Annotated in this window: 109 protein-coding genes, 1 other RNA gene and 3 pseudogenes; 61 read left to right on the plus strand and 52 right to left on the minus strand. The window is 60.9% G+C overall.

All coding sequences use genetic code 11. The annotated features are described in order from the left end of the window. Positions 1 to 241 precede the first annotated feature (241 nt). The 3 genes from ACQY1L_RS01955 (at position 242) to mazF (ending at position 1,467) form a co-directional block, all read left to right on the plus strand. Positions 242 to 724: an Hsp20 family protein gene (locus ACQY1L_RS01955; RefSeq protein WP_062460976.1), complete on the plus strand. Its 483-nt coding sequence runs from the start codon at positions 242 to 244 to the stop codon at positions 722 to 724. Positions 725 to 892: 168 nt separating this feature from the next. Further along, entirely contained in the window at positions 893 to 1,135 is a 243-nt protein-coding gene (locus ACQY1L_RS01960; protein ID WP_062582324.1) for an AbrB/MazE/SpoVT family DNA-binding domain-containing protein, read from the plus strand. After that, positions 1,132 to 1,467 carry an endoribonuclease MazF gene (mazF, locus tag ACQY1L_RS01965; protein WP_062582325.1) on the plus strand — a complete coding sequence of 112 codons (336 nt, stop codon included), beginning with the start codon at positions 1,132 to 1,134 and terminating at the stop codon, positions 1,465 to 1,467. Before ACQY1L_RS01960 ends, mazF begins: the two co-directional genes overlap by 4 nt. 16 nt (positions 1,468 to 1,483) lie before the next feature. Here the strand turns inward: mazF and ACQY1L_RS01970 are convergent, their stop codons facing one another. Continuing rightward, the gene (locus tag ACQY1L_RS01970; RefSeq protein WP_062582327.1) at positions 1,484 to 2,485 is read right to left on the minus strand and encodes a bile acid:sodium symporter family protein; all 1,002 of its coding nucleotides are present in this window, start codon (positions 2,483 to 2,485) and stop codon (positions 1,484 to 1,486) included. 97 nt (positions 2,486 to 2,582) lie between these two features. On the opposite strand from ACQY1L_RS01970, the gene ACQY1L_RS01975 reads away from it, so the two are divergent. Next, complete coding sequence (locus ACQY1L_RS01975; RefSeq protein WP_062460971.1) at positions 2,583 to 3,440, plus strand: LysR family transcriptional regulator; 858 nt, start codon at positions 2,583 to 2,585, stop codon at positions 3,438 to 3,440. 3 nt (positions 3,441 to 3,443) lie between these two features. Here the strand turns inward: ACQY1L_RS01975 and ACQY1L_RS01980 are convergent, their stop codons facing one another. Further along, on the minus strand, positions 3,444 to 4,496 hold the full coding sequence (locus ACQY1L_RS01980; RefSeq protein WP_430242402.1) for a threonine aldolase family protein: 1,053 nt from the start codon (positions 4,494 to 4,496) through the stop codon (positions 3,444 to 3,446). A 477-nt stretch (positions 4,497 to 4,973) separates the two neighbouring features. Between ACQY1L_RS01980 and gltB the strand changes: the two genes are divergently transcribed. Beyond that, complete coding sequence (gltB, locus tag ACQY1L_RS01985) at positions 4,974 to 9,710, plus strand: glutamate synthase large subunit (RefSeq protein WP_430261940.1); 4,737 nt, start codon at positions 4,974 to 4,976, stop codon at positions 9,708 to 9,710. Between the two features lie 183 nt (positions 9,711 to 9,893). Further along, positions 9,894 to 11,348, plus strand: a complete 1,455-nt coding sequence (locus ACQY1L_RS01990; RefSeq protein ID WP_062582335.1) for a glutamate synthase subunit beta — start codon at positions 9,894 to 9,896, stop codon at positions 11,346 to 11,348. A 66-nt stretch (positions 11,349 to 11,414) separates the two neighbouring features. On the opposite strand, the gene ACQY1L_RS01995 is transcribed toward ACQY1L_RS01990, so the two are convergent. The 4 genes from ACQY1L_RS01995 to ACQY1L_RS02010 form a co-directional block, all read right to left on the minus strand. Next, a complete protein-coding gene (locus ACQY1L_RS01995) occupies positions 11,415 to 11,651 on the minus strand; it encodes a hypothetical protein (protein WP_430242406.1) in 237 nt (78 codons plus the stop codon). A gap of 260 nt (positions 11,652 to 11,911) precedes the next feature. Next, a complete protein-coding gene (locus tag ACQY1L_RS02000; RefSeq protein ID WP_430242408.1) occupies positions 11,912 to 12,832 on the minus strand; it encodes an alpha/beta fold hydrolase in 921 nt (306 codons plus the stop codon). A gap of 117 nt (positions 12,833 to 12,949) precedes the next feature. Continuing rightward, complete coding sequence (locus tag ACQY1L_RS02005; RefSeq protein WP_430242410.1) at positions 12,950 to 14,116, minus strand: SGNH/GDSL hydrolase family protein; 1,167 nt, start codon at positions 14,114 to 14,116, stop codon at positions 12,950 to 12,952. A 109-nt stretch (positions 14,117 to 14,225) separates the two neighbouring features. Beyond that, positions 14,226 to 15,446, minus strand: coding sequence for a lytic murein transglycosylase (locus tag ACQY1L_RS02010; RefSeq protein ID WP_430242412.1), 1,221 nt, complete (start codon positions 15,444 to 15,446; stop codon positions 14,226 to 14,228). Positions 15,447 to 15,644: 198 nt separating this feature from the next. Between ACQY1L_RS02010 and galU the strand changes: the two genes are divergently transcribed. After that, entirely contained in the window at positions 15,645 to 16,532 is an 888-nt protein-coding gene (gene galU, locus ACQY1L_RS02015; RefSeq protein WP_062460958.1) for a UTP--glucose-1-phosphate uridylyltransferase GalU, read from the plus strand. An 81-nt stretch (positions 16,533 to 16,613) separates the two neighbouring features. Here galU and fucP read toward each other — a convergent pair whose 3' ends face one another. Then, complete coding sequence (gene fucP / locus ACQY1L_RS02020) at positions 16,614 to 17,891, minus strand: L-fucose:H+ symporter permease (RefSeq protein WP_244474112.1); 1,278 nt, start codon at positions 17,889 to 17,891, stop codon at positions 16,614 to 16,616. A 393-nt stretch (positions 17,892 to 18,284) separates the two neighbouring features. Further along, complete coding sequence (locus ACQY1L_RS02025; protein WP_062582342.1) at positions 18,285 to 19,808, minus strand: outer membrane beta-barrel protein; 1,524 nt, start codon at positions 19,806 to 19,808, stop codon at positions 18,285 to 18,287. Between the two features lie 459 nt (positions 19,809 to 20,267). On the opposite strand from ACQY1L_RS02025, the gene ACQY1L_RS02030 reads away from it, so the two are divergent. Beyond that, positions 20,268 to 20,453: a Flp family type IVb pilin gene (locus ACQY1L_RS02030; protein ID WP_430242414.1), complete on the plus strand. Its 186-nt coding sequence runs from the start codon at positions 20,268 to 20,270 to the stop codon at positions 20,451 to 20,453. A gap of 307 nt (positions 20,454 to 20,760) precedes the next feature. Next, complete coding sequence (locus ACQY1L_RS02035) at positions 20,761 to 21,756, plus strand: KpsF/GutQ family sugar-phosphate isomerase (protein ID WP_113109756.1); 996 nt, start codon at positions 20,761 to 20,763, stop codon at positions 21,754 to 21,756. A 14-nt stretch (positions 21,757 to 21,770) separates the two neighbouring features. Here ACQY1L_RS02035 and ACQY1L_RS02040 read toward each other — a convergent pair whose 3' ends face one another. Then, positions 21,771 to 22,250, minus strand: a complete 480-nt coding sequence (locus ACQY1L_RS02040; protein ID WP_430242416.1) for an NfeD family protein — start codon at positions 22,248 to 22,250, stop codon at positions 21,771 to 21,773. Positions 22,251 to 22,257: 7 nt separating this feature from the next. After that, positions 22,258 to 23,295 carry an SPFH domain-containing protein gene (locus ACQY1L_RS02045; protein ID WP_430242420.1) on the minus strand — a complete coding sequence of 346 codons (1,038 nt, stop codon included), beginning with the start codon at positions 23,293 to 23,295 and terminating at the stop codon, positions 22,258 to 22,260. A gap of 148 nt (positions 23,296 to 23,443) precedes the next feature. Between ACQY1L_RS02045 and queC the strand changes: the two genes are divergently transcribed. Next, entirely contained in the window at positions 23,444 to 24,154 is a 711-nt protein-coding gene (gene queC / locus ACQY1L_RS02050) for a 7-cyano-7-deazaguanine synthase QueC (protein ID WP_430242422.1), read from the plus strand. Between the two features lie 3 nt (positions 24,155 to 24,157). Here queC and ACQY1L_RS02055 read toward each other — a convergent pair whose 3' ends face one another. The 6 genes from ACQY1L_RS02055 to ACQY1L_RS02080 form a co-directional block, all read right to left on the minus strand. Then, the gene (locus ACQY1L_RS02055) at positions 24,158 to 24,844 is read right to left on the minus strand and encodes an SDR family NAD(P)-dependent oxidoreductase (RefSeq protein ID WP_430242423.1); all 687 of its coding nucleotides are present in this window, start codon (positions 24,842 to 24,844) and stop codon (positions 24,158 to 24,160) included. 17 nt (positions 24,845 to 24,861) lie between these two features. After that, positions 24,862 to 25,896, minus strand: a complete 1,035-nt coding sequence (gene hemH, locus ACQY1L_RS02060; RefSeq protein WP_062460932.1) for a ferrochelatase — start codon at positions 25,894 to 25,896, stop codon at positions 24,862 to 24,864. Between the two features lie 132 nt (positions 25,897 to 26,028). Then, entirely contained in the window at positions 26,029 to 28,182 is a 2,154-nt protein-coding gene (locus tag ACQY1L_RS02065; RefSeq protein ID WP_430262022.1) for a 5'-nucleotidase C-terminal domain-containing protein, read from the minus strand. Between the two features lie 222 nt (positions 28,183 to 28,404). After that, complete coding sequence (omp10, locus tag ACQY1L_RS02070) at positions 28,405 to 28,767, minus strand: outer membrane lipoprotein Omp10 (RefSeq protein WP_062460929.1); 363 nt, start codon at positions 28,765 to 28,767, stop codon at positions 28,405 to 28,407. 285 nt (positions 28,768 to 29,052) lie between these two features. Further along, positions 29,053 to 30,501 (minus strand): homospermidine synthase, encoded by a 1,449-nt coding sequence (locus tag ACQY1L_RS02075; protein ID WP_062460925.1) that lies wholly within the window; start codon positions 30,499 to 30,501, stop codon positions 29,053 to 29,055. A gap of 529 nt (positions 30,502 to 31,030) precedes the next feature. Further along, the gene (locus ACQY1L_RS02080; protein WP_430242427.1) at positions 31,031 to 31,921 is read right to left on the minus strand and encodes a LysR family transcriptional regulator; all 891 of its coding nucleotides are present in this window, start codon (positions 31,919 to 31,921) and stop codon (positions 31,031 to 31,033) included. A gap of 112 nt (positions 31,922 to 32,033) precedes the next feature. Here ACQY1L_RS02080 and ACQY1L_RS02085 point away from each other — a divergent pair, with 112 nt between their 5' ends. Then, positions 32,034 to 32,753, plus strand: coding sequence for an SDR family oxidoreductase (locus ACQY1L_RS02085; RefSeq protein WP_430242429.1), 720 nt, complete (start codon positions 32,034 to 32,036; stop codon positions 32,751 to 32,753). 86 nt (positions 32,754 to 32,839) lie between these two features. Beyond that, positions 32,840 to 33,097, plus strand: a complete 258-nt coding sequence (locus tag ACQY1L_RS02090) for an Atu4866 domain-containing protein (protein WP_430242431.1) — start codon at positions 32,840 to 32,842, stop codon at positions 33,095 to 33,097. A gap of 10 nt (positions 33,098 to 33,107) precedes the next feature. Here the strand turns inward: ACQY1L_RS02090 and ACQY1L_RS02095 are convergent, their stop codons facing one another. Together ACQY1L_RS02095 and ACQY1L_RS02100 are read right to left on the minus strand one after the other, a co-directional pair. Continuing rightward, positions 33,108 to 33,761: an aminotransferase class IV family protein gene (locus tag ACQY1L_RS02095; RefSeq protein WP_430242433.1), complete on the minus strand. Its 654-nt coding sequence runs from the start codon at positions 33,759 to 33,761 to the stop codon at positions 33,108 to 33,110. A 36-nt stretch (positions 33,762 to 33,797) separates the two neighbouring features. Continuing rightward, a complete protein-coding gene (locus tag ACQY1L_RS02100; protein ID WP_430244044.1) occupies positions 33,798 to 35,642 on the minus strand; it encodes a M3 family oligoendopeptidase in 1,845 nt (614 codons plus the stop codon). A 190-nt stretch (positions 35,643 to 35,832) separates the two neighbouring features. On the opposite strand from ACQY1L_RS02100, the pseudogene ACQY1L_RS02105 reads away from it, so the two are divergent. From ACQY1L_RS02105 to ACQY1L_RS02115, 3 genes and pseudogenes are all read left to right on the plus strand, one after another. Then, a pseudogene (locus ACQY1L_RS02105) lies at positions 35,833 to 37,021 on the plus strand (sigma-54-dependent transcriptional regulator); the annotation flags it as partial. Positions 37,022 to 37,203: 182 nt separating this feature from the next. Beyond that, a pseudogene (locus tag ACQY1L_RS02110) lies at positions 37,204 to 37,416 on the plus strand (helix-turn-helix domain-containing protein); the annotation flags it as partial. 196 nt (positions 37,417 to 37,612) lie between these two features. Beyond that, positions 37,613 to 39,592, plus strand: a complete 1,980-nt coding sequence (locus ACQY1L_RS02115) for a DUF882 domain-containing protein (RefSeq protein WP_430242435.1) — start codon at positions 37,613 to 37,615, stop codon at positions 39,590 to 39,592. Here the strand turns inward: ACQY1L_RS02115 and ACQY1L_RS02120 are convergent. The 4 genes from ACQY1L_RS02120 to ACQY1L_RS02135 all read right to left on the minus strand — a co-directional run bounded on the left by ACQY1L_RS02120 (position 39,576) and on the right by ACQY1L_RS02135 (position 42,438). Continuing rightward, positions 39,576 to 40,844 carry a flavin monoamine oxidase family protein gene (locus tag ACQY1L_RS02120; RefSeq protein ID WP_430242437.1) on the minus strand — a complete coding sequence of 423 codons (1,269 nt, stop codon included), beginning with the start codon at positions 40,842 to 40,844 and terminating at the stop codon, positions 39,576 to 39,578. The two genes, ACQY1L_RS02115 and ACQY1L_RS02120, sit on opposite strands and share 17 nt — an antisense overlap. A 94-nt stretch (positions 40,845 to 40,938) precedes the next feature. Then, a complete protein-coding gene (locus ACQY1L_RS02125; RefSeq protein ID WP_062460899.1) occupies positions 40,939 to 41,211 on the minus strand; it encodes a DUF2312 domain-containing protein in 273 nt (90 codons plus the stop codon). 97 nt (positions 41,212 to 41,308) lie between these two features. Next, the gene (locus tag ACQY1L_RS02130) at positions 41,309 to 41,617 is read right to left on the minus strand and encodes a DUF1244 domain-containing protein (protein ID WP_113109767.1); all 309 of its coding nucleotides are present in this window, start codon (positions 41,615 to 41,617) and stop codon (positions 41,309 to 41,311) included. A 23-nt stretch (positions 41,618 to 41,640) separates the two neighbouring features. Then, positions 41,641 to 42,438, minus strand: coding sequence for an N-formylglutamate amidohydrolase (locus ACQY1L_RS02135; RefSeq protein WP_430242439.1), 798 nt, complete (start codon positions 42,436 to 42,438; stop codon positions 41,641 to 41,643). A 290-nt stretch (positions 42,439 to 42,728) separates the two neighbouring features. Between ACQY1L_RS02135 and ACQY1L_RS02140 the strand changes: the two are divergent. Next, positions 42,729 to 43,103, plus strand: a pseudogene (locus ACQY1L_RS02140) (DUF1036 domain-containing protein); the annotation flags it as partial. Further along, positions 43,103 to 44,542, plus strand: coding sequence for a pyruvate kinase (gene pyk / locus ACQY1L_RS02145; RefSeq protein ID WP_062460890.1), 1,440 nt, complete (start codon positions 43,103 to 43,105; stop codon positions 44,540 to 44,542). The pseudogene ACQY1L_RS02140 and the gene pyk, both read left to right, overlap by 1 nt. A gap of 62 nt (positions 44,543 to 44,604) precedes the next feature. On the opposite strand, the gene ACQY1L_RS02150 is transcribed toward pyk, so the two are convergent. The 6 genes from ACQY1L_RS02150 to ACQY1L_RS02175 form a co-directional block, all read right to left on the minus strand. After that, complete coding sequence (locus ACQY1L_RS02150; protein WP_430242441.1) at positions 44,605 to 45,642, minus strand: alpha/beta fold hydrolase; 1,038 nt, start codon at positions 45,640 to 45,642, stop codon at positions 44,605 to 44,607. Positions 45,643 to 45,651: 9 nt separating this feature from the next. Beyond that, entirely contained in the window at positions 45,652 to 46,305 is a 654-nt protein-coding gene (locus ACQY1L_RS02155; RefSeq protein WP_174196139.1) for a tetratricopeptide repeat protein, read from the minus strand. 107 nt (positions 46,306 to 46,412) lie between these two features. Beyond that, positions 46,413 to 46,538 (minus strand): type B 50S ribosomal protein L36, encoded by a 126-nt coding sequence (ykgO, locus tag ACQY1L_RS02160; protein ID WP_003497670.1) that lies wholly within the window; start codon positions 46,536 to 46,538, stop codon positions 46,413 to 46,415. Between the two features lie 144 nt (positions 46,539 to 46,682). After that, complete coding sequence (locus ACQY1L_RS02165; RefSeq protein ID WP_430242443.1) at positions 46,683 to 47,756, minus strand: 5-(carboxyamino)imidazole ribonucleotide synthase; 1,074 nt, start codon at positions 47,754 to 47,756, stop codon at positions 46,683 to 46,685. Positions 47,757 to 47,764: 8 nt separating this feature from the next. Then, the gene (gene purE, locus ACQY1L_RS02170) at positions 47,765 to 48,262 is read right to left on the minus strand and encodes a 5-(carboxyamino)imidazole ribonucleotide mutase (protein ID WP_062582383.1); all 498 of its coding nucleotides are present in this window, start codon (positions 48,260 to 48,262) and stop codon (positions 47,765 to 47,767) included. Positions 48,263 to 48,283: 21 nt separating this feature from the next. After that, positions 48,284 to 48,487, minus strand: a complete 204-nt coding sequence (locus ACQY1L_RS02175) for a YdcH family protein (RefSeq protein ID WP_062461867.1) — start codon at positions 48,485 to 48,487, stop codon at positions 48,284 to 48,286. 229 nt (positions 48,488 to 48,716) lie between these two features. On the opposite strand from ACQY1L_RS02175, the gene ACQY1L_RS02180 reads away from it, so the two are divergent. Then, the gene (locus tag ACQY1L_RS02180) at positions 48,717 to 48,893 is read left to right on the plus strand and encodes a YdcH family protein (protein WP_082471995.1); all 177 of its coding nucleotides are present in this window, start codon (positions 48,717 to 48,719) and stop codon (positions 48,891 to 48,893) included. A 118-nt stretch (positions 48,894 to 49,011) separates the two neighbouring features. Here ACQY1L_RS02180 and ACQY1L_RS02185 read toward each other — a convergent pair whose 3' ends face one another. Beyond that, the gene (locus ACQY1L_RS02185; RefSeq protein WP_062460875.1) at positions 49,012 to 49,269 is read right to left on the minus strand and encodes an ArsR/SmtB family transcription factor; all 258 of its coding nucleotides are present in this window, start codon (positions 49,267 to 49,269) and stop codon (positions 49,012 to 49,014) included. Between the two features lie 107 nt (positions 49,270 to 49,376). After that, positions 49,377 to 50,162: a sulfite exporter TauE/SafE family protein gene (locus tag ACQY1L_RS02190; protein ID WP_062460872.1), complete on the minus strand. Its 786-nt coding sequence runs from the start codon at positions 50,160 to 50,162 to the stop codon at positions 49,377 to 49,379. Between the two features lie 136 nt (positions 50,163 to 50,298). Between ACQY1L_RS02190 and ACQY1L_RS02195 the strand changes: the two genes are divergently transcribed. Then, positions 50,299 to 50,952, plus strand: coding sequence for a thiamine phosphate synthase (locus tag ACQY1L_RS02195; protein ID WP_062460869.1), 654 nt, complete (start codon positions 50,299 to 50,301; stop codon positions 50,950 to 50,952). Between the two features lie 8 nt (positions 50,953 to 50,960). Continuing rightward, a complete protein-coding gene (locus ACQY1L_RS02200; protein WP_425503203.1) occupies positions 50,961 to 52,088 on the plus strand; it encodes a tetratricopeptide repeat protein in 1,128 nt (375 codons plus the stop codon). A 9-nt stretch (positions 52,089 to 52,097) separates the two neighbouring features. On the opposite strand, the gene ACQY1L_RS02205 is transcribed toward ACQY1L_RS02200, so the two are convergent. Then, on the minus strand, positions 52,098 to 52,454 hold the full coding sequence (locus ACQY1L_RS02205) for a hypothetical protein (RefSeq protein WP_062460866.1): 357 nt from the start codon (positions 52,452 to 52,454) through the stop codon (positions 52,098 to 52,100). A 208-nt stretch (positions 52,455 to 52,662) separates the two neighbouring features. Between ACQY1L_RS02205 and ACQY1L_RS02210 the strand changes: the two genes are divergently transcribed. From ACQY1L_RS02210 to ACQY1L_RS02225, 4 genes are all read left to right on the plus strand, one after another. Next, positions 52,663 to 53,463: an inositol monophosphatase family protein gene (locus ACQY1L_RS02210; RefSeq protein ID WP_062461861.1), complete on the plus strand. Its 801-nt coding sequence runs from the start codon at positions 52,663 to 52,665 to the stop codon at positions 53,461 to 53,463. Positions 53,464 to 53,617: 154 nt separating this feature from the next. Further along, complete coding sequence (locus tag ACQY1L_RS02215) at positions 53,618 to 54,688, plus strand: hypothetical protein (RefSeq protein ID WP_062460863.1); 1,071 nt, start codon at positions 53,618 to 53,620, stop codon at positions 54,686 to 54,688. Positions 54,689 to 54,691: 3 nt separating this feature from the next. Further along, complete coding sequence (locus ACQY1L_RS02220) at positions 54,692 to 55,723, plus strand: peptidoglycan -binding protein (RefSeq protein WP_062582385.1); 1,032 nt, start codon at positions 54,692 to 54,694, stop codon at positions 55,721 to 55,723. A gap of 1 nt (position 55,724) precedes the next feature. After that, positions 55,725 to 55,946, plus strand: a complete 222-nt coding sequence (locus tag ACQY1L_RS02225; RefSeq protein ID WP_062460856.1) for a hypothetical protein — start codon at positions 55,725 to 55,727, stop codon at positions 55,944 to 55,946. Positions 55,947 to 55,967: 21 nt separating this feature from the next. Here the strand turns inward: ACQY1L_RS02225 and ACQY1L_RS02230 are convergent, their stop codons facing one another. Continuing rightward, entirely contained in the window at positions 55,968 to 57,221 is a 1,254-nt protein-coding gene (locus ACQY1L_RS02230) for a glucoamylase family protein (RefSeq protein ID WP_430242447.1), read from the minus strand. Further along, positions 57,221 to 59,017 (minus strand): ABC transporter transmembrane domain-containing protein, encoded by a 1,797-nt coding sequence (locus tag ACQY1L_RS02235; protein WP_430261942.1) that lies wholly within the window; start codon positions 59,015 to 59,017, stop codon positions 57,221 to 57,223. The genes ACQY1L_RS02230 and ACQY1L_RS02235 overlap by 1 nt, the downstream gene beginning before the upstream one ends. A 188-nt stretch (positions 59,018 to 59,205) precedes the next feature. Between ACQY1L_RS02235 and rpmE the strand changes: the two genes are divergently transcribed. Beyond that, positions 59,206 to 59,427: a 50S ribosomal protein L31 gene (rpmE, locus tag ACQY1L_RS02240; RefSeq protein ID WP_062460846.1), complete on the plus strand. Its 222-nt coding sequence runs from the start codon at positions 59,206 to 59,208 to the stop codon at positions 59,425 to 59,427. Between the two features lie 65 nt (positions 59,428 to 59,492). Further along, entirely contained in the window at positions 59,493 to 60,029 is a 537-nt protein-coding gene (locus tag ACQY1L_RS02245) for an AAA family ATPase (RefSeq protein ID WP_430242449.1), read from the plus strand. A 57-nt stretch (positions 60,030 to 60,086) separates the two neighbouring features. Here ACQY1L_RS02245 and ACQY1L_RS02250 read toward each other — a convergent pair whose 3' ends face one another. The 3 genes from ACQY1L_RS02250 to ACQY1L_RS02260 form a co-directional block, all read right to left on the minus strand. Further along, positions 60,087 to 60,599 carry a DUF1465 family protein gene (locus ACQY1L_RS02250; RefSeq protein ID WP_062461855.1) on the minus strand — a complete coding sequence of 171 codons (513 nt, stop codon included), beginning with the start codon at positions 60,597 to 60,599 and terminating at the stop codon, positions 60,087 to 60,089. 440 nt (positions 60,600 to 61,039) lie between these two features. Next, entirely contained in the window at positions 61,040 to 61,231 is a 192-nt protein-coding gene (locus tag ACQY1L_RS02255; RefSeq protein ID WP_430242451.1) for a DUF1192 domain-containing protein, read from the minus strand. 18 nt (positions 61,232 to 61,249) lie between these two features. Beyond that, entirely contained in the window at positions 61,250 to 62,527 is a 1,278-nt protein-coding gene (locus ACQY1L_RS02260; protein WP_062460840.1) for an MFS transporter, read from the minus strand. A gap of 207 nt (positions 62,528 to 62,734) precedes the next feature. Between ACQY1L_RS02260 and ACQY1L_RS02265 the strand changes: the two genes are divergently transcribed. Continuing rightward, positions 62,735 to 62,899 (plus strand): hypothetical protein, encoded by a 165-nt coding sequence (locus tag ACQY1L_RS02265; protein ID WP_092659869.1) that lies wholly within the window; start codon positions 62,735 to 62,737, stop codon positions 62,897 to 62,899. Here ACQY1L_RS02265 and ACQY1L_RS02270 read toward each other — a convergent pair whose 3' ends face one another. The 5 genes from ACQY1L_RS02270 to ACQY1L_RS02290 form a co-directional block, all read right to left on the minus strand. After that, positions 62,900 to 63,817, minus strand: a complete 918-nt coding sequence (locus tag ACQY1L_RS02270; RefSeq protein WP_113109777.1) for a PhzF family phenazine biosynthesis protein — start codon at positions 63,815 to 63,817, stop codon at positions 62,900 to 62,902. 231 nt (positions 63,818 to 64,048) lie between these two features. Next, entirely contained in the window at positions 64,049 to 64,945 is an 897-nt protein-coding gene (locus ACQY1L_RS02275) for a fructose bisphosphate aldolase (protein ID WP_430242454.1), read from the minus strand. A gap of 271 nt (positions 64,946 to 65,216) precedes the next feature. Next, complete coding sequence (locus tag ACQY1L_RS02280) at positions 65,217 to 66,416, minus strand: phosphoglycerate kinase (protein WP_430242456.1); 1,200 nt, start codon at positions 66,414 to 66,416, stop codon at positions 65,217 to 65,219. Positions 66,417 to 66,534: 118 nt separating this feature from the next. After that, complete coding sequence (locus tag ACQY1L_RS02285; protein WP_430242458.1) at positions 66,535 to 68,361, minus strand: potassium/proton antiporter; 1,827 nt, start codon at positions 68,359 to 68,361, stop codon at positions 66,535 to 66,537. A gap of 367 nt (positions 68,362 to 68,728) precedes the next feature. Beyond that, on the minus strand, positions 68,729 to 69,289 hold the full coding sequence (locus ACQY1L_RS02290) for a histidine phosphatase family protein (protein ID WP_430242461.1): 561 nt from the start codon (positions 69,287 to 69,289) through the stop codon (positions 68,729 to 68,731). A 191-nt stretch (positions 69,290 to 69,480) separates the two neighbouring features. On the opposite strand from ACQY1L_RS02290, the gene ACQY1L_RS02295 reads away from it, so the two are divergent. Beyond that, entirely contained in the window at positions 69,481 to 69,714 is a 234-nt protein-coding gene (locus ACQY1L_RS02295) for a hypothetical protein (protein WP_092659879.1), read from the plus strand. A gap of 125 nt (positions 69,715 to 69,839) precedes the next feature. Here the strand turns inward: ACQY1L_RS02295 and gap are convergent, their stop codons facing one another. After that, positions 69,840 to 70,850: a type I glyceraldehyde-3-phosphate dehydrogenase gene (gene gap, locus ACQY1L_RS02300; RefSeq protein WP_062460824.1), complete on the minus strand. Its 1,011-nt coding sequence runs from the start codon at positions 70,848 to 70,850 to the stop codon at positions 69,840 to 69,842. A gap of 73 nt (positions 70,851 to 70,923) precedes the next feature. After that, positions 70,924 to 72,900 carry a transketolase gene (tkt, locus tag ACQY1L_RS02305; protein WP_430242463.1) on the minus strand — a complete coding sequence of 659 codons (1,977 nt, stop codon included), beginning with the start codon at positions 72,898 to 72,900 and terminating at the stop codon, positions 70,924 to 70,926. Positions 72,901 to 73,219: 319 nt separating this feature from the next. Between tkt and ACQY1L_RS02310 the strand changes: the two genes are divergently transcribed. The 3 genes from ACQY1L_RS02310 (at position 73,220) to ssrS (ending at position 74,132) form a co-directional block, all read left to right on the plus strand. Then, a complete protein-coding gene (locus ACQY1L_RS02310; RefSeq protein ID WP_062460818.1) occupies positions 73,220 to 73,492 on the plus strand; it encodes a DUF4164 domain-containing protein in 273 nt (90 codons plus the stop codon). Positions 73,493 to 73,502: 10 nt separating this feature from the next. After that, positions 73,503 to 73,874: a cell division protein ZapA gene (locus tag ACQY1L_RS02315; protein WP_062460814.1), complete on the plus strand. Its 372-nt coding sequence runs from the start codon at positions 73,503 to 73,505 to the stop codon at positions 73,872 to 73,874. A 99-nt stretch (positions 73,875 to 73,973) separates the two neighbouring features. Next, positions 73,974 to 74,132: non-coding RNA, 6S RNA (gene ssrS, locus ACQY1L_RS02320), on the plus strand. 96 nt (positions 74,133 to 74,228) lie between these two features. On the opposite strand, the gene ACQY1L_RS02325 is transcribed toward ssrS, so the two are convergent. After that, the gene (locus ACQY1L_RS02325; protein ID WP_062460811.1) at positions 74,229 to 74,507 is read right to left on the minus strand and encodes a BON domain-containing protein; all 279 of its coding nucleotides are present in this window, start codon (positions 74,505 to 74,507) and stop codon (positions 74,229 to 74,231) included. Positions 74,508 to 74,730: 223 nt separating this feature from the next. On the opposite strand from ACQY1L_RS02325, the gene ACQY1L_RS02330 reads away from it, so the two are divergent. The 8 genes from ACQY1L_RS02330 to ACQY1L_RS02365 all read left to right on the plus strand — a co-directional run bounded on the left by ACQY1L_RS02330 (position 74,731) and on the right by ACQY1L_RS02365 (position 82,045). Continuing rightward, positions 74,731 to 76,230 carry a sensor histidine kinase gene (locus ACQY1L_RS02330; protein ID WP_174196153.1) on the plus strand — a complete coding sequence of 500 codons (1,500 nt, stop codon included), beginning with the start codon at positions 74,731 to 74,733 and terminating at the stop codon, positions 76,228 to 76,230. Continuing rightward, the gene (locus tag ACQY1L_RS02335; protein WP_062460808.1) at positions 76,227 to 76,670 is read left to right on the plus strand and encodes a response regulator; all 444 of its coding nucleotides are present in this window, start codon (positions 76,227 to 76,229) and stop codon (positions 76,668 to 76,670) included. The genes ACQY1L_RS02330 and ACQY1L_RS02335 overlap by 4 nt, the downstream gene beginning before the upstream one ends. Positions 76,671 to 76,679: 9 nt before the next feature. After that, positions 76,680 to 77,711 (plus strand): sensor histidine kinase, encoded by a 1,032-nt coding sequence (locus ACQY1L_RS02340; RefSeq protein ID WP_062460805.1) that lies wholly within the window; start codon positions 76,680 to 76,682, stop codon positions 77,709 to 77,711. Positions 77,712 to 77,966: 255 nt separating this feature from the next. After that, positions 77,967 to 79,247 carry a hemolysin family protein gene (locus ACQY1L_RS02345; RefSeq protein ID WP_430242467.1) on the plus strand — a complete coding sequence of 427 codons (1,281 nt, stop codon included), beginning with the start codon at positions 77,967 to 77,969 and terminating at the stop codon, positions 79,245 to 79,247. Between the two features lie 13 nt (positions 79,248 to 79,260). Next, positions 79,261 to 79,863, plus strand: a complete 603-nt coding sequence (locus tag ACQY1L_RS02350; RefSeq protein WP_113109785.1) for a 5-formyltetrahydrofolate cyclo-ligase — start codon at positions 79,261 to 79,263, stop codon at positions 79,861 to 79,863. A gap of 11 nt (positions 79,864 to 79,874) precedes the next feature. Further along, positions 79,875 to 80,699: a TIGR00282 family metallophosphoesterase gene (locus ACQY1L_RS02355; RefSeq protein ID WP_062460799.1), complete on the plus strand. Its 825-nt coding sequence runs from the start codon at positions 79,875 to 79,877 to the stop codon at positions 80,697 to 80,699. 1 nt (position 80,700) lies between these two features. Then, complete coding sequence (locus ACQY1L_RS02360; RefSeq protein WP_430242470.1) at positions 80,701 to 81,039, plus strand: hypothetical protein; 339 nt, start codon at positions 80,701 to 80,703, stop codon at positions 81,037 to 81,039. Between the two features lie 142 nt (positions 81,040 to 81,181). Then, on the plus strand, positions 81,182 to 82,045 hold the full coding sequence (locus ACQY1L_RS02365) for an MBL fold metallo-hydrolase (RefSeq protein ID WP_062460794.1): 864 nt from the start codon (positions 81,182 to 81,184) through the stop codon (positions 82,043 to 82,045). A 33-nt stretch (positions 82,046 to 82,078) separates the two neighbouring features. On the opposite strand, the gene ACQY1L_RS02370 is transcribed toward ACQY1L_RS02365, so the two are convergent. Continuing rightward, entirely contained in the window at positions 82,079 to 82,591 is a 513-nt protein-coding gene (locus tag ACQY1L_RS02370) for a pyridoxamine 5'-phosphate oxidase family protein (protein ID WP_062460791.1), read from the minus strand. A gap of 141 nt (positions 82,592 to 82,732) precedes the next feature. Here ACQY1L_RS02370 and ACQY1L_RS02375 point away from each other — a divergent pair, with 141 nt between their 5' ends. Continuing rightward, positions 82,733 to 83,479: a YebC/PmpR family DNA-binding transcriptional regulator gene (locus tag ACQY1L_RS02375; RefSeq protein ID WP_062460788.1), complete on the plus strand. Its 747-nt coding sequence runs from the start codon at positions 82,733 to 82,735 to the stop codon at positions 83,477 to 83,479. A 57-nt stretch (positions 83,480 to 83,536) separates the two neighbouring features. Here the strand turns inward: ACQY1L_RS02375 and ACQY1L_RS02380 are convergent, their stop codons facing one another. Beyond that, on the minus strand, positions 83,537 to 84,547 hold the full coding sequence (locus ACQY1L_RS02380; protein WP_062461844.1) for an LLM class flavin-dependent oxidoreductase: 1,011 nt from the start codon (positions 84,545 to 84,547) through the stop codon (positions 83,537 to 83,539). A gap of 129 nt (positions 84,548 to 84,676) precedes the next feature. Continuing rightward, positions 84,677 to 85,528: a hypothetical protein gene (locus ACQY1L_RS02385; RefSeq protein WP_430242474.1), complete on the minus strand. Its 852-nt coding sequence runs from the start codon at positions 85,526 to 85,528 to the stop codon at positions 84,677 to 84,679. Positions 85,529 to 85,746: 218 nt separating this feature from the next. Here ACQY1L_RS02385 and ruvC point away from each other — a divergent pair, with 218 nt between their 5' ends. From ruvC to ACQY1L_RS02420, 7 genes are all read left to right on the plus strand, one after another. Next, entirely contained in the window at positions 85,747 to 86,256 is a 510-nt protein-coding gene (gene ruvC, locus ACQY1L_RS02390; RefSeq protein ID WP_430242477.1) for a crossover junction endodeoxyribonuclease RuvC, read from the plus strand. Positions 86,257 to 86,437: 181 nt separating this feature from the next. Further along, positions 86,438 to 87,055, plus strand: a complete 618-nt coding sequence (gene ruvA, locus ACQY1L_RS02395) for a Holliday junction branch migration protein RuvA (protein ID WP_062460779.1) — start codon at positions 86,438 to 86,440, stop codon at positions 87,053 to 87,055. Between the two features lie 57 nt (positions 87,056 to 87,112). Further along, positions 87,113 to 87,274, plus strand: coding sequence for a hypothetical protein (locus ACQY1L_RS02400; RefSeq protein WP_162759471.1), 162 nt, complete (start codon positions 87,113 to 87,115; stop codon positions 87,272 to 87,274). Next, positions 87,271 to 88,311, plus strand: a complete 1,041-nt coding sequence (gene ruvB / locus ACQY1L_RS02405; protein ID WP_062460777.1) for a Holliday junction branch migration DNA helicase RuvB — start codon at positions 87,271 to 87,273, stop codon at positions 88,309 to 88,311. The genes ACQY1L_RS02400 and ruvB overlap by 4 nt, the downstream gene beginning before the upstream one ends. A 31-nt stretch (positions 88,312 to 88,342) precedes the next feature. Further along, positions 88,343 to 88,831, plus strand: a complete 489-nt coding sequence (locus tag ACQY1L_RS02410; RefSeq protein WP_244474113.1) for an NUDIX hydrolase — start codon at positions 88,343 to 88,345, stop codon at positions 88,829 to 88,831. Between the two features lie 55 nt (positions 88,832 to 88,886). Continuing rightward, the gene (locus ACQY1L_RS02415) at positions 88,887 to 89,108 is read left to right on the plus strand and encodes a DUF2945 domain-containing protein (RefSeq protein WP_062460771.1); all 222 of its coding nucleotides are present in this window, start codon (positions 88,887 to 88,889) and stop codon (positions 89,106 to 89,108) included. Continuing rightward, positions 89,101 to 89,526, plus strand: coding sequence for a hypothetical protein (locus ACQY1L_RS02420; protein WP_430242479.1), 426 nt, complete (start codon positions 89,101 to 89,103; stop codon positions 89,524 to 89,526). The genes ACQY1L_RS02415 and ACQY1L_RS02420 overlap by 8 nt, the downstream gene beginning before the upstream one ends. An 18-nt stretch (positions 89,527 to 89,544) precedes the next feature. Here ACQY1L_RS02420 and ACQY1L_RS02425 read toward each other — a convergent pair whose 3' ends face one another. Genes ACQY1L_RS02425 through ACQY1L_RS02435 form a run of 3 tightly spaced genes read right to left on the minus strand, consistent with a single transcriptional unit; the run spans position 89,545 to position 92,448 of the window. Further along, on the minus strand, positions 89,545 to 90,414 hold the full coding sequence (locus ACQY1L_RS02425) for an NAD-dependent epimerase/dehydratase family protein (RefSeq protein ID WP_430242481.1): 870 nt from the start codon (positions 90,412 to 90,414) through the stop codon (positions 89,545 to 89,547). Then, positions 90,411 to 91,220: a glycosyltransferase gene (locus ACQY1L_RS02430; RefSeq protein ID WP_430242483.1), complete on the minus strand. Its 810-nt coding sequence runs from the start codon at positions 91,218 to 91,220 to the stop codon at positions 90,411 to 90,413. The genes ACQY1L_RS02425 and ACQY1L_RS02430 overlap by 4 nt, the downstream gene beginning before the upstream one ends. 7 nt (positions 91,221 to 91,227) lie before the next feature. Further along, on the minus strand, positions 91,228 to 92,448 hold the full coding sequence (locus tag ACQY1L_RS02435) for an NAD-dependent epimerase/dehydratase family protein (protein WP_113165977.1): 1,221 nt from the start codon (positions 92,446 to 92,448) through the stop codon (positions 91,228 to 91,230). A gap of 122 nt (positions 92,449 to 92,570) precedes the next feature. On the opposite strand from ACQY1L_RS02435, the gene ybgC reads away from it, so the two are divergent. The 10 genes from ybgC (at position 92,571) to glmM (ending at position 104,035) form a co-directional block, all read left to right on the plus strand. After that, positions 92,571 to 93,020 (plus strand): tol-pal system-associated acyl-CoA thioesterase, encoded by a 450-nt coding sequence (ybgC, locus tag ACQY1L_RS02440; RefSeq protein WP_062461839.1) that lies wholly within the window; start codon positions 92,571 to 92,573, stop codon positions 93,018 to 93,020. Positions 93,021 to 93,287: 267 nt separating this feature from the next. Beyond that, entirely contained in the window at positions 93,288 to 94,007 is a 720-nt protein-coding gene (gene tolQ / locus ACQY1L_RS02445; protein WP_062460759.1) for a protein TolQ, read from the plus strand. A gap of 27 nt (positions 94,008 to 94,034) precedes the next feature. Beyond that, positions 94,035 to 94,493 carry a protein TolR gene (tolR, locus tag ACQY1L_RS02450; protein ID WP_062460755.1) on the plus strand — a complete coding sequence of 153 codons (459 nt, stop codon included), beginning with the start codon at positions 94,035 to 94,037 and terminating at the stop codon, positions 94,491 to 94,493. Positions 94,494 to 94,502: 9 nt separating this feature from the next. Continuing rightward, positions 94,503 to 95,684, plus strand: a complete 1,182-nt coding sequence (locus ACQY1L_RS02455; RefSeq protein WP_430242486.1) for a hypothetical protein — start codon at positions 94,503 to 94,505, stop codon at positions 95,682 to 95,684. Between the two features lie 11 nt (positions 95,685 to 95,695). Continuing rightward, a complete protein-coding gene (gene tolB, locus ACQY1L_RS02460) occupies positions 95,696 to 97,000 on the plus strand; it encodes a Tol-Pal system beta propeller repeat protein TolB (RefSeq protein WP_062460748.1) in 1,305 nt (434 codons plus the stop codon). A gap of 173 nt (positions 97,001 to 97,173) precedes the next feature. Further along, positions 97,174 to 97,716 (plus strand): peptidoglycan-associated lipoprotein Pal, encoded by a 543-nt coding sequence (gene pal / locus ACQY1L_RS02465; protein WP_062460745.1) that lies wholly within the window; start codon positions 97,174 to 97,176, stop codon positions 97,714 to 97,716. A gap of 305 nt (positions 97,717 to 98,021) precedes the next feature. Beyond that, positions 98,022 to 99,044, plus strand: coding sequence for a tol-pal system protein YbgF (ybgF, locus tag ACQY1L_RS02470; protein WP_062582428.1), 1,023 nt, complete (start codon positions 98,022 to 98,024; stop codon positions 99,042 to 99,044). Between the two features lie 10 nt (positions 99,045 to 99,054). Beyond that, positions 99,055 to 100,389: a tRNA lysidine(34) synthetase TilS gene (gene tilS / locus ACQY1L_RS02475; RefSeq protein WP_430261944.1), complete on the plus strand. Its 1,335-nt coding sequence runs from the start codon at positions 99,055 to 99,057 to the stop codon at positions 100,387 to 100,389. 103 nt (positions 100,390 to 100,492) lie between these two features. After that, positions 100,493 to 102,427: an ATP-dependent zinc metalloprotease FtsH gene (gene ftsH, locus ACQY1L_RS02480; protein ID WP_062461836.1), complete on the plus strand. Its 1,935-nt coding sequence runs from the start codon at positions 100,493 to 100,495 to the stop codon at positions 102,425 to 102,427. 252 nt (positions 102,428 to 102,679) lie between these two features. Then, positions 102,680 to 104,035 carry a phosphoglucosamine mutase gene (glmM, locus tag ACQY1L_RS02485; RefSeq protein ID WP_062460737.1) on the plus strand — a complete coding sequence of 452 codons (1,356 nt, stop codon included), beginning with the start codon at positions 102,680 to 102,682 and terminating at the stop codon, positions 104,033 to 104,035. A gap of 74 nt (positions 104,036 to 104,109) precedes the next feature. On the opposite strand, the gene ACQY1L_RS02490 is transcribed toward glmM, so the two are convergent. Then, complete coding sequence (locus tag ACQY1L_RS02490; RefSeq protein WP_430242495.1) at positions 104,110 to 105,945, minus strand: glycoside hydrolase family 15 protein; 1,836 nt, start codon at positions 105,943 to 105,945, stop codon at positions 104,110 to 104,112. A gap of 153 nt (positions 105,946 to 106,098) precedes the next feature. On the opposite strand from ACQY1L_RS02490, the gene ACQY1L_RS02495 reads away from it, so the two are divergent. Both ACQY1L_RS02495 and ACQY1L_RS02500 read left to right on the plus strand, forming a co-directional pair. Further along, positions 106,099 to 106,248, plus strand: a complete 150-nt coding sequence (locus tag ACQY1L_RS02495) for a hypothetical protein (protein ID WP_162728259.1) — start codon at positions 106,099 to 106,101, stop codon at positions 106,246 to 106,248. A gap of 246 nt (positions 106,249 to 106,494) precedes the next feature. After that, complete coding sequence (locus ACQY1L_RS02500; RefSeq protein ID WP_174196167.1) at positions 106,495 to 107,328, plus strand: outer membrane protein; 834 nt, start codon at positions 106,495 to 106,497, stop codon at positions 107,326 to 107,328. A 202-nt stretch (positions 107,329 to 107,530) separates the two neighbouring features. On the opposite strand, the gene ACQY1L_RS02505 is transcribed toward ACQY1L_RS02500, so the two are convergent. Next, entirely contained in the window at positions 107,531 to 107,794 is a 264-nt protein-coding gene (locus ACQY1L_RS02505) for a hypothetical protein (protein WP_062461833.1), read from the minus strand. Between the two features lie 368 nt (positions 107,795 to 108,162). Between ACQY1L_RS02505 and ACQY1L_RS02510 the strand changes: the two genes are divergently transcribed. Further along, on the plus strand, positions 108,163 to 109,341 hold the full coding sequence (locus tag ACQY1L_RS02510; RefSeq protein ID WP_430242497.1) for a phosphoserine transaminase: 1,179 nt from the start codon (positions 108,163 to 108,165) through the stop codon (positions 109,339 to 109,341). Positions 109,342 to 109,432: 91 nt separating this feature from the next. Continuing rightward, complete coding sequence (gene serA / locus ACQY1L_RS02515; RefSeq protein ID WP_062460720.1) at positions 109,433 to 111,028, plus strand: phosphoglycerate dehydrogenase; 1,596 nt, start codon at positions 109,433 to 109,435, stop codon at positions 111,026 to 111,028. The last annotated feature ends 47 nt before the right edge of the window (positions 111,029 to 111,075 follow it).

Here is a 111,075-nt window from a genome sequence, read left to right on the forward strand (position 1 = left end):
AATGGTGGATGCGGATAGAGGCGAGGCCGGAGCGGAGAACTCTGACCTGCCGGCCTATAACCAGAAAGCCGAGCCCGTCACCGGATGAATTTCCCCCGACAAAAGACCTCTTGAATGACGGAAAATCAATTCCCATCTTTCCTCTGCAGGCGCCGAAAGGGCCTGCAGAACGGGGTCTTCATCGCCAGAACGGGGTGAGACACCAAAGCTAAACCGCAACGTCGCTTCAATGGAGGACTTTATGCGTCACGTCGATTTTTCCCCCCTTTACCGCTCCACCGTCGGTTTCGACCGTCTCTTCAATCTGCTCGACAATCGCAACCTTGGCGATCAGGCCCAGAGCTATCCGCCCTACAATATCGAGCGGACCGGCGACAACACCTATCGCATCACGATGGCTGTCGCGGGATTTGACGAGAAGGAGCTCTCGATCGAATTCCAGGCTCATTCGCTGACCGTGAAGGGCGAGAAGAGCGATGACGAAGCCGGTGCCGAGACCGAATATCTCTACCGCGGCATCGCCAAGCGCGCCTTCGAGCGCCGCTTCCAGCTCGCCGATCACGTGGAAGTCGAAACCGCTTCGCTGAAGAACGGTCTCTTGCACATCGATCTGGTGCGCAACATTCCGGAAGCGCTGAAGCCACGCCGTATCTCGATTGCGGCCGATGCTTCCGACAGCGTCAAGACGATCGAAGCGCAGATCGCTCCGCAGCAGGTCAACTGACCCGCCACGGAGAGTAATGACAGCCCAATGACCTCCAGTCACGGGTAGCATACAGACGCCTCTTCCCACGCCGGGAGGGGGCGTTTTTGGTTGGCATTGACCGGGTTTGCCGGGCGGCCTACCGTATCGACATTATCTCAGCCTGATCTTCAACGTGAGGGAGTGCCGATGCGTGTTACTGTCAAGAAATCGGGCGACAGCGCTTCTGTTCGCATTCCGGCAGCCGTCATGGAAGCGGCAAACCTCAAGCCGGATTCCGTCGTCGAAGTATCCGAAGAAAACGGCCGTATCGTTATCCAGGCTGTTACCGAACTGGACACAACGCTAGACCACCTTGTTGCCGGTATGAACGCCGACAATCTGCATGACGAGGCCGACTTTGGTGCGCCGGTCGGCAGAGAAGCGTTGTGAACGCTCAGTCCAACGTTCCCGATGCCGGCGACATCCTCTGGCTTGATTTCTCGCCGCAGTCCGGACACGAGCAAGCGGGGCGGCGGCCTGCAGTCGTCCTTAGTCCCGCAAGCTACAATCGTTTCGGACTGATGCTCTGCTGCCCGATGACGACGAAGGTGAAAGGGTATCCATTCGAGGTCGTTCTGAAGGACGACAAAGGATGCGTCCTTGCAGATCAGGTAAAAAGCCTCGACTGGCGCTCACGCCGCGCCGAACGCAAGAGCCGTGTTTCAGCCTCTGAGCTTCAGGAAATTAGGGCCAAAGCTTCGGCCCTGATTGGCACACCTTAAGGTCTGCACGCCGGTTTCAGGCTGCGGCGACCTTGGCGAGGGCTTCTTCCTTGGCCCTGGCGCGATCGGCGTATTTCTGGGCGATCGCGGCGCAGGCCATCAGCTGGATCTGATGGAACAGCATGATCGGCAGGACGATGGCGCCGATCGAGGCCGACTGGCCGGAGAAGATGGCGTTGGCCATCGGTACGCCGCTTGCCAGCGATTTCTTGGAGCCGCAGAAGGTGATGGTGATCTCGTCTTCCTTCTTGAAGCCGAGCAGTCTGCTGCCGAACATGGTGATGCAGATGACGACGGTCAGAAGCAGCATGTCGATGACGACGACTGCCGCGATGTCGCTCACCGAAAATCGGCTCCAGATTCCTTCGATGACCGCTTCCGAGAAGGCGAGGTAGACGACCATCAGGATCGAGCCGCGGTCGACGGGCGAGAGGATCTTCTTCTTGGAGCGGATCCAGTTGCCGATCCACGGCTGCAGGATCTGGCCGGCGATGAACGGTGCCAGAAGCTGAAGACCAATCTTCTGGATGGCATCGGTCGAAACGCCGGCGTCGCCGGTCGTCGACAGAAGCAGGCCGACCAGAAGCGGGGTCAGGAACATGCCGAGAATGTTGGAACCGGATGCCGCAACGATTGCCGCCGGCACGTTGCCGCCCGCCATCGAGGTAAAGGCGATCGACGACTGCACGGTGGACGGCAGCACACAGAGGAAGAGGATGCCCATGTAAAGCGGTGCCGGCAGGATGTCTTCCGGAACGAAACCGATCATGAGCCCAAGGATCGGGAAGATCGCAAACGTCGTCAAAAGGATCGTCAGATGCAGGCGCCAGTGCAGGACGCCTGCGACCACCACATCCCGCGACAGGCGAGCGCCATGCAGAAAGAAGAGGAGGCCGATGGCGATGTCTGTCGCCACCCCGAACCATTCCGCCCATACGCCCTGGATCGGCAGGAAGGAGGCGAGGATGACGGTGCAGACGAGCATGACGGTAAAGCGATCCGGCAGGTAGCGGCGCATGGAAAATCCTTCGACGATTTCATTGTTTGTCGAGGCTGTCTTCGCTTATCATGAATTGAAATGCAAACACTAACAGCTATCGCGAAGTCGGATAACCATGCTCAACCTGCATCACCTGAACAGTTTTCTCGTGCTGGAGCAGACGGGAAGTTTTACCGATACGGCGGCACGGCTGGGGCTCGGGCAGTCGACCGTTACCCAGCATATCCAGCGGTTGGAAAAGTCGCTCGGGCGTCAGCTCGTTTCGCGGGATACGCACCACGTGCGGCTGACGACGGAAGGGGAGGCGCTGCTGGGCTATGCGCGCGGAATGCTGGATCTCAACAGCAAGGTGTCCTCGTTGTTCGGCGAAAGCCGGCTGCGTGGCAGATTGCGGCTCGGCGTTTCCGAGGATGTGGTTGCGAGCCGGCTGACGGGCATTCTCGAAGATTTTATTCGTTTGCATCCACTCGTCGATCTGGAGCTGACCGTGGCGCTGTCGGCCGTGCTCAATCAGATGCAGGACGCGGGCGATCTCGATCTGGTTCTCGCCAAACGGCATGTGGGGGAAACCCATGGGCGTCTGCTCTACCGCGAGCCGCTTGTGTGGCTGGCGCGGGATCCGGAGCGCATGATCGACCGGACCGATGCTCTGCCGCTGATCGCCTTCCCGTCGCCCTCGATCACGCGGCGGGTGGCGCAAGAGGCGCTGGATGGAGCCGGTATGTCCTGGCGGATCGTCTGCACCTGCGGCAGTCTCAGCGGTTTGACGGCTGCGGCGCGGGCGGGAATGGGCGTGCTCGTGCAGCCGCGCAGCATGGCGCCCGAAGGCCTCAAGGAGATCACCGGGGACCGTTTGCCAACGCTGCAGGATGTCGAGTTCGTGCTGATTTCCAGGCGCGGCGCAGATGCCGCGCTGGTCGAGGCCCTGTCCAGCCTGATTACGGCGCAGATTGCGCCGCAAAAGCAGGGCTGACGATCAGGCGGAAGCGCAGATCGACAGGAACTGGTCGACGTCTTCTTCCGTGGTCGCAAACGATGTGACCATGCGGATGAGCACTTCGTCTGCCTTGATCTTTTCCGGAATGTCGCGGGGTGCCGGCCAGTTGTAGAAGCGTGCGCCCTGTTCTTCGGCGGCCTTGGCGGAGGCTTTCGGCAGGACCGCGAACACTTCGTTCGATGTCGTCGGCCAGGCAAGCCGTGCGCTGTTGAGCGCGCTGAAGCCGGTGCGCAGGCGATCGGCCATGGTGTTGGCATGGCCGGCGAGACCCATCCACAGGTCGTCCTTCAGATAGGCGTCGAACTGGGCTGCGATAAAGCGCGATTTCGAAAACAGCTGTGCGCTGCGCTTGCGCAGGAATGCAAAATCCTTGGCGAGATCAGGATTGAAGAACACGATCGCCTCGGCGCACCAGCAGCCGTTCTTGGTGCCGCCGAAGGACAGCACGTCGACGCCACGCTTCCAGGTCATCTCGGCGGGCGAGCAATCAAGCGCGACCAGAGCATTGGCGAAGCGGGCGCCGTCCATGTGCAGCGGCAGACCGTTGTCCTTGGCGATCTTTGCGATCGCGTCGATTTCATCGAGCGTATAGATCGTGCCGACTTCTGTTGCCTGCGTCATGGTGATGGCGGCGGCGCGGCCGTGGTGAATGGCGTCCTGCGGGTAGCGTGAGATGCGCTCCACGAGGTTCTCCGGCAGCATTTTGCCGGCCGGGCCCTCGACCGCGACCATGCGCATGCCCGAGAAGAAGTCGGGTGCTCCGCATTCGTCCTCGATCACATGCGCTTCGGAATGACAAAAGGTGAGGCCGCCGGGGCGGGCGACGCTGGCAAGCGCTAGCGAATTGGCTGCCGTGCCGGTCGCGACAAAGAAGACGGCGACGTCGCGTTCAAACATCTCGTTGAAGCGAGCCTCGATCGAGCGGTCGAGCTCGCTGTTGCCGTAGGCCGCGGCAAAGCGGGTGGATTCCTTCGACAAGCGTTCATTGATTGCGGGATGGGCGCCAGCCCAGTTGTCCGAGGCGAAGAACATGACGGTACCTTGCAAGCTATGTGGGATAAGATGCGGGGCTTTGAGCGAGGCGGACCATAAGCCTTTCGGACCGTTGATCAATCCGGAAATGTGCCGAATGAGCGGTGTCTGCTCGTGCCGCGTAATCAAAGCCGAGTTTTGTCACTCGCGGCGCAAGATTATTTCAAGCTGGCATCGCAACCAGTAATCAAGTGTCGTTTAGCTTTAAGTTTTTCGTGGGCCGGGGATTGAAGACAGGCGGCACATATGTCATAAAATTCGAGAATTAGGACAGAATTGTTGTCCTAATTTTTGAACTGAAGGCGGTTTTTCGTTTCCGAGCGGTGACCGTCGACGTGTTCAAGGGTATGCTTCGTGCTCTCAAGGGCTTCCTGCTTCCGCAGTCTGCCGCCTGAAAGGACGAGGTATTCCTTCGGGTGAAATGAAGAATACGCCGTTTGCAAGCTCGATCGTGAGTGGCCAACAGGAGGAATAGCAATGACGAAGAATGTTCCTGAAGTGCACTGTCTGCCCGCCACCGCGACCGCGGCGGAAGCTGGCTCGGGCGTCGAACAGCGTCTGCCATTCATTGCCTCCGGCATTCCGGCCGCGCAGGGGCTTTACAACCCGCGCAACGAGCACGATGCCTGCGGCGTCGGCTTCATCGCCCATATGAAGGGCCAGAAGTCGCACCAGATCATCAAGGATGGCCTGTTCATTCTGGAAAACCTCACCCATCGCGGCGCCGTCGGTGCTGACCCGCTGATGGGCGATGGTGCCGGCATTCTGCTGCAGATCCCCGACAAGTTCTTCCGCGAGGAAATGGCGAAGCAGGGCATCACCCTGCCCAAGGCTGGCGAGTATGCCGTCGGTCACTTCTTCCTGCCGCGCGACCCGGATCAGATCGAGCACTTCAAGAAGGTGATCGTCGATGTGACGGCTGAAGAGGGCCAGCAGTTCATCGGCTTCCGCGAAGTGCCTGTCGACAATTCCTCGCTGTCCAAGGCGCCGGATATTGCCGGTACCGAGCCCTATCACCTCCAGGTGTTCATTGGCGCCGGCCGCGATGCCGCGACCAATCAGGATTTCGAGCGCAAGCTCTTCCTCATTCGCAAGGTCATCTCCAACCGTATCTACGATCAGTTCGGCGGTCAGGAAACCGGCTTCTATCCGGTATCGCTGTCATCGACGACGATCGTCTACAAGGGCATGTTCCTCGCCTATCAGGTCGGCGCCTATTACAAGGATCTGGCCGACCCGCGGTTTGAAAGTGCTGTCGCCCTCGTGCACCAGCGGTTCTCCACCAACACGTTCCCGTCCTGGAAGCTCGCGCATCCATACCGCATGGTTGCCCATAACGGCGAAATCAACACGCTGCGCTCCAACGTCAACTGGATGGCGGCGCGTCAGGCATCGGTGTCCTCGCCGCTGTTCGGCGACGACATTTCCAAGCTCTGGCCGATCTCCTACGAGGGCCAGTCGGATACGGCCTGCTTCGACAACGCGCTCGAATTCCTGCTGCGTGGCGGCTATTCGCTGGCGCATGCGATGATGATGCTGATCCCCGAAGCCTGGGCCGGCAACCAGTCGATGTCGAAGGAGCGCAAGGCTTTCTACGAATACCATGCGGCTCTGATGGAGCCATGGGATGGTCCGGCTGCCGTGTGCTTTACCGATGGCCGCCAGATCGGCGCGACGCTCGACCGCAACGGTCTGCGCCCGGCCCGTTATCTCGTCACCGACGACGACCGCATCATTCTGGCATCCGAAGCCGGCACGCTGCCGGTGCCGGAAGAAAGCATCATCAAGAAGTGGCGTCTGCAGCCTGGCAAGATGCTGCTGATCGACATGGAAAAGGGTCAGATCATCTCCGACGAGGAGTTGAAGACCACGCTTGCAACCCGCCATCCTTACGAGAAGTGGCTGGATCGCACGCAGCTGATCCTTGAGGACCTGAAGCCGGTTGAACCGCGCGCGCTGCGCCGCGACGTGTCGCTGCTCGATCGCCAGCAGGCATTCGGCTACACATCCGAGGACACCAAGATCCTGATGTCGCCGATGGCGACGACCGGTCAGGAAGCCGTGGGCTCGATGGGCACCGACACGCCGATCTCGGCGATGTCGCAAAAGTCGAAGCTGCTCTACACCTATTTCAAGCAGAACTTTGCGCAGGTGACGAACCCGCCGATCGATCCGATCCGCGAAGAGCTCGTCATGAGCCTCGTGTCGTTCATCGGGCCGCGGCCGAACATTCTCGACCATGAAGGTGCTGCAAACGCCAAGCGGCTCGAAGTGCGCCAGCCGATCCTCACCAATGGAGATCTGGAAAAGATCCGCTCGATCGGTCACACGGAAGACCGTTTCGACACCAAGACGCTCGATTTCACCTACGATATCGAGCGCGGCGCCGAAGGCATGCCGGAAATGCTCGATCGCCTCTGCGAGCGTGCGGAAGCGGCGGTCAAGGGCGGCTATAACATCATCGTTCTCTCCGACCGCCAGATCGGACCGGACAGGATTGCCATCCCGGCGCTTCTCGCGACCGCTGCCGTGCATCACCATCTGATCCGCAAGGGTCTTCGCACTTCGGTCGGTCTCGTCGTCGAATTGGGCGAGCCGCGCGAGATCCACCATTTCTGCCTTCTCGCCGGTTACGGTGCCGAAGCCATCAACCCTTATCTCGCCTTCGACACGCTGACTGACATGCATATGCGCGGCGAGTTTCCGAAGGAAGTGGACAGTTCCGAGATCGTCTCGCGCTACATCAAGGCGGTCGGCAAGGGCATCCTCAAGGTCATGTCCAAGATGGGCATCTCGACCTACCAGTCCTATTGCGGCGGCCAGATCTTCGATGCCGTCGGTCTGAACACCGAGCTGGTCAACCAGTATTTCTTCGGCACCGCGACGTCGATCGAAGGTATCGGCCTCGATCATATCGCCGAGGAAACCGTTACCCGCCACCGTGCAGCCTTCGGCAAGGATCCGGTTCTCGCCTCCTCGCTCGATATCGGCGGCGAATATGCCTACCGCATGCGTGGCGAAAGCCATGCCTGGACGCCGGATGTGGTCGCCACCCTGCAGCATGCCGTGCGCGGCAACAGCCAGGATCGCTACCGCGAGTTCGCCGAAATGGTGAACGAGAGCGCGGTGCGGATGAACACCATTCGCGGCCTGTTCAAGATCAAGTCGGCGGAAGCGTTTGGCCGCAAGCCGGTGTCGCTCGATGAAGTCGAACCGGCAGTCGATATCGTCAAGCGGTTCTCGACCGGCGCCATGTCGTTCGGCTCGATTTCGCGCGAGGCGCATACGACGCTTGCGATTGCCATGAACCGCATCGGCGGCAAGTCGAACACCGGCGAAGGCGGCGAGGAAAGCGATCGCTATCTGCCGCTGGCCGACGGTTCGATGAACCCGGAGCGTTCGGCGATCAAGCAGATCGCATCCGGCCGCTTCGGCGTGACGACCGAGTATCTGGTCAATGCGGATATGCTGCAGATCAAGGTGGCGCAGGGTGCAAAGCCCGGCGAGGGTGGTCAGTTGCCCGGCCACAAGGTGGACGCGACTGTCGCCAAGACCCGTCACTCGACGCCGGGTGTCGGCCTCATCTCGCCGCCGCCGCATCACGACATCTATTCGATCGAAGATCTGGCGCAGCTGATCTACGATTTGAAGAACGTCAACCCGACCTCCGACATCTCCGTCAAGCTGGTCTCGGAAGTGGGTGTCGGCACGGTTGCGGCAGGCGTCGCCAAGGCGCGCGCCGATCATATCACGGTTGCAGGTTTCGACGGTGGCACGGGCGCTTCGCCGCTGACATCGCTGAAGCATGCCGGCTCTCCTTGGGAAATCGGCCTTGCCGAGACCCAGCAGACGCTGGTGCTGAACGGTCTGCGCTCGCGTATCGCGCTGCAGGTCGATGGTGGTCTGAAGACCGGCCGCGACGTCATCATCGGAGCGCTTCTCGGAGCGGACGAGTTCGGCTTTGCGACGGCGCCAGTCATTGCCGCCGGCTGTATCATGATGCGCAAGTGCCATCTCAACACCTGCCCCGTTGGTGTCGCGACGCAGGATCCGGTTCTGCGCAAGCGCTTCAAGGGCACGCCGGAACACGTGATCAACTACTTCTTCTTCGTGGCTGAGGAAGTGCGCGAGATCCTCGCATCGCTTGGCTTCACCAAGTTCGACGAGATCATCGGCCTTTCCGAGCTGCTCGAGAAGGACGACATGCTGGCGCACTGGAAGTCGCAGGGTCTCGACTTCACCAAGCTGTTTCACAAGGTTGAGGCTCCGAAGTCTGCGACCTACTGGACCGAGCGGCAAAAGCATCCGATCGACGATATTCTCGACCGCAAGCTGATCGAGAAGTCGCAGGCAGCCCTTGAAAGCAAGGAGCCTGTCGTCTTCGAAGTGCCGATCAAGAACGTCGACCGTTCCGTCGGCGCCATGCTGTCGGGTGCGCTGGTCAAGCGCTGGGGCCAGAAGGGACTGAAGGACGACACGATCCATGTGACGCTGCGCGGCACGGCCGGACAGTCGTTCGCGGCGTTCCTTGCGCGCGGCATCACGTTTGACCTGATCGGTGACGGCAACGACTATGTCGGCAAGGGTCTGTCGGGTGGACGCATCATCGTGCGGCCGCCGGAAAACTCCAACATCGTTGCCGAGAACTCGATCATCGTCGGAAACACCGTGCTTTACGGCGCAACGACCGGCGAGTGCTACTTCCGCGGCGTTGCCGGCGAGCGTTTCTCGGTGCGCAACTCGGGCGCCATCGCGGTGGTCGAGGGCGTGGGCGACCACGGCTGCGAATACATGACCGGCGGCATCGTCGTCGTGCTCGGCGAAACCGGCCGCAACTTTGCAGCCGGCATGTCGGGTGGCGTGGCTTACGTGCTCGACGAGACGGGCGATTTCGCCAAGCGCTGCAACATGGCGATGGTGGAACTGGAGCCGGTTCCGGAAGAAGACGACATGCTGGAAAAGCTGCACCACCACGGCGGCGACATCATGCACAAGGGACGCGTGGACGTTTCCGAAGACATGACGCGTCACGACGAGGAACGGCTCTACCAGCTGATCTCCAACCACATGCACTATACGGGCTCGACACGCGCCAAGGACATTCTCGACCGCTGGAGCGAGTTCCGTCCGAAATTCCGCAAGGTCATGCCGGTCGAATATCGTCGTGCACTGGTGGAAATGGAACGAATGCGGATGGGCGTGGCTGCGGAGTGAACCGCATTGGACGCATCGTTCATGCCGGAACGGCCGTGGCAATCGCCGCGGCCGTTCCAACGGTCGCCGCACTGGTCAATCGGTGCGCTAGTTTTGGAATTTGTGGTGCTGGGGGCGGTGATCGGTTTCGCCTACTGGTACTGGGGGCCGCAATGGCCGCCTCTGTGAACTGAGGGAAAGACTATGGGCAAAGTTACGGGATTCATGGAAATCGACCGGCAGGTTGGCAAGTACCAGCCGGCGTCCGATCGTATCCGCCATTTCCGCGAATTCACCATTCCGATGTCGGATGCGGAAGTGACGAAACAGGCGGCGCGCTGCATGGACTGTGGCATTCCCTATTGCCACGGTCCGACCGGCTGCCCGGTTCATAACCAGATTCCCGATTGGAACGACCTCGTCTACAACAACAAGTGGGAGGAGGCGATCCGCAACCTTCATTCCACCAACAACTTCCCGGAATTCACCGGTCGCGTTTGTCCCGCGCCGTGCGAGGAAGCCTGCACGCTCAATCTCGAAGATGCGCCGGTCGCGATCAAGACCGTCGAGCAGGCGATTGCCGACAAGGCCTATGAGCTCGGGTATATCGTGCCGCAGCCGGCGACCGTGAAGAGTGGCCGCAAGGTTGCCGTGATCGGTTCGGGTCCTGCCGGCATGGCGGCGGCCCAGCAGCTTTCGCGTGCCGGTCACGATGTGCATCTGTTCGAGCGTGAGTCCAAGGCCGGCGGCCTGCTGCGTTACGGCATTCCTGACTTCAAGATGGAGAAGAATTTCATCGACCGCCGCGTCGAGCAGATGACCGGCGAAGGCGTGACCTTCCACTACGGCGTCAATATCGGCGTCGACAAGAAGGTCGAGGAACTGACCGCGGAATTCGATGCCGTGCTCTATTGCGGCGGTTCCGAAACCCCGCGTCCGGCCGGCATTCCCGGCACGGAACTGCACGGCGTCTATGATGCGATGCCGTATCTCGTGCAGCAGAACCGCCGTATCGGCCGCGAGAATATCGATAGCGTCGCCTGGGCCGCCGAGCCGATCCTTGCCGGTGGCAAGCATATCGTCGTCGTCGGCGGTGGCGATACTGCGTCCGACTGCGTCGGTACCGCGTTCCGCCAGGGCGCCGTCAAGGTGACCCAGCTCGACATCCGCCCGCAGCCGCCGGAAAAGGAAGACAAGCTTGCCGTCTGGCCATTCTGGGCCACCAAGATGCGCACCTCGTCCAGCCAGGCCGAAGGCGCGATCCGCGAGTTTCAGGTAGCAACGCTCGAATTCGTCGGAGAAGACGGCCAGCTGACCGGCGTTCGCTGCTGCGAAGTGGATGATCGCCGCCAACCGATCGCGGGCACCGACTTCATCATCAAGGCCGATCTCGCCTTCATCGCCATCGGCTTCTCCGGTCCGGCAACCGACAGCGTTCTGTCCGAACTCGACGGCAAGCTGGCGCTCAATGTCGACCGCCGCGGCTCCACCAACGTCATTGCCAACGAGCGCGACTACAAGACCTCGGTCGACAAGCTGTGGACCGCCGGCGACGTTCGCCGCGGCCAGTCGTTGGTGGTGTGGGCGATCCGCGAAGGCCGTCAGGCAGCAAGAGCGATCGACGAAGCGCTGATGGGCTCGAGCGTCCTGCCGCGCTAACTTATTTGTCAAAATGAACGGCCTCTCTCCGTTTTGCGGGGAGGGGCCGTTTTTGTTTCGGCGGAATCAGGTCATGATTGCCGCATGTACATCTTGAAAAGCGGCATCAAGAGAGACCCCGTCCGTCGTTGGATGCTGCCCGACCGAATTTTCTTCGGGCATGGAGCATGCCATATTCTGGCCGGTACCTATCTGCTTCACCCGCCCGTCGTGGGTCTTTACGCGGAACGGGTTGTTCCGGCGGATGGCTTTCCTGGCGCGCATGTCTATGTGACCGATGGGACTGTCGCTTTCGACTACCATGGCACAGCTTGCGAGCGCGCCTGCTCGCCCATCATAAAAAGGGATGGTCCCGTCATTGCTCTGGCTGGACTTGCGAAATGGTACCGGTCAATTTCGATCTGCTCGATACGCTGGAACTGAACCTCCGCAAAATGCTGGGGCCGGATCAGTATCTTCACGATCCAATCCCACGGGCGCAGACGTTCATTAGAAGGATCGACCATAAGGACTGCTACGCGGACGCTTGCGTTCGTCGATAAGCGCCTGCTCTAATGATGGTGTTACTTACTGGTAGATAGAAACGCGGCGATCATCTTGACGGTGGCATCCGGCTGTTCTTCCATCAGCCAGTGGCCGGCATCGGCGATTACGCCTTCGCTGACCTGCGTGGCTGCGGTGCGCATCACCGCCGCCATGCCCGGCCCGAAGGACTTTTCACCGCCGACGGCCAGAATGGGCATTTGCAGTTTTGCGCCTGTGGCTGCCCAGGCGCGGTTGTCGATCGCATCCTGGTCGAAGGCCGCGAACTGGGCGAAGCCTGAGTGCATGGCGCCGGGCAAGGCATAGAGGGCGGCATAGTGTTTGCGGGATGCTTCGTCGAACCGCTTTGGGTCGGCGGAAAATTCGTTCCAGAACCGGTCCAGATAGATGCGCTCGCGCGCGGCGACGAGACGCTCCATGTCCGGCCCCCCGAAGCGGAAATGCCAGAGAAGCGGGTTTTTCAGGATCTCGTCCCATGGGCCGATGCCGGGAACGGGCGCATCGAGCAGCGCGAAGCGGGTCACGCGGGCGGGTTGCTGCGTCGCGAGGGCGAAGCCCACCATGTTGCCGATATCGTGCGTGACCAGCGCGAAACGATCGATGTGCAGTCCGTTAAGAATGGTCGCCAGGTCGCGGGCCTGGCTTGCCTTGTCGAAGCCGCCTTCGGGGTGTGATGACAGACCCATGCCGCGAAGATCGGGAACGATGACCAGATGATCCATCTCGAGCTTTGCAGCCAGCGGCGCCCACATGTCGCCGGTTTCGCCGTAGCCATGTAGCAGAACGACGGCAGGTCCCTTGCCACCAATCCGGAGATGGATGTCTACGTTGCCGACATGGACAGTTTGGGTCCTGAAGGTGGATGGAAACGGCGGAACGTCTGCAAGGACCGGCGTCGCAAGCAGAATCGTGGATACGATAACGCGAAAAAGCAGGTTCATGTGGGCACTCCGATAAAAGAGATCAGCTAGGCCATGCACGTCTGAACTGGGAATTTATGACTATGTAACACGTTTTTCACGAAGTTACAGGCGAGAGCTCGCGCTCGTGTCAAAGACCTACTGGGTCGTGAGCCGGTAGTCGTCGATCCGACCCGCCGGGGCGGGGTCAAGTTCGCCGCGTTTGACCAGTTTGTCGCGGGGCGTTTCCGTCAGACGGGCCGGTGGCGCATTGCCGCCCAGAAGCTCTTGGCCGCCGTCCAGCTCCGGGTCAACCAGGCTGATCGGCCGTACGGGCACTTCGGGGTTGGCTGGAGATTCGAGCGTCTGGAGCGGCGGGAGGGTGCTGCTGTCGAATTTGGCGAGATCGGGGCTTGCCATGTCGCCCAGATGCCGGCGCAGGACCTTGTCGACATAGAAGGCGAGCTTTTCCTTGCCGGGCTTGGTGAGCGTGATGCCGTCGGAATTGCGCAGGCGTACCTGCTGTCCGTTGACGTCCGAGCCAGTCAGGACGAACCTGCCGTCCTCGTCGACGAAGCCGTCCCAGATGTCGACGAATTCGCCGCCGACCTTCTCCACCTGTCCCCGATAAAGCGTGTTGAGCGTGACCGCGTCCGCCATCATCGATGGCGACTGGAACGCCGGCAGGCCGACCCAAAGCAGCGTCAGCTTGCGCTGCGCGATCATGCCTGCAAGCTCCGCGACACGGGTTTCATATTGTTTGAACCAGGCATCCGTGCGGAATTTCTCGCGGCCGCTGGCGGTGTCCATTTGCTGGCGGTCGTTGGCACCCAGCATGACGACCACGATCGCGGGTTTGGCCTCGTCGAGAATAGCCGGCAGTTGGCCAAGCCAGTCGTAATGGTCGTCGCGCACCAGGCCGGAGGATCCGTCGCTGCGGCTGATGATCGAAACCCCCGGGGAGGTCGCAAACGTCGTTTCCAGCTCACCCCCGATATTGCCGGCGAGAAAATCGCCGATAACGAGTATTTTCTTGGCGGTTTCCAGTTTGGCGACGGGTTCGGCGTGGGGCTGAGAGGGTATCGGTGCCGTCCTCGTGCGGGGAACCGCAGCCTGCGGAGTGGCACGGCTTCTCTGCCGGCGTGGCGCCATCTCGATGATCGATCCATCCTGCCGGTCATATCGCCGGGTCGGACGTTCGTAGCGTTCATATCGCTCTGTGCGGGGCGCACCGAACAGCATGTTGAACAGGTTGCGCCGATCGCCGCCGTCCTGGGCAAACGAAACGGTTGATGGCAGCGACAGCACGAGGCTGGTCGCTACCATGAATACCGTCCGGACCAGGCGTCGGTTTGGCCTGTTGTGGCGCAAGAGCTTCATCGTTTTCATGCCTTTTGGCCGCACCGTTCACGATGCGGCGCATCGCATGCTAGCCTCAACGGATCGCCTTGAGAAGAGAATGCGACGGCTCGCCATCCGGCTGCATGCCAAGGCGCTTCTGAATGGCGGAGATCGCGGCCTTCGAGCCGGAGCCGAAATTGCCGTCCACTTCGCCTTCGTAATAGCCGAGTTCCTTCATGCGGCTCTGCAGCTCGAACTTCTCCTTGATGTCGAGCGTGCCGTTGGGGCGCGGCCAGGACTGCTGTACACCGCCGAAACCTGCGATCTCGTCGGCGAGAAGACCGACCGCGAGCGCGTAGCTGTCGGCTGCGTTGTAGCGCTTGATGGTGAAGAAGTTGGAGAGCATCAGGTAGGCTGGACCGTTCGCGCCGGCCATCAGCTTCAATGTCGCGCGGTCTGCTCCGCGCGGAAAACCCTTGCCGTTCGGACGCTGGAAGCCCAGCGCTGCCCACTGTGCCAGGGTCTTGCTCTGGCCTTCGTATTTTGCGGCGCCGGCGGGAAGCACGGATTCGTAGCCCCAGGTCTTGCCGGCAGTCCAGCCGTTCTTGGCCAGGAGGTTGGCGGAGGTCGCCAGCGCATCGGGAACCGAATGCCAGATGTCGCGCTTGCCGTTGCCATCAGCGTCGACCGCATAGAGCAGGTAGCTCGTCGGGATGAACTGGGTATGGCCCATCGCGCCTGCCCAGGAACCGGTCAGCTGCTTGGGGGATACGTCGCCTGCCTGAAGAATCTTCAAGGCGGCGATCAGCTGGTTGCGCGCGAACTTGCCGCGCTTCGGATCGCCCCAGCCGAGCGTCGCCAGTGCCTGCGGCACGTGGTGCAAACGTTCGGGATTTTCCAGAGCTGCGCCATAGTTGGATTCCATCGACCAGATGGCGAGGAGAATGTTTCTGTCGACACCGAAATGCCGCTCCAAGGCGTTCAGCGTCGCGCCATGGCGGGCAGCCATTTCGCGGCCGATCTTGACCGTGTAGGGATTGACGCGGCTGTCGAGATAATCCCAGATTTTCGACTTGAATTCCGGCTGGTACTCGGCCTTGCGCAGGACTTCCTGATCGGGACCGCTGATGCCTGCAAAGGCGCGATCATAGGTCGAGCGACTGATTCCGCTTTTGGCAGCAGTCGAATAGAAATTTGCAACCCACGTCTTGAAACCGGCATCGGCGCGGGCATCTATCGCGCAGGTCGATATGGCAAGGCCGGCGACAAGCGAGAAGATCGTTGCGCGGAAGCGATTGGGGCTGATTTTTTTCATCGGCAGTCGGTCCATTTTTATTCTGGCCATCATGGCGAGATCGGGATGCGGCTCAACGATGTGATAACAGGATAGGGTCAACAAATTCTTTACCATGAAACGCGCGGCCGGGGCAGATCTTTGCTAAAAGGTAGCAAATGTTTATTACAGCCGACAAAAGACCCGAAACCGCACAGCGAAATGCATCAGGAGGCATGAGTGTCACAAGAACGGAAAATTCGTAAAGCAGTCTTCCCTGTTGCGGGCCTCGGCACCCGCTTCCTGCCGGCCACAAAGGCTGTGCCAAAAGAAATGCTGACGGTCGTCGACAAGCCGGTCATCCAGTATGTGGTCGATGAAGCGGCGGAAGCCGGCATCGAACATTTCGTATTCGTGACCGGCCGTGGCAAAGGTGTGATCGAAGACTATTTCGATATTCAGTTCGAACTCGAGCAGATGCTGCGCGAGCGCAACAAGAATGCCGAACTGACGCTGCTCTCGCATATCCTGCCGAAGGCCGGTACGGCGAGCTTCACCCGCCAGCAGGTTCCGCTCGGTCTCGGTCACGCCGTATGGTGTGCGCGCGACATCGTCGGCAACGAACCCTTCGCGGTTCTGCTGCCGGATATGATCATGTCGTCGGAGAAGAGCTGCCTCAAGGGCATGGTCGAACTCTACGACCAGACCGGCGGCAACGTTCTCGCGGTCGAGGAATGCGATCCGGACCAGGCCCACAAATACGGTATCGTCGGCAAGGGTGAGACCGTCGGCGACGGTTTCAAGATCACCGAGATGGTCGAGAAGCCTGCCAAGGGTACGGCTCCTTCGAATTTCTTCATCAACGGCCGCTACATCCTGCAGCCGGAGATCTTCAAGATCCTGGAAACCCAGGAACGTGGCGCCGGCAACGAGATCCAGTTGACCGACGGCATGCTGGCGCTTGCCAAGAGCCAGGAATTTGCCGGCTACCACTTCAAGGGCGAGACCTACGACTGCGGCGCCAAGGACGGCTTCATCATGGCCAATATCGCCTTTGCCCTGCAGCGCCCGGACATTCGCCCGGCGATCGAAGAGCCGCTGAAGGCGCTCGTCTCGAAGCTGATGTAAGCCTATCCGTTACTGCAAAAGAAAACGCCCCCGCGAGACGATCGCGGGGGCGTTTTTCGTTTCAGGGATCCATGCCTTCGATCAGGCGGCCCTGTGACCCTTGAGGCCGTAGTAGGCGATGTAGAGGTAGCAGATCGCCGGCATCAGGAAGGCGAGGTGGATGCCGACCGTATCGGCCAGCATGCCCTGAACGACCGGCAGGATGGCACCGCCGACGATCGCCAGGCACAGGATGCCCGATCCCTGGCTGGTGTGGCGACCAAGACCCTTGAGTGCCAGGCTGAAGATGGTCGGGAACATGATCGAGTTGAACAGGCCGATGGCGAGGACCGACCACATTGCCAGCGAGCCGCCCGCAAACACCGTGAGCAGGATCAGCAGGATCGCAACACCGGCATTGAACGCCAGCGCCTTGCCGTCGTCGACGAACCGCATGACATAGGCGCCGACGAAACGACCGATCATGGCGCCGCCCCAGAAATAGGCGACGTAATGGGCGGCTTCGGATTCCGGCATGCCGGCGATGCTTGGTTCTGCCAGGTAATTGACCAGGAACGAGCCGATCGACACTTCGGCACCGACATAGACGAACAGGCCGATCGCGCCGAGAACGAGGTGACGGTAGGCCCACGCGGAGCTACGTTCGCCGCCTTCAGCGACCGTCGTGTCTTCCGTTTCGACATGCGGCAGCTTCAGGGCTGCAAAGACGGCGGCCAGCACGAGGAAGGCGATTGCCAGAAGCATGTAAGGGAAGCGGACGGCATCAGCCTCTGCGAGGCGCAAGGCTTCGAGTTGTTCGCCGCTGGCGTTCTGGATGTCGCCGGTCGCGGCCGACAGGATAAGGAAGGCGCCGAAGAGCGGTGCGATCGTGGTTCCGAGCGAGTTGAAGGCCTGGGTCAGCGTCAGCCGGCTCGAGGCAGTTTCAGGGGCGCCCAGCTCTGTTACATAGGGATTGGCGGCAACCTGCAGAATGGTGACACCGCTTGCCAGCACAAACAGCGCGCCGAGAAACAGCGCATAGACGCGGTAGCTGGCAGCCGGGATGAACAGCGCGCAGCCGATCGCTGCAATCAGCAGGCCGACGACGATGCCCCATTTGTAGCTGATGCGCTTCACAAGCGCGCCGGCCGGCAGCGACACGATGAAATAGGCGCCGAAAAAGCACAGCTGGATCATCATCGACTGGGTATAGTTGAGCTGGAAGACGTTTTTCAGGTGCGGGATCAGAATGTCGTTCAGGCAGGTGATAAAGCCCCACATGAAAAACAGGGAAGTCAGGGCAACGAGAGCGAAGCGGTAATTGTTACCTGCCGTCGAACTTGTTGCTGTGCGCGGTGTGGTCGCGCTGTCTGTTGGAATTCCAGCCACGTTGAGCCTCTAATCTATCAGGATGTATCGATGGAGTGCATTAATGCTGCACTGCGACAATTCGTCGTGAGCGCTTATATGTTGCGCACAGTCCTGAGGGGAAGTGGGCGGAAGCCCGGGTGCAAGCTTTGTACAACGTGCATGGACGGCGTGATCGGCTGGAGAAGCCGTGCGCTGGAGGAGTAGCTGGAGCAGCGATTGCTACAGTGCGGAAATTATTGTTCGCCGGAAGGTATGTTGGAGACAGAACCCATTCCGATCCTGGGCCGTTTAGGGCGATTTCGTACTTTATGCCTATTGTGAAGGCACACATGTCGAAGCATTGGCGCCGAGTGGCGGCAGGACCGGGATAGATATCACGGAAACGTGATTGCCTGATGGACGCTATCGCTTCAGAGTCAGCCCCATGCCCGCGCGAACGATGTTCTGTTCGGTGCCGCCCGTGGTTTTCTCGTATTCAACGTCGCTCGTGAGATCGAGATAGCGGTTGATTGCCCATGTTATCCCCGCGCCGGCAAGCCAGGTGACCTCGTCTTCGCTGCCGGAATCAAAGTTGCGGAACACGGTGCTGCCGCTCAGGCGTGCCACGACGCTGTCGCGCATCTCGTGCGCAAGCGCTGCGGTGAGTTCATACTCCACCCATCCGCCTTCGCCGGGCGTTGTGGAATCCTGGACTGTCGTGCGCAGGCCGAGATTGACGTCGGTGCCGCGCTGTGGTGACCAGGTCGCATCGCCATCAAAGCTGATGCCACCGACATTCTTGAGGCGGTTATCCTCGTAGTCGACGACCTCATAGCCCGTTCCCAACTCGCCGCGCAGTTTCTCGCCGAAATCGAACTCCACGCCGGTGCGTGCGGCATAGGTCTGCGATGAGCGCTGATAGCCAGAAGCATCGCGCTTGCGATCGTAGAATGTGTGGCCCGATGCGATTTCCCCAAACGGGATGAGGGCAGGCGAAAGTTCATAGCCGAGGCGCAGTCGACCATCGATGCCGCTGCGATTGCGGTCTTTCATGTTGAGCGTGCCGCCGTCCGCAAGCTTTGCCTCGGTATAGACATATCGAGAGCCGTTGACGGCGGCGAGTGCTCTGATCTTGCCGATGTCGCGGCCGATCGAGGCCCCGGTCTGGAACAGGTGCACGCCGGACTGGACGTCGGCGCCACCGACGGCGTTCGGGTCGTCATTGTCCTCACGGGTAAAGCTGTAACCGCTGGTCAGATGCGCAACGGTATCGTCTGCAAGATCGAGACGCAGATCCGCGCTGATCTTGCCCTCCGGATCCTCGCCTTCCTTGCTCTTGGTGAAATTGTGCTCGATCGTGGTTTCGCCGGTAACTGTCAGCGCATGCCGTGACCAGTCGGAGGTCAGCGTTCCGCGAATCCCGGTTGCCGCGTAATTGCGCGTTTCCTTCGATCCGTTCTCGCGGGTGATTTCTGTGTTGATGCTCTGATTGATGGACGGGCGCAGCATGAACGTGCCGAGCCGGATGCCGGTCGGATCCACCTCTTGACGCGGAGCCTCCTGCGGATCGATTGCCTCGGGACCATCATCGAGCGGCTCGAGATCGGACGGACCGATCGGCTGGTTGAGGTCGACTTCCGGCTCCTGAACACGCGCGGCCGCGCTCTGTTGCGCCGTCGTATCGGCGGCCCGTTCGTCTCCGGCGACGGCGACTATGCCGGGAATCGTCCCGCCGACCGGTGCAGTCGGGGTGTTGCGGGTAATCGTCGATGTTCCGGCTGTTCCGACCTGGCTGCTGGGAATGGCTGGAAGCGCGCTGCCGCTGTCTGGAAAAAGGCTCTGCGAAACGGCAGCCGACGGGAGGATCAGCGCCGAGCCGGCAAGCAGCAGTCCATACGCACGGCCGCGCAACGAAAGCGTCGTGGCTTTTGTCCTGCTGATAATCATCGGACTGCCCGGAAATCGGAAAAGCTGATCCAAAGGCAAAGTCCAGCGTCGCTCCGCATCCACAGGTCCGTCCTGGCTAAGTGTATGCTTTGAAACACGAATGTCACCTTGTCGGATTTATCGCGAAGTATGCCTCGAAAGGGTTAGTTTATGGTTAACAGTTGGTGAAACCGGCCGCGTGGGGCTGCGCGACTGCCCTTCACGCTATCCGTCCACTCGCCAGGAGATGCCACTACATTTGCATGAACATTCCCAGCGCGCATGGATGGTCGCAGGGCACAAACGCCGGTTGCCCAGGCAGGCGAATTCGCGCGTTTACGGTGATTTAACCAAGTCAAACGTGACATTTACACACATTGGATTTGTTGAAGCGCATTAAGAAAATGTATCTACAATTCAAGTATAGAAACTCGACATCGGAGCAATTCCGTTCCGAGGGGCGAGTCAGGGAAGAGTTATATGTCAATTCTTGCACGCATGATGAAGGATGAGTCGGGCGCGACTGCCATCGAATATGGCCTCATTGCCGCACTCATTTCCGTTGCTTTGATTGCCGGCGCAACAACGCTCGGCGGCGCTTTGAATAACCAGTTCAGCAACATAGCAGGAAAGCTCACCTGCAACGGAAGTGCCACCACTTGCTGATTGCAGTCTGCGAAATGCCATAGAAGGAGCCGTCTCGACATTCGAGGGGGCTCCGTTCGTCATCAGGCTGCAGTGTGCTGGGGGCCGTTGGACGTATTTATTCCGCGAATATCTTGGAACGCTGAGCGCGTCAGTGATGTACGCAAACAGCTGTGCGATTTCCCGTTGCCCGGTTCTTTCCTTGCTCAGCGACACTCTAGCCAGCGATCGGTTTCGAAGATCGACGCATTGTTTTCTCGAAGTCCGCAATACTTGCTCAGCGGCTAATGCGATGGACTTGACCAGGAAAAAGCGCTAAGCCTGCGACATGATAAAGAGAGCGTTGCAGGCCGCAGAGGTCGATGTCATTGATTCCGCCCTGCGGACGATTGCCTTTGGAAAACAGGGCCTTGTAGCCCTTGATCATGCCCTTCAGAATGGCTTGGGCGGCCCGTTCCGCGCAGCGGCCGAGCTGATCGGCGGCATCAGCGGTCGTGTCATCGTGACCGGCATCGGCAAGAGCGGCCATATCGGCAAGAAGATTGCTGCAAGCTTTGCCTCGACAGGAACGCCGGCCTTCTTCGTGCATCCGGTCGAAGCAAACCACGGCGATCTGGGCATGATTGCGCCCGGCGACGTCGTGCTGGCGCTGTCCTGGAGCGGTGAGACCGCCGAGTTGCAGGGGATCGTATCGTTCACCCGTCGCTTTTCTATCCCTTTGATCGCACTCACGTCTGGTGAGGTCTCAGCGCTCGGCAGAGCGGCCGATGTCGTTCTGCTTCTGCCGAAGGAACAGGAAGCCTGTCCGCACGGACTGGCTCCAACCACCTCGACGCTGATGCAGCTTGCGATGGGCGATGCGCTTGCTGTTGCGCTGCTGGAAGCGCGCGGTTTTTCGGCAACCGATTTCCGCGTCTATCATCCCGGCGGCAAGCTCGGCGCCATGCTGTCGCATGTCAGCGACCTCATGCATGTCGGCGACAGCATTCCGTTGGTGCGCCAGGGCGTGCTGATGCCGGAAGCGGTGCAGGAACTGTCGCGCAAGCGGTTCGGCTGCGTCGGTGTTACCGATGATGAGGGCCGGCTTGTCGGCGTCGTCACCGATGGCGACATCGCGCGTCACCTCGACGTCGACCTGACGAAGATGTCCGTGGACGAGGTCATGACCGTGCGTCCGAAGACTGTCGGCAAGGATACGCTGGCGACTGCGGCTCTCGCGCTTCTCAACCAGTATAGTATCGGTGCACTTCTCGTCGTCGGCGAAGATCAGCGCCCGATCGGCATCGTCCATTTCCACGATCTGCTGCGCGTCGGCGTCGCCTGAAACCCATCTTAGTTTCAGGTGGGACGCAAGACTGTCGCCGTTGCTTCGACGCGAAGATCGCGGCCATTTGATTCGATGATTACCACCTGAGTGCCGGCTGGCAGGTCCGGCCCGATGATCGACCACCACGTATCATCAAGCCTGATCCGTCCGCGACCTTCCGCGATCGGCTCGTGCAGCGTTGCGGTGCGCCCGACGAGGCTTTCGCCGCGCCGGTTGAGGTTCGGCTGATCGCTCTCGCCGCCACGGCCGGAATAGAAGCGACGCCCGACCACCGCCAATCCGACCGCTAGCACGGCAAACAGCAGAAGCTGCACCTGCCAGGTCCAGATGCCGGTATCCCAGAGTGCCAGAGACAGCGCGCCGACGATGATGGCGGCAAGCCCGATCCAGATCAGGAAGGCACCGGGAACGGCCAGTTCTGCTGCGAGCAGGACAAGGCCGAGGAGCCACCAGCTCCACGAGCCGAGGCTGCGTACCAGATCGATGATCATTGCAGCCTCATTTGTCGGAGGAGGGCGTATAGGGCGGGATGACAGCGGTCACGCTCGGCGTGCTGCGGGTGGTGCGCGAAGGCTGGCCGGGTTGCGTGCGGGGCGCTGCCGGGGCAGGGCCGTCGCCATCTCCGAAGACTTCCTTGGCGATGGCGCCGATGCCGCCGAGCGAACCGATCAGCGACGAGGCTTCAAGCGGCATCAGCACGATCTTGGAATTGTTCGCCTTGCCGATCTCGACCAGCGCTTCGGTATATTTCTGCGCCACGAAGTAGTTGATCGCCTGCACGTTGCCGGAGGCGATTGCTTCGGAGACGACCTGCGTCGCGCGCGCTTCGGCTTCTGCCAGACGCTCGCGCGCCTCGGCATCGCGGAAGGCCGCTTCGCGTTCGCCTTCGGCCTGCAGCACAGCTGCCTGTTTCGCGCCCTCGGCCCGCAGGATCTGCGCGTTGCGCGAGCCTTCGGCCTCGAGGATCTGGGCGCGCTTCTCGCGCTCTGCCTTCATCTGGCGGCCCATCGATTGCACGAGGTCTGCCGGCGGCTGGATGTCCTTGATCTCGACGCGGGTGACCTTGATGCCCCAGGGATGAACCGCCTGGTCGACGACGCGCAGCAGCCGTTCGTTGATGACTTCGCGGTTGGACAACAGCTCGTCGAGGTCCATCGAACCCATGACCGAGCGAATATTGGTCATCGTGAGGTTCTGGATGGCGAGCTGGAGATTGGTGATCTGGTAGGCGGCCTGCGCGGCGTTGAGCACCTGATAGAAGGCGACGGCATCGGCCGAAACGCTGGCATTGTCTCTGGTGATGACTTCCTGGGTGGGGATATCAAGCACCTGTTCCATGACATTCATCCGCGCGCCGATGCGCTCGATGAACGGTGTCAGGATATTGAGGCCCGGCTCCAACGTGCGCGTGTAGCGGCCAAACCGCTCGACGGTGTAGTTATAGCCCTGCGGCACGGTCTTCACGAGGGCAAAGAGCAGGAGTATCGCGAGGATTACGATACCGATGACAAAATAGTCGAAACCGTCCAGGCTCATGAAGAGGCCTCCTGCCCAATAAATTGCGTTCGTTTCATACCCGACAACCCTAGAGATGTGCGGAGGTGTTCACAAGCGCATGTTCTTGCACTAGAAACCGCCGGACACACGGGTCGCAGCCTACCCCGACAAAACAAGGACCAAAACCATGAAGACCATCGTCGTCTGTTCCGGCGGACTGGATTCCGTTTCGCTTGCCCACAAGATTGATGCCGAGCAGGATTTGATCGGGCTCGTCTCGTTCGACTACGGCCAGCGGCACCGGAAGGAACTCGACTATGCCGCGGCTTGCGCGACGCGGCTGGGTGTACCTCACCAGATCATCGATATGCGCTCGATCGGTGCCCAGCTGACGGGATCGGCGCTGACGGACGATCTGGACGTGCCGGATGGTCATTACGCTGAGGAAACGATGCGCGTCACCGTCGTGCCGAACCGCAACGCGATCATGCTGGCGGTCGCGTTCGGCGTTGCGGCGGCCCAGAGCGCGGATGCGGTGGCGATCGCCGTCCATGGCGGCGATCATTTCATCTATCCCGATTGCCGGCCGGGCTTTATCGACGCGTTCCAGACGATGCAGGATCATGCGCTCGACGGATACGCCTCGGTGCGGCTGCTGGCGCCTTATGTGAATGGGTCGAAGGCCGATATCGTCACCGACGGCGCAAAACACGGGACACCGTTTGGCGACACCTGGTCCTGCTACAAGGGTGGCGAAAACCATTGCGGCCGGTGCGGCACCTGCGTCGAGCGTCGCGAGGCGTTTCATCTCGCTGGCGTCGCGGATCCGACCGAGTATGAGGATGCCGAATTCTGGAAGTCCGCAACGGACGGGTTTCGCGCCGACGAAGTGCGGTAAGCGCTATTCGGCGTAGATCATCTTTTTCGTCATGCCGCCGTCGAGCGTCAGGACCTGTCCGGTCATGAAGCCCGCACCCGTCAGATAGAGAACGGCGTCGGCAATGTCCTTCGGGCGGCCGACGCGGCCGACCGGATGCTGTGCGTGGTCTTCCTCGCTCAGCGTCGTCTCATTGGTGATCCAGCCCGGCGCGATGGCATTGACCCGGATTTTCGGGCCAAGGCTGATCGCAAGTGCGTGGGTGAAGGCGACCAATGCGCCCTTGGACGCGGCATAGGCTTCCGTATCCGGTTCCGACATGAAGGCGCGCGTCGACACCATGTTGACGATGGACCCACCTGATGACATCAGCGGCACCGCAGCGCGGGTCATCAGGAAGGCACCGGTGAGATGGCTATCGGTCACGCGGCGCCAGTCGGCCAGCGACAGTTGCGCAATCGGGCCATGGTTCGGGCTGGCGATGCCGGCATTGTTGACGAGCAGGTCGAGACTGTCCCAGCCGAGCAGCGCGAACGCTGCCTCGACCGAGGCTTCGTCGGAGACATCGCAGAGGACGGGCTGAACGCCCTTCGGGACATCAGCCGTTTCGCTGAAGTCGAACGAGGCGACCTCGAAACCGTGGTCGGCCAGTTCGGCGCAGATCCCGCTTCCGATCAGGCCGGCACCGCCGGTGACGATGGCTCGCTTCATCGCGATCTCCCTAAAGCTCAGACCCAGCCCTGCAACTCGCGGCGAACCACCGTCTCAAGCACGTTGATGCCGTCGACGCTGTCGTTGAGGCAGGGGATATGCACGAATTTCTCGCCGCCGTGATGCATGAAGATCTCGCCAGCCTCGCCGGCAATTTCCTCAAGCGTTTCCAGGCAGTCGGAGACGAAGCCGGGGTTCATGATGGCGACGCGCTTGATGCCTTCGGCGGCAAGCGTTTCCATCGTCTTGTCGGTATAGGGCTGCAGCCATTCCTCGGGTCCGAAGCGCGACTGGAAGGTCAGGCGCAACTGCTTCTCGGTATAGCCGAGCTCTTCGCGCAGCAACCGTGCGGTCTTGTAGCAGAAACAGTGATAGGGGTCGCCCGCCTTGAAGTAGGACTGCGGAATGCCGTGGAACGAGGTGATCAGCAGCTGCGGTTCCCACTCGAGCGTCGACAGCGTCTGGCGAACGGAATTGGCCAGCGCCACGATATAGGCGGGGTCATCGTGATAGGTTGGCACCGTGCGCAAGGCCGGCTGCCAGCGCTGCTTCATCAGGTATTCGAACGCCTTGTCGTTGACGGTCGCCGTCGTTGCAGCCGCGTATTGCGGGTAAAGCGGAAACAGCAGGATCCGGTCGCAGCCCTGCGCCTTCAGCGCATCCATGCGCTCGGCGATCGAGGGCTTCCCGTAGCGCATGCCCCAGTCGACCACGACGTTTGGCAGATCGGCCAGCCGTTCGGCCATTTTCTCGCCCTGGCTGCGGGTGTAGGTGCGCAGATAGCTCTCGTCGAGATCCTTGTTCCAGATCTCCTCATAGGCCTTGCCGACCTTCTGCGGGCGCTTGTTGAGGACGATGCCGTAGAGGATCGGATACCAGAACAGCCGCGACCATTCGATCACGCGCTTGTCGGACAGGAATTCGGCGAGATAACGCCGCATCGACCAGTAGTCCGTGCCGTCGGGCGTGCCGAGATTGACGAGCAGGACGCCAACTTTGCCGAAGGTAACCTTCGGATGACCGGTGGGCAGTTTTGAGGGCACGATATTCATGCGGTCACTTCCGATCGGGTTCGACCGCAGGATGCGGCCGGAGGATTGTCTGGCTCTATTTAGAAACAATCAACGGCCCGGGGAAGCCCCGAGCCGTCGGTTGCATCAGGACAAATTGTCCCGCTTTCGATTTTATCTGGCCGGCAGTTCCAGCTCCTTGCCGATCTGGATGACATCCGGGTTGCGAAGGCTATTGGCCTTGGAGATGTCCATCCACTTCTCGCCGTCGCCATAGGTGCTTTCGGCGATCTTCCACAGCGAGTCACCCTTGACCACGGTGTATTTGCTCGGGCCATCAGGAGCCGGGGACGCCGTTGTAGCTGCCGCAGCCGGCGTGGCCGGTGCAGGGGTGGCCGGTGCCGGTGCGGCTGGTGCAGGTGCTGCCGGTTCCGTTGTCATGGGCACGGGAGCGGTTGGAGCGGCTGGTGCAGGAGCCGGTGCTGCTGGTGCGGGGATCGCAGGTGCCGGGGTTGCCGGTGCCGCTGGCGCAGGAGTGGCCGGAGCAGGAGTGGCAGGAGTGGCAGGAGTGGCAGGAGCCTGGGCCGTCGTTGCCGGTGCAGCCGGTGCAGGAGTTGTAGCAGGCGCCGGAGCAGGAGTTGCGGCAGGCGCCGGAGCAGGCGTTGCAGCCGGTGCCGGTGCCGGGGCGGCAGCGGCCTTCGGTAACGGCTTGTAGTCTGCCGGTGTCAGGTCGGTGATGCGGCCGTCGGTATAGGGCTTGTAGGGGCTGTTGGCCGCGATGTAGTCGGCAACGGCGTTTTCGAGATTGGGTCCGAAATCGTAGGCGTTGACGGCCGCGGTGTTGAAGATCTTGTAGCCGTCGCCGCCGGTGCGGACGTAGTTGTTGGTAACGACGCCGTATGTCTTGCTCGGGTCGATCGGAACGAAGGCCTCGCCTTCCTTGACCTGAACGTCGCTGATGCGGCTGCCGCTCGACTTCGACCGGTCGAAGGAGAACTTCATGCCTGCCACCTGCGGGAAGCGACCGGCGCCGTCGTCGATCTGGCTGACGCCGTTTTCGAGGGCGGTGACGACATCCGAGCCTTTCAGCTGGAAGGTTGCGATCGTGTTCTGGAACGGCAGGACGGTCAGGATTTCGCCCATCGTCACTTCGCCGGAATCGATCGAGGCACGCAGGCCGCCGCCGTTCTGGATGGAAAGCGTGATGCCCTGATCCTTGACGCGGTCAAGCTGTGCATCGGCAAGCAGGTTGCCCATCGTGCATTCCTTGGCGCGGCAGTTGAGGCGATCGCCATCGATGACGCCTTCGGTTGAGCCGACGACCTTCTTCTTGATCTCTTCGAGCGGGCCGCCGAGTTCCTTGACCTTGGCGACAAACGCCGCGTCCTGCGGAACACTGGAATCGAGCAGCTTCGGTGCCCCCGCGGAAGACCTCACGACGCCGTTGTCATCGAAAACGACCGAGAGATCACCGAGATATTTGGAATAGGCGTAGGACGTCACGATCGGAATATCGACGCCAGCAGGGCTTTTGACGATGGTCGGGTAGGGGCCGGAGGCCTTGGGGTCGGTGCTGGACAGGTAGGTATGGCTGTGGCCGCCGACGATCACGTCGATGCCGGCAACGGCTGCCGCGATTTCCTTGTCCTTGACGTAGCCGACATGGGAGAGGAGCACGATCTTGTTGATGCCCTGCGACTGAAGGTCCGCTACGGCATTCTTCACATAGGTGATCTCGTCCTCGAAGGTGATGTCGGGACCCGGCGAAGAGGTCTCGCTCGTATCTTTCGCGAGAACGGAGACGATGGCAACACGCTGGCCGCCGAAATCCTTGATCACGTAACCCTTGTACTTGTCGGCCAGCGGTGTTCCAGCCTTGGCGATGGTATTGCCGGAAATGATCGGAAACTTCAGCGCGGTAATGAACTTCAGCAGTTCCTGCGGGCCGTCGTCGAACTCGTGGTTGCCGATCGCCATCGCATCGAAGCCGATGCCGTTCATGAATTCGGCAACGGGCGCGCTCTTGTAGGTGCTGTAAAACAGCGATCCCTGGAACTGGTCGCCGGCATCTAGAACGAGAACGTTCTTGCCCTGCAATTCGCTGCGGCGGGCGTCGATGGCCGACTTCATGCGCGCGATGCCACCGAAGCATTCGTTCTTTTCGGTCTCGGCCGGCGTGCAGGTGGAATCGTATTTGTTGATCGGCTCGATACGGGAATGCAGGTCGTTGATGTGGAGAATGTTGAGTTCGAAGTCGGCCATCGCGACGCCGCTCGAAAGGGCAATGACCGATGCGGTCACGATCCCCAATCCGATAGTTCTCATCATCATCTCTCTCCTTTTATGATTGCGCGCGTGTGGGCGTGCATGTTCCCGATTTTTGTATCACGCCATGGTGACGATCGTTGTGCAGCGCATGTTTTCACCAAGCAAAACTGGTTTCAAGGTAAATGTGACAAGGCCGGAGCTATTCGCCCTCGCGCACAACGCGAAAGGCCCCGCATCAAGCGAGGCCCTCCCTAACTCTGGAATGACTGTGAAGCTGGGCGATCAGCTGCGGCGGGCGAGCGAAAACTGCGCGCCGCTATCCTGCGTGCAGTTCAGCTGGCTCTGCGTGACCAACGAGCAGTTGACGCGCGACTGCGTCTTGCGCACGAGCGAGGTCATGTTGATCTCGACCAGCGTCGGCGAGAGCTTGTTATAGGTGCCGGAGGCGAGAAGCGCGTTGCTGTCGCTTGCACGGGTGTTGAACGTGCCCGCCTGGAAGGTGGAGACGATACCGTTCGGATCGACCCATGCGCCCTCGACGCCCTGCGGTTGCACTGGTGCTGATACCATGCGTGGCGGCGGAGAAGAGACGCAGGCCGTGAGGCTGGCTGCCGCAATGAGCACGAGGCCCGTTTTGAAGTTCATGATCTGTCTCCCGCGATTCGGTCCGGCTTGTGGTCTGCAACCATGCCTTCTGGAGCCTATGTAAAGCAAGACTGCGGATTGGGAAGACTGGGGACAGGCAGGAGTTTTCGCTTTGTGAAGAACGGGCGCGGGTGTGGCTTTTATACGCTCCAGCCGGTTCTTCCCGTCATGGCCTGAGAGAGGCCGCAAGTTGCCGCCGCAAGGCGCGATCGAGGCGGCGTTCCGCTCCGCGCAAGCGGGAGAGGGGGTGGGGCCCGCGGCTGACGCGAGCCCCCTCATTGATTCCTAGCGAACCAGGATGTTCTTGAACTGCCAGGCGTCCTTTTCGTCGATGTCTTCCGGGAACAGGCCCGGGCGACCTTCGAGCGGGGTCCAGTCGGTGTAGTGACCTTCGACCGGGCCGAGATACGGCATCTGCACTTCGAGGCAGCGCTTGTAATCCACCTCGTCGGCTTCGACGATGCCGGCCTTCGGGTTTTCGAGCGCCCAGACCATGCCGGCGAGAACCGCCGAAGTTACCTGCAGACCGGTTGCGTTCTGGTAAGGCGCGATGCGGCGGGTTTCTTCCAGCGACAGGCGCGAGCCGAACCAGTAGGCATTCTTCTCGTGACCGTAGAGCAGGACGCCGAGTTCATCGACACCGTCTTCCAGTTCATGCTCGTCGAGCACGTGCAGGACGGGCTGCTGAGTGCCGCCATTGCCGAACATTTCGTGCAGCGACAGAACCGCGTCATTGGCCGGGTGGTAGGCATAGTGGCAGGTCGGACGGTAGACGACTTCGCCGTCCTTCTCAACGGTGAAATAGTCGGCGATCGAGATCGACTCGTTGTGGGTAACGAGGAAACCGTATTGCGGACCCGGCGTCGGGCACCAAGTGCGAACGCGGGTGTTGGCGCCCGGCTGTTCGAGGTAGATTGCGGCCTGGCAGCCCTTCTTGTGCTTCTTGGCGTTCTTCGGCATCCAGTTTTCGTGGGTGCCCCAGCCGAGTTCGGCCGGCTGCAGACCTTCCGAGATGAAGCCTTCGACCGACCACGTGTTCCAGAACACGTTGAGCGGCTTGGGGTTCTTGGTGCGCTGGGTGTCGCGCTCGGCAATGTGGACGCCCTTGACGCCGAGCTTCTTCATCAGCTTGGCCCAGCCTTCGCGGTCGTGCTGGTCCGGCTCGTCGAATTTGAGGCCGGTGTCGTTGGCAAGGTTGACCAGCGCCTGCTTGACGAACCAGGAAACCATGCCCGGGTTTGCGCCGCAGGTGGAAACGGCCGTGGTGCCGCCCGGGTTCTTCTTCTTCTCGTGGCGCACGGTCTCGCGCAGCGCATAGTTGGTGCGCTCGGAGTTCTTCATGCTCTTGTCGAAATAGAAGCCGAGCCAGGGTTCGACGACCGTGTCGATATAAAGGACGTCAAGCTTGCGGCACATCTTCATCAGATCGAGCGAGCCCGTGTCGACCGACAGGTTGACGCAGAAGCCCTGGCCTTCGCCTTCGGTCAGAAGCGGCTTCAGCAGCTCCTTGTAGTTTTCCTTGGTGACATGGTCCTTGATGTGACGGATGCCGTGCTTCTTGAGGATCTCCATGTCGGAGGGCTCTTCGCGCGGGTCGATAACCACCATCCGGCTCTTGTCGAACTTGAAATGGCGTTCGATCAACGGCAGCGTGCCGCGGCCGATCGATCCGAAACCGATCATCACGATCGGACCGGTGATTTCGCCATATACCGGATAGGTCTCGTCTTTCATCGTATTCTCCCTATGGGTCGACTGCTCTTCCACCGCCGCAGCCTGCGTTTTGCAGGCGTAACGGACCCGTGTGACATGCATCTGATGCCCGGCCTAGATCACAAAATTTCGTCACAATAAAGGGGTCGCGTTTGAGGCGTACGCTGGAATAACGGTCCCGAGGTTGTTTTCGCCCGACCGGCGCGCCGGGCGCCCAAAATGTGGTTTCCGCTCGGTTGGTCCGTTTTGCGTGGATAATGCTAAATCTAGCACCTGTCCCTTGGATCCGTTTTCGCGCACCCTAAAATCTGCTGGGAACGACCAGGGGAATGTCATGTTGAAATTCGGTTTGCGTTTGTCGCCGAATAGGTCAGGGCGCGGGGGCATCGGGGCGATCGTGGTGCCGTCGAAGCTTAGCAGGATCCGTCGCGGCAATGTGTCGATGGGACGTGCTTTTCCGGCGTGGGGATTGTGGGTCGTGTTCTGGTTGGTGCTGGCGCTTGGGTGCACCATGGCGGTGGCTGTCGCCCGGTCGCCCGCCTGACATCACTCATCTGGTCCCTTGCAGGTGATCCACCAGAGCGCGCAGTTTTGGCGCCATGTTCCGCCTGCTCGGATAGTAGAGATAGAAGCCCGGAAACCACGGGCTGAATTCTTCGAGCACCGGCACCAGCTCGCCCGTGGCGATCGCCGGGCGGAAGCTCTCTTCCATGCCGAAGCTGATGCCCGCGCCGGCAATGGCCAGGCGAACCATCAGCGCCATGTCGGTCGTGGTGATGGTGTCAGAAACGGCGACCGAGAATTCCTTGCCGTCTTGCGAAAACTCCCAGCGATAGGGCGCCTGATGGAAGGAGGCCCGCCACCCGATGCAACGGTGAACGCCAAGTTCGCGTGGGTGAGCCGGGGTGCCGTAGCCTTTGAGGTAGCCCGGCGAGGCGACGGCGATCTGGCGCTGGTTTCCGGAAACCGGCACGGCGATCATGTCCTGCGCGATGACTTCGCCGAGCCTCACGCCCGCATCATAGCCCTCCGCAACGATATCGAATTCTTCGTCGGTCACAGTGATATGCAATGTCACCTCCGGATGTTCCTCGGCGAAGGACGCGAGCACGGGGCCGGATAGAAAGCTCTCGGCAATCGAGGAGACCGCAAGGTTCAGGCGGCCGCGCGGACGTCCGTGCAGGTTTGCTGCCGCCTCGGTGGCGCCGCGCATCTCCGACAGCGCTGGCGCAACCTCGGAATAGAGCCGCTCGCCCGCCTCCGTCAGGGCAACGCTGCGGGTGGTGCGTGCAACGAGCGCGATGCCGAGCGTCTCTTCCAGCCGGCGGATCGTCTGGCTGACGGCCGAGCGGGTGACGCCTAGGCGGTCGGCGGCGGCACGAAAGCTTTTTTCTTCTGCAACCAGCGTGAAGACCGCGAGCGCATTGTAATCAGTCAGCATTGGTTAGAATTCCTTGCCGCTGTGGAAACAACTGGGCGGCTTATCGCGACAATGGAGGAGGAATAGGGTCCTTGCAATCCGCAGGCAAGCGGAGAGCAAAGGAGCTAATCACATGGACAAGGTTGTTCTCATCACCGGCGCATCGAGCGGGATCGGTGCAGGTATCGCCCGCGAACTGGCAAAAGCCGGGGCGACACTGAAGCTGGGCGCCCGCCGCACGGACCGGCTGGAGGAGCTCGCCCGGGAACTCCGGGACTTGGGCGCCAAGGTCGCGACATGCAGACTCGACGTCACCGATCGCGCCGATGTGGCGGCGTTCGCGCAAGTGGCGGAAGACCAATTCGGTCGCGTCGACGTTATCGTCAACAATGCCGGTGTCATGCCGCTATCGCTGATGTCGTCGCTCAAAGTCGACGAGTGGGACCGGATGATCGACGTGAATATCAAGGGCGTGCTCTACGGCATCGCTGCCGTGCTGCCTCTGATGATGGCGCAGGGTTCCGGCCAGATCATCAATATCGCATCGGTCGGCGCTCTCAGTGTTTCACCCACGGCTGCAGTATATTGCGCCACCAAATACGCGGTTCGGGCGATCTCCGACGGTCTGCGGCAGGAGCATGACAACCTGCGCGTCACCTGCATCCATCCGGGCGTGGTGGAAAGCGAGCTTGCCGATACCATCACCGATGCCGTGGCTGCCGAGGCCATGAAGACCTACCGCGCCATTGCCCTGAAGCCGGATGCGATCGGTCGCGCCGTGCGCTTCGCGATCGAGCAGCCCGACGATGTCGATGTGAACGAGATTGTCGTTCGCCCGACGCGGGCGCAGTGAAGGGTACGGCTGCCATCAACCGCCGCCATCTCCTCGTTACCGCCGCGTCTTCCGGCGCGGCGCTTCCTTCCCATGCAGAGGACATCATGGACAACAAGATCCAACCCGCGAGTCATCCCTACGTCGGAATGTGGGTAACGGCAGACGGACATATCCGCCACGAGCTGCAGCAAGATAACCGCTATGATGAAGCACGCGGCTCTCGCAAAAGCGCGTATCAGGGCCGGTATCTCGTCACCGGCGATCACACCGATTATTGGGACGATACCGGGTTCACCGCCGATGGCGACTTCATCGACGGCGTGCTGCATCATGCGGGGATGGTGCTCTACCGGGAACAGTAGGGGCTTCGCCTCAGACCAGTTCGGCCCGGATCAGGCCGCGCAGGGAATTGCCGACGAAGAGGCGTTTCCCGGCAAGGTCGGTCTGTTTCACAAGGCCAGACTTGGCGCGGCCCTCGCGGATCAGATCGCCGCGCAGGATCCCCGCAAGCAGACCGGATGAGATCGGCGGTGTCGTCAGCGTCCCGTCGCCCTGCTCCACGAAGAGATTGGTGCGCGTGCCTTCGCAGACCTCTGCGCGTTCGTTGAGCAGGATCACCTCGTCCACGTCTTCAGAGAATTCGGCGCGGGCGGCGTCATAGACTTCGCGGCGCGATGTCTTGTGGCGATACATCGGATCATCCGAGGGCCGGCGCGTCTGCGCGATCCCGATCCGCCAGATCGCGTCCTTGGCAACGGGCGCGAACGGCGTGGCGACGATCTCGACCTTGCCGCGGAACGTCATTTCCAGCCGCACGCGAAGCGGCGTCTCCCCTTCGACCGAGGCCTGGAGCTGTTTCATCAGGTCTGGCGGGGCCGGGCGAAAGCCCAGGGCATCGGCTGAACGGTTCAGCCGACGCAAATGCTGGTCGATCCGGGTAAAACCGGAACCCGGCTCCCAGCGCATGGTTTCGATCAGCGAAAGATCCACCGGTTTTGCACCGCGACCCTTGGCCTTCACAGACATCGCAACCCCTCCGACCTGCGTTTGACCGTCCGTTGATCAGACAGCCTTGTCCAAAGCTTCCAACTCGTCGATCAGACCTTCGATCATCGACAGGCCCTTCGACCAGAAGGACGGATCGGTGGCATCTAGGCCGAATGGCTTGAGCAATTCCGAATGATGCTTGGTGCCGCCTGCCTTCAGAAGGTCGAAATACTTGTCCTGGAAGCCGGGGGCGGCGTTCTGGTAGACCGCGTAGAGCGAGTTCACCAGGCAGTCGCCGAAGGCATAGGCATAGACGTAGAAGGGCGAATGGATGAAGTGGGGGATATAGGTCCACCACGTCTCGTAGCCTTCCGAGATCCGGATTGCCGGGCCGAGGCTCTCGTTCTGGACGGACAGCCACAGTTCGCCGATCTGCTCCGACGTCAGTTCGCCTTGCTTGCGGGCCGTGTGGATCTTGCGCTCGAACTGGTAGAAGGCGATCTGGCGAACGACCGTATTGATCATATCCTCCACCTTCTGGGCGAGCATCGCCTTGCGTTCGCGCTTGTCCCTGGTCTTTTCCAAGAGTGCCCGGAACGTCAGCATCTCGCCGAACACGGACGCGGTTTCGGCAAGCGTCAGCGGTGTCTGGCACATCAGCGCGCCCTGACCGCCGGCTAGAACCTGATGCACGCCGTGGCCAAGCTCATGGGCAAGCGTCATCACGTCGCGCGGCTTGCCCATATAGTTGACGAGAACGTAAGGGTGGGCAGAGGGCACGACCGGATGCGCGAACGCGCCCGGTGCCTTGCCGGGCCTTGCCGGCGCGTCGATCCATTCCTCGTCGAAGAAGCGGCCGGCGATGGCGGCCATCTCGGGCGAGAAGGCGCCGTAGGCGGATAATACGGTGTCCTTTGCTTCCGGCCAGGAAATGAGGCCCTTCGGCGTTTCCGGCAGCGGCGCGTTGCGGTCCCAGTAGTTCAGCTGGTCGACGCCGAGCCATTTCGCCTTCATCGCGTAATAGCGGTGCGACAGGCGCGGATAGGCCTGCGTGACAGCTTCCGAGAGCGCGTCGACGACCTCGCGTTCGACACGGTTCGCCAGGTGACGGCTGTCGGCGATATCCTCAAAGCCGCGCCAGCGGTCGGAAATTTCCTTGTCCTTGGCGAGCGTGTTGGTGATCAGCGTGAAGACGCGCAGGTTCTCGCCAAAGGTTTTTGACAGTGCTACGGCCGCCTTGGCGCGGGTTTCCGGCTCGGGCTCTACCAGCATGTTGAGCGTGATTTCGAGCGGTTGTTTTTCGCCGTCCACCTCGAAGCGAAGTTCCGACATGGTTTCGTCGAACAGGCGGTTGAAGGCTGCGGCCGACGTCATCGACTTTTCGAGGAAAAGCTGCTCGAGCTTGTCGTCCAGCTGGAAGGGCTTATCCATTCTCAAGTCCACCAGCCAGGGGCGGAAATGGCCGGTTGCGGGATCGCGGTCCATCGCCGCATTGATGACCGCATCGTCGATCCGGTTCAGTTCCAGCGCGAAAAACAGGAGATGCGAGGAGAGATCCGTCAGCTTTGTCTGGATGTCGCCGTAGAACTTGCCGTTTGCCGGGTTGGACGTGTCCGAAAAATAGGTGAGGCCGGCGAACGAGCCGATCTTGCCGAGGAGGTCGTCGAGCGCGTCATATTCCGACAAGGCCTCGCCAAGTCCGCCGGCACCGGTCTTTGCGGCAGCGTCTGCAAGCTTGCCCTTCCACTTTTCCTCGAAAGCCAGCGACAGCGTGCGCGCTTTTTCCAGATCGGCCACAAATTCCGGGGCATCCTTGGCAGCGTAGAGATCGGACAATTTCCAGACTGGCAGGACACCGAGCGCGGGGTCGGCGGGCGAAGCAGCGGGGGACGCGCCGGAAAAAGCAGGAGAGGCGGTCATGGTGTGCCAGTTACGGAAATTTCTCACGGTTTTCTCCTGTCGACGGCGATCCTGTGCCAGAACCGACTGTTTTCCCCCTCGGCCGTTAAAATGCAAGCTTTTCTCAAAAGGGGATGTTCAAGCCTCTCTGACACAACTTGCAGCATAAGAGCCCATCAAGGGTGCACGATGAACGTTGCAGGAGCCGAGCATGATTGCCCATGTCCTAGTCGTAGATGACGATCCGATCCAGCGCCGCCTCTTGAAGAATGCCGTCGAACGGTTCGGACATGTCGCCCATCTCGCCGAGAACGGCCTCGTTGCTCTCGACTTTCTCCAGAACCTCAGCGGACCGGTCAATGTCATCGTGCTTGACCTGATGATGCCGGAAATGGACGGGCTGAGCTTTCTTTCAACCATCCGCAGCATGGGCATCGATACGCCCGTCATCGTGCAGACCGGCCAGGGCGGCATCGAAACGGTGGTGGAAGCCATGCGCGCCGGTGCCTTCGATTTCGTCGTCAAACCGGTGTCACCGGAGCGGATCGGTGCGTCGATCGGCAATGCCTTGAAGGTTGGCCAGAAGGAAACCAAGTCGCGCACCGGTCGCCGCCGCGCCGGCATCGTCGGTTTCAACGATATCGTTTCGGCAAGCCCGGACATGCTGCGCGTCATCGATCTGGCCCAGCGCGCCGCGCATTCCAACATTCCGGTGGTGCTCGAAGGCGAATCGGGCGTTGGCAAGGAAATGGTGGCCCGCGCCATCCAGTCCGCCAGCGACCGCGCAGGAAAGCCATTCATCACCGTCAATTGCGGTGCCATCCCGCACAATCTTGTCGAGAGCATCCTGTTCGGTCACGAGAAGGGCGCGTTTACCGGCGCCTCCGAGCGGCACACGGGCAAGTTCGTCGAGGCTGACGGCGGCACGCTGTTCCTGGACGAGATCGGTGATCTTCCACTTGAAGTTCAGGTGAAGCTTCTGCGCGCCGTGCAGCAGGGTGAAATCGAGACGGTTGGGGCCGGCAAGGTCCAGAAGGTCAACGTGCGGCTGATTTCGGCGACCAACAAGGACCTGATCGAGGAAGTCCGGGCAGGGCGGTTCCGCGAGGACCTCTATTACCGTCTCAACGTCTTCCCCATCACCATCCCGGCGCTGCGTCGCCGCAAGGAAGACATTCCGCATCTGGTCCGGGTTTTCGCCGAGCGCTTTTCGGTGGAACAGAAGCTCGAACGCAGTGTCGGGATCAGCGCCAGCGCGATGGCACTTCTGACCGCCTACGACTGGCCGGGCAATATCCGCCAGCTGGAAAACGCGATCTTCCGCGCCGTGGTTCTGACCCAGGGCGACAAGCTGACGGACGAAGATTTCCCGCAAATTGCAGCTCAGCTGCCGGAATTCCGCAGCGAAGAACTGGCCGCGACCGGCGCTGCCGTGCAGCCTTCATCGCTCGAGATGGATCCGCGTCCGCGTCTGCGGCACGAGGCCGTTGTCGATGGTGGATTCCCGATCCCGGTACGGTCCGCCATGCATACCCAGCCGATGCGGCCCGATCCGCGCGCGCTGCTGGCGGCCGCCTATCCGGCTTCCGACAACGTCATCGTCAGCACGGACGACACCGGCGAAGTGCGTAAACTGGCCGACGTGGAAGAAGAGCTGATCCGTTTTGCACTGAAATTTTATCGCGGACAGATGAGCCAGGTGGCGCGCAAACTCGGCATCGGGCGCTCGACTCTCTACAGAAAACTCAAGGATTATGGCATCGATCCCGACGATCCGCTGAAGGAAGCGGCCTGAATCGGCGCGAAATCGGGATTTTTATGACGATAATCTTCGCGCAAGCCTCTTCCCCTAACCTTGTCAATCTCTCATTAGCAATTCATTGACTATACGAGAGGTGCTTGTGCTTGTGTGACACATTTGCCATGCTGTCACCGCATTTAGCAGTCAGATGAGACGACGAGGGTAGTTGTCGACAGGACGGGGGAACGCTTTGCCGTATTTCAAAGTTCAGAAAACGCCTTCGGGTGTGCGCTCTGACGATGACCGTGCGGCGCGCGTTGGCGCCGGATCTGGTCGTCTTGCAGGGATCAGATCGTCGATCTTCAAGCGGATCGCCAAGCGTTTCGTCGTGGCGTCGACCCTTGCTGCAATCGCATTTACGATTCTTCCAGCTTCGGTGCACGAGGCAGAGGCCGCTGGCGATACCCGCAGCCTGAAGCTCTATTTCGTCCACACCGGCGAGAAGGCCACCATCACCTACAAGCGCAATGGACGATTCGATCCGCGCGGTCTGGCACAGCTCAACCAGTTCCTCCGCGACTGGCGCCAGAATCAGCCGACGAAGATGGATCCGCGCCTGTTCGACCTGGTTTGGGAAGTCTACCAGCGCTCCGGCGCCACCGATTCCATCCACATCGTCTCCGCTTTCCGTTCGCCGACCACAAACGGCATGCTGCGCGGTCGCTCGCGCAAGACCGGCGTCGCGAAGAACAGCCAGCACATGCTCGGCAAGGCGATGGACTTTTACATTCCGGGCGTGAAGCTCTCGACCCTGCGGGCGCTCGCCATGCAGATGCAGGTGGGCGGCGTCGGCTTCTACCCGACTTCCGGTTCCCCTTTCGTGCATCTCGATGTTGGCGGCGTTCGTGCCTGGCCGCGCATGACCCGCAAGGAACTGGTTCAGATCTTCCCGAAGGGCAACACGCTGCATCTTCCGGCTGACGGCAATCCGTTGCCGGGCTACGAGGTCGCTCTCGCCGATTACAAGAAGCGCGTTGGTTCTGATTCAATTGCGATCGCCAGCACAGCCGGCGGCTCGATCCGCGGCGAAGCACCCAAGCGTCGCGGGTTCCTTGCCGCACTGTTTGGCGGCGGTGGTGCCGACGAGGTCGAAGACAACGAAGACATGAAGGCACCAATGGTCGCCAGCCGTGGAGCACCGCGTTCCGCTCCGGCTGCCGACGATGGCGAAGAGGCACCGGTCGCGACTGCACGGGTTGCGCCGACGCCAACTGCCCCGACGCCGACTGCGCCGACACTCGTTGCTGCTGCTGAGCCGGTCGAGCCGGCGATTGCAGCGCCTGTGCCGCTGTCACGGCCGGCCTTCCGTTCTGACTCCAGCACCGCGGGTCCGGGTGGGCTTGCCACGGCGCTCTATCAGCCGACCCGCAATGCCGCGCAGGACGCGCTTGCCATGCAGACGGCTGCTGCAGCCGATGTGCAGCGGGCTGAAAATTTCGCCGATCTGTCCGGTTACGCCATTCCGGTTCCGACCCTCCTTGGTCCTCGCGGGCTGAAGGGTGATGCGGAAACCAGCGTCTTGACTGCCTCCATAGAGCCGGCGCCATTCGAAAACCTTGGCTCCGTGCCAGTTCCGATCCACCGCCCGGGTGCTCCAGCAGCGCCGCTCGTTGCATCGCGCCCGCAGAGCGATCAGCAGAGCCTTACGCCGGAACTGGTGGCAGCGCTGTCGCGAAGCGTCGAAGCGCCGGTTGTTCCGGCACCGCAGGCGGCGCCAGCAAGAGCGCCAGCCCAGGCCGTCGCCGTGTCGGCACCGGTGCCGATGGCCGCGCCTGCGCAGCGCCAGATGGCGGCTCTTTCGCCCAAGGTGATCCAGCCGTCTACCAAGCAGATGCAGTTCGGCGACGGGTTTGACGCGCCGCGTCCTGCAACGGCGTCGCTGGGTACCATGCCGAGCTACGGCACCGCCAAGAGCGGCCGCTCCGGCAAGCCTGCGACTGCACAGGGGCAGGCCAAAGCTGGCAAGAACGGCTTGACCGGTGACATGGTGGCGAAATGGGCGGTGAACAACAATCGCGCCGAAGGTCAGAACCCGGTTTCGATGAAGGCGCCTCGCGTGGTCAGCCGGACGCTCGATCGTGATTATTCGGCCGGTTACACCAGCAGCGGCTTCAAGCCTGTGAGTGCTGCCGTCGCCATCGATCCCAACCGGTTCAGCGGCCAGGACTGAGTTTCAGGACTTTGGCCGCCACCTGTTTGCCGGCGACGATTGCCCCCTCGACATAGCCCGGGAAAGATTGCGACAGTTCCGACGATGCGAAATGTACCGGCGGCATTCCGGTTGTCAGGGTCGCTTCCGCGTCGGTGGCGTCGAGACTGGTGATCACGTCACTATAGGCGCCGTCGCTCCAGCGGTCGTCGACCCAGTCACGCATGCGAATGTCCAGACTGTGTCTGGCCTCGTCGCCCAGCGCCTCCGCCAGTTTCTCAATTACGAACGTTTCAAGCTCACGGGCGGGCTTGTCGTGCCACGCCGCCGCCAAAGGTCCGCTAACGAAGACGATCAGTCCGGCGTAACCGTCGCGACTGGCGTCGCAGGCAAACAGGCCTTGCGGATCATTCCACATGGTCATGCCGCTAAGATCCCGGTCTCGCCAGAAGGGTCGCTCAAAGCGGATGTTGAGCTTGATGACCATGCCAGGGCTCCACGCATCCAGTGCTCTTGTCAGATGCGGCGGGAGTGCTGGGGCGTAGGACAGGCGGCGCGCCATGATGGGCGGCACGGCGAGCACGACCTGCGCTGCCGTCATTTTTCCCGTGCCGGTCATCACCGTGACGCCGCCACCGGAAATGGCAAGCTCAGTGACAGGCATGCCAAGCCTTAGCCGATCGCCGAGTGTTTCCGCCAGATCGTCGGCCAGCGCATGCATCGTGCCGGCGAGAAACAACTCGAGTTCGGACGTGGTGTTGGTGATGCGTCTGTCGTTTGCCGCGAGATAGGTGAAGGCAATCTCCTGCGGCGCGCGGCACCAGAGGCCGGTCACCATGCGCAGAAACCCCTGCCGTATATCGTCCTCGACCGGCTGTCTCTGCGCCCAGTCGTAAGCCGTCAGCTTTCTCAGCGCCGGATCGGAAAGATCGCTTGCGATCATCGTCTCGCGCAGTGCATCGACGCCGTTCCAGATCGCTTCTGCCCGCCCGCGGGGGACTTCGGGAAGGTATGTGGTGTCGCCCTCGGCATAGGTCTTCACAAAGGTCCTGCCGAACTCTCTTGCCAATGAGACCACTTCCGGCATGTCGCTGCAAAAGAACTGGCCGCCTGCATCGACGGCCGTGCCATCCTCAAAAACCTGCGCCTCGACGCGGCCGCCGACGCGCTCCTGCGCTTCGAGCAGAACAACGTTCACGCCCGCTTTCATCAGCTGCGTTGCAGCAGTCAGACCCGTAAAGCCGGCGCCGACGACGATGACATCATAATCCATGACCGATTCCGAGCGTCTCTGAGGAAGATGCGATGCTTGCGCTCATGAAAAAACCCGCCGTTGCCGGCGGGTTCCTTGTCGTCTTCGAAATTGTTTAAGCTGCGTCCTGTTCGGCCGGGCTTTCGATCATGCCGAGGGCGGCCAGATAGGTATCGAGGATGAGGTCCTCTTCCATCCGCTCCTGATCGTCCTTCTTGCGAAGGGCGATGACCTTTTTCATGATCTTGGTATCGTAGCCCATGCCCTTGGCCTCGCCATAGACATCCTTGATGTCGTCGGCGATGGTCTTCTTCTCTTCTTCCAGTCGCTCGATACGCTCGATAAATGCGCGGAGCTGGTCGCGGGCGACGCCATGAGCATCAGACATCGGGGCCTCCTGATTTTGATCTGTGTTGATTGGCTGTCACCTGCCGAAAAGCGGCGGCAAGGTCAAGGCCCAAATGCGCGGGCCTTGTCCGTGGGCGTCAGCCATGGGTCGGCTTGTTGCCCTCGAATGCGGCTTTTTGAGCGCCTGTGGATTCTCCCTGGTGCAGATTTTTCCAGTCCTCGTAGGGCATGCCATAGACGATCTCGCGGGATGCATCCTTCGTGAGCGCAAGGCCTGCCTCGTCGGCTGCGTCCTTGTACCAGTTGGACAGGCAGTTTCGGCAGAAGCCGGCCATGTTCATCAGATCTATGTTCTGAACGTCGGTCCGCTCGCGCAGATGTGACACGAGGCGACGGAAGGCTGCAGCCTCGAGCTCGGTCTGCTGTTCCTTGGAAAGTTCGGTCATCGTGACCTCCTTTGTCTGAACGCTCACGCGGGGTAGGGGCCGGTGCGCGACGGAAAGATTTTGTACTCGTGCAATGTGGGGTCTGCATTGAGCGTCGTGAAGATCGGCGCCAGTCTTTGTGCCCAGTCCTCGATGCCTTGCTCGTCGCCGATCAGGTCCTGGCGCACTTCGAGCAGGGTGTGCGGAATGCCCGGGATCATGCAGTGCCGGTACATGGTGTCGCCCCTGAGTGCGCCGTCATAGGGTTCGTTGTCGCCGACGACGATATCGCCGGGAAGGCGAAGCTGCTCGATCAGCGGCACCACGACCCGATCGTCGGTATCCCACAGTACGCCCGCATGCCAGGGCCGCGGCGTTTCGCGCCAGTACGGCGTGAAGGAATGCAGCGACAGCACAAGCGGTGCCCGGCCGGACGCGCTGGCTCTTGCAATCGTCTGCTCGACGGCGCGGTGATAGGGCCGGTGGTAGGTGGCAAGCCGAAAATCCCATTCTTCCTGGGTGATCGGGTGGTTGCCGGAAACGATGGCGCCGTCGGAGATCTTCATGATCAGCGTCGGATCGTCTTCGCCGCGGTTCGGATCGATCAGCAGGCGGGAAAAGCAACCGAGCACGGCCGGCACGTTCAGAATGTCGGCCAACCGGCGGGTCAATCCCTCGATGCCGATATCGAAGGCGATGTGGCGCCGGAATGCGTCTTCTGGCAGGCCAAGATCGCCGTAGCGGGCGGGCAGGCGGTTCATTGCGTGGTCGGCGAGAAGAACCATCCCGCCGTCATAATCGCCGTCTATGATTTCGAACGGTTGGAAGTCGTCTGTTTCCATCGGGGCTTGTACCATTGTTTTGCGCAGCCTGTCCCGGTGATATCTCGGCCGTTTCCTGCCATGGTCGCCGCGGACAAGGCAAGCGGCCCCCGGCGGGCGTTCAGAATATAATCGATTAGATTGCGTTGACTTTCAAACCCTGCCGCGCGAGAAAGTGCATCACGAATAACCATGGAGTCCTGACGGAAACCGTGTCGAAAAAATCCCTTAGAACATATCTTTCCGCCCTGTTTTCTGTGCCTGCCGTGGCATCCGCTCTCTGCGTCAGTGCGCCGCTGTTGATGGCGTCTCCGGCACTTGCGGATTTCCGCGTCTGCAACGGAACCCAGAACCTCGTCGGCGTGGCGATCGGCTACCGTGCCAAGGATGGCTGGAACACCGAAGGCTGGTGGCAGGTCCCCGCATCGACCTGCGCGACGCTGATCGAAGGCGAGCTGCAGTCCCGCTATTATTATCTCTATGCCGAGGACGCGGCCCGCGGCGGCCGCTGGACCGGCGGCGTCAACATGTGCGTCGCCGAGAACGAGTTCAAGGTCGTCGGCGTCGACGACTGCTTCACCCGTGGCTTCCAGCGCATGGGTTTCAAGGAATATGACACGGGCCGTCAGGGCAGCTGGATGGTCCAGCTTTCAGACACGTCCGGATCCCAGGAAGGCCAGAATTGATGAGGCGATACCGCAAAGTTAAGATCCTTGCCACACTCGGCCCGGCATCCTCCGACGAGGAGATGATTGCCAAGCTGCACGAGGCAGGCGCGGATCTTTTCCGCATCAACATGAGCCATTCGAGCCATGAGATGATGCGGACGCTGATCGAGCGTATTCGCTCCGTCGAAAAGAAATCCGGTCGCCCGATCGGCATCCTCGCCGACCTCCAGGGTCCGAAACTGCGCGTCGGCAAGTTTGCCGATACCAAGGTGACGCTGGTCCCAGGCCAGACGTTTACACTCGACAATAACGAGGCTCCCGGCGACGAGAACCGTGTGTTCCTGCCGCATCCCGAAATTCTTGAATCGGTGAAGGTCGGCGATCGCCTGCTGATCGATGACGGCAAGCTGGCGCTGCGGGCCGAAAAGGTCGACGGCACGTCGATCACCTGCACTGTCGTTGCCGGCACCGGCATTTCCGACCGCAAGGGTGTGAGCCTTCCCGATACGCTGCTCGCCGTTGGCGTGCTCACCGACAAGGACCGAGCCGATCTCGATGCCGTGCTTGAGACCGACGATGTCGACTGGGTCGCTTTGTCCTTCGTTCAGCGCCCGGAAGATCTCGCAGAAGTTCGCAAGATTGCCCGTGGCCGCGTCGGCATCATGTCGAAGATCGAAAAGCCGCAGGCACTCGAGCGGATCGATGAGATCATCGATCTCTCCGACGCCGTCATGGTGGCCCGTGGCGATCTTGGCGTCGAAATGCCGATCGAGGCGGTCCCCGGCATCCAGAAGCAGCTGACACGCGCATGTCGCCGTGCCGGCAAGCCGGTCGTGGTCGCGACCCAGATGCTGGAATCGATGATCAGCGCGCCGGTTCCGACCCGCGCCGAAGTTTCCGACGTCTCGATCGCCGTGTTCGAAGGTGCCGATGCGATCATGCTGTCGGCCGAATCGGCGTCCGGTCAGTATCCGGTCGAAGCCGTTTCGATGATGGCGTCGATTGCCCGCAAGGTGGAAGATGATCCGCTTTATCCAAGCATCATCTACGCGCAGCGCGCCACACCGGAAGCAACCGGTGCCGATGCGATCTCGCTTGCTGCCCGCCAGATTGCAGAGACGCTGCGGCTCGCCGTGATCGTCACCTACACATCGTCGGGCACAACAGGCCTTCGCGCCTCGCGCGAGCGTCCGAACGTTCCGATCCTGGCACTGTCGCCGAGCGTCAAGACCGCGCGTCGACTGTCGATCGGCTGGGGCATGCACTGCGTCGTCACCCATGACGCGACTGACCTCGACGACATGGTCAACAACGCCTGCCGCATCGTCGCCTCCGAAGGTTTTGGTAAGCCGGGCGACCGGATCATCATCTCGGCCGGCGTGCCACTGGGCACACCTGGCGCCACCAACATGCTGCGCATCGCCTATATCGGTGCAGATGGGCAGAGTGGGGTTTAAACCCGCTATCAACAGCGTGAAATGAAAACGGCCGTCGGAGTGATCCGGCGGCCGTTGTCGTTTCAGGTCTTTTCGATCGAGAAATCCATGTCCGGCATCGGCTCGTCGACCACTTTCGCCAGTCGCGCCTCGACCCTGCGGGCAACGGACTGCAGGTCGCGGTGGTGACCCGCAAGCTTCTCGATCCCGGCGATGGCGAGATCGGTCGCGAGGTAATCCGGCTTGTGGCCGAGGCCGCGGATGACGACCAGTTCGGCGCCGGCGACGGCGGCCGTCAGCGCCTTCGCATGGATATCCATCGAGACGATCTTGTCGCTGTCGCCGTTGATGATCAGCGTCGGTGCGGTGATCTCGCTGTAGCGCGGTGCGACCCTGGTGACGTAGTCGTTGAGATTGGCGACGTCGATCGCGTTGTTGCGGAAGTTCTCAGGCCGCAACACCAGTGCGGTGGCGCCGCCGTCGAGGTAGCGGTCCGGACGGGGGTTGGGATGGAAGACGGCATGGGTTGCCTTCTCCATCAGCACCAGCCCGGCAGGCAGCGCCAGGAAGCGGGTAAACAGGCGTCCGAGATAGGGGCGGGCTGCCAGATTGTAGTACCAGTCGACGCCGCCCGGCCAGGGATGGGTGGCGGGCGCAAGCAGAAGCAGGCCCGCTGTCTTTTCCGGGTGGTAAAGCGCGAAGGATGTGGCGATCGCGCCTCCGAAGGAGTGACCGACGATGATGGCCTTGTCGATGCCGTAACGATCCATCAGTCGCGCAATCGTGTCGGCCTGACCATCCGGGAAACCGTTCTCGTCTCCGCCACGCTCGGAATAACCGTGACCGGGACGGTCGACGAACAGCATTTCGGCGCGCCCTTCAAGCGGCCTGCGGAACGCTGCTTCCTGGTCCTTCAGATTGCCGCTGGCGCCGTGGATGAAGACGATGGGGGGAAGGTCGCCCTCGGCTGGGGCAGCGACATGAAGGGCGTTGATACGGATATCGCCGAGATCGGTGAGTTCACCGTCGTTCGGCAGGTTGGCCTCGATCGCTTTCGCCTTCCAGGCCGTGAAGCCGAAGCCGAATGCGATGAGAGACAAGATAAGAGGTACAATCCCCATGGCGGCCCATCAGGTTCGGTTGCCGGCGATCTTTTCGGATAGCTTGGTCACAGCCTCCTGCGCCTCGCGATCGGCGGGGTAGATGTCGAGATAACGCTCCCACGCATTCAGCGCCTGGCTGTCCCGTCCGGCTTCGGTGAGGATTCCGGCAAGACCGGCCAGCGCGCCGAAATGGCGAGGCTCACGCTTCAGCACTTCGGCAATATCGGCCATCGCCTTGCGCTGGTCGCCCATCGCGTAATGCATTGTGGCGCGGCGGTTCCAGCCTTCGACATAGGCGGGATCGATGAGAGTGACGCGGTCGAGGAAGTCGAGGGCGGCGGCGTTGCGCTTTTCCTTGGCGGCCGTGGCCGCCCAGCCCATCAGGAGATTGACTGTGGGACTGCCCGACTCACCCATGTTCATGGCGATCTGCGTGGCGATGCCGCGCGCCTTTTCCGGATTGCGCTCACGTTTCAGCGCCGCAAATAGTGGGTCGACCCTGGCGTTGAGAGGCTGGCCGGCATTCGGTGCTGCCTGCGTACCTCCCTGCGCCGGACTTTCCAGCGGCGGAGCGGGAGGCATCGGTTGGGATGGCGGCATGGGCTGGGGCAGCGTCTGCGCAAAGGCAGGCACCGCAACACACACAGCAAGGATCACGAAGCTTGAACGAAAATAGCGCATGCGGATAAAGTAATCCGCATGCGCCGAAGGTCAAACCCGAAATTTCGCGCTACCGACAATTTGATCGTCTCAGGCGTGCCCGGACAACCCGTCGATATCAGCGCAAATCAGCCCTGGCGGGCCTTGAAGCGCGGGTTCTGCTTGTTGATGATGTAAACGCGGCCCTTGCGGCGAACCAGACGGTTATCGCGATGACGAGCCTTCAGCGCCTTGAGCGAGTTCTTGATCTTCATTGTACTGGTCCAGAAGTCTGTGGGCTCAAAGAGCCGCTTGTCTCTATCAATCGAAAGCGTGCCGCCTATCTGTCGACGAGGGGCGCGCTCAGGTTGGCGTGCAGATAACCCGTGGCTGGATGCGTGTCAACCTTGTGACGCACTTTATGACCGGGTTTTCCGCCCCTTCAGCTCCGTGACATGGCCCATTTTCCGGCCCGGACGGGATTCTGTCTTGCCGTAGAGGTGGACCAGCACGTCGGGCCTGGCGAGCCAGCCGGGCACGTCGAGGATGTCGTCGCCGATCAGGTTGGTCATCACGCAATCGGAATGACGGCGCGGATCGCCGAGGCTTGCGCCGGCCACCGCGCGGATATGCTGCTCGAACTGCGAGACCACGCAGGCAGCCTCTGTCCAATGACCGGAATTGTGCACGCGCGGTGCGATCTCGTTGGCAATCAGGGTGCCATCGGCCATCACGAAGAATTCCATGCCGATCACCCCGACATAGTCGAGGGCAGCGAGGAGCTTTTCGGCGGCACTGCGCGCGGTCTGCGCGGTCGTGTCTGGAATGGTCGCGGGCAGGGTGGAGGTATGAAGGATGCCGTTGCGGTGGATGTTCTCGGCCGGATCGTAGCAGGAGACCGTGCCATCCTTGGCACGCGCGGCGATGATCGAGATTTCGCGCTCGAAGGGCACGAAGCTTTCGAGAACCATCGGCACCGAGCCGAGGTCCGCATAGGCGCCATCGGCCTTGTCGTCGCTGGAGCGGAACACGCGCTGGCCCTTGCCATCGTAGCCCATGCGGCGGGTCTTCAAGACACCCTTGCCGCCGAAGTCTGCAAGCGCTGCTTCGAGATCGGCTTGGCTGTCGACGGAATGAAACCTTGCGGTCTCGATGCCGCAGCCGTTGAGGAACTGCTTTTCAACAATCCTGTCCTGCGCCACTTCCAGGGCCTTGGCCGGCGGGTAGACTGGAACCGACTGCTGCAGGAACTCGGCTGCCTCGACCGGTACGTTTTCAAATTCGTAGGTCACGACGTCGCAGCGGCTGGCGAGATCGGCCAGCGCCGCCCTGTCGTCGTAGGCCGCCGTGATCTGTTCGTTCGCGACCTGGGCGGCTGGGCAATCCGCCTGCGGTTCGAGAATGATGATGCGGTAGTTCAGGCGTGCGGCAGCGATCGCCAGCATGCGGCCGAGCTGGCCGCCGCCGATTATGCCGATGGTGCGGATCGTCATGATGTTTCTCAGGGTGCTTCGTCGATGGGATATTCGGCGACCGATGCGGTGTGGTGCGCGCGATAGGCGTCGAGCCGGTCGGCAAGGTCATCGTCGGAAAGGGCAAGCACCGCTGCAGCAAGAAGGGCGGCATTGATCGCGCCGGCACGGCCGATGGCGAGCGTGCCGACGGGAATTCCGGCCGGCATCTGGACGATCGAGTAGAGGCTGTCGGTTCCGCTCATCGTTTTCGACTGGACGGGCACACCGAACACCGGAAGCGGCGTCAGGGCCGCCGTCATGCCCGGCAGGTGGGCAGCGCCGCCGGCACCGGCGATGATGACCTTGAAGCCCTCGTCGCGGGCGCTCTTGGCGAATTCGTACATCCGGTCCGGCGTGCGGTGTGCCGAGACGATCCGTGCTTCGTAACCGATGTCGAGCGTATCAAGCGTGTCGGCGGCGTTCTTCATGGTCTCCCAGTCGGACTGGCTGCCCATGATGATGGCGACTGCGGGTCTTTCTGACATTCCAGGCCCTTTAAGGTGAACTCAAGCGATGATGTCGGGAATGATCTGGTCTTCGATCTGGGTCATCCGGTCCTTGATGGCCAGCTTCTTCTTCTTCATGCGCTGGATGCGAAGAGCCTCACAGCCGACCTTGATCATGGCATTGATCGCGGCGTCGTAATCTTCGTGTTCCTGGCGAAGTTTCGCGAGTACCAGCCGGTTATCCGCCTGTTCCTGATCACGCATGCTCAGTCCCCATTCTTTACGCCGGCTTTTTGCAAACCCCGGCTTCATCCGCAAGCTCCTACCATCAAACCGCGTTAACTGGAAGTTAGCCGACGCCACGAATTTGCCGCTGAGAGACCATGATTTCTCCTTCGACAAAGCGGACCAACCGTGTCACACTTCTGTTGCAAACCTGAAGCCTTGGCTCAGAGGAGTGCCAAGGCAGGTACCTAAGGAAGGAACATGCCACATGACCGTCCAGGCGCATATCGCATCGCTTGAAAAGAAGCACGGCGACCTCGAAGAGGAACTCCAGTCCGTTCTCGCATCTCCATCCGCCGACGATCGTGAGATCGCAGAGCTCAAGCGCCGCAAGCTGCGCATCAAAGACGAGGTGGAGCGGTTAAAGACCGACACCCGTCATTAGGCGATCAAAAGCGCCACGCGCGTCACGTACATTCGTGAGAGGGTGCCCACAGCGGCACGATAAATTCCAAGACTAAAAGCAACAGTTCTGGTCGTAACGTCACAGTCGCGGCCAGAATTCACGTCCAGAACTGGTCGAGCCACAGGTTGAGCCGGGTGAAGCCGCTGCCGTTCACGGCATAGATGCGCCGCGTTCCCTCTGGTGTGACAGTCACGAGATCGCTGTCCAGCAGTGCTTTCAGATGCTGCGAGACGGCCGGCCTGCTGATCGGCAGTCCTTGTGCAAGTTCATTCACGGTTTTCGGCGCGCGTCTCAGCTCTTCGAGGAGATGGCGCCGGTTCGGGTCGGCAATGGCTGAAAACGGATCGAGTGTCATAGTTTGAAGCTAAGCATAACTTGACGAAGCAGCAACCGTTTTCGTGTCTCGCGACCGGCGGAAGGCCTTATTGTAATTGGGTTTTTTATGATGTTCGGATGGACCGGTCAGATCGGCAGGCCGTCCCACAGAAGCTTTACGCCGGCAACGAGCGCGAGCGCGTAGGTCATCGGATAGAATACTTCCGACTTCAGATGCTTGACGATCGCGGCACCGAGCATGGTCGAGACCAGGGCTGCCGGCAGCAATGTCGCCGAGATCGTCAGGTTTTCGGCCCCCAATGCGCCGAGAAGGAAATAGGGGATGATCTTGACGGCGTTGACGATGGCGAAGAAGCGGATGCTGGCCCCGGTGTATTTCTTAGGATCCAGCTTCATCGGCAGAACGTAGATCTGGAAGGGCGGGCCGCCGGCATGCGCCACGAAACTGGCATAGCCCGACAGCGCGCCCCAGAACGTGGCGGCCGCCGGACGATGCGGCAGTGCGGCGGCCGGACGGTTCTTATCCGGGCCGTAGACCTGCCAGAAGTAGCGGAGGGCGAAGAAGATCGTTGCCGCGGCAATAACAATCCGCAACGCGTCGTCCGAAACATAGGCCGAGGTCGCCCAGCCGAGCGCGATGCCGATGACGCCGCCCGGCAGGATCATCAGCAGGGTTTTTCTGTCGTTGAAATGGCGCCAGGACCAGAGTGCCACGATATCCATCAGGATCAGGATCGGCAGGAAGATCGCCGCCGCTTTGACCGGGTCGACTGCAAGCGACATCAGCGGCATGCCCATCAGGCCGATCGCGCCGCCAATGCCGCCCTTGGAAAGCCCGACCAGCATCACGGCGGGCACCGCTGCTGCAAAGAAGGCGAGGCTGAGCGTATCGGAGGAAAATATGTCTGGCATGGGCACTTCAGGCTTGCACCGTTGAGGCGGGCAGATGGGATGAGCGGTTGATTGCGCAATCCTTCCGGTCTATCGAATCATTCAAGAGAAAACGAGTGCGGATCGCCGGGTTGCGGTTCGCTGCATGGGAAGAAACATGAAGAAACAGGAAGAGCGTTGCCGTCTGGTGCTGATCGTGCCGCAGGATGCGGATGCGAAAGCGCAGGCGGACCGACTGGAGAAGGCGCTTGCGGGCGGCGATGTCGCCTCGGTGATCCTGCCGCAATACGATGAAGACGATACCGCGTTCCAGGACCGCGCCGAACTCATGGTGCCGATGATCCAGGCCGCGGGTGCCGCAGCGCTGATCGCCGGAGACAGCCGCGTCGCAGGTCGCGTCAAGGCAGATGGCCTGCATATGGCCGGTTCGATGGAAGAGCTGGAAGAAACGATCGAGAAATTCAGCCCGAAGATGATCGTCGGCGCCGGTGGTGCATCCGAGCGTCACACGGCGCTCGAAGTGGGCGAGCGCCGCCCCGACTATATTTTCTTCGGCAAGCTCGATGGCGACATCAAGCCGGAGGCGCATCCGAAGAACGTCGCGCTTGCGGAATGGTGGGCTTCGATGGTGGAAATTCCCTGCATCGCCATGGGCGGCACGGACATTTCCTCGGCGCTCGAGGTTGCCGAAAACGGAGCGGAATTCGTGGCTTTGAGACTGGCTGTCTTCGATCATCCCGAAGGACCGCAGGAAGCAGTTCGACTGGTCAACGCCGATCTGGACGAAAAAGCGCCACGGTTTGAGGCTTGATGGTCTCCATGCCATCGATTCGTCGCGCCTCATCCACCGTCCTGATGCTTGCCGCCAGCCTTTCCGCGTCGGCCGTCTTGCCGCATTCGGCAATTGCGCAGGTGCAGCAACCCGGTGCGGTGGAGCAGGAGGGGCCGACGGCGGCGCAGTCGCGTCAGGTGGTGACGAGACCGGTCGCGCCGGATGCAATGGGCGTCGAACGCGGTGCACAGCCCGATGGCATCGTGCCGTCCGCCGGTGTCGAACTCTATCAGCGCATGGGCGTGACCTTGCCGCCGCTGCCGCCGGAGAAGCCCTATACGGGCCCGATCGACGAGGCCTATGGTGCGTTCCAGCGCGGCTTGTACGTCAAGGCGCTCGATGTCGCACTGAAGCGTGCGTCGGCCGGCGATGCGGCGTCGCAGACGCTTGTCGCCGAAATGATGAGCAAGGGGCTCGGCATCAACCGCGACGCAAAGACCGCGGCCTTCTGGTACGGGCAGGCTGCCGAGCGCGGCGATCCTGCCGCCATGTTCCAGTATTCGCTTCTTTTAATGAGCGGCCGTTACGTGCCCGCCGACAAGAAGAAGGCCGACGACTATATGCGCAAGGCGGCGGAAGCCGGCAATTCATCGGCGCAGTTCAACTGGGGCCAGATCCTGGTGTCGGACAATCCCGGCGATAAAGGTTTCAAGCTGGCGTTGCCCTTCTACGAGCGGGCGGCAAAGCAGGGCGTGGCCGATGCCCAATATGCGGTGGCCCAGCTCTACGTGAACATGAAGGGCGTGCCCGAGGAGAAGAAGGCCGAGGCTCGCCGTTGGCTGGAGCGCGCGGCGAAGGCCGGGTTCGACACGGCGCAGCTCGACATGGGCATCTGGTTCGTCAACGGAGTCGGCGGCGAACGCAACTACGACAAGGGCTTCGAATGGCTGCGGATTGCGGCCCATCGCGGCAATGTGGTTGCCCAGAACAAGCTCTCGCATCTCTATATCGAGGCGCTGGGGACACGACCGAACCCGGTCGAGGCCGCCAAGTGGTATGTGCTTTCAAGGCGTGCTGGGTTGCAGGATGCGGCGCTTGAGGATTTCTACCTCGGCATCAACGACGAGCAGCAGCGCCAGGCGATCGACGCGGCGAACCGCTTCCGCCGCCAGTAGTTCAAGTGGTCAGGCGGTTGCCTTCATCGCCGCCAGCGTGAACAGGGCGTGGCGGATGATAAAGCCGTGGGCAAGCGCCAGGATCAGCAGCGTTACCAGCCAGACGATCAGGTAGATGCCCGGCGAGGCCTTGATACGGCCGCCCATGCGGGGGCCAAGTGCGAACATGGCTGTCACGAAGAGCGCGCAGGCCGGCAGAAGCAGCAGCGCGATCATGGCCGGTGCCGTGCTGGTCGGTGTGCCGGTCAGGGTGAAGTGGATCGGCAACTGGGTATCGGCCGGCAGAGCAGAGATCAGACCCAGCGACAGCATGGTCATCACGCCCACAAGTCCGAGGCTGATGCCGAATGGCAATGCGATCTTCACGGCGATACTCCTAAAATCTCGATAGCCGGCGTTCTGGCAGATCGCAGGCAGGCGGGCAATGTCGCATTTTGTCCGTTCACGCGGGGTTTGTCGGCTTCGACTTGAATTTCCCTTGGTTTTGTGGTCTTGAACCGGCCAATCAAGACAATTCGCCACAGACACGTCCCGGCTGATGCATGTTCGGGACCATACGATCAGGATTTCCCGCATGGCCCGCTCAGCCCTTCTCAACGTCATGGTTCAGGCCGCCCTCAAGGCAGGCAAGTCGCTCTCCAGGGATTTCGGCGAAGTTCAAAACCTGCAGGTGTCGGTCAAGGGACCGGGCGATTTCGTGACCCAGGCGGATCTCAAGGCGGAAAAGATCGTCCATGACGAGCTGATGAAGGCGCGCCCGACCTACGGCTTCCTCGGTGAGGAAAGCCAGGAGGAGAAGGGCACGGACGGCGCTCACCGCTGGATCGTCGATCCGCTCGACGGCACGACCAACTTCCTGCACGGCATTCCGCAGTTCGCGGTGTCGATCGCGCTGGAGCGCAATGGCGAAATCGTTGCCGGCGTGATCTTCAACCCGGGCACCGACGAACTCTATACGGCAGAAAAGGGCGGCGGCGCCTTCCTGAACGACCGTCGCATTCGCGTTGCCGCACGCCGGGTCCTGTCCGATTGCGTGGTTGGTTGCGGCGTGCCGCATCTCGGCCGCGGCGATCACGGCAAGTTCCTGGTCGAACTGCGCCACGTGATGGGCGAAGTGGCGGGCGTTCGTCGCCTTGGCGCTGCGTCGCTTGATCTCGCCTATGTCGCTGCCGGTCGCTTCGACGGTCACTGGGAAATCGGTCTTTCGCCGTGGGACATCGCTGCCGGCCTCGTCCTCATCCGCGAAGCGGGCGGCTTTGTCAGCGACATCAAGGGCTCGACCGATATGTTCGGCACCAAGAGCATTGTTGCCGGCAACGAGCTGATCCAGAAGGCGCTGCTGGAAGTTTCCAATCGTCCGGTTCCGTCGCGCTGATTGCTGATGCGGTGACGGCCCGAGTGCTGCTTGTCATTTGAAATGGCGAGGAAAAAACTTCGGCTTGTCCCGGTCTTTGCACCGTGGCGACACTTCAATTCGTCGCAATTTTGCTCTAGCCTCCGCGCGACGCGACCCAGAGGCGAGGCTTATTATGGCGAATGCGACAGTGGACGATCTGGACGAAACTGAAGCTAACCGCCGCCGTTTTACCGAAAAGCTTTCCAACCCGGCTTCCTTCCTCTGGACGATGCTGATCTTCCTGATCATCGTCGGTTTTGTCTGCTCGATCCTGTACCGTCAGGCCGCACAAGCGTTCCAGACCAATCCGGGTCTGAACGGTCTGATCCTCGGCGTCCTGTTGATTGGTATCGTCCTGGTTTTCCTGCAGGTCATCGGCCTTATTCCGGAAGTGCGCTGGTTCAACTCGTTCCGCGCTGCCGGCACCGTCGACAAGGTGGGCCGCGAGCCGAAACTTCTGGCGCCGATGCGCTCGCTGATCGGTGGTCGCCGCAAAACGGCGCTTTCGACCGCAACCTTGCGCTCCATTCTCGATTCGATCGGCACCCGCCTCGACGAATCGCGGGATACGTCCCGTTACCTGATCGGGCTCCTGGTGTTTCTCGGCCTGCTTGGCACGTTCTGGGGCCTGATCGGCACGATCGGATCAATCAGCGACGTCATCGGTGCGCTCGATCCGGGCGCCGGCGGCTCCAACGACATTCTGTCGGCAATCAAGACCGGTCTTGCGCAGCCGCTTGCCGGCATGGGCACGGCGTTTTCGTCGTCGTTGCTTGGTCTGTCAGGCTCGCTGATCCTCGGCTTCCTCGATCTCCAGGCAGGACGTGCCCAGAACCGGTTCTATACGGAACTCGAAAATTGGCTCTCATCGGTGACCGATACGGGATCGGACGCGCCGGTTGCGGCGGCAGGGCTTTCAGCTGGCTCTTCCGGCGAATTCAAGACGCTCGCCGACGAGCTGCGCAAGATTGCGGCGGCTCAGGGCAGAACCGGCAGCGGTGATGTCCAGCAGAACGAGAAGTCGCTTGCTGCCATGGCAAACCTTGCCGAAGGCATTCAGGGGCTGGTCAAGAACATGCGCAACGAGCAGCAGATGCTGCGCGACTGGATCGAGGCGCAGCAGGAAGAATCGAAGGCCCTGCGGCGCACGCTGGACCGGCTCTCCGACAAGATCGGTCAGTCCGACAAGATCGGGAGCAAGTAGACCATGGCGCTGGGCAAGAACCGTCGCCGCCAGCACGGCGTGGACTACTGGCCGGGCTTCGTCGACGCGCTGACCACGCTTCTGATGGCGATCATGTTCCTGCTGACGGTGTTCGTGCTGGCGCAGTTTCTGCTCACCCGCGAGATTTCCGGTCGCGACGAGGTTCTGAACCGGCTGAACAGCCAGATCGCGGAACTGACAGAGCTTCTGGCGCTGGAAAAGGGCAACAATCAGGATATCGAAGATCAGCTCGCCAACCTGCAATCGTCGCTGGCGGTTGCTGAAAGCGACCGGTCGCGGCTGCAGCAGCTTCTCAACCAGGGCAGTGGTGCAAGCGACGCGGCCAATTCCCGGGTGACCACTCTGACGGGTGAACTCTCCAACGAGCGGCAGGTCAGCGCCCGGGCGATGAGCCAGATCGAGCTTCTCAACCAGCAGATCGCGGCGCTGCGGGCCCAGATCGCCGCCGTCGAACAGGCGCTGCAGGCGTCGGAAACGAAGGACGCCAACTCGCAGGCGCAGATTTCGGATCTTGGTCGTCGCCTCAACGTGGCGCTTGCGGCCCGCGTGCAGGAGCTCAATCGCTACCGCTCCGACTTCTTCGGGCGTCTGCGTGAGATTCTCTCCGATCGCGAAAACATCCGCATCGTCGGCGATCGGTTCGTGTTTCAGTCGGAAGTTCTCTTCCCGATCGGCGGCAACGAACTCGATGCGGCCGGTCTCGTGGAGATGGACAAGCTTGCCGCCGCACTTCTCGATCTCGCCAAGGAAATTCCGGCCGAGATCAACTGGGTGCTGCGGGTCGACGGACATACGGACAACGCGCCGCTTTCCGGCACCGGACGCTACCGCGACAACTGGGAGCTTTCGTCTGCGCGCGCGACGTCGGTGGTCAAGTATCTGATCTCGAAGGGCGTGCCGGCCAACCGGCTGGTGGCCGCGGGCTTTGGCGAATTCCAGCCGATCGCGGCTGGCGATACGCCGGATGCTAGAAACCAGAACCGCCGCATCGAACTGAAGCTTACCGAACGCTGACATGACCTACAGCAAGCCCGATATCGACGCCATCGCCAAGGCCGTGGCAGATACGCCTCGCCGCGACAATACCGCCTATCACGAGGCGATGGCGCAGGCGCGCCGTGCTTTCGAGGAGGCGCAGGCTGCGTTCGGCGAGCAATCGGTGCAGCTGAAGATGAAGACCAAGATCAAGCGCAACGGCGATCATGTCGTCAAATGGACGTTCAAGCGCGCGAAGTGATGAGGCGTCGGCGCTCTCGCCTCAGGCGGAGAAGGCCGGATAGCGGAAGCCGAGGCGGTCGAGGCCGCGGCGCACTTCCGGGGCGCCCATGAACAGTTTCCACAACAGACCCGAGCGATGGTTCTCGATCATCGCGACGATCGGCCCCTGGTCGATGGCGATGTAGGTCGACGCGACCCAGCCCGTCTTTGGCGCAATCGCGTCGGCGAAGCCGAAGCGATTGACCAGCCGTCCGTTCTCATAGGCAAGGAGGGCGCGCAAGGCTTCTTCCGCATGGCCGGGCACGAAGGGAAAGCTCGACAGTGCTGCAGACGGTGCAATCGCGCCGAAATCGACCAGCGGCGAATTGGCGGCGTAGCCGGCCTGGGCTTCCGATGCCGTCAGCCCCCAGACGCCGGCTGCGGCATATTCCGGCACGGTCAGGCAATAGGCGCGATTGATCCGTGAATGCGCGACAGCTTGGCGCCAGTAATCGGCGTAGCGATCGGACAGGCCGCGTGGATTGAGCGCACAGAAGGAATATTGCGACAGGAACAGCGGCCCGCCCATGGGTTCGCCCAGCGGCAGCTGTATGCCGAAATATTCCTCGCCGTTCTTCATGGCGCCGTTGCGTGCCCAGCCGCAGTGATAGTTCTGCGGATCGATCGGAAACGTGTCCGAGCCGGCGGCAAAGACATAGGTTGAAAGCGCCTCGTTCCAGCCGGTGATCGGCAGGTTCATCGCCCATTCGTTGATTGGGCTCCAGTGCCAGTAGATCGGGCCGTCGGTCTTGCCGCGGGTGTACCAGGTCCACTCGACCTCGTCGAACAGCCGGGTGATCGCGGTGCGCAGCGATTTTTCGGAAATGGTCTCTGCCGCGAAATATTCCCGGGCGCAGATCAGGCCCTGAAGGAGAAGCGTCGTTTCGACGATGTCGCCCCCATCATCCAGCGCCGAAAACGGGATCATTGCGCTGGTAGCGGGATTGATGAAGTGAGAGAACGCGCCGTGGTAGCGCGGTGCCAGTTCGAGGCTCTCGACAATCGTGGTGATGCGAACCAGCGCCTCGTCGCTGGTGATCCAACCGCGTTCGCAGGCAACCAGGATTGCCATCAGACCAAAGCCCGTGCCGCTGATCGAGATCGCATCGATGCCGGGCGTGCCGTCGAGAAGGCATTTGTCGTAGGGGAGACCGCTCTGCGCATGAGCACCATCCCAGAAATACCGGAAGGTGCGCTGCTGAACGTCATCGAGCAGACTATCCAGATCTGCGGAGATGATGGGGGTCGCGTCCATCAGATCGCGCTGACGGAAGTTTGCTCGAGATCATGGAATTGCAGCCGCGCGAGCTTCGCATAGAGACCGCCAGCCGCCACCAGGCTCTGGTGCGTGCCTTCCTCGACGACGCGACCGCCTTCCAGGACGAGGATACGATCGGCTTTCAACACCGTCGCAAGGCGATGGGCGATGACGAGCGTGGTGCGGTTGCGCATGAGACCGTCGAGCGCCTTTTGCACCAGTGTTTCGCTTTCCGCATCGAGCGCCGAGGTGGCTTCGTCGAGCAGCAGGACCGGAGCATCCTTCAGGATGGCGCGGGCGATGGCGATCCGCTGGCGCTGGCCGCCGGACAGGGTGATGCCGCGTTCGCCGGCGAGCGTGTCATAGCCGTTGTCGAGCTTCGCGATGAACTCGTCTGCTTGGGCAGCGATTGCTGCTGCACGCACGGCCTCGCGTGTCGCGTCTGGTACGCCGAAGGCGATGTTGTCGTGGATGGAGGCTGCAAAGATCGTCACGTCCTGCGGTACGATCGCAAGCCGTGAGCGGATGTCTTCAAGGGTCGCATGGCGGAGGTCGACGCCGTCGAGCCGGATCGATCCGGCCGTCGGATCGTAGAAGCGCAGCAGCAGCGAAAAGATCGTGCTCTTGCCGGCACCGGAGGGACCGACGATGGCGACAGTTTCTCCGGGCGCCACATGCAGGGAAAGCGCATTGAGCGTGATGGCGCTGACGCGGGCCGGATAGGCGAAGGAGACGCTGTCGAACGCGACATCGCCGCGCGGGGGTGAGGGGAGGGCTTTCGGGTGTTCCGGATCACGGACGGCAGAAACTTCATCAAGCAGTTCGGACAGCCGTTCGGCGGCGCCGCCTGCAGAAGACAGCTCGCCCCAGACTTCCGACAGTGTGCCGAGCGAGCTTGCCGCAATCACCGAATAAAGCACGAACTGGCCGAGCGTGCCCGGTGTCATCGTGCCGGCAAGCACGCTCTGGGCGCCGTACCAGAGGACGCCGACGATCGATCCGAAGATCAGCACGATGCCGAAGCCGGTCAGAAGCGCGCGGGCGCGGATCGACTTGCGGGCGGCTTCAAATGCATTCTCGACCGTGTCGCTGTAGCGCGAGGTGGCGACAGCCTCGCCGGTGAAGGCCTGAACGGTGCGTGTGGCGCCGATCGTCTCGGCTGCATAGGCGGAGGTCGCGGCCAGCATGTCCTGTGCGGCGCGCGACCGGCGGCGCACCGAGCGGCCGAAGCCAACGAGGGGGAACACGATCAGCGGGATGGCGCCAAGCGCCAGAGCCGAGAGTTTAGGGCTCGTATAGACCATCATGCCCATCGCTCCGAGACAGAGGATGGTGTTGCGCAGGGCCTGCGATGCGGCAGAACCAAAGGCGGACTTGATCTGGGTCGTATCGGCGGTCAGTCGCGAGACGATCTCGCCGGACTGGTTGACGTCGAAGAAGGAAGCAGACAAACGCGTCACATGCGAAAAGACCTCACGGCGAAGATCCGCCACCACGCGCTCGCCGATGGTGATCACATAATAGTAGCGCATGCCGCTTGCGATCGCGAGAAGCACCGCCAGAACGAACAGCATCACGAAATAGTTGTTGATGAAATGCCCGTCAGATGACGCGAATCCATGATCCACCATGCGGCGGACGGCCAGCGGCAGCGCAAGTGTGGTGCAGGCGGCAAGGACGAGAAAAAAAGTCGCGCCGGCGACCATGGCTCGATAGCGGGAAAGATAGGGGAGCAGTCGGGAAAGCGGCTTGAGACTGCGGTTTTTCTTCTGATTTTCTCGGCTTTCGGCCATGTCGTCTCCATGGCCCCCGGGCAGCGGAATCTCAGCCTTTCGGGGACTTGTACTTGCGGCGCCCTTCCTGTATAGGCTCCGCATCCAATTGGGAAGCCGTGACCGCGCCGGTTTGCGGCTTCATTCATTAAAGACGGTTCTTGCTCGCGCAATGCGACGAACGGACCTCGCAGAGCAGGAATATCGACATGAAGGCTGGCATCCATCCCGACTACCACAAGATCAAGGTCGTCATGACCGACGGTACCGAATACGAGACGTTCTCGACATGGGGCACCGAAGGCGCCACCATGAACCTCGAAATCGACCCGACGTCGCACCCGGCCTGGACCGGCGGCAACCAGCAGATGCTGGACCGCGGTGGCCGCGTTTCCAAGTTCAACAAGCGTTTCGGCGGTCTCGGCCTCTAATCGCTTTTTGCATTTTGACAAAAGAAGCCTGGCGAAAGCCGGGCTTTTTTGTTTTTCTAAAAGGCATGGAGGAGAAGGCCAACTGTCTGTCCAAGCTACCGCTTCCGCTCTGCCGCGTGCTCATCTTCGGCAATGGCGGATCGGGTAAGACGTGGCTTGCGACAAGGATGGGGGAGGCGCTCGGCCATCACCCGATTCATCTGGACGACGTCCACTGGGAGCCGGGGCGTTACGGCATCGCCCGTGATAGGCAGGTCGTTGACGACGACGTTCGCCGGATTGCAGCACAGGATGTCTGGCTGATCGAGGGCGTCTATGGCCGGCTTGCCAGTCTCGCCATCACCCGGGCAACGACGCTGATTTTCCTCGACATCGCCGACGACGTCTGCCTCGAAAACATTCGCCATCGCGGTCTTCAGGGTGGGGGAAGCGTTGCGTCCTTCGAAGAGCTACTCCATTGGGTGGCGGGCTATCGCTTCCGACACAACAACTGGAATTCATTCGAGGCGCATGACCGGATGTTCAGCGCCTTCGAGGGCCCGAAACACCGGCTGGACTGTCGTGACAGTGTCAACGCCTATCTGGCGTCGCTATCTGCATAGTCCCAAACGCAAAAAGGCAGGCCCAATGCCTGCCTTTGGACTGTCGACGTTCAGATCTCAGCCACCAAATGCGGTGTGAAGCAGGTTCTGCTGGGCGCGGACACTGTTTTCGTTGTCGGAGATGACAACGGCTTCCGGGGCGCGATAGATTTCGCGGTCCAGAAGAGCGACGCGGTTCTGCAAACGAAGCGAGCGTTCGACAAGATCACGGAAACTTTCCGGCAGATCGAGCCAGCCCGGAGCATTGCGATCGACATTGAAGCCGTCGAGACGCACCTTGCTCTTTTCCGAAAGAACCTGATCGCGGCTCATCTCGCCGTTGTTGACGGCACGCTGGAGCAGAAGCCACGATGCCATCTGCATCAGGCGAGTCGTCAGACGCATGGATTCAGCTGCATACAGAACCGAGGCCATGCGCGGCAGAACCTTGGATGCAGCACGACCCTGACCGTCCAGATAGCTTGCTGTCTCTTCAACAAGAGCCATGCCTTCGGAGTATAGTGACTTGAACTGGGCAGAGCTTGCGGCGCGGCCCGCAAAACTCACTGTGTTCAATCCCTGCTCGGACATCGAATTCATTCCTGCTAATGCTTTCTTACTCAGGCAATGGCGAAGTGGCTCAAAAAGTTCCATCTGGCCCGCTGAATGAAGTGAACATGATCCTTATACTGAAAATCCGCAAGGCGTTTCTTAATGAAAGGTTAATACCCACAGGAACCGGTAAACGCCCTCGATCTTCTTGAAATGAAACAGATCTTGCGAAAGCGCAAGTCCCCTGAAAATGGCCTTGGGAACGGGTTTTTGATGGCTGCGTGAGCCTGTACAGACCGACAGCCAAAAAAAGAGCCGCAAAAGCGGCTCTCAAGGTAAAACAGGGAGAAATCAGACCATTCGCCGAGCGGTGAAACTGTCTGAGTCCGGCAGAACCGAACATCGCTATATTCTCTGTTAATGATTAATGTTTGCTTAAGATTGGTCGTGGTTTTGCGGTTTATTCTTAGTCCGGCACATCAGGTCCGGAAAAAGCTGTCAGCGGCCTTGCGACCCTCAGCCTTCCTCGCCTTCTCTGCTTCCAGTCTCGCGATCTCTTTCTGCAGGATGTTGATGCGCATCTGCAGTTCGTCCGCAGAGAGCAGCGATAGGTCGGCGCCGATCTCGTGAGCTGCGGGTTTCTTCGGGCGGTCGTCGTCGAGAAATGACATTTCAAGCCTCCTTGGCCGTTATGGCGTCGTCTGCTGTTCAGGCGCGGCTGCATCCTTGGGTCTTGCGCGCGGATCGAGCGAGAGGCCCTCGGGTGTCGCGAGTGGTCCGTTGGTTCCAGTCACCGTCGTGTAGGCGTCGCGTTCGCCGGCAGGGACGGGTGCGCGCTGCCGGCTTCGGACGATCGCATAGACGGTGATCATCAGATGGGCGACAGCCGTGACGCCAAACAGAGCGTGCGGGCCGGCCCAGGTCATGACAGGACCTCCGAGCGTCGGGCCGATGATCGTCCCGATGCCGTAAAGAAGCAACAGGCCGCCGGAGACCTTTACGAAGTCCTCGGGCTGGGCGAAGTCGTTGGCATGGGCAACGGCGATCGGGTAGAGCGCGTTCGCGGCGGCGCCGTAGGTCGCGACGAGGATAACGATCGTGTAGACGTTGGTCGGCGCAACCAGCACAACGGCAAGGCCTGCCAGCGCACTGACGCCGGAGAGGACTGCAAGGACATGACGGCGGTCCAGCCTGTCCGACAACCGGCCCGCCGGAAACTGCATGATCGCGCCGGCAAAGATGGTGATCGATACCATTGCGGCGACCGATCCCTTGTCGAGGCCGACCTTGGTCGCGAACACGGCGCCGAGCGTGCCATAGGCGCCGTTGGCGATGCCGACCAAGAGAATGCCTACGCAGGAGATCGGCGAGTTTCGAAACAGTCCCTTGAGATCCAGCCGCGCGCGTTTCAGCGGTTGTGGTGACGCAGCCTTGGACAGCGTCGTCGGCAGGGCGGCGATCGAGTAGAGGATGCCGCAGACCATGAACAGCGTCGGCAGCGTCACATCGGCAAACGGCACCATCAACTGGCCACCGACAACGCCGAACAGGGTGATGGAGATATAGAAGGAAAAGATCGTGCCCCGGTTTTCCGGTGTGGCACGTTCGTTGAGCCAGCTTTCGATGATCATCGACGTACCGGCAGTGCAAAAGCCGGTGATTGCCCGCAGGATGAGCCACGCGACGTCATCGACCAGCAGGCCGGTCATAAGCACGTTGAGGCAGATCAGGGCCAGGAAGCCGGAGAAAGCGCGAACGTGCCCGATGCGGCGCACGACATTCGGTGCCACGAAGCAACCGATGACGAAGCCTGAGGCCCAGGTTGTGCCGAGCAGGCCGAGAACCTCGTTCGAGTAACCTTCGATCGAACCGCGCACCGGCAACAAAAGACCCTGCAGGCCATTGCCGAGGAACAGAAAGAGCGTACCAGTGAGGAGGGCGAGAACGGGAAGGAGATTACGGCTCATCGTCTATACTGTCAGCTCTCTTCGTGGTCGGTGATCCGCCCTGCCGTGCCGGAGCGATGTTGCGCAGACCGGCACAGGACGTTAACGAAGGTAAGGCAGATCAGAGATCATGACGCAACAGACCCCGATTCTCCTCCCGGTCTAACTGTGGTGGAGAGCAAAAATGTCCAGCCTGTGGCGAGCCTTTGAAACAGTGACGAAAGACAGATGACAAAAACAATCTCCGTCCTGTTGATGCTGGCCATGGTCGTGCAGATCATCAAGCCATTGAACCTCCCGGGCCTCAGGCGCCGGATGGATTTCTGGAAGCTGGCGCTGGTCGCCTTCGCGCTCTGGTCCGTGGCACTGCTGCTGCGCGAGTTCGTCGGCTGATTACAGCTCGATCCGGCCGCTCATCACCTTCACGCAGCTTCCGCTGATCCGCACATCGGTGACGCGACCCTGTCTTTTGACCATGGCGAGCTCGATCACGCTGCGGCGGCCCATCTCCACACCCTGTTCGACGGTCATGCGGATATCGGCGTCGGTTTTAGGGTCAAGCATCGCAAGGAACGCGCCGAGCGCTGCAGACGCGCTACCCGTTGCCGGGTCTTCCGGCACATTGTCGAGCGGTGCGAACATGCGGGCACGGATATGCAGGGGATCCTTGGCATCACGGACATAGAGAAACAGCGAAAACTCCATCTGATCGCCCGGGCTGATCTCGGCCGCGCGATGGAATGACGTGAGATCCGGCCTGGCCGCGGCGAGCGCCTGCAGGCCGTCCAACTCAGCAACTGCGAATGGCAGGCCGACCGATGCGAAGACGGGTGCGTGATTGTGCGTGACGACATGCTCGACGCCGATGGATGCGCAGTCGGCGATACGTTCAGGTTCGATCTCGGCGCCCAGTTCGAGTGGCCGCGGTGCCCGGATGGTTGCGCCGACAACCACATCGCCCTTCCGGATCAGGTCGATCTCGACCAGTCCGGCGATTTCCTCGAAGCGGAGCGTGTTGCCTAAAGCGTTGCCGAACAGGTCGGGCAGGTTTCCAAGGACGAAGGCAGTTCCGACATTCGGATGGCCGGCAAAGGGAACCTCTGTCGTCGGCGTGAAGATGCGCACGCGCGCCGTGTTGGCTGGATTGTCCGGTGGGAGCACGAACGTGGTTTCGGAATAGCCGAACTCCGTTGCGATCGCCTGCATCTCATCGCCCGAAAGGCCGCGGGCGTCTGTGATGACCGCAAGCGGATTGCCGAAGAAGCGCTGGTCGGTAAAGACATCGACGGTGACGAAATCGGCAACAGGCATGGACAGGCTCCCCAGTTGAGGCCCCACTTCTAGAGCCTGCGATCTCCCATCACCAGACAATGGTTTTGATGGAAGACATCAATCCTGATTGTCTGGGCAGGGTCTGGAAACGAGAAAGGCCGCACCCCCCGGTGCGGCCTCTTCCTCCCATGAAAAGGGCCAGAGCTATTAAAGCTGAGGCGGCCTTTTCCAGGTTCGTGTTCCCGATGCCGCAGCATCAGGGTTAGAGCATCAGGCCTTGTTGACGCTCGCGGAATAGATCCCGTCGATGGTTTCAGCCAGGCTTGCGTCGAAATCTGCATCGCTCATCGAGACGCGCAGGTTTTCGGTCAGCGCACGCGAAAAGCTCGCGATCATGTTGCGGTTGTGGCTGAGCTTCTCGCAGGCATCAACGCGGCTGTAGCCGCCCGACAGGGCAACGAGGCGAACGACCGACTTGTGAGCGGCGAGATCCGCATAGAAATCGGCGACCGTTGGGATCGTTACCTTCAGCATCACGTCTTCGCCCGGACCGAGCGTGTCGAGCTGCTGGGCGATCTCGTCGCGCAGGATGGTCTCAGCTTCAGCCTTGGTCGGGCTGTTAATGAGGATCTCCGGTTCGATGATCGGAACGAGGCCCTGTGCGATGATCTGGCGCGCGACTTCGAACTGCTGCTGCACGACGTCAGCGATGCCGGCCTTGTCGGCTGAGGCAATCACCGAGCGCATCTTTGTACCGAAAATTCCCTTTTCGCGGCCGCGGATCAGGAGAGCGTCGAGATCGGGCATCGGCTTCATCATCTGCACGCCGTTTTCTTCGGCAGCAAGGCCCTTGTCGATCTTCAGGAAAGGGACGACGCCGCGCTTTTCCCAGAGGTAGGAGGGAACAGGTTCGCCATCGACATCGCCATCCATGGTGCGCTCGAACAGGATGGCGCCGACGACCTTGTCGCCTGTAAAGGCCGGTGCCTTCATGATGCGGGCGCGCATGGCGTGCATCAGGCGGAACATCTCTTCATCGCCCTGGTATTCGGTTTCGGCAATGCCGTAGAGCAGCAGCGCTTTGGGTGTCGAACCACCGCTCTGATCAAGCGCCGCAATGAAACCGGGCGCCGACCTGACTTTGTCCAACATCTTCGCGTCTACCATAATCGCTCCTATCCCTCACAATGGCGCGTTGCGCGCGTGTGCCCATTCAATCTTCGGAGAGCCCGATATTGAAGAGCATATCCGAAGTTCTCTCCCGCCGATAACAGAAGTTCTTTTAAAGGGAAATGATGCTCTAAGCCATTGAAACGATTGAAATCGTTTCAATCGTTTAAAATATTGAATTTCTTTAAATTCGCCTTGCCGATCGGGCACGGAAGCCTATGTCCCGCGCCTCTGACCCACCAGGAGGCATTCTCCGAACGCTGGCCGATCAGGCCTTTGTCAGAACCGAAACGCCGGGCAGTTCCTTGCCTTCCATCCATTCCAGGAAGGCGCCGCCAGCGGTCGAGACGTAGGAGAAATCGTCGGCCACGCCTGCATGGTTGAGTGCTGCCACCGTATCGCCGCCACCGGCGACTGAAACCAGCCTGCCGGCCTTCGTCTCAGCGGCTGCAAATTTTGCAGCGGAGACGGTCGCTGTGTCGAACGGGGTGATCTCGAAGGCGCCGAGCGGGCCGTTCCAGACCAGCGTCGAGGCCTTGCCGATCCATTCGTTGACGGCTTCGACGGATTTCGGGCCGACGTCGAGCATCATCGCGTCGGACGGGATCGCATCGATCGCGACGGTTTCGTTTGCGGCATTCGCCTTGAATTCGCGGGCAACGACGCCGTCACTTGGCAGCACGATGGTGCAGCCGGACGCTTCTGCTTCCGCCATGATGGCGCGGGCAGTGTCTGCAAGGTCATGCTCGCAAAGCGACTTGCCGACATCGATGCCTTGTGCGGCAATGAACGTGTTCGCCATGCCGCCGCCGATCACCAGCGCGTCCACCTTCTTGACCAGGTTCTGCAGCAGATCGATCTTGCTCGACACTTTGGCGCCGCCGACGATGGCAACGACCGGGCGGGCAGGCTCGCCGAGGCCCTTTTCCAGTGCTTCAAGTTCAGCCTGCATGGTGCGGCCGGCATAGGCGGGCAGGCGGTGGGCAAGACCTTCCGTGGAGGCATGGGCACGGTGTGCGGCCGAGAAGGCGTCGTTGACATAGATGTCGCCGTTCTTCGCCAGTTCTTCGGTAAAGCCGCTGTCGTTCTTTTCCTCGCCCGTGTGGAAGCGGGTGTTTTCGAGAAGCAGGACATCGCCGTTCTTCATCGAGGCAACCGCATCTTCGGCTTCAGGGCCGATGCAGTCGGATGCGAAGAGGATCTTCTGACCGAGCACCTGATTGACGGCCATGACGATCTGCGACAGCGACATGTCGGCGACCGGTTCGCCCTTGGGGCGGCCGAAATGGGCAAGCAGAATGACCTTGGCGCCCTTCTTCGACAGTTCCGTGATCGTCGGCGCAACGCGCTCGATACGGGTTGCGTCCGTCACCTTGCCGTCGCTCACGGGAACGTTGAGGTCGACGCGGACGAGAATGCGCTTACCTGCGATATCGGTGAGGTCGTCGAGGGTCTTGAAGGCCGGCATGGTACTGATCCCGTTGCTTGATAAAGGGTGGCGGGACCATACTATTCTTGTCCGACGGCGCAAGGCTGTCGGTTCAACGAAATGACCTGGGCGCCGTCGTCGAGAGGCCGTCCGACGTTCAGGCGGAGGGGCGGCCGGGGACCGGTTTGCCGCGATACTTGCGGATCTGGTCGCGGATGCGGTGGGCGATCTCGCGCATGTTGATGAAGATCGGCAGCTTAGTGGCAGGCTCCACCGGCTCCAGCGAAACGCCGACCTTGGTGACATGATCCAGCTCGTCGGTTTCCCGGACGATCAGCACAATCGAGCCGAAACGCATGCGGTCGGCATATTCCGTCTTGCCGCCCAGCCGGGAATGCATCAGTTCGCCGATCGTCATTGCCTGCTCGGTTGCCGAGAGCAGGCCCGGACCATAGGCGAGGTCCAGTTCGGTTGCGGGCCGTGTCGGCGAGATGGCGAAGGCGCCGAAGAACTCGGCATCGTCATCATCGACAGGCACGCGGCTCGCAAACAGCCGATCGAGCAGTTTCGTGTAGTTCGGCGTCACGAACAGATAGACCTGATCGTTCTCCCGCAGGCGTCCGGCATACTGGTAGCGCAGGCTGCGGCCGTCGCGGATCACCAGCGACGGCATGGCCCAGCGGGGAATGCGTTCGCCGGACAGGATCGGGCTGTCTTTCAGGACGCGGTAAGAGATCAGTTCATGGGTCGCCTTGCCGGGAAGGTCGAGTTCCAGCTTGTCGACGGCGCCGATCCGCGGCGGGATGATCAATCCGAGATACCGCGCCACCGGCTTGATCGTCCAACCCTGGAGAAGAAGCGAGACGAGCACGATGATGAAGGTGACGTTGAAAAAGACGGACCCGTTTTCGGCGCCGGACAGGATCGGCGTGATGGCGAGCAGGATGGAAACCGCACCGCGCAGGCCGACCCAGGAGAGAAAACCGATTTCCTGCTGCGTGAAGTCATAGGCCATCAGGCTGATCCACACGGCAATCGGGCGGGCGACGAAAATCAGGAACAGCGCCAGACCGATCGCCGGCACGAGCAGGATCGGGAACTGGGATGGTGTCGCGAGCAGGCCGAGCACCAGGAACATGATGATCTGCGCCAGCCACGTCAGCCCCTCGTTGAAGCGCGTGATCTGGTGCTTGGCAAACATCTTGCGATTGCCCGAGTAGATGCCGGCCACATAGACCGCAAGGAAGCCGCTGCCGCCCATCGCGCCGGTAAAGGCGAACACGAGCAGGGCAAGCGTCAGGACGAGGATTGGCGCCAGACCCCGATCGGAGGTGAAGCGGTTCAGGACCCAGACGATCATCAAGCCGCCGAGCAGGCCGAAGATTACGCCGAGCCCCATTTCCTCGAGGAACATGACGGCGAAATGCAGGTCGAGGCCGCCGAAGCCCTGGCCGGTGGCCAGAAGCTCGGACAGCGCGATCGTCAGGAAGATCGCCATCGGATCGTTGGTGCCGGATTCCACTTCGAGCGTCGAGCGCACCTTGTCGCGGATGTTGATGCCGCCGATGCGCAGCAGGAAGAACACCGCGGCTGCGTCAGTCGAGGCGACGATCGACCCGAGCAGGAAGCCTTCGAGCCAGCTGAAGCCCAGGAAATACTTGGCCGCGACGCCGAATACGCCGGCGGTCAAGAGCACGCCGACGGACGCGAGCGTGAGCGCCGGAACCGCGGCTATGCGGAAGGAGTGGAGCGAGGTGCCGAAGCCGCTATCGAACAGGATGATGGCGAGCGCCAACGACCCCAGCATGAAGGTGAAGGAGTAGTTCTCGAAGCGGATGCCAAGACCATCGACACCGGCCAGCAGGCCGATCGACAGGAAGACGAGAAGCAGGGGGGCGCCGAACCGGAAGGCAAGCAGGCTGGAAAAGGCCGCAGCCAACACCAGAACCGTGCCGACCAGCAGGATGATGTAGAAAGCCTCCAAAGTCCCCGTCCTTCCTCTCGCCGCCGTTTACGGAAATCCATCCATCAGGCCCGGCGATTGCCGAATCCTGTGCCGCTGCCGCGATGCGGCAAGATAGCCATGGAGCAGATCCCGGTCAGTGGCCGGGCGATTCGATGTGCATATTCAAATAGACGGGAACAAATCCGGCAAGAGAAGGGCCGGGGGCGAAGAAAAAGCACGCCGGTGCGAAGTGAATCGTTGGCGCAGGCCCGACCGGCAGCGACCTCGGCTACGATGGCGTCAATGTCGGTCAGTACGTTGCGAAGGTAGGCGTGGTCGCGGACACGCCGAAGAGCTGACCCCAGCGCAGCGTCAAGGAGCCGGAAAGCATTGCCGCTCGCTCCTATTACTCAACGGCGACCCTGCCGATCACGGTCAGTGGATCGGCAGCCGCTGCCGTGACGAACAGGAGTTCGCCGCTGGCAGGAACGATGTTGGTGAGGCCGGTTATGTTGACCTGATGGGTGACCAGCACAACCGGCCGGCCGGGTTGCAGGGCCGTCATCCAGGCGCGCAGGGCCTGCGTCTGCGGCCTGCCATCTTCGGGACTGCCGAAAAACGAGTTGAGCAGCGGCTGCGGCTCGACCGACCCAAGACCAAGGCCTTTAGCGGTATCGAGGCAGCGGCACCACTGGCTGGAAAAGACCTGCGCCTGCGCCACGCCATTCTCGCGGAAGAGCGTGCCGATACGGCCCGCCTGAGCGATGCCCTGCGCGGAGAGATTGCGCTGGGTGCTGCACTCATTGACCGCAAAATTCGCCGGATCGCCGGTTCCGGGCGCAATCGCGTGGCGAAGCAGCACCAGAGCCGCGCCGGTGCGAAGCTCTGCCCAAGGATCGGATTGCGCCCTTGCCTTGCTGGTCAGGGCAAGAGCGGAGGCGAGCAGCAACTGGCGTCGCAGAAACATGGCGTATCTCCAGGTGGTGCTGGCGTTTGTCTGTCCAAAGCCAATACGTGCAATGATACTGCGTGGTTTCCACCCTCACGAAAAATAACATCCCTCGGATGGGGTATCTGCTGACGCCGGCAGTCATGATCGCAATTGGGTCGTGCCAGAAAGTGTGCTAAGCGCCGGCGAAACAATGACTGGAGCATACCATGAGCGAACCGACCGTAGCCGAAGCGACAAACCGCATTTATGAATCGCTTCAGGCCAACAATGCCGATCTCGACACGCATATCGCAACCCTCAAGGCAGCGCTGACCCAGGCTGGCCAGAAGGAAGCTGAGTTCGACCCGGCGCGGATCGTGCAGAACAATCGTCAGGGCCGCAAGCTGATGCAGGCCTATTTTCGCCAGCGCGGCGTGACGGTGAAGTTTACGGCGTCCTGAAGAATTGTTGCGCGGGCGACCTCTCCCGTCCACATCCTATAACGCAAAACCCCCTCCTTTAAGGGGAGGGGGTTAAAAGCCCGAGCATCAAGACCGGTCCTTGAGAACCGGCATACGCGCTTTCTTCAGATCAGCTTGCCCATGGCAACAGCGGTATCCGACATGCGGTTGGAGAAGCCCCACTCGTTGTCGTACCAGGTCAGGATGCGCACGAACGTGCCTTCGAGAACCTTCGTCTGGTCGAAGGCGAAGATCGAGGAGTGGCTGTCGTGGTTGAAGTCGCGCGAAACCAGCGGCTCGTCTGTGTAGCCGAGGATGCCCTTCAGCTTGCCGTCGGCGGCAGACTTGATGGCGTCGTTGATTTCGGCAACCGTCGTGGCGCGCTTGGCGACGAAGTTGAAGTCGACGACCGAGACGTTCGGGGTCGGAACGCGGATCGACGTGCCGTCGAGCTTGCCCTTGAGTTCCGGCAGAACGAGGCCGACGGCCTTGGCTGCGCCGGTCGAGGTCGGGATCATCGACAGAGCCGCTGCACGGGCGCGGTAGAGGTCCTTGTGCATCGTGTCGAGGGTCGGCTGGTCGCCGGTGTAGGAATGGATCGTCGTCATGAAGCCGTGGTCGATGCCGACGGCGTCGTTCAGCACCTTCACGACCGGAACCAGGCAGTTCGTGGTGCAGGATGCGTTGGAGATGACCAGGTGGTCCTTGGTCAGCTGGTCGTCGTTGACGCCGAACACGACCGTGAGGTCGGCATTGTCGCCGGGAGCCGAGATGATGACGCGCTTGGCGCCGGCCGTCAGGTGGGCAGCGGCCTTGTCACGGGCGGTGAAGATGCCGGTGCATTCGAGCGCGATATCGACGCCCATTTCGGCGTGCGGCAGCTGGGCCGGGTCACGCACCGCGGTTACCTTGATCGGCTTGCCGCCGGCGACGATGATCGTGTCGCCTTCGACCTTGACGTCCGCCGGGAACTTGCCGTGGATCGAGTCGTAGCGCAGAAGGTGGGCATTGGTCTCGACCGGGCCGAGATCGTTGATCGCGACCACTTCGATGTCCGTGCGGCCGGATTCGACGATCGCGCGCAGGACGTTGCGGCCGATACGGCCAAAGCCGTTGATGGCAACCTTTACAGTCATAGAGTTCTCCCGAGAAAATAGTTTGGCAGCTGGACGGGGCGGGCGTTTTAACGTCGCCCCGTCATTTGTATGATCAGGCGAGCTTCGCAGCGGCTGCGGCGACGATAGCGTCAGCCGTGATGCCGAAGTGCTTGAAGACATCCTTGGCAGGACCCGAAGCGCCGAAGCCCTTCATGCCGACGAACGTGCCTTCCGGACCGATAAAGGCATCCCAGCCTTCACGGACGGCTGCTTCAACCGCAATCTTGACCGGCGAGTTGCCGAGGATTTCGCGGCGATAGTCGTCCGGCTGTTCGAAGAACAGTTCGGTGCAGGGCACGGAAACGACGCGTGTGCTGGTGCCCTTTTCCTCGAGTGTCTTTGCCGCCGCAATCGCCAGTTCGACTTCCGAACCGGAAGCGAAGATGGTGACCTTGGCATCCGCATTGCCCGACAGCGTGTAGGCGCCGAGCGTGCAGAGGTTCTTTTCCGAATACTCGGTGCGGGCCGGTGCAAGGTTCTGACGCGTCAGCGCAAGAGCCGACGGACGGTCCTTGGTTTCAAGCGCGATCTGCCAGCATTCTGCCGTCTCAGTGGCATCGGCCGGGCGGAACACCATCAGGTTCGGGATGGCGCGAAGGCTTGCCACCTGTTCGACCGGCTGGTGGGTCGGGCCATCTTCGCCAACGCCGATCGAGTCATGCGTGAGCACGTGGATGACGCGGATACCCATCAGGGAGGCGAGGCGGATCGGCGGACGGCAGTAGTCCGAGAAGATCATGAAGCCGCCGCCATAGGGGATCAGACCGCCATGCAGGGTCACGCCGTTCATGGCGGATGCCATGCCGTGTTCGCGGATACCCCAGTGCATGTAGCGGCCGGAGAAGTCCGTCGGCGTGATCGAGACCATCTGGCTGGTCTTGGTATTGTTCGACGGCGTCAGGTCGGCGGAGCCGCCGAGCGTTTCCGGCACGAAACCGTTGATGACTTCCAGAACGTCTTCCGACGCCTTGCGGGTCGCAACGGTCGGCTTGGTTTCGGCAAGCTTCTTCTTGAAGTCGTTGATGGCGGCATCGAAGCCTGCAGGCAGGTCACCGGCAAAGCGGCGGTCGAATTCGGCCTTGTGGGCAGACGCTGCAAGGCGGCCTTCCCAGGCCTTCACGGCTTCCAAAGAGCGGACGCCGGCTTCGCGCCAGTCGGACAGAACGTCGTTCGGGATGACGAAGGGTTCGTATTCCCAGTTCAGGGCCTTGCGGGTCGCTGCAATTTCCTCGGCGCCGAGCGGCGAACCGTGAACCTTGTGGCTGCCGGCCTTGTTCGGCGAACCGAAGCCGATCGTGGTCTTGCAGGCGATGAAGGTCGGGCGGTCGGACTTGTGGGCCTGCTCGATCGCGTCGGCGATCGCGGCCTGATCGTGACCGTCGATCTCGATCGTGTTCCAGTGCACGGCCTTGAAGCGGGCGATCTGGTCCGTCGAGTCCGACAGCGACACGGCACCGTCGATGGTGATCGAGTTGTTGTCCCAGAACAGGATCAGCTTGTTCAGCTTCAGGTGGCCGGCAAGTGCGATCGACTCGTGGGAGATGCCTTCCATCAGGCAGCCGTCGCCGTTGATCACGTATGTGTAGTGATCCTGCAGGTCGGCGCCGAATTCTTCGCGCAGCTTGCGTTCGGCGATTGCCATGCCGACGGCGTTGCCGATGCCCTGGCCAAGCGGACCAGTGGTGGTCTCGATGCCGGTCGCATGGCCATATTCCGGGTGTCCGGCAGTCTTGGAACCAAGCTGACGGAAGCCCTTCAGGTCGTCGATGGACATGTCAGGGTAGCCGGTCAGATACAGTACCGAGTACAGCAGCATCGAGCCGTGGCCGGCCGACAGCACAAAGCGGTCGCGGTCGGGCCAATGCGGCTTGGTCGGGTCGAATTTCAGGTATTTGGTAAACAGGACCGTTGCGACGTCAGCCATGCCCATGGGCATGCCCGGGTGTCCGGAATTCGCCTTTTCGACGGCATCCATGGCAAGGAAACGGATCGCATTGGCCATCCGGTCGTGTTGTTCGCGAGAAATCATGGCTAATCCACTATCGTCCGAGTGTCGGTCAGGCCCTATGATCGGGCCTCGTCAGGAAGCGTCCGATCCATATCAGGTGGGGCGCGCAAGTCAACAAAAGGCGGGCCACCGGTGGCACATAATGATCGGGTTTAGCACAGTCTGCCTGCTATTTCGGCAGGGCCGCCGAGTGCCCTTGATCAGCGACGATCCACAGTTCGATGCGGTATCGTCTGCGTGTTTTATTGACCGGCTTTCAAGCGGTGAATAGTCTACGGCGCTTGTTGGCGAGGCGCTGCCGTACGATTCGGCGCCGATCGCGACCTCACGGGATATACGCATGCCGGCAGAAAAGACGGTGGATCTGGCGCTTTCGGAACTTCGGGCTGCGATAAGCGGGCTGGAGAATGCCGTCGATGTGCGCATCGAGCAGCAAAGAGACCAGGGCGAGATGGAAGGCGAGGTCAAGCGCGTGCATGCCGATCGATCGCGCCTGGCGCAGGAGCTGGATCAGTCGCAGTTTCGGGCCAATCGTCTCGAAGAGGTCAACCGCGAGGTTTCCCGCCGTCTGGTGACGGCGATGGAGACGATCCGCGCGGTTCTGGACCGGTAAGGAAAAAGAGATGGCCCAGGTAACGGTAACGATCGACGGCAAAGCCTATCGGATGGCTTGCGAAGAAGGTCAGGAACAGCACCTGACGGATCTCGCCGACCAATTCGACCGCTATGTCGGACATCTGAAGGGTCAGTTCGGCGAGATCGGTGATCTTCGCATCACGGTCATGGCCGGGATCATGATCATGGATGAGCTTTCCGAGCTGACCCGCAAGGTCGGTGCGCTCGAAGGCGAGGTGCAGTCGCTGAAATCCAACCGCGCCGGTGCCGCTGAAAACCAGAGCCGCAGCGACGAGCTTGTCGTCTCCGCCCTGAGCGAGCTTTCATCCAGACTCGAAGGCCTGACCGCGAAGCTCAACGGCCGTGTGCCGGCGAACTAAGACCGTCTCACGCCGGTGTTCAGCGTCGCTGAAAGCCTGCAGAAAAAAATGCCTCGCGATGCCACTGGCGCGCCATCGACTTCAGCCTTATATTGAAAATGCGTTCTGCGCTTCTCGACAGGAACCACAATCCCTGGGGCCATACTCGATCCAAAGGGAGCTGTCCCTGGCCAGGCCCGTGGGCTTGGACATATGGCGCCCACCTACGTTTGTAGGCACCCAGGATCGTAAAAATCCATCGGTCGCCGCGGATCGCACCTTACAGAATTCGGGCTCGATCATTCATAATGGTCGGGCCCAAAAACGAAAAACCCCGCTCAAGGCGGGGTTTTGCACGTCTAGTCGATGGGATGCTTACGAACGCTTTTCGATCGAGCAGACCAGGACGCGGGAAAGAACGCGCTCATAGCCGACGATTTCGCGGGCTATCCGCATAACGCGGGCATGGTCGCCACTGGAGCTGACAACGCCTTCAAGAACAATGAAGTCGCCGGTCACGTCGACAGTGAGGTTGCTGCTGTCGAAGTTGGGGAGGTAACTCAGTTCCGTTTCGATAGCGGTCTTTTCCATCATCATGCCGTGGTCATGGGCAAAGGCGAATGAAGCGGTAGGCTGAAGGCTGCTCAAGAACATTGTCGAAACTCCCAACATGAACGTCTGATGAATGAACTGTTGTCTTACGTTTATGTTCCGAATGTGTCCGCGCTTTTTCTAATTTCTTTTTCCGGTACACGAGTTCGTCAGATTGCCAGTCCGGTTTTCCCCTGATGTGGCATCAGGCGCCCCTGTCTGACGCTTGACAATGGCCGCGCCGTTTCCGAGTAAGTCTGCGTGTTTTCAATCGGCGGACTTCTTCATGCCCAACGCAAAAGCCACGTTCGCCCGCTCGTCGCTCCTGATGCTCGTCATCGGCGCGGCCATCCTGCTCGGCATCGTGATGTCTTCTTTCTTCCTGGCGCAGATGACCAGGACCTATTTCGATGACGTCACGAAGCTGAGAGCATTGCGGGCGACCACTGCCGATCTGCTTTTGCTTGTGCAAACCGCCGAGACCGGACAGCGCGGCTACCTGCTGGTGCAGGATCCGCTGTTTCTCGAGCCCTACCGGACATCCATCGGTGCGCTGCCGCTCCAGCTGCAGAAGGTGGAGCGGACGGCGGCCAATCAGGACATCGTCAGCGTTCCGCTGGACGAGATCCGCAGCCTGATCGCGCTAAAGACCAATGAGATGCAGGCGACGCTGTCGCTCGCAAGTTCGGGTCAGGTCGAGCAGGCAGTCGCCATCGTTCGCAACCAGTCGGGCCTCGAGGCCATGCAGAAATTGCGCGCCCTGCTTGGCGGCGTGATCGGCGAACTGGATGGACACCTGATTTCCGGCATTGGCGAGATTCGCGGAAGTTCCGAAAAGCTGCAGTGGTTTACCGTCGGCGGCGGTATCCTGATCATTCTCGTTCTCGGGGGCGCGATTGCCATCGTCTTCCAGCATGTCCGCCAGCTACAGAAGGCCCGTGCCGAGGTGGAAACCTTGAATGCCGGATTGGAGGAGCGGGTCAACGAGCGTACCGAAGACCTCATCCAGGCAAACCGCGAGATCCAGCGATACGCCTATATCGTCTCGCACGATCTGAGAGCGCCGCTTGTCAACATCATGGGCTTTACCAGCGAGCTGGATAGTTCGCTCAAATCGATCTCCGCCTACGTGCTGGCCGATGACGTCAAGCCGAGCGAACTTCAGGTGAGGGACGCCCGGCTTGCAGTCGAGGAAGATCTTCCAGAGGCAATCGGTTTTATCCGTTCGTCGACCAAGAAGATGGATGGCCTGATCAACGCCATCCTGAAGATCTCCCGCGACGGTCGGCGTGAGCTGAAGCCGGAGCGGATCGACCTGAGCGAACTCCTGGAGGCAACTGCCGCGAGTGTCTACCATCAGGTCAACGAGGGTGGCGGCGAAGTGGCGATTTCCACGTCGGCCGCAAAGACCCTCGTCACCGACCGGTTCTCGCTGGAGCAGGTTTTCGGTAACCTGTTCGACAATGCGGTCAAATACCAGCATCCTGACCGGCCGCTGGCGCTGTCGATCACGTCAACGCCGCTCGGGCGAAGCTTCGTCCGGATCGAGGTTGCCGATAACGGCCGCGGCATTGCGCCGGAAGACCACGAACGGGTGTTCGAGCTGTTCCGCCGTTCCGGCGTGCAGAACCAGCCCGGCGAGGGCATCGGCCTTGCGCATGTGCGATCATTAGTCAGAAATTTAGGTGGCGAGATTACGATCACGTCAACCTTGGGCGGCGGTGCGACATTCATCATCCGCCTGCCCACCGATCTGTCCCAATATGTCAGGAGTCATGGGTCATGAATGCTGCCGGCAAAGAAGTTACCATCGTTATGGTCGAGGACGACGAGGGGCATGCGCGCCTCATCGAAAAGAATGTCCGTCGAGCAGGCGTCAACAACGAGATCGTACCGTTCACAAACGGAAACGCAGCGCTCGATTATATTCTCGGCGCTGACCGCCTGGGAGCGGCCAATGCGGATCGGTATTTGCTGATCCTTCTCGACCTCAACCTCCCCGATATGTCGGGTATTGACATACTTGAGAAGGTGAAGTCCAACCCTCACTCGAAGCGACTGCCTGTGGTCATCCTGACCACGACCGACGACGAGCGAGAGATCCAGCGGTGCTACGATCTCGGTGCCAACGTTTATATAACGAAGCCAGTGGATTATGAGAGTTTCGCGCACGCCATCAGACAGCTCGGTCTGTTCTTTGCCGTGATGCAGATTCCCGGACAATGACGAGACGTGATGCAGCACACCATTCTCTACGTCGATGACGACCTTGCCCTTGCGCGGCTTGCCGTGCGCAATCTGGGTCGCTTCGGCTATCAGGTCGTCCATGCCGTGGATCTGTCCGCGGCAATGGAGACCGTTGAGAAGGGTGGCGTGCACGCAGTGGTTCTCGACCACTATCTCAGCACCGGTACCGGCCTCGAAATCCTTCACAGGCTGAACGAGATGGGGGCGGGGCTCCCGGTCATCTACGTCACAGGTTCGAGCGATGCGACGATCGCGATCGACGCGCTGAAGAACGGCGCGTCCGACTATGTCATCAAGACGGTGGGCGACGAGTTCTGGCCGCTGATGCAGAGCGCGATCGGCCAGGGGATTGCGACCGCCGAGCTTCGCCGCGCCAAGGAGCGCGCCGATCAGGAGATCCGGCTTGGCAAGGAACGCGCCGAGGTGCTGTTGACGGAAGTCAACCACCGCGTCGCCAACAGCCTGGCGCTGGTCGCCGCGCTGATCCGTCTCCAGGTGTCGAGCAGCAAGAACGACGACGTCAAGGCGGCCCTGTCGGAGACGCAGGCGCGCATCTCCGCAATCGCGGGCATGCACCGAAGCCTTTATACGTCCGACGACGTGCGCCAGGTGGAGATGGACAAGTATCTCGGCACTCTGGTCAAGGAAGTGCAGGGTACGGTCAACGATCACCAGAGCGCGACGATCCTTTTGCAGGCCGACGAACTCTCGCTGAAGTCCGACCGGGCCGTCTCCGTCGGGATGATCGTGACCGAACTTCTCACCAATGCGCTGAAATATGCCTATCCGCCGGGCGCTGAGGGCGAGGTGCGCGTGCTTCTCAAGCGGCAGGATGATGACAAGGCGCTGCTTGCGGTGGAGGACGACGGCGTCGGCTGGAAGGAAGGCGACATGCCGAAGGGCACGGGTCTTGGCAGTCGGATCGTCAAGTCGATGGCGGCAACGCTTGGTGCTTCCATCCAATATGTGCCGCGCGAAAGCGGCACCCGCGCCGAACTGCTGATCGACCTGACGGCGTGATTTCTCCCTTTCCGACCGGACGCTCGCAAGTTCCACAGTGACGGCCATTGCATTGGACGCATGCTGACCCTATGATTTCCACCGCGAGCGAAGGTGCATAGCTCCGAGAACCCCCAAGGATTGCGGGCGGTTTTCCGAACTGTGCGCGAAGCAGCGCCGAGGCGCCCATAGGGTGCGTTCGATAACGGTTCTCGTTGAAGTGGGCCGTGGCGTCAGTTTTGCAGGCAGGATATTGTTCCAGATTAAGAGCCCCTTTTGTTAACCGAAATATTCATCGTCGTTGCACTCACCATTCTCAATGGTGTCCTCGCAATGTCGGAACTTGCCGTCGTGTCCTCGCGTCCCGTGCGCCTCCGGGTCATGGCAGAGCAGGGAAATCGTGGCGCAGCTGCCGCCATCAAGCTGGCTGAAGATCCAGGCCGCTTCCTTTCCTCCGTTCAGATCGGCATCACTCTCGTCGGCGTTCTCTCCGGTGCGTTTTCCGGTGCAACGCTCGGCACCCGTCTGACCAACTGGCTGTCCGAGCAGGGTATGCCGCAAAACTTCGCCGACTGGCTCGGCGTCGGCGGTGTCGTCGTGGTCATCACCTATATGTCGCTGATTGTCGGCGAACTCGTGCCGAAGCAGATCGCATTGCGGGCGCCTGAGCTCGTGGCCGCCAAAGTGGCGCCGGCGATGAAGATGGTCGCGACAATCGGTGCCCCGGTCGTGTGGTTTCTCGATATCTCGGGTCGGTTTCTTCTGGCCCTTCTCGGCCAGAGCGGGGAATCGAACGAGAAAGTCACCGACGAGGAAATCCGCACCGTGCTTGCCGAAGCGCATAGCGCGGGCGTGATCGAGACCGAGGAATCGGCGATGATCTCCGGCGTCATGCGACTGGCCGACCGTACCGCGCGCGGCCTCATGACGCCACGCCGCGATGTGGAGGTGCTCGATACCGAAGATGAGCCCGAAGAGCTTCGTGCCCAGCTGCGGGCGACGACACGCTCGCGTCTGCCTGTACGCAAGGGCTCGTCGGACGAGATCCAGGGCGTGCTCTTCGTCAAGGACGCCTATGAATTCATGGCCGGCGGCAGGGGCGGCGATCCCGCCTCGCTGATGCGCGAAGCGCCTGTCGTTTCCGACCTGACCGGCGCGCTCGACGTCATTCAGGCTTTGCGCAAATCCCCGGCTCACATGGTTCTCGTCTATGACGAGTATGGCCATTTCGAAGGTATCATCACCTCGGGCGACGTGCTCGAAGCCATCACTGGCGTGTTCCAGGAGGACGAGGTTGAAGAACCCGCCATCGTTGCACGGGAAGATGGATCCTACCTCGTTGCCGGCTGGATGGCGGTTGACGAGTTCTCCGCACAGATGGGCGTGCCGATCGAAGAAGATCCGGGTTACGAGACCGTTGCAGGCTTCGTTCTCGACGAGCTGAAGCATCTGCCGGAACTGGGCGAGAAGTTCACCACGCGAGGCTGGACCTTCGAGGTGATCGATCTCGACGGACGTCGTATCGACAAGCTGCTGCTCAGCCGAGCACCAGACTGACGGTACGGGACCGATGAGCGAGGCTTTTTCCGACAATCGCATGCGCAAGACGGAACTGCGGCGCCAGAGCCTCGCCGCGAGAGACGCTCTGTCTATTTCGGATAAGGTCGAAAAGAGCCAAGCGCTTGCCGTTCATGGCGCCGGGGCAATCGTGTCGCATGCCGGAGCGATCGTGTCGGGCTTTCTGCCGATACGATCCGAGGTGGATCTCCATCCTCTCATGGCATTGCTGCGGGATCGCGGCGGGCGCATCTGCGTGCCCGTCGTCCTCGACAAGGAAACGATCGTGTTTCGCGAAATGACGGCCGAGACGGAGCTTGTGCCCGGCACGTTCGGGACATCAGGTCCGGGGCCTGAGGCGGCCGAACTCGAGCCCGAGATCATGCTCGTGCCGCTGGCCGCATTCGACGCCCGCGGTCACCGGATCGGCTATGGCGGCGGATATTATGACCGTGCCATTCACCGTTTGCGCGAAAAAGGCTTGAACCCGCGGTTGATCGGCATTGCATTCGACTGCCAGGAAGTGGCATCAGTGCCCGAAGAACCTCATGATATGAAGCTCGATGCCGTCTTGACCGAAAGCGGCTATCGGCCGTTCGCGGATATGCCCGCGTAGATTGGACAAGCATGCGTCTTTTGTTTCTGGGTGACATGGTCGGCAAAACCGGCCGTACGGCGGTTTGGGACAAGTTGCCGGGGCTGGTGTCCGACCTGAAACTCGACTTCGTGATCGTCAACGGCGAGAATGCCGCCGGCGGCTTCGGCATTACCGAGGAGATCTTTCTCGAGACGATCAATGCCGGTGCCGACGTCGTCACCACCGGCAACCATGTCTGGGACCAGAAGGAAGCCGTCGGGTTTGCCGGCCGCCACGACCAGTTCCTGCGCCCGGCCAACTATCCGGCCGGCACGCCCGGCAAGGGATCCGGCATCTTCTACGGCCGCAACGGCGCCCGCATCCTCGTCGCCAACATCATGGGCCGGGTCTTCATGCATCCGGAACTCGACGATCCCTTCAAGTCCGCCGAGGCGATCCTTGCCGCGGCCCCGCTGAAGGAACAGGCGGATGCCATCATCTTCGACTTCCATGCGGAAGCCACCAGCGAAAAGCAGTGTTTCGGCCATTTCGTCGATGGTCGTGCGTCGCTCGTCGTCGGCACGCACACGCATGTGCCGACCGCCGACTGCCAGATCCTGAACGGCGGCACCGGCTACATGTCGGATGCCGGCATGTGCGGCGACTACGATTCGTCGCTCGGCATGGACAAGGAAGAGCCGCTCAACCGGTTCATCTCGAAAATGCCGAAGGGCCGTTTCGAGGCGGCAAACGGTCCCGCGACGATCTGCGGTCTCGGCATCGAGATTTCCGACACGACGGGACTGGCCGAGAAGATCGAGCCGCTCCGGATCGGGCCGCGGCTCGCGGAGACCATTCCGAGCTTCTGGCGGTAGAATGGTTCGGGCGCTGCTTCTGTTTGCGGTTCTGATGCTTCCGGTTTTCGGAGCATCGGCACAGCAAAGCGTCCAGCCTTCAGCCGGAACGTGGGCTCAGAAGAAGTGCAGTTTCTACGCCAAGGCTTGGCACGACCTGCTTTCGATGTCCGCTGGCGGCGACGTTACCCGTGCTTTCATTGAGGGGAACGAGGCCTTCATTGCAGCCGGCTGCTCCAACGGTGCGGATGTGTGCCCGTCGTCCAAGGGTGATATCGATCTTGCCAATCGCCTCACCATGGCCGCGATGAACTTCGGGACAGCGAGCTCATTTCTGCCCTTCGTCTGCCGGACGCGTTGAGGCGCTAACCACTCAATGACATGATTGTGAGACGACCACGGCGCTTCGTCGCTGGACGCTTCGCCATGCTTGCCGCATCCTGAGCCCCGGAATGGCATGAACGCATCGGCTCGATTTTTCGCAACGCGGTTCGGGGTGTCGCATGAAGCTGCGAACGCTGGCATTCGGTTTTTCGGCTCTCCTTCTATCCGCCATATCGGCGCTGGCGCAGGAGGGCGGGTTGCCGGTCAGCCAATGCCAGGCGATCGCGCAAAACCTGCCGGGCGAGAATTTCCCCCATGTCCGCTATGCCAGCTTCAATCCCTCGGGTCCCACGTTTGCGCCAGTCATCAAACCGGTAAACCTGTCGGCGCGGGAAGAGGTGAAGATTACCTTCGTCGGCCACTCGACCTATTTCATCCAGAGCCCCGACGGTATCGGCATCGCCACCGATTACAGCGGCGTTCACCAGCCGTCACGGATTCCTGACGTAGTGACGATGAACAAGGCGCATTCCACCCACTATACGATGATGCCGGATCCTGCGATCGCCCACGTGATGCGCGGATGGAGCGATGTGCCGGGTGAAAAGGCCGAGCATCGGGAGATGGTCGGGGATGTCTATATCCGCAATGTCGTCTCGGATATCCGCAACTGGGGCGGCGGGATCGAGCCGGACGGCAACTCGATCTTCATCTTCGAAGTCGCCGGTCTCTGCATCGGGCATCTCGGCCACCTGCATTTCGAACTCAACGAACAGCAGTACACGCAGATCGGTCGGCTTGATATTCTGATGGTGCCTGTTGATGGTGGTTTGACGATGGGGGCGGACAGCATGAGCCGCGTCGTTCAACGGCTGCGGTCGTCGCTGATCCTGCCGATGCACCGTTTCGGACCGCCGCTCGAGCGGTTCCTGTCGATGTTCGACGGCAAGTTCGAGATCGCCTACGCGCCGAGCGAGACGATCACCGTGTCGATGCGCAGCCTTCCGAAGAAGCCGACGATCATGGTGCCGCAAGGGCTGTGACAGGGGCTGTTCAAGCCCCTGTCGGTCTTTTGATCAGGCGTGACGCGTGAAGGTCAGGCGCTTGTTGACGCCGACTTCCGGCATCTTCTCGTCATTCAGGTTCGCCTTGGCGATTTCCCAGCCGAACTTGAGCGTGCTGTCGGTCGACGCCCAGATTTCCGCATCATCGACACGGAAGGCCAGCATGGTGAGATGGGGATCGGACTTACCGTGTTCGTACCAGGCAGCCGTCACGGCGCTCCAGTATTCATCGATCTTCGCCTCGTCCTTGCGGACTTCCAGGGTGCCCGAGAGGCAGGCGTGGTAATCGTGATCCTTGCCGACCACGTTGAAGTGGGCGCGGGAGGCTGTGCCGAGCGCCTTCACCAGATCCGTATCGGTCCTGGTATAGAACCAGATCGTGTTGGTCTCGGAATCGACATTCGGCGCCATCGGCTGGAAGTGCATGTGCGCACCTTCGATGCCGAGCATGCCCGCATGGATTCCGTTGATTTCGTCCCACATCTGACGTTCGGGGGCTTCGCGTGCTTCGGTAAGGCTCGCCATCTATAATTCTCCTTCTTTGTCGTGCGGTTGAAGAACGGAGGCGGGGCGGGGTTTGTTCCTCATCCGAAAGGCTCTTGAACGGCCTCCGCTTCGAAACTATAAGGCGGCACAATTCCAGATAATGATGCAGACAGGGGTGCCATGGCTGGCCATTCACAGTTCAAGAACATCATGCACCGCAAGGGCAAGCAGGACGGTATCCGTTCCAAGATGTTCTCCAAGCTTGCACGCGAAATCACCGTTGCGGCAAAATCCGGTCTACCCGACCCGGATATGAACGCGGCACTGCGCCTTGCCGTTCAAAACGCCAAGGCTCAGTCGATGCCGAAGGACAATATCGACCGGGCCATCAAGAAGGCTTCGGGCGCCGACGCCGAGAACTACGACGCGGTGCGTTACGAGGGCTACGGTCCCGGCGGCACAGCCGTGATCGTCGAAGCGCTGACCGATAACCGCAATCGTACCGCCTCCAACGTTCGCTCGATCTTTACCAAGGCCGGCGGCGCTCTTGGCGAAACCGGTTCGGTGTCCTTCTCCTTCGACCATGTCGGCGAGATCACCTACAAGGCGTCGGTCGGCGATGCGGATACGGTCATGGAAGCTGCGATCGAAGCGGGTGCCGACGATGTGATTTCCGACGAGGAAGGCCACACGATCATCTGCGGGTTTGAGGCGCTCGGTGAAGTCTCCAAGGCGCTCGACGCCACGCTCGGTGGTGCCGAGACCGTCAAGTCGATCTGGAAGCCGCAGAACACGATCGAAGTCGACGAGGAACGCGCGCTGTCGCTGATGAAGCTGATCGGCAATCTCGAAGACGACGACGACGTGCAGAACGTCTATTCGAACTTCGAAGTCTCGGATGAGGTCATGGCCAAGTTGTCGGCCTGATCGCCTCTCTAGTCCTGAAATGAAGCGGGCCGGTCGTTGAGACCGGCCCGTATTCGTTTACGCGGCTCGCTGCAGCTGGCTATCCATCAGCGACAGCTGCGAAAACAATTCCACCGAGCGGAGACGCTTGTCGATATCGTGGATCGGCATCGAGATGATGAGCTCGTCGGCCTGGGTTTCGGCCAGGAACTCACCAAGCTTGCGTTCGATGGTTCGTGGCGAGCCGACCGCTGCGTAGCGCAGCGTGTGCTCCACATTCATCTTCTCCATCGGCGTCCAGAAGCCGTCCATCGTATCGAGCGGTTTCGGGAAAAGGCCGCGGACGTTCTTGCGCAGGTTGACAAACTGCTGCTGCGACGAGGTGAAGAGCCTGTTTGCTTCCTCATCCGTATCTGCTGCCACACCCATGACACCGGCCATCACATACGGTTTGTCGAGATCCGCCGAGGGCTGGAAGCGATCGCGGTAGATGGCGATCGCGTCGAGCAGCATATCTGGCGCAAAGTGCGAGGCAAACGCGTAGGGGAGACCCAAAGCGGCCGCCACGTGGGCGCTGTAGGTCGAGGAGCCGAGAAGCCAGATCGGCACATTCGCCTCGGTTCCCGGCACGGCAAGGATTGCCTGGTTCGGGACGGGCGTACCAAGCAGATGCTTGAGCTCGACGATATCCTGCGGAAAGTTTTCTGCGCCGGCATCGAGATTGCGTCTCAGCGCATTTGCCGTGCGCATGTCGGTTCCGGGCGCTCGGCCGAGGCCGAGATCGACGCGGCCGGGGAGCAGCGCTTCCAGCGTGCCGAACTGTTCGGCGATCACAAGAGGAGAATGGTTTGGCAGCATGATGCCGCCGGAGCCAACCCGGATGGTCTTGGTCGCGGCGCCGACATGGGCGATGACGAGCGCGGTAGCCGCGCTGGCAATGCCCGGCATGCCATGGTGTTCGGCAAGCCAGAGGCGGTTATAGCCATGCTGTTCGGCCTTGATCGCCAGCCTGCGGGACTGGTCGAGAGCCTGGCTGACGGAATACCCTTCGCCGATCAGCGAAAGGTCGAGAATGGAAAACGGGATCATCGGCATATCCTGAAATGGATAGGAAAACGTGTTCTCCCTATCTAGGCAGCCGGTCTTGCAAATACGACCCCGCCGGCGATGAAAGTCGCTAGGCGGGGTCGGTGGAGGTCCGACAGTGAGGTCTCTGCCTCAGGTCTTGATCAGGCGCAGGAAGGGCTTGCGACCTCCCGACGACGGCGGCGATCCTTCAGGCGGAAAGACTGGCGGCGCCGGCAAAATTGTCACGTCGGAGTAGCGTGCGGCAGCGCGATCGATCTCGCCGATGCTGCGGTTCAGGCTGTCGAGAACAAGCGGCGTGGTCAGGATTTCGGGGGCCTGGGCATCCTTTGCCTTGGCCATTTCGTCGAGTTCGCCACGGATAGCCTCGGCCTCGGCCGCCTGAGCATCGGCGGATTCGGTCAGTTCCTCGACATTCTGGGCCAATGCATCGACGTAAAGGCCGATCGCACGCAGTTCGCGCTCGATCTCTTCGGTCTTGGCGCGGATTGCGCTCATGCCTGTAGCACTGGACGTGCCGGCCGACAGTTCCATCGTCTCGATCAGCTTCAACGCGGCAGCAACCGCTTCGCGCGGTCGGCGCATGTCGAGCTTGGTGTTGTGGGCGATCGTGCCGACATGACGGGTGATTGCCTGACGCTGCTTGGCGCTTCTCTCATGCGCGCTGGTCTTTGACTTAGCGCGGGTAATTCTGTCTGCCTGATCCTGGCGGGCCTGAGCCTGGCTGCGCAGGATGGCGGCCATGGCTTCGGTGTCGGCCCGCATCGTCTCGACACTCGAAGCGACGGTGCCGATGGTCCGGTCGATTGTTGCGAGGCCACGATTGAAATCGCGGCGCATGCCCTCGAAACGCAGGGGCATGGGTTCATCAAGTGTGGTGCGGATATCACCGCTTGCAAAGCGGCGCAGACCGCCGTCCAGGATGTCGGCGGTTCTGCGAAGATCGCGCAGCTCGGTCTCATTCCGATCATAGTCCCGTATCATTCGGGCGCCTCCTCGTGATTCTTAAGAAACCCTTTGTGACGAACCAACGCCATTAGGAAAAGGTTGTTGCGGTTGGATCACCACTTCTGCCCAAAACGATGCGGTTATGGTTAACAAAATATGAACGCTTCCGACGGCTTCGGTCCGCATGTTGGCCTGCAGAGTCACTCCGCGTTTCGGCCTTGGCGCAGAATTCCCGGCGTGACACAACAGTTGCCATGATAAAACCGATTCGCATCATCGGCATCGATCCGGGGCTTCGCCGCACAGGGTGGGGTGTTATCGAGACACTGGGAAACTCGTTGCGCTTTGTGGCATCGGGGACGGTCGTGTCCGACGGTGACATCGACCTCGCCTCGCGCCTCTGCCAGCTGCACGATGGTCTGGCCGAAGTTGTGCATACCTACACGCCAGACGAGGCGGCGGTCGAGCAGACGTTCGTCAACAAGGATGCGGTGGCGACGCTGAAGCTTGGTCAGGCGCGTGGCGTCGTGATGCTGGTGCCGGCGCGTGCCGGGTTGCCTGTTTCGGAATATGCGCCAAACGCGGTCAAGAAAGCGGTCATCGGCGTTGGCCACGGCGAGAAGCAGCAGATCCACATGATGGTGAAGATTCTGATGCCGAAGGCGGAGTTCAAGGGTAATGATGCCGCCGACGCGCTGGCGATCGCCATCTGCCACGCCCATAACCGCGTTGCAAACCGCATGCGCCAAGCTTTGGCCGGCTGACGCATCAGCCTCCTCTGTTCTTGACTTGTTCTGACGCCCTCAGTAGGTATTTCGGCAGAGGCCGTACGCTCGCATCGGCTTCTGACGCGCGATGCAGCGCGCTATCGTGCCTGTTTCCCGATGCTCGGCATCATGATTTCCGGAACCCATTCTCCTTCATCCTCAGCGGCGGACCTAAGACATGATCGGCAAGCTCAAAGGCACTATCGACGAGATCGGCGAGGACTACGCGCTCGTTGACGTGCACGGCGTCTGCTACGAAGCCTTCTGTTCGGCCCGCACGCTGGCCCGCCTCAATGTGGGCGAAGCGGCGGTGCTGTTTATCGAGACCTATGTGCGCGAGGACCAGCTGAAACTGTTCGGCTTCCTGTCGGCACTGGAGCGCGAGTGGTTCAACCTCCTGCAGAGCGTGCAGGGCGTCGGCGCCAAGGTGGCGCTGGCCTTGCTCTCAACGCTGACACCGGGCGAACTGGCCAATGCGATTGCGCTGCAGGACAAGACTGCAGTGTCGCGGGCGCCCGGTGTCGGCCCCAAGGTCGCCGTCCGCATTGTCACAGAACTCAAGAACAAGGCGCCCGCCTTTGCCGGCGAGGCATCCGCAAATATCGGCTTCAAGCAGGAACTGGGCGAGGGCGTGGCGTCTGCGCCCGTCAGCGATGCGGTCTCGGCGCTCACCAATCTTGGCTATTCTCGCGATCAGGCGGCCAATGCCGTCGCCGCTGCTTTGAAGGCAGCCGGTGAGGATGCCGACAGCGCCAAGCTGATCCGGCTGGGTCTGAAGGAACTGGCGAGGTCGTGATATCCGGGGTAAGCACTGGGATATCGGTAGGGCCAGACAATTGCGAGAAGTAACAGATTGGGTGCGTTCACGACCATGGCCCTTGAAGGTCAGATCACGATAGCGATCGAGGATCGCGACGTGCCGAGAGTTGCCGCGCCGCTTGGCTGGTTCGACTGCTCCATGACATCAGACACAATGGCCGCATCCTGCGCGCCCGAGATGGAAATTCTTGCATGACCGACGAAAACCGCCTCATCTCGCCGGAAAAACGGGGCGAAGATTTCGATACGGCGCTGCGCCCGCAGTCGCTCGACGAGTTTACCGGGCAGGCAGAGGCTCGCGCCAACCTCAAGATCTTCATCGAGGCCGCCAAGAACCGGGGTGAGGCGCTGGATCACGTGCTGTTCGTCGGCCCGCCGGGTCTCGGCAAGACCACGCTTGCGCAGATCATGGCCAAGGAACTGGGCGTGAATTTCCGCTCGACCTCCGGTCCTGTCATTGCCAAGGCCGGTGATCTGGCGGCGCTTCTGACCAATCTCGAAGACCGCGACGTGCTGTTCATCGATGAAATCCACCGTCTCAACCCGGCGGTCGAGGAAATCCTCTATCCGGCGATGGAGGATTTCCAGCTCGATCTGATCATCGGCGAAGGGCCATCGGCACGTTCGGTGAAGATCGACCTGTCGAAATTCACGCTGGTTGCTGCCACCACCCGTATCGGGCTGTTGACCACGCCGCTGCGCGACCGGTTCGGGATTCCCGTGCGGTTGTCGTTCTACACGGTCGAGGAACTGGAAGGTATCGTCCGGCGTGGTGCGCGCCTGATGAACCTGCCGATGACCGATGGCGGTGCGCGCGAGATCGCACGGCGCGCCCGTGGCACGCCGCGTATTGCCGGACGGCTGTTGCGCCGTGTGCGTGATTTCGCCGAAGTCGCGCGTGCGGAAGCCGTGACCAAGGAGATCGCCGACGAGGCGCTGATCCGCCTCAATGTCGACCACGCCGGTTTCGACCAGCTCGACAAGCGGTATCTCAACATGATCGCCGTCAACTTCGGCGGCGGGCCCGTGGGTATCGAGACGATTGCGGCGGGGCTTTCCGAGCCGCGCGACGCGATTGAGGATATTATCGAGCCCTACATGATCCAGCAGGGCTTTATCCAGCGCACGCCGCGGGGACGGGTGCTGACGGCAGTCGCCTGGAAGCATCTCGGCCTGCAGCCGCCCAAGGATATGGAAGCGGCCCAGTTCAGGATCAGTTTCGACGATGAGTAAAGGCGACGAACCCCAGGATTTGCGCATCCGGATGAAGTTCAAGCCGAAGCGCATTTTTCAGATGCGCATCGCGGGGCTTGGTTTTCGCGACGGCCATGTGCTGGTGCACCGCGCCGTGCATGAGACGTTCTGGACCTTTCCCGGCGGACGCGCGGAAGTGGGCGAAACCTCCGAGGAAACCCTGAAACGCGAGATGGTCGAGGAACTCGGGGCGGAGGTGAAAGTCGGACGGCTGCTGTGGGCGGTCGAGAACTTCTTCCGCTATGAAGAGCGCGACTGGCACGAACTCGGCTTCTACTATCTGATGGAGCTGCCGGAGAGTTTCCCGTTTCACCCGACCGAGATCGTCCACCGGATCGTCGACACGCACGAACTCGAGTTCAAGTGGGTCAAGGCGACGAGGGACTCGCTGAAGGCGCTGGATATCCCGCCGTATTTCATCGCGGAGGAAATCGAAGATCTGCCTGCGAGCCCGAAACACGTGGTCTGGCGCGATGGCGATCTCGATCTGAAAGACTGATGTTGGAACATCCTTTGCTCCCTTGAGTTTTTTCAGGAGTAGAAGGAGATGATCCATGCAGAAGATCAGCGTCGGAAACGAAGTCGAATGGAAATGGGGAAAGTCGAAGGCCGAAGGTAAGGTCGCCGAGAAGTTCACCAAGGATGTCGAGCGCAAGATCAAGGGCAAGACGATCAAGCGCAAGGCGGATGCCGACAAGCCCGCCTTCCTCGTCAAGCAGGAAGACGGCGACAAGGTTTTGAAAAGCCAATCGGAGCTGAAGAAGACCGATGGCTGAAAGATCTTCGCACGACCATCAGCACGAGCAGTCTAAGACTCGCGCGCGCAGCCCGTCCAAACCATCGCAGCTTGACCACAAGCCGCCGGCCGACGTTGCGGCTGCGGCCGAGAAGGGCTTGAAGCTGCGCGCCGAATACCGCCGCGGCGGCACGACGGTCGGGATAGCACGCGCTCGCGATCTTCAGCATCGCAAGCATCTGTCGGAACAGACGGTGAAGCGGATGGTGAGCTACTTCAAGCGTCACAATGTCGACAAGCGCTCCGACAATTTCGGCGACGACGGCAACCCATCTGCTGGTTACATTGCCTGGCTTCTGTGGGGCGGCGACGCCGGCCAGAAGTGGGCTGAAGAGCACATGAAGCAGATCGACAAGACGAAGCAAGAGGCCAAGACGCAACGCGCCTCGTCCCACTAGGTCGCAGCGTGGATGAGATCAGGAGGAGGCGAGGCGGCGGATTGTTTGTGCAAGCAACGGTTTGCCACCGCCCCTCCAGCCAAGCGCCTCGATCTTTGCCGTCGGCATGACGCGCACTCGCGACAGATCAGCCTTCTCGGGCAAGCGGCGGCCATTGTCGACGTGACTGAGGATCTCGCTTCGATCGGTGAGTATGCCTGACACGTTGAAACTTTCGCCGGCGATCCTGGAGGCTTCGGCTTCCAGCATCAGACGAACGGCGGAGCCGACATCGCTGCCGTGTACTTCCGTTCCCGCACGCGGTTCGATGACGCCGCCGGAACGGTAGGTTTCAAACATCTGATCCCATTTGTTGGGTCTCAGATCTCCGTAGACACCAGTCAACCGCAGGCTTGCGGCCGAAAAGTCCGGGTCGCAAAGTCCGGCGATTGCCAATTCGCCTTTATGCTTGATTTCGCCGTAGAGACTTGTCGGTGAAAGATCCGTGTCTTCGGTCAGCGGCAACCCGTCAGACAGGCCGTCATAGACGGCGCGGCTGGAGATGAGGACGGCGCGACGGAGACTGGCTCGTTTGGCAGTCTCGAACAGTTTGATCGTGCCATTGAGGTTCATGCGGGCAAACCGCGTGGGATCGTCGCCTTCGCCGCCCCGGTATTTCCCCGCGACGTGGTCGAAGGCGGCGTGGACGAAGAGATTGACGCCGGTGAAGACATCACTCTGGTCGAGATCGGGATCGAGCGAGAGGGGGACGAATTCGACGGGTTTCGAGAACAGGTCGGATTGCGGCCGTGTCCGGCCGCCGACGGTGACCGAGTAGCTGGCGTCCAGCAGCGCTTCGACGATATAGCGGCCAACGAGCCCGGTCCCGCCCGAGACGAGGACTTTCATGCGAGGCGCGCTGGATTGGGCAGAGCGGTGATGTCGGGCAGGCGCCCTTCGTAGAAGTCCCACCAAAGATCGATCAGAGGTCTCAACTGCTGCGCCTTCGGGTGATCCTTCTCCCAGGGCTTTTCATACTGGTAGTGGAGGATGCCGATGCTTTCCCAGTTCCAGAGATCGGGCATTGCGAACCACACATATTGCAGCATGTTCATGGTCACCGGCAGGCCGTGCCAGTCCGGAAAGAAGTGTTCCAGAAACGTCTGGTCGGTGCGCCGCCAGAAGGCGTCGGGAACGTCCAGCGCCGCCATCATACCGTCGAAGGTCTCCAGCGATGGCGTGGCCACAAACACGCCGGAGTTCATCCGATGGAAGTCGGCCATGCTCTCGTAGACGTTCGGTGCCGCGGAAAACTCCGGATAGGCGAACAGCTTGTCGATGTTCTTCAGCACCAGCGCGTCGGCATCGATGAAAACTGTTGTGTCGTAGTCGGTCAGTTGCCACAGGCGCAGCTTGCAGAAGTTGTCGAGCGGCGTGTGGAACTCCGGCTTGTTGCCTTTGGTAAAGGGCGCCGCCCCATGCAGGTTTTTTCGGGCGTGGCGTTCGTTGAACCCGTCGGACAGGGGAAGGTGGGCGACTTCCACCAGTCGGCAGCCCAAGGCTTCGAGGGGCACAAGGTCGGAAGCTGAGACCGCAGCGGTATGCAGCACGACGATATCAGCCGTGGTCCCGGTCAAGCTGATTGACCGGGCCAGCGCTGTCGCGCCCATCGCGTAATCGGAATTGGTGACGAGGGTGACGAAGGCGTTTTTCATTGCGCCATCACGAGACGGATTTCAGCCGCATGCCTTCCGGATCGTGCTCCACTTTGGCGGCGATATCGCGCGTCCAGGCGGAAACGGCGGGGACACGGCTGCGATCGACGCGGTAGGCATATTTCTTCGCGACATCAACGATCTCGGCGAGCAGTCCTTCGCCGAGCGTGGTCGGCTGCAGGCCGAGGCTCAGGAACTTGTCGTTCTTCACGACGAGATCGTTTTCAGGGGCTTCCTTGCGCGGGTTGGGCAGCCAGGCAATCTGGGCGCCACTCATCTTGGAGATCATTTCGGCCAGATCGCGCACCCGGTGGGTTTCCGTCATCTGGTTAAAGATCTCGACGCGGTTGTTGCGGGCGGGCGGTGTGTTGAGCGCGATTTCGATGCAGCGTACCGAATCCTGGATGTGGATGAAGGCCCGGGTCTGCCCGCCGGTTCCGTGGACGGTCAGCGGATAGCCGATCGCCGACTGGATCAGGAAGCGGTTGAGAACCGTGCCGTAATCGCCGTCGTAATCGAACCGGTTGATCAGCTGCTCGTGGCGGCGGGTCTGCTCCGTGTGGGTTCCCCAGACGATGCCCTGGTGGAGATCGGTGATCCGCAGGCCGTCGTTCTTCGCGTAGAACGCAAACAGCTGCTGATCGAGGCATTTCGTCATGTGGTAGATCGAGCCGGGATTGCTTGGATAGAGGATCTCCTGGCTAACCGTGCGCCCATCCATCGTCTCGATGCCAACAGGAAGGTAGCCTTCCGGGATCGCCGCACCGACGGTCGAGTAGCCATAGACACCCATTGTGCCCAGGTGGATGAGATGCGCGTCGAGGTCGAGCTCGACCATGGCGTTCAACAGATTGTGCGTGGCGTTGACGTTGTTGTTGACAGTGTAGTTCTTGTGGCGGTCGCTCTTCATCGAATAGGGGGCTGCCCGCTGTTCGGCGAAGTGGATGATGGCGTCTGGACGGTTCGCCGCCAGCCAACCCTTCAGAAGCTCGTAATCCTTGGCAAGGTCGATCAGGTGAAAGTGGATGCGGCGGCCGGTCTCGGCGTGCCAGATGCGGGTCCGTTCCTGAATGCTGTCCATCGGCGTCAGCGACTGAACACCGAGTTCCGTATCGATCCAGCGGCGCGACAGGTTATCGAGAATATGCACCTCGTGGCCGGCATCGGACAGGTGAAGCGATGTCGGCCAGCCGACGAAACCATCGCCGCCAAGGACTGCAATCTTCATGAATGTTCTCTCCGTTCGCGGGTGCCCTATTTTATGCGGGCGGGAAGTATGACAGGACACCGAAAGTGGATCGGTATTCCGCCTTTATCCAGGGGATGAAGATGGAATTTCAAGGCAAGCTTATGACAGAGCAGAATTTTTTGTTATCCGGAGAACTGATCGAGGGCGGTCACAGCCTCGTCCAGCGGGTCTATTACGAGGACACGGACTTCTCCGGCCTCGTCTATCACGCCCGCTACCTGCACTTTCTCGAGCGCGGCCGAACCGATTATCTGCGTTGCCTCGGCTGCGAGCAGGGTGCGCTTCTGTCGGCGGATGAGGAGGGGCTGGTCTTCGTCGTGCACCGCATGGAGATCGATTTCAAGCAACCGGCCCGGATGGACGATATACTGACGATCCAGACGATCACCGAAAAGGCGGGTGGCGCCAAGATGGTTCTCACCCAGGAAATCCGCCGCGGCGAAACGCTGCTGATTGCGGCGAAGGTGGTCATCGCCGTCATCAACAGATACGGCCGTCCACGACGACTGCCGGAGGCGATCGCGGAGAAGTTTCTAACAGCGCCGATCTGAGCTTCAGACAATAGAGCCAAAGCGCTGATCAAGCTTGCGGCCGTAACACATTATTAACGATAATGTAGTCTTACTAACCCGTGAGGAATTTGTGCAACGCACGCCTTCCTTTGACCAAATTTGAAGGCGAGAAGCCAAGCTGAAAACTCAGGACATCTTGGGCGTTAGGCGGCGATCTCGGCGGACAGAAACATTCTCGCGAGAGCGCGCTTTGGAACCCGCCCGGTTGTGAAATGCCGGGCGTTTGGATTCGGGGATTGAAGACAGATGGAACAGGTAGCTCTGGAAGCTGCGACGCATGACGTGAGCCTTTGGGCGCTGTTCATGCAGGCCGGACTGATCGTCAAGATGGTGATGATCGGGCTGATGGGTGCCTCGGTCTGGACCTGGGCGATCGTCATCGACAAATATATGAGCTTTGCAAAGGCGCGGCGCCAGTTCGATCAGTTCGAACAGGTGTTCTGGTCGGGTCAGTCGCTCGAAGAACTCTACCGCACGCTCGGCGAGCGCCAGAACACGGGCCTTGCCGCCATCTTCGTCGCTGCCATGCGCGAATGGAAGAAAAGCTTTGAGCGCGGCGCCCGTTCGCCGATCGGTCTCCAGATGCGTATCGACCGCGCCATGGACGTGACGATGTCGCGTGAAGGCGAGGCCTACGAGGCACGTCTCGGGTCGCTCGCAACCATCGGTTCGGCCGGTCCGTTCATCGGTCTGTTCGGTACCGTCATCGGTATCATGACCTCCTTCCAGGCGATCGCCGGATCGAAGTCCACCAACCTTGCGGTCGTTGCACCGGGTATCGCCGAAGCGCTCTTGGCAACCGCCATCGGCCTTGTTGCCGCTATCCCGGCAGTTATCGCCTACAACCGTTTCATGGGCGAGGCTGGCAAGCTTTCATCGCGGATGGAAGGCTTTGCCGACGAGTTCTCGGCCATCCTTTCGCGCCAGATCGACGAGAAGCTGCAGCCACGCCAGGCCGCTCAGTAATCAGGCACAACGCCAGGAGTAAGCACCATGGGCATGTCGGCCGGAGGAGCAAAATCGGGAGGCGGTCGTCGCGGACGTCGCGGTGGGCGCAGCCGTAGCGGCGCGATCAGCGAAATCAACGTCACGCCGCTTGTCGACGTCATGCTCGTGCTTCTCATCATCTTCATGGTCGCCGCACCGATGATGACTGTCGGCGTGCCGATCGACCTGCCTGAAACCCAGGCCAAGGCGATGAATTCCGATACGCAGCCGATCACCGTTTCGGTCAATCCGGAAGGGCAGATCTTCCTGCAGGAAACCCCGATCACGATCGACGAGATCCTGCCGAAGCTGCAGGCAATCGCCACGACCGGCTATAACGAGCGCATCTATGTGCGTGGCGACACTGCCGCTGCCTATGGCGTGGTGATGAAGGTCATGGCCCGCATTTCGTCTGCCGGTTACAAGAACCTCGGCCTCGTTACCCTTCAGGAACAGGAGCAGTGATCCCACGCCATGAAGGGTAGTATCGGCACATCGCTGGTTCTCCATTCGGTGCTTCTCGGCTGGGCGCTTGTCTCGCTGAGTTCACCGATGCAGCTCAACGTCGCCGACGTCGAGGCGCTGCCGGTCGACATCGTCCCGGTGGAATCGATCACCCAGATGCAGCAGGGTGACAAGAAGGCGCCTCTCACCGAAAAGCCTTCGGTGAAGGAAACCAAGAACCAGAAGGTCGTCGAAAACGCCGAGAATGCCGGCGAGAGCGACATCGACCTGAAGTCCCCGCCGACACCGGCCAAGAAGCCCCTGAAGACCGAAGCCGCCGCCGCGCCAAAGCCGGTGGAGCGCCCGACGCCGACCCCGACGGACGAGGACAACCAGGTCAAGGATATCGTCAAGGAAGAGACGGCACCGAAGCCTCAGGAAGTGGCAGCGCTGCCGCAGCCGAAGCCGGAGCCGACCCCGCCAAAGCCCGAGCCGACGCCGCCCAAGGCCGAGACACCGCCACCGACCCCAACTCCGACCGAAGCCAAGACCGAGGAAGCGCCGCTTCCAGACAGCGTTCCGCTGCCGGCCGCCAAGCCGAAGCAGGAACCGCCGAAGGAGCAGGCAAAGCCCGTCGAAAAGCCGGTCGAGAAAAAGCCTGACCCGCCGAAGCCGACCGAAACCGCCAAGGCGGATACCAAGGCGACGGAAGCTTCCAAGCCGACCGACAAGAAGGAAGGCAAGAAGCAGGAGACCGCCAAGTCCTCGTCTTCCAAGGCCAGCGACTTCAATGCCGACCAGATCGCAGCGCTCCTCAACAAGCAGGACGCGTCCGGCGGCGGTGCGAAGCGTTCGACGTCGCCTGCTTCCACGGGCAGCACGAAGGCATCCACCGGTTCGAAGCTCAGCGTCAGCGAAATGGACGCACTGCGCGGCCAGATTGGCAAGAACTGGTCCTATATCGCCGGCATCGAAGGTGCAGAAGGCGTGGTGATCCGCGTCCATATGCGGCTCGACCAGTCGGGCATGATCGTCGGCGAACCCGAAGTTTCCTCAAGCGGCGGTTCAGATACGGCCCGCCGGACGCTCGAATCCAGCGCGCGCCGCGCTGTCTTGCGTTCGTCGCCGTTCAAGAACCTGCCGGCAGACAAATACGATGCGTGGAGCGAAGTCATCGTGAACTTCAGCCCCAGCGATCTTGATATGCTTTGAAAGGCCAAACCATGATCAGACGTTCCTTCCTCGGGCTCATGATGGCGTCCGCCGGTGCCGCCGCGATCTCCAACCCCGCAAACGCGGTGGTCGAGATCAACATCAACAAGGGCAATGTCGAGCCGCTGCCGATCGCGATTACCGATTTCCTGTCCAACAACGAGCTTGGACCGCAGATTTCGCAGGTTATCGCCGCCGATCTTCAGCGTTCGGGATTGTTCGCGCCTGTGAACAAGCAGGCGTTCATCGAAAAGATCACCGATCCGGGCCGCGCGCCGCGTTTCGAAGACTGGAAGGCGATCAACGCCCAGGCGCTGGTCGTCGGCCGTGTCAGCCGTGAAGGCGACGGTCGTCTGCGCGCCGAATTCCGTCTCTGGGATACGTTTGCCGGCCAGCAGATGACCGGCCAGCAGTTCTTTACTCAGCCGGAAAACTGGCGTCGTCTGGCGCACATCATCGCCGACGCGATCTACAAGCAGATCACCGGCGAGCAGGGCTACTTTGACACCCGCGTCGTGTTCGTATCCGAAAGCGGTCCGAAGACTGCCCGTCAGCGTCAGTTGGCAATCATGGACCAGGACGGTTTCAACGTCCGCATGCTGACCGGCACCAAGGATCTCGTGCTGACGCCGCGCTTTTCGCCAAGCCGCCAGGAAGTCACCTACATGTCGTTCGAGGGCAACCAGCCGCGGGTCTACCTGCTGCAGCTGGAAACCGGACAGCGCGAAGTGGTGGGCAATTTCCCCGGCATGACGTTCTCGCCGCGCTTCTCGCCTGACGGTCAGAAGGTGATCATGAGCCTTCAGCAGGAAGGCAACGCCAATATCTACACGATGGACCTGCGTTCGCGCACGACAACGCGCCTGACGTCGACGGCTGCGATCGATACCGCGCCGTCCTATTCGCCTGACGGTGCCCGCATCACGTTCGAAAGCGACCGTGGCGGCCGCCAGCAGATCTACGTGATGGGGGCCGACGGTTCGGGCCAGAGCCGCGTCTCGTTCGGCGATGGTTCCTATTCGACGCCGGTCTGGTCGCCGCGTGGCGATCTGATCGCGTTCACCAAGCAGTCGGGCGGAAAGTTCTCGATCGGCGTCATGCGTCCGGACGGTTCTGGCGAGCGCATTCTGACATCGGGCTTCCATAACGAGGGTCCGACCTGGGCACCGAACGGTCGTGTTCTGATGTTCTTCCGCCAGAACGCCGGCGCCGGTGGTCCGCAGTTGTATTCGATCGATCTCAGCGGCTATAACGAGCAGATGGTCAAGACACCGGCATTCGGGTCCGACCCGGCCTGGTCGCCGCTTCTTGAATAGGAGGCACGTTTGAGGCGCGGCAGATCTGCCGCGCTTGCGTTCCAACCGGCAGCGAACGACTGAAAAATAGGGCACCGGAAGGAATTCGTTAACCATAAGCGTTTGATCATGGTTAACCTAAATCCGTTAGAGTTCGGCAACTCTTAAATTAAATGATCAAGGAGAGAACGGCCATGAGCCGCATTCATACCCCGGCGATGAGCCGTATGCAGACCCTCGCTCGCAACCCGGCCGTCATCGCTCTGACGCTGGCCCTCGCTCTCGCAGGCTGCGCCAACAAGAAGAACCTTCCGAACAACGCGGGTGACCTTGGCCTCAACGGCGGTGGTGCCGGCGGCTCGGCAACACCTGGCTCGAGCCAGGACTTCACGGTCAATGTCGGCGACCGGATCTTCTTCGATACGGACTCGACCTCGATCCGTGCAGATGCCCAGCAGACGCTCGATCGTCAGGCTCAGTGGCTGCAGCGTTACCCGAACTACGCGATCACCGTCGAAGGCCATGCCGACGAACGCGGTACACGCGAATACAACCTGGCACTCGGCGCCCGTCGCGCTTCGTCCACCAAGGAATATCTTGCTTCGCGCGGCATTCCTGCCAACCGCATCAAGACCATCTCCTTCGGCAAGGAACGTCCGGTCGCAGTTTGCGACGACATCTCCTGCTGGTCGCAGAACCGCCGCGCGGTTACCGTTCTCGGTGGCGCTGGCATGTAATGCCGGTGAGGGGCGGGGCCAGTCTCCGTTTCACACATGACATTTTGGTGAGAAAAGGTGGCCTTCGCGCCACCTTTTTTGTTTTTCCTTAGTTTGGCCCCGTTTCCCTTGATTTTGAACGTCGACTTGGTTGCTTTTTGACGGCAGTTCAGAAAAATCCGTATTGCGCCAATCCGGCGCAAGCTACAGCGCCGCGCACCGGGTTTCCGATGCGCACAGCGCGTTGTAGAACATAGGTTGCGCTTCGTTCTTTCCGAAAGCCATTCCGGCTTGAGGGCCGAAGCGCGGGAAGCAGGACGGACGACATGAAGAAAATTGTCTTGGCAGCGATGCTGGGGCTGGCGGCGATGGCGGGCCCTGCTGGGGCCTTCTCATTTCCGAAACTCTTCCAGGGCGAGCAAAGCGTTCCGCAACAGCCGCAGGCCGAACAACGGCCTGTGATCCTCGCGCAGGGCGGCGATGCCGTCCGGACGCAGCAGCTTCAGGAAGAGGTACGGCAGCTTAACGGCCGTATCGAGGAAATGAGTTATCAGCTCCTGCAGATGCAGGAACAACTGCGCAAAACGCAGGAAGATAACGAATTCCGTTTCCAGGACCTGGAAAAGAAGAAGAGAAGCGACTTGGGCGACACGGGCGGGCAACCGGCCGTGGCGTCCAACCGCCCTTCGTCTTCGGCTTCCTCCGGCGAACCCTCCCCACCTGCCGCGCAAGGCGCCGACGACGTGGCTCGCATCATCGGTGAGCCATCCAGCCCATCCGCGACCACAGGCAACCGCGCCGCACCAGCGCCAACAACGCTTGGATCGATGAATCTCGACACGAGCGGAAATACTGTCGGTGCGTCCCGCAACGACAATGCCCGCAATTCGGCCGGTCTTCCCGGTGTTGCTTCCGGCTCGTCGCGCAGCGGTGGGTCGCAGGATCCGCAGCAGACGGCCTCGCTTGGCAGTGAGGGCGACAGCTACAAGATCGCCTATGACCATGTTCTTTCCGGCGACTACCCGCTCGCCGAGAAAGAATTCTCCAGCTACCTCGCCAGCTACCCGAAGAGCTCAAGGGCCGCAGACGCCAATTTCTGGCTCGGCGAAGCGCAGTTCTCGCAGGCGAAATATGCCGATGCGGCAAAGACCTTTCTCAACGCGCACCAGACCTACGGCAAGTCCGCCAAGGCGCCGGAAATGCTGCTGAAGCTCGGCATGTCGCTTGCGGCTCTCGACAACAAGGATACGGCCTGCGCGACGCTTCGCGAGGTACCCAAGCGCTATCCAAATGCGCAGCGCGCCGTGCTCGGCAAGGTGACGACCGAGCAGAAGCGGCTGTCCTGCTGATCCTGCGGCGGTGACCACCCCGGATCCATCCCCGCAGTCAGCGGTTCGTGAATTTCTCGCCGGTCTTTCAAGGCCGGCGAAACTGCTTGTGGGGATCTCCGGCGGCAGTGATTCGACCGGGCTTCTGCTCGCGCTTCAGGAGGCGCTGGCCACTGACCCGGAAGGCGGGATCGAACTTGCCGCTGCCACGATCGATCATGCGCTGCGAGCCGAATCAGGCGCGGAGGCCGGCGCGGTGGCATCTCTTTGCGCACGCAAGGGCATTCCCCACACGATCCGCCGCTGGGACGGCGACAAACCAACGACCGGCATTCCGGCTGCTGCACGAGAAGCTCGCTACCGGCTGCTGATGGAGATCGCTGATGAGATCGCAGCCACCGCCATCCTCACGGGCCATACGCTGGACGACCAGATCGAAACGGTGGCGATGCGCGCAGTGCGCAACGGCACGAAGGGCAAGCTGGGTCTGGCGGGCATGGCAGGTGCAGTCCTGCTCGACAGACGGCGCTGGCTGCTGCGACCGTTTCTGTCTGTGCGTCGCTCAGCGATCCGGGATTTTCTTGCAGCGGGAGGCGAGGGCTGGATCGACGACCCGAGCAACCTCGACAGCCATTACGAGAGGGTCAGAACTCGAAATGCTCTGACGGGCATCGAAACGGTGACGATGGACGAGATCGCTGCGGCCGGCGCTTCGCGAACGCGTCTGTCCCGCCATGCGGCGGAACTGGCCCGCGAGCAGCTGACCATCAGCCATGGGGTTCTGGCTTATCTTCCGGTCGAAGCATTGGGCGGCGATCCACTGGCTCGGGACCATCTGCTCGGACATCTCATCGCGCTCCTGGGCGGACGGGAACACGTTCCTTCGACCGAGACGATGACACGGGTCGCGGCATTTCTGGATGGCCGGCACCTCGGCCGAATGTCTGGAGGGCGGGTCATCCTCGATCTGCGTCGGGATGGGCTGTATCTTTACCGGGAAAGCCGCAATCTGAACCCTGTTCGCATCGCGGCGGGGGCGGTGAAGGTCTGCGATGGCCGATACCGCGTCCACAACCCAACCAATAGCGAAATCGTGATCGGGCCGACCATTCCCGATCGCACGCTGGCGGGCTCGCTTTTCCCGAATGCGCCCGGGTCGGTCGCGATGCGGGCCATGGCGGCAATGCCACAGGTGCAAACACTCGAAACTGGCCTGCTGCACGCGATTGACATGCACCCGGTCCTGGGGACGTTCGAACGCTTCCTGTCGCAGTTCGAGCTCGAGATTGCAGCCCAGTTCGCCGATTTGGTCGGATGCGACGATATACCCCCGCTTCCGGTTAAGCTTTCGCAGCGGAAAAGCTAGGCGTCCGTGCCGGTTCGCCTTGGCAATGCCAAAGCTCAACCCTATGTTAGGTTCCAAGAAGGGCGGTCGCCATGATGTGACCGTTGGCATACTGGGGAGTTCGATGAACCCAAATTTTCGCAATTTTGCCCTCTGGGCCATTATAGCCCTGCTGCTGATCGCTTTGTTCAGCATGTTCCAGACGGCGCCGTCGCAGACGTCCTCGCGCGAAATTCCGTATTCGCAGTTCCTACGTGACGTGGATTCCGGCCGCGTTCGCGACGTCGTCGTGACCGGCAATCGTGTCCTCGGCACCTATACCGAGAACGGCACCAATTTCCAGACATACTCCCCGGTCATCGATGACAGCCTGATGGAGCGTCTTCAGTCGAAGAACGTCTCGATCATGGCTCGCCCCGAGACAGACGGATCGTCTGGCTTCCTGAGCTATATCGGCACGCTGTTGCCGATGCTGCTGATCCTCGGTGTCTGGCTGTTCTTCATGCGTCAGATGCAGGGTGGCTCACGCGGTGCGATGGGCTTCGGCAAGTCGAAGGCGAAGCTTCTGACCGAAGCGCATGGTCGCGTCACGTTTGAGGACGTTGCCGGCGTCGACGAAGCCAAGGCCGACCTCGAGGAAATCGTCGAATTCCTGCGCGATCCGCAAAAGTTCCAGCGCCTCGGCGGTCGTATCCCGCGCGGTGTGCTGCTTGTCGGCCCTCCGGGTACCGGTAAGACGCTGCTCGCCCGTTCGGTCGCAGGTGAAGCCAACGTGCCGTTCTTCACGATCTCCGGTTCGGACTTCGTCGAAATGTTCGTCGGTGTCGGTGCATCCCGTGTGCGCGACATGTTCGAGCAGGCCAAGAAGAATGCGCCCTGCATCATCTTCATCGACGAAATCGACGCCGTCGGCCGTCACCGTGGCGCAGGCCTCGGCGGTGGTAACGACGAACGCGAGCAGACGCTAAACCAGCTTCTGGTCGAGATGGACGGCTTTGAGGCGAACGAGGGTATCATCCTCATCGCCGCAACCAACCGTCCGGACGTTCTCGATCCGGCACTTCTGCGTCCAGGCCGTTTCGACCGTCAGGTCGTCGTCCCGAACCCTGACATCGTTGGTCGTGAACGCATCCTCAAGGTGCATGCGCGCAACGTGCCTCTCGCTCCCAATGTGGATCTCAAGGTTCTTGCCCGTGGTACGCCCGGTTTTTCCGGTGCCGACCTCATGAACCTCGTCAACGAATCTGCCCTGATGGCAGCCCGCCGTAACAAGCGCCTTGTCACCATGCAGGAATTCGAAGACGCCAAGGACAAGATCATGATGGGTGCCGAGCGTCGCTCGTCCGCCATGACCGAAGCCGAAAAGAAGCTTACCGCCTATCACGAAGCCGGTCATGCGATCACCGCCCTCAAGGTGGCCGTTGCCGATCCGCTCCACAAGGCGACCATCATTCCGCGCGGCCGTGCGCTCGGCATGGTCATGCAGTTGCCGGAAGGCGACCGCTATTCGATGAGCTACAAGTGGATGGTGTCACGCCTGACCATCATGATGGGTGGCCGCGTTGCCGAAGAACTGACATTCGGCAAGGAAAACATCACGTCCGGTGCTTCCTCTGACATCGAGCAGGCGACCAAGCTTGCGCGTGCCATGGTCACCCAGTGGGGCTTCTCCGACATCCTCGGTCAGGTCGCGTATGGTGAAAATCAGCAGGAAGTCTTCCTCGGACATTCGGTTTCGCAGTCGAAGAATGTGTCGGAATCGACGGCCCAGAAGATCGACAGCGAAGTGCGCCGTCTGATCGACGAAGCCTATACGGAAGCGCGCCACATCCTGACTGAATACCACGATCAGTTCGTGGCCATCGCTGAGGGCCTTCTCGAGTACGAAACCCTTTCAGGTGACGAAATCAGAGCGCTGATTCTCGGCCAGAAGCCGTCGCGTGACCTTGGCGACGATTCGACGCCAAGCCGTGGTTCGGCTGTGCCGAGCGCCGGTGCAAAGAAGGACGAGCCGAAGGGCGATGCGCCCGAAGGCGGTCTTGAACCGCAGCCGCACTGATCTCTACTGCATCAAACATATTAAAGCCGCTGCGGAAACATCCGCGGCGGCTTTTGCTTATCGACCTTAGCAGGACTGGTTCGGTAACGGGATATAAGCGATTTTGACGGTAATTTAGGTGCCAACGCAGATGAACTGTGGCATGAGCCGATCTTGGACGGCAATGCCGCCGATCCGCTCGGGCATGTTGCACATACAGACATAACCGGGCGAAGACCGCGCTTTTGAGAGCGCGTGTACCAGGGAGCTTACATGACACGCCGCTATTTTGGGACTGATGGCATCCGCGGGCATTCCAACGTCTATCCGATGACGCCAGATCTTGCGATGCGCGTCGGTATTGCCGTCGGAACGATTTTTCGCAACGGAACGCACCGCCACCGCGTGGTGATCGGCAAGGATACCCGTCTTTCCGGCTACATGCTGGAAAATGCCATGGTCGCGGGCTTTACCGCAGCCGGCCTCGACGTGTTTTTGCTTGGCCCGATCCCGACGCCCGCCGTTGCCATGCTGACGCGCTCGCTGCGTGCGGATGTCGGCGTGATGATTTCCGCTTCACACAACCCGTTCGAGGATAACGGCATCAAGCTGTTCGGCCCCGACGGCTACAAGCTTTCCGATGAGCTGGAAATGCGGATCGAGGATCTGCTCGACAGCGACCTCCATTCGCAGCTGGCAAAATCGGCCGATATCGGTCGCGCCAAGCGCGTCGAGGGCGATATCTACCGTTATATCGAACAGGCCAAGCGCACGCTCCCGCGCGACGTGACGCTGCACGGTCTTCGGGTCGCGATCGATTGCGCCAATGGTGCCGCCTACAAGGTCGCGCCTCTGGCTCTGTGGGAACTCGGCGCCGAAGTGGTCACCATCGGCAACGAGCCGAACGGCACCAACATCAATCTCGATTGCGGCTCAACCAGCCCGGCGGCGCTGCAGCGCAAGGTCCACGAGACGCGGTCCGATATCGGCATTGCGCTGGATGGCGACGCGGACCGTGTCATCATCGTCGACGAGAATGGCGATATCATCGACGGCGACCAGCTGATGGCGGTCATCGGCGAAAGCTGGGCGGAAGACGACAAGCTGACCGGTGGCGGCATTGTCGCGACCGTCATGTCCAATCTCGGGCTCGAGCGCTTCATGGAGACCAAGGGCCTGACGCTTGCTCGCACCAAGGTCGGCGACCGGTATGTGGTCGAGCACATGCGCAATCACGATTTCAACGTGGGTGGCGAACAGTCCGGTCATATCGTGCTGTCGGATTTCGGCACCACCGGTGACGGTCTTGTCGCAGCCTTGCAGATCCTTGCCCGCGTAAAGCGGCTCGATCGCCCGGTGAGCGAAGTCTGCCGCCGGTTTGAGCCGGTGCCGCAGCTGTTGAAAAACGTACGCTTCGCCGGTGGCAAGCCGCTGGAAAACGCCGTTGTGCGGCAGGCGATCGCGGATGCGGAAGCCGAGCTTGCCACCAAGGGCCGACTCGTCATCCGCCCATCGGGCACCGAGCCGCTGATCCGTGTCATGGCTGAAGGCGACGACCGGGCCCAGGTGGAGCGCATCGTCGGCGATCTCGTCACGGTGATTGCCAACGCCAGACCGGAAGCGGCCTGACGGATCGTTCGGATCTAGCCTCTCCCGGCTATGACGGGAGAGGGATGGGCCACGACCTTGTGGCCGTTCGCTGGTTACGGCCGCCACTGCCTGAATTTGCCGTCCAGTGCGCCGTCGAGGTAGAAGGCGGCGCTGATCAGGGCGAGGTGGGTAAAGGCCTGCGGGAAATTGCCGAGGAACTCACCGCGCGGATCGAATTCTTCCGCATAGAGCTGCAGGTGATTGCCGAACAGAAGCAGCTTTTCCATGTTGATCTCGGCTTCGGCCAGACGACCGGCGCGAGCGAGGCATTCCACATACCAGAATGAACAGGCGGCGAAGAAGCCTTCATCGCCGTCCAGGCCGTCCTTGCGCTTGTAGCGCATGACGAGCGCATCATCGGCAAGTTCGTTGCCGATTGCATCGAGCGTCGCCAGCCAGGCCGGGTCGGTGGCACTGATGAAGCGCACGAGCGGCATCATCAGCATGGACGCGTCGAGATCACTGCCGCCCTTGGCATGAACGAAGTGCCCGAGATCGGCATTCCAGAAGTTTGCCCAGATGTCGTCGCTGATGGCATTGCGTGCCTCGACCCAGCGTCCGAACGGAGCTGTTAGCGACCGCTTTTGCGCGAGCCGGATGGCACGATCCACCGCGACCCAGCACATAAGCCGGGAATGCAGATGTTCCTGCGGCTCGCTGCGGATTTCCCATATGCCGGCATCGGCGTCCTGCCAGATGTCGCAGACGTGGTCGACGATGCGCCGGACAGCATTCCAGTTGTCGTGGGAGATCGCCTCGCCGTATTTGTTGCTGATATAGACCGAATCGAGAAGCTCGCCGTAGATGTCCAGCTGGATCTGTTCAGCTGCGTTGTTGCCGACGCGGATGGGTTTGGCGCCACCATAGCCCGAGAGGTGGTCGAGTTCCTGTTCGGTGTCGACGCGACTGCCATCGAGATTGTACATGATCTGTATTTCCCCACCTGGCGACCGGTCCGTCCTGTCGACGAGCCAATGGGAAAATGCGTTCGCTTCGTCCTGATAGCCAAGGCGCATCAGCGCGTAGATCGTGAAGGAGGCATCCCGGATCCAGGTCGCACGGTAATCCCAGTTTCGCGGGCCGCCCGGAGCTTCGGGCAAACCGAATGTGCCCGCTGCGGCGATGGAACCGTTCTTTTGCGAGGTCAAAAGCTTGAGCGCCAGTGCCGAGCGGGTGATGGAGGAGCGCCAGCGACCGGTATAGGTCGAGCGTTTTGCCCAGCCCTGCCAGTATTCTATGGCGTCCGCGATTGCAGCGCTGACAGCGTCCTTGTCCCAGACGTCGCCGTCGTTTCCGTCCAGAACAAAGTCGGCCGTCTCTCCGGCTTTCAATGAAAACGCGGCGCTGACACCGCCGTCTTCCTTTTCGAAGGTCACCGGGCCCGAGAGGCGAAGGGTGAAATCACCGCAGCGGAACGTTGACACGCCGCCGTCGACCGTGACCTCGGGCACCTTGCGCGCATAGTCGAAGCGCGGCCAGCAACTCAGCGAAAACGTCATCTCGCCGCGGGTGACTTCAACCCGGCGGATCAGGTTCTCCACCCCGTCCTCGGTTTTCGGCACCGGCATCAGATCGACCACTTCGGCGCTCTGGTGCTGTCCGAGCCAGCGGGTGAGGAGGACGTTGGTCTCGGGGATATACATCTGCAGACGACGGGCATCGTCGATGTCAGGCGAAAGCTCGAACGCGCCGCCCTTTTCCGGATCGAGGAGTGCGGCGAAGATGCTGGGACTGTCCAGATCCGGCCAGCAGAGAAAATCGATCGCACCATCGCGCGCAACCAGCGCCAGGGTTCTCAGATTGCCGACCGCACCATGTTCGGCGATCGGTCGCGGCACGTCGGCGTGGACCGCCAATGATTTCCCAGTATCGGTATTCAGTTGTGTCAAAACCTGACCCTTTCCTATGCAAAACGGACAACTCCGAAGCAGCAGATCGGTTCGCCGATAATGTCTCGGCTCGCCAAGAAGTTACCCCTGATTTTTTAGGGATCGAACTTCGAGATGGTGCGTTCTCTTTCCCGCAAGGACGGGATGGAAGAGATGCAGCACGTGAAAATCGAAGCTGTCCGCAGGGCAGCGGTCAAACTTGTCGCAAGGCATGAGCAGGAAAAACTGAGGACTGCGCTCGCCGACCATCTTCGATCCGTGGCCGAGCTGAAACGCAAAGCCAAAGCGGACCGGGAAGGCTGACCGACGCGAGTGGGCGGCAGGCGAGGGCGTCATTCACGAAAAATTCGCCGATAATTTTTTAGAATTCACTTATATAATGTGAACATGTCGTTAAGAGCAGTGTGCTGTTAACCGCAAATCTTCACGAATATAACCTTGCTGGGGTTGTAGTTAATCAGCATTTAACCTTTTTTCTTCATTCTTCATTGTCAAAGAGGTGGCCGGGCGTCGTGCCTGCCATTGACGCGACAAGCTTGGAGATGAGCCATGAAGAAGTGCCTAGCAGCCACGATGGCGTTCTTGCTGACGACCACCGTTGCCTATTCCGCGGATGTCTATCAGCCGCAGCCGGAAGCCTTTCAGGATGCACCGGAAGTGACCGTTCAGGAGTCGACCGGGTGGTACCTGCGCGGCGACGTCGGTTATTCCTTCAACAAGCTGCGCGGCGCCAAGTTCTTTCAGGGTGGCAGCTCGGAAAGCGAAACGGATTTCCGGTCGACTGACATCGACGACAGCTTCACGTTCGGCGGTGGTGTCGGTTACCAGATCAACAACTACCTGCGCTCGGACGTGACATTCGATTACCTGACGAAGAGCGACTTCGAGGGGTCGACAAGCGGCAGTTGCGGCGTGGCGACGGACTGCATTTCCAAGGATCGCGCCTCGATGAGGGCGTATAGCCTTCTCGCCAACGTCTATGTCGACCTCGGCACCTATGCGTATTTCACGCCCTATGTCGGCGCCGGTATCGGTGCGACCTACGTGAAATGGGACAAGCTGCGCAACACGTCCTGCGCCACCGGAAACCCGGCGCTGTGCGATGATTCGGTTGAACACGGCGGCAAGGGCTCGTGGCGCGCGACCGGTGCCCTGATGGCTGGCGCGACCATCGACGTGACCTGCAACGTCAAGGCCGATGTCGGCTACCGCTTCCGCTATGTCGACGGCGGCGACATGTTCGGTTACGCCTCGAATGGTGGTCCGGGCCGCGACAAGGGCTTCTACAGCCACGAAGCACGCCTTGGCGCTCGCTACGTCTTCGGCGGCTGCGCGACACCCGTCGCCTACGAGCCGGAACCGGCTCCGCTGGTCTACAAGTAAGCTTTATCTCGACCTCGAGAAAAAAGGGTCGCCTTCCGGGCGGCCTTTTGTCGTTTGCCTGTCTCGGACGATGACCGGTTGTCTCTGCCCTTTCATCTCACTGGTACACTAGGAGCGTCACGAGGAGTCGCGCTAGAGCCAGATCGCGGCGTCAACTGTCTAGGCGACCAATCCAGGGCTTTCAGGTATGTCTGATCGACGGTCAGTCATCGAATGGACCGTCGATCCTGTGTCTGTCGATTATGCGCAGGCTACGATCAGGTTCGATGACGTAAGTTTCGCTGATCCGTTCACCGAACTGATTGCGAAATTCATGGGGTATCCTGCTGCCCACCGGTGCGTTTTTCAGCCGCGTGTGAGGCTGCCCTTTGTATGTGATGCTCCCGGGGATGGGGGAAAGGTCGACTTGTGACGTCGAGCAGGCCGTGAGGAGGCCTGCTGCAGCCAGTACAAGAAAGCGTTTCATGGTCTGCTCCTGGATTTGTAGGTAAGCTGTCAAACAGCCTGGGCGGAGAAAAGTTTCCTGACAGGCTGCGGGCTTCAGGCTCATATTGCTGAAGACGCACTGACGTTGCAGGGCTGCACGCCATTTCGACAGTATTGGCGCAATAGTCTTTTGAACTTTGCAAGGGTGATCAGTCGGGGCATCGGCATATCATACATATGCTAGCGGACCGATCTTGGTCTTGTGCTACTCCGCGTCCATCAGCGCGATCTTGCTAGCCGCACTCTCCAGAAATCCATTTTCACTTGCGCTTTTCTCATCTTTCCACTATCCACGGCGGCGGGACACTCCTCCCCAACGAGGAGCCAATTACCTGGAAGGGTATACATATGGCCAATGCCGCAAAGCCGGACGTCCGTCCGAATAACGCCCATTTTTCTTCTGGCCCTTGCTCGAAGCGCCCCGGTTGGTCGCTCGACGCTCTCTCCGATGCCCCGCTCGGTCGTTCGCACCGCGCCAAGGTTGGCAAGGACAAGCTCAAGCAGGCCATTGATCTCACCCGTGAAGTTCTGAACGTTCCGGCCGATTACCGTATCGGCATCGTTCCCGCATCCGACACCGGCGCCGTCGAAATGGCGATGTGGTCGCTGCTCGGCGAGCGCGGCGTCGACATGGTCGCCTGGGAAAGCTTTGGCGCCGGCTGGGTCACCGACGTGGTGAAGCAGCTGAAGCTGAAGGATGTGCGCAAGATCGAGGCCGATTACGGCGTGCTTCCCGACCTCTCCACTATCGATTTCGACCGTGATGTGGTCTTTACCTGGAACGGCACGACGTCTGGCGTTCGCGTTCCGAATGCCGACTTCATCCCTGATGACCGCAAGGGCCTCACCATCTGCGACGCAACGTCGGCCGCATTTGCGCAGGACCTCGATTTTGCCAAGCTCGATGTCACCACCTTCTCCTGGCAGAAGGTGCTGGGCGGCGAGGGCGGCCACGGCATGATCATCCTGTCGCCGCGCGCTGTCGCCCGTCTTGAAAGCTACGTCCCGGCCTGGCCGCTGCCGAAGATCTTCCGCATGACATCCGGCGGCAAGATTTCCGAAGGCATCTTCAAGGGTGAGACGATCAACACGCCGTCGATGCTCTGCGTCGAGGATTATATCGATGCGCTGCAATGGGCGAAGTCGCTCGGTGGCCTGAAGGCGCTGATTGCCCGGGCCGACGCCAATGCCAAGGTCATCTTCGATTTCGTGGCCGCGAACGACTGGATCGCCAATCTGGCGCAGGTCGATGAGACCCGCTCCAACACCTCGGTCTGCCTGAAGATCGCCGATGCCGATGTCGCCGCTCTCGACGCTGACGCACAGGCAGCCTTTGCCAAGGGCGTGACCTCGATCCTCGAAAAGGAAGGCGTCGCACTCGACGTCGGCGCTTACCGCGACGCACCGTCGGGCTTGCGCATCTGGGCTGGCGCCACCGTCGAAGAGGCGGACATGAAGGCGCTGATGCCGTGGCTCACCTATGCGTTCGAAACGCAGAAGGCCGCGCTGTCCAAGGCCGCCGCCTGATCGAATTCCGGTGCCGCCGCTCACCCGTCTAGGGACGCGGCACCGTTTCATCCGCATTTAGAGATTACACCCCTTATCAGGAGCCCAACCCATGGCACCTCGCGTTCTCGTATCCGACGAACTGTCCGAAACCGCTGTCCAGATCTTTCGTGATCGCGGCGTCGAAGTCGATTTCCAGCCGAAGCTCGGCAAGGACAAGGACAAGCTCGCCGAAATCATCGGCAATTACGATGGCCTCGCCATCCGTTCCGCCACAAAGGCGACCGAGAAGCTGATCGCTGCTGCGACCAACCTCAAGGTCATCGGCCGCGCCGGTATCGGCGTCGACAATGTCGACATCCCGGCTGCCTCGAAGCGCGGCATCATCGTCATGAACACGCCGTTCGGCAACTCGATCACGACGGCTGAACACGCGATCGCGCTGATGTTTGCCGTTGCCCGGCAGTTGCCGCAGGCCGATGCCTCGACGCAGGCCGGCAAGTGGGAAAAGTCGAAGTTCATGGGTGTCGAAATCACCGGCAAGACGCTTGGCGTCATCGGCGCCGGCAATATCGGCGGCATCGTCTGCAAGAAGGCGATCGGCATCGGCATGCATGTCATCGCATACGACCCCTTCCTCTCGGCTGAACGCGCGCTGGACATGGGCGTCGAGAAGGTCGAGCTGGACGATCTACTGGCGCGCGCCGACTTCATCACCCTGCATGTTCCGATGACCGACAAGACCCGCGGCATTCTCGGCAAGGAAAACCTTGCCAAGACCAAGAAGGGCGTGCGGATCATCAACTGCGCCCGCGGCGGTCTCGTCGATGAGGCAGCGCTTGCAGAAGCCATCAAGTCCGGCCATGTCGCCGGTGCCGGTTTCGACGTGTTCGAAGTCGAGCCTGCGACGGAAAGCCCGCTGTTTGGCCTCGACAACGTCGTGTGCACGCCGCATCTGGGCGCCTCCACCACGGAAGCCCAGGAGAACGTTGCGCTGCAGGTGGCTGAACAGATGTCGGACTATCTGGTCAAGGGTGCCGTTTCCAACGCCATCAACATGCCCTCGATCACCGCTGAAGAAGCACCGATCCTGAAGCCGTTCATCCGTCTTGCCGATGTTCTCGGTGCCTTCGTTGGTCAGGTCACGGAAGATCCGATCAAGGAAATCGAGATCCTGTTTGATGGCGCAACGGCCGGAATGAACACCAAGGCGCTCACCTCCGCGCTTCTGGCTGGTTTGATCCGTAACCAGGTGGCAGACGTGAACATGGTTTCCGCGCCGATCATGATCAAGGAAAAAGGCATCGTCCTGTCCGAGGTCAAGCGCGACAAGACCGGTGTCTATGACGGCTACATCAAGCTGACGGTCACCACCGACAAGCAGAGCCGTTCTGTCGCCGGCACCGTGTTTTCCGACGGCAAGCCGCGGTTCATTCAGATCAAGGGCATCAACATGGACGCCGATGTCGGCGCCAACATGGTCTACATCTCCAATACCGACGTACCCGGCATGATCGGCTTCATGGGCACCACGCTCGGTGATGCCGGCGTCAACATCGCCAACTTCCATCTCGGCCGTGAGAAGGATGGCGGCGATGCGATCGCGCTGCTTTATGTCGATGGTCCTGTTTCGAACGACGTGCTCGCCCGCCTGACCGCCAACCCGGCGATCCGTCAGGCCCGCCAGCTGGTTTTCAACGTCGAATAAACCATCCTCCCGGATGACCAAGACAAAGCCCGGTGCCAGCGCGCCGG

The sequence above is a fragment of the Neorhizobium sp. DAR64862/K0K3 genome, from assembly GCF_050500185.1.
Classification (GTDB): Bacteria; Pseudomonadota; Alphaproteobacteria; order Rhizobiales; family Rhizobiaceae; genus Neorhizobium; species Neorhizobium soli.

Bases quoted from the DNA above. Each gene is read 5' to 3' on its own strand.
- ACQY1L_RS01955 (WP_062460976.1), top strand. From the start codon at position 242: ATGCGTCACGTCGATTTTTCCCCCCTTTACCGCTCCACCGTCGGTTTC.
- ACQY1L_RS01960 (WP_062582324.1), top strand. From the start codon at position 893: ATGCGTGTTACTGTCAAGAAATCGGGCGACAGCGCTTCTGTTCGCATT.
- ACQY1L_RS01970 (WP_062582327.1), bottom strand. From the start codon at position 2,485: ATGCGCCGCTACCTGCCGGATCGCTTTACCGTCATGCTCGTCTGCACC.
- ACQY1L_RS01975 (WP_062460971.1), top strand. From the start codon at position 2,583: ATGCTCAACCTGCATCACCTGAACAGTTTTCTCGTGCTGGAGCAGACG.
- ACQY1L_RS01980 (WP_430242402.1), bottom strand. From the start codon at position 4,496: ATGTTCTTCGCCTCGGACAACTGGGCTGGCGCCCATCCCGCAATCAAT.
- gltB (WP_430261940.1), top strand. From the start codon at position 4,974: ATGACGAAGAATGTTCCTGAAGTGCACTGTCTGCCCGCCACCGCGACC.
- ACQY1L_RS01990 (WP_062582335.1), top strand. From the start codon at position 9,894: ATGGGCAAAGTTACGGGATTCATGGAAATCGACCGGCAGGTTGGCAAG.
- ACQY1L_RS01995 (WP_430242406.1), bottom strand. From the start codon at position 11,651: ATGGTAGTCGAAAGCGACAGTCCCATCGGTCACATAGACATGCGCGCC.
- ACQY1L_RS02000 (WP_430242408.1), bottom strand. From the start codon at position 12,832: ATGAACCTGCTTTTTCGCGTTATCGTATCCACGATTCTGCTTGCGACG.
- ACQY1L_RS02005 (WP_430242410.1), bottom strand. From the start codon at position 14,116: ATGGTAGCGACCAGCCTCGTGCTGTCGCTGCCATCAACCGTTTCGTTT.
- ACQY1L_RS02010 (WP_430242412.1), bottom strand. From the start codon at position 15,446: ATGAAAAAAATCAGCCCCAATCGCTTCCGCGCAACGATCTTCTCGCTT.
- ACQY1L_RS02025 (WP_062582342.1), bottom strand. From the start codon at position 19,808: ATGATTATCAGCAGGACAAAAGCCACGACGCTTTCGTTGCGCGGCCGT.
- ACQY1L_RS02030 (WP_430242414.1), top strand. From the start codon at position 20,268: ATGTCAATTCTTGCACGCATGATGAAGGATGAGTCGGGCGCGACTGCC.
- ACQY1L_RS02035 (WP_113109756.1), top strand. From the start codon at position 20,761: ATGATAAAGAGAGCGTTGCAGGCCGCAGAGGTCGATGTCATTGATTCC.
- ACQY1L_RS02040 (WP_430242416.1), bottom strand. From the start codon at position 22,250: ATGATCATCGATCTGGTACGCAGCCTCGGCTCGTGGAGCTGGTGGCTC.
- ACQY1L_RS02045 (WP_430242420.1), bottom strand. From the start codon at position 23,295: ATGAGCCTGGACGGTTTCGACTATTTTGTCATCGGTATCGTAATCCTC.
- queC (WP_430242422.1), top strand. From the start codon at position 23,444: ATGAAGACCATCGTCGTCTGTTCCGGCGGACTGGATTCCGTTTCGCTT.
- ACQY1L_RS02055 (WP_430242423.1), bottom strand. From the start codon at position 24,844: ATGAAGCGAGCCATCGTCACCGGCGGTGCCGGCCTGATCGGAAGCGGG.
- hemH (WP_062460932.1), bottom strand. From the start codon at position 25,896: ATGAATATCGTGCCCTCAAAACTGCCCACCGGTCATCCGAAGGTTACC.
- ACQY1L_RS02065 (WP_430262022.1), bottom strand. From the start codon at position 28,182: ATGATGAGAACTATCGGATTGGGGATCGTGACCGCATCGGTCATTGCC.
- omp10 (WP_062460929.1), bottom strand. From the start codon at position 28,767: ATGAACTTCAAAACGGGCCTCGTGCTCATTGCGGCAGCCAGCCTCACG.
- ACQY1L_RS02075 (WP_062460925.1), bottom strand. From the start codon at position 30,501: ATGAAAGACGAGACCTATCCGGTATATGGCGAAATCACCGGTCCGATC.
- ACQY1L_RS02080 (WP_430242427.1), bottom strand. From the start codon at position 31,921: ATGCTGACTGATTACAATGCGCTCGCGGTCTTCACGCTGGTTGCAGAA.
- ACQY1L_RS02085 (WP_430242429.1), top strand. From the start codon at position 32,034: ATGGACAAGGTTGTTCTCATCACCGGCGCATCGAGCGGGATCGGTGCA.
- ACQY1L_RS02090 (WP_430242431.1), top strand. From the start codon at position 32,840: ATGGACAACAAGATCCAACCCGCGAGTCATCCCTACGTCGGAATGTGG.
- ACQY1L_RS02095 (WP_430242433.1), bottom strand. From the start codon at position 33,761: ATGTCTGTGAAGGCCAAGGGTCGCGGTGCAAAACCGGTGGATCTTTCG.
- ACQY1L_RS02100 (WP_430244044.1), bottom strand. From the start codon at position 35,642: ATGACCGCCTCTCCTGCTTTTTCCGGCGCGTCCCCCGCTGCTTCGCCC.
- ACQY1L_RS02120 (WP_430242437.1), bottom strand. From the start codon at position 40,844: ATGGATTATGATGTCATCGTCGTCGGCGCCGGCTTTACGGGTCTGACT.
- ACQY1L_RS02125 (WP_062460899.1), bottom strand. From the start codon at position 41,211: ATGTCTGATGCTCATGGCGTCGCCCGCGACCAGCTCCGCGCATTTATC.
- ACQY1L_RS02130 (WP_113109767.1), bottom strand. From the start codon at position 41,617: ATGACCGAACTTTCCAAGGAACAGCAGACCGAGCTCGAGGCTGCAGCC.
- ACQY1L_RS02135 (WP_430242439.1), bottom strand. From the start codon at position 42,438: ATGGAAACAGACGACTTCCAACCGTTCGAAATCATAGACGGCGATTAT.
- pyk (WP_062460890.1), top strand. From the start codon at position 43,103: ATGAGGCGATACCGCAAAGTTAAGATCCTTGCCACACTCGGCCCGGCA.
- ACQY1L_RS02150 (WP_430242441.1), bottom strand. From the start codon at position 45,642: ATGGGGATTGTACCTCTTATCTTGTCTCTCATCGCATTCGGCTTCGGC.
- ACQY1L_RS02155 (WP_174196139.1), bottom strand. From the start codon at position 46,305: ATGCGCTATTTTCGTTCAAGCTTCGTGATCCTTGCTGTGTGTGTTGCG.
- ykgO (WP_003497670.1), bottom strand. From the start codon at position 46,538: ATGAAGATCAAGAACTCGCTCAAGGCGCTGAAGGCTCGTCATCGCGAT.
- ACQY1L_RS02165 (WP_430242443.1), bottom strand. From the start codon at position 47,756: ATGACGATCCGCACCATCGGCATAATCGGCGGCGGCCAGCTCGGCCGC.
- purE (WP_062582383.1), bottom strand. From the start codon at position 48,262: ATGTCAGAAAGACCCGCAGTCGCCATCATCATGGGCAGCCAGTCCGAC.
- ACQY1L_RS02175 (WP_062461867.1), bottom strand. From the start codon at position 48,487: ATGCGTGATCAGGAACAGGCGGATAACCGGCTGGTACTCGCGAAACTT.
- ACQY1L_RS02180 (WP_082471995.1), top strand. From the start codon at position 48,717: ATGACCGTCCAGGCGCATATCGCATCGCTTGAAAAGAAGCACGGCGAC.
- ACQY1L_RS02185 (WP_062460875.1), bottom strand. From the start codon at position 49,269: ATGACACTCGATCCGTTTTCAGCCATTGCCGACCCGAACCGGCGCCAT.
- ACQY1L_RS02190 (WP_062460872.1), bottom strand. From the start codon at position 50,162: ATGCCAGACATATTTTCCTCCGATACGCTCAGCCTCGCCTTCTTTGCA.
- ACQY1L_RS02195 (WP_062460869.1), top strand. From the start codon at position 50,299: ATGAAGAAACAGGAAGAGCGTTGCCGTCTGGTGCTGATCGTGCCGCAG.
- ACQY1L_RS02200 (WP_425503203.1), top strand. From the start codon at position 50,961: ATGCCATCGATTCGTCGCGCCTCATCCACCGTCCTGATGCTTGCCGCC.
- ACQY1L_RS02210 (WP_062461861.1), top strand. From the start codon at position 52,663: ATGGCCCGCTCAGCCCTTCTCAACGTCATGGTTCAGGCCGCCCTCAAG.
- ACQY1L_RS02215 (WP_062460863.1), top strand. From the start codon at position 53,618: ATGGCGAATGCGACAGTGGACGATCTGGACGAAACTGAAGCTAACCGC.
- ACQY1L_RS02220 (WP_062582385.1), top strand. From the start codon at position 54,692: ATGGCGCTGGGCAAGAACCGTCGCCGCCAGCACGGCGTGGACTACTGG.
- ACQY1L_RS02225 (WP_062460856.1), top strand. From the start codon at position 55,725: ATGACCTACAGCAAGCCCGATATCGACGCCATCGCCAAGGCCGTGGCA.
- ACQY1L_RS02230 (WP_430242447.1), bottom strand. From the start codon at position 57,221: ATGGACGCGACCCCCATCATCTCCGCAGATCTGGATAGTCTGCTCGAT.
- ACQY1L_RS02235 (WP_430261942.1), bottom strand. From the start codon at position 59,017: ATGGCCGAAAGCCGAGAAAATCAGAAGAAAAACCGCAGTCTCAAGCCG.
- rpmE (WP_062460846.1), top strand. From the start codon at position 59,206: ATGAAGGCTGGCATCCATCCCGACTACCACAAGATCAAGGTCGTCATG.
- ACQY1L_RS02245 (WP_430242449.1), top strand. From the start codon at position 59,493: ATGGAGGAGAAGGCCAACTGTCTGTCCAAGCTACCGCTTCCGCTCTGC.
- ACQY1L_RS02250 (WP_062461855.1), bottom strand. From the start codon at position 60,599: ATGTCCGAGCAGGGATTGAACACAGTGAGTTTTGCGGGCCGCGCCGCA.
- ACQY1L_RS02255 (WP_430242451.1), bottom strand. From the start codon at position 61,231: ATGTCATTTCTCGACGACGACCGCCCGAAGAAACCCGCAGCTCACGAG.
- ACQY1L_RS02260 (WP_062460840.1), bottom strand. From the start codon at position 62,527: ATGAGCCGTAATCTCCTTCCCGTTCTCGCCCTCCTCACTGGTACGCTC.
- ACQY1L_RS02265 (WP_092659869.1), top strand. From the start codon at position 62,735: ATGACAAAAACAATCTCCGTCCTGTTGATGCTGGCCATGGTCGTGCAG.
- ACQY1L_RS02270 (WP_113109777.1), bottom strand. From the start codon at position 63,817: ATGCCTGTTGCCGATTTCGTCACCGTCGATGTCTTTACCGACCAGCGC.
- ACQY1L_RS02275 (WP_430242454.1), bottom strand. From the start codon at position 64,945: ATGGTAGACGCGAAGATGTTGGACAAAGTCAGGTCGGCGCCCGGTTTC.
- ACQY1L_RS02280 (WP_430242456.1), bottom strand. From the start codon at position 66,416: ATGCCGGCCTTCAAGACCCTCGACGACCTCACCGATATCGCAGGTAAG.
- ACQY1L_RS02290 (WP_430242461.1), bottom strand. From the start codon at position 69,289: ATGTTTCTGCGACGCCAGTTGCTGCTCGCCTCCGCTCTTGCCCTGACC.
- ACQY1L_RS02295 (WP_092659879.1), top strand. From the start codon at position 69,481: ATGAGCGAACCGACCGTAGCCGAAGCGACAAACCGCATTTATGAATCG.
- gap (WP_062460824.1), bottom strand. From the start codon at position 70,850: ATGACTGTAAAGGTTGCCATCAACGGCTTTGGCCGTATCGGCCGCAAC.
- tkt (WP_430242463.1), bottom strand. From the start codon at position 72,900: ATGATTTCTCGCGAACAACACGACCGGATGGCCAATGCGATCCGTTTC.
- ACQY1L_RS02310 (WP_062460818.1), top strand. From the start codon at position 73,220: ATGCCGGCAGAAAAGACGGTGGATCTGGCGCTTTCGGAACTTCGGGCT.
- ACQY1L_RS02315 (WP_062460814.1), top strand. From the start codon at position 73,503: ATGGCCCAGGTAACGGTAACGATCGACGGCAAAGCCTATCGGATGGCT.
- ACQY1L_RS02325 (WP_062460811.1), bottom strand. From the start codon at position 74,507: ATGTTCTTGAGCAGCCTTCAGCCTACCGCTTCATTCGCCTTTGCCCAT.
- ACQY1L_RS02330 (WP_174196153.1), top strand. From the start codon at position 74,731: ATGCCCAACGCAAAAGCCACGTTCGCCCGCTCGTCGCTCCTGATGCTC.
- ACQY1L_RS02335 (WP_062460808.1), top strand. From the start codon at position 76,227: ATGAATGCTGCCGGCAAAGAAGTTACCATCGTTATGGTCGAGGACGAC.
- ACQY1L_RS02340 (WP_062460805.1), top strand. From the start codon at position 76,680: ATGCAGCACACCATTCTCTACGTCGATGACGACCTTGCCCTTGCGCGG.
- ACQY1L_RS02350 (WP_113109785.1), top strand. From the start codon at position 79,261: ATGAGCGAGGCTTTTTCCGACAATCGCATGCGCAAGACGGAACTGCGG.
- ACQY1L_RS02355 (WP_062460799.1), top strand. From the start codon at position 79,875: ATGCGTCTTTTGTTTCTGGGTGACATGGTCGGCAAAACCGGCCGTACG.
- ACQY1L_RS02360 (WP_430242470.1), top strand. From the start codon at position 80,701: ATGGTTCGGGCGCTGCTTCTGTTTGCGGTTCTGATGCTTCCGGTTTTC.
- ACQY1L_RS02365 (WP_062460794.1), top strand. From the start codon at position 81,182: ATGAAGCTGCGAACGCTGGCATTCGGTTTTTCGGCTCTCCTTCTATCC.
- ACQY1L_RS02370 (WP_062460791.1), bottom strand. From the start codon at position 82,591: ATGGCGAGCCTTACCGAAGCACGCGAAGCCCCCGAACGTCAGATGTGG.
- ACQY1L_RS02375 (WP_062460788.1), top strand. From the start codon at position 82,733: ATGGCTGGCCATTCACAGTTCAAGAACATCATGCACCGCAAGGGCAAG.
- ACQY1L_RS02380 (WP_062461844.1), bottom strand. From the start codon at position 84,547: ATGATCCCGTTTTCCATTCTCGACCTTTCGCTGATCGGCGAAGGGTAT.
- ACQY1L_RS02385 (WP_430242474.1), bottom strand. From the start codon at position 85,528: ATGATACGGGACTATGATCGGAATGAGACCGAGCTGCGCGATCTTCGC.
- ruvC (WP_430242477.1), top strand. From the start codon at position 85,747: ATGATAAAACCGATTCGCATCATCGGCATCGATCCGGGGCTTCGCCGC.
- ruvA (WP_062460779.1), top strand. From the start codon at position 86,438: ATGATCGGCAAGCTCAAAGGCACTATCGACGAGATCGGCGAGGACTAC.
- ruvB (WP_062460777.1), top strand. From the start codon at position 87,271: ATGACCGACGAAAACCGCCTCATCTCGCCGGAAAAACGGGGCGAAGAT.
- ACQY1L_RS02410 (WP_244474113.1), top strand. From the start codon at position 88,343: ATGAAGTTCAAGCCGAAGCGCATTTTTCAGATGCGCATCGCGGGGCTT.
- ACQY1L_RS02415 (WP_062460771.1), top strand. From the start codon at position 88,887: ATGCAGAAGATCAGCGTCGGAAACGAAGTCGAATGGAAATGGGGAAAG.
- ACQY1L_RS02420 (WP_430242479.1), top strand. From the start codon at position 89,101: ATGGCTGAAAGATCTTCGCACGACCATCAGCACGAGCAGTCTAAGACT.
- ACQY1L_RS02425 (WP_430242481.1), bottom strand. From the start codon at position 90,414: ATGAAAGTCCTCGTCTCGGGCGGGACCGGGCTCGTTGGCCGCTATATC.
- ACQY1L_RS02430 (WP_430242483.1), bottom strand. From the start codon at position 91,220: ATGAAAAACGCCTTCGTCACCCTCGTCACCAATTCCGATTACGCGATG.
- ACQY1L_RS02435 (WP_113165977.1), bottom strand. From the start codon at position 92,448: ATGAAGATTGCAGTCCTTGGCGGCGATGGTTTCGTCGGCTGGCCGACA.
- ybgC (WP_062461839.1), top strand. From the start codon at position 92,571: ATGACAGAGCAGAATTTTTTGTTATCCGGAGAACTGATCGAGGGCGGT.
- tolQ (WP_062460759.1), top strand. From the start codon at position 93,288: ATGGAACAGGTAGCTCTGGAAGCTGCGACGCATGACGTGAGCCTTTGG.
- tolR (WP_062460755.1), top strand. From the start codon at position 94,035: ATGGGCATGTCGGCCGGAGGAGCAAAATCGGGAGGCGGTCGTCGCGGA.
- ACQY1L_RS02455 (WP_430242486.1), top strand. From the start codon at position 94,503: ATGAAGGGTAGTATCGGCACATCGCTGGTTCTCCATTCGGTGCTTCTC.
- tolB (WP_062460748.1), top strand. From the start codon at position 95,696: ATGATCAGACGTTCCTTCCTCGGGCTCATGATGGCGTCCGCCGGTGCC.
- pal (WP_062460745.1), top strand. From the start codon at position 97,174: ATGAGCCGCATTCATACCCCGGCGATGAGCCGTATGCAGACCCTCGCT.
- ybgF (WP_062582428.1), top strand. From the start codon at position 98,022: ATGAAGAAAATTGTCTTGGCAGCGATGCTGGGGCTGGCGGCGATGGCG.
- ftsH (WP_062461836.1), top strand. From the start codon at position 100,493: ATGAACCCAAATTTTCGCAATTTTGCCCTCTGGGCCATTATAGCCCTG.
- glmM (WP_062460737.1), top strand. From the start codon at position 102,680: ATGACACGCCGCTATTTTGGGACTGATGGCATCCGCGGGCATTCCAAC.
- ACQY1L_RS02495 (WP_162728259.1), top strand. From the start codon at position 106,099: ATGCAGCACGTGAAAATCGAAGCTGTCCGCAGGGCAGCGGTCAAACTT.
- ACQY1L_RS02500 (WP_174196167.1), top strand. From the start codon at position 106,495: ATGAAGAAGTGCCTAGCAGCCACGATGGCGTTCTTGCTGACGACCACC.
- ACQY1L_RS02505 (WP_062461833.1), bottom strand. From the start codon at position 107,794: ATGAAACGCTTTCTTGTACTGGCTGCAGCAGGCCTCCTCACGGCCTGC.
- ACQY1L_RS02510 (WP_430242497.1), top strand. From the start codon at position 108,163: ATGGCCAATGCCGCAAAGCCGGACGTCCGTCCGAATAACGCCCATTTT.
- serA (WP_062460720.1), top strand. From the start codon at position 109,433: ATGGCACCTCGCGTTCTCGTATCCGACGAACTGTCCGAAACCGCTGTC.